Origin of the sequence: Geodermatophilus sp. CPCC 205506 (assembly GCF_051383635.1) — a bacterium.
In the GTDB taxonomy this organism is placed as follows: Bacteria; Actinomycetota; Actinomycetes; order Mycobacteriales; family Geodermatophilaceae; genus Geodermatophilus.
The window spans coordinates 1-113,593 of record NZ_JALPKP010000009.1 but is presented as its reverse complement, the minus strand read 5'-3'; the positions used below and the strand labels follow the sequence as shown (position 1 = coordinate 113,593).

The following is a 113,593-nucleotide window of genomic DNA, read 5'->3' as shown; positions in this document are numbered from 1 at the left end:
CCCGCACGTGTTCGGCTACCAGACGATGACCATGCTCACCGGCTCGATGGCCCCGGCCATCGACCCCGGCGACGTCGTCATCACCACGCCCCTGGCCGTCGCCGACGTCACCGAGGGCATGATCATCAGCTACCACATCCCGATCGACGACCACCGCGTCGTCACCCACCGCGTGGTCACCGTCGACCACGCCGCCGACGGCACCGTCACCGTCACCACCAAGGGCGACGCCAACGACCACACCGACCCCTGGACCGCCGTCCTGCAGGGCGACACCGCCTACCAGGTCCAGGCCGTCATCCCCGAGCTGGGACACCTGATCACCGCCCTGCGCACCCCCTGGCTCAGCGCCACCCTCGTCTACGGCGCCCCCGCCCTGCTCGCCGCCTGGCTCCTGCTCACCATCTGGCGCCCCACCACCGACCCCACCGACGACGACACCGACGAGCAGGCGTCATGACAGCCGGCCGGGCAGCGCCGGCGGCCGCCGGCCAGCGGTAGCCCGGCCGGCCTTGCGCAGATCTTGCGGTTCCACGGCGGGGGACCTGCGGTTTCCCCGGCACAGTCGACACCGACAGCGACACCCGATCCCGCACCGAGACGGAGGACCAGCAGTGACCACCACGCGCCGCGCCCTGGCCCTGCTCACGCTCACCCTCGCCGTCCTGGTCACCGCCACCCTCCCGGCCAACGCCGCCTTCGACGACCGCGCACCGGCAGTGACGGCGACCGTCGGAACCCTCACGGTGCAGCCGCCCACCAACGTCAAGGTGGACAGCTACTGCGTGGTCACGAGCACCGAGACCCGGCACACCGTGTACCGGGACCCGGTGACGGGGGCCACCTCGACCCGCTCCTACTCGGTGACCTCGTCGTCGCAGGGCACCAGGACCAACCAGAACGGCAACACGACGTCGACCGTCGCCGGCCCGGGCACCAACGAGACGACCACGACGACCACGACCGTCGACACCGAGCTCTACGCGACGGCGAGCTGGACCCGCAGCACCACGCCCGACGTCCAGGGCTACCTGATGACGGCGCACCTGGGCAACGGCTACACGTTCGTCATGGAGCAGGGCGCCAACTCGACGTCGATGAGCGCCAACGCCGACGCCGACTACATCTCCACCTCGCTGAAGTTGTCGATCGACACCCTGACGACCTACAAGTGGACGGCCAGCTCCGCGCTGTCGAAGAACCTCAGCTGCTGACCGGCACAGCACAGCGGGCCCGGACCGATCACTCGGTCCGGGCCCGCTGTGCTGTGCCGGGGGAACTACGCCACGAGGCGGTAGCCGACCCCGCGCACCGTGCGGATCTCGGGGGTGCTCAGGCCGGCGGCCTGCAGCTTCCGGCGGAGGTTGGACATGTGCGCCTCGACCAGCCGGACGCTGCCCTCCCAGTCGGTCTGCCAGACCTCGCGCAGCAGGGTCTCCCGCTGCAGCACCCGGCCGGGACGGGAGGCCAGCGCGGCCAGGAGGTCGAACTCGGTGCGGGTCAGGTCGACCACGGCGCCGTCCACCCGCACCTCGCGGCTGTCCTCGTCCACCTCGAGCTCGGCGAGGCGGCGGATCGACTCCTCGGCGGGCGCCGGCCGGGGGGCCGGGACGCGCGGACGGCGGAGCATCGCCTGCACGCGGGCGACGAGCTCGCGCGGCGAGAAGGGCTTGGCCATGTACCCGTCGGCCCCGACGGCGAGGCCGATGAGCAGGTCGACCTCCTCGGCGCGGGCGGTGAGCATGAGGACGTAGCACTCGCTCTCGGCGCGGATCTGGCGGCAGATCTCGGTGCCGTCGGCGTCCGGGAGGCCCAGGTCCAGCACGACGACGTCGGGCGCCGACCGCCGGACCTCCACCAGCGCCTCGGCACCGGTGGGGACCGCGCGGACGTCCATCCCCGCCCTGCGCAGGACCGTGCAGACCAGTTCCCTGATCTCCTCGGTGTCCTCCACGACCAGCACGGACTGCTCGGCCACGACCATCTCCTCCTCCCACTCCGGGGACGTTGGGCGGTGACGGTTCTGGGCGTCACCTGAGCGGGTGATCGACCCGGTCCCGGCCGGCCTTGAGCGGTGCCCGGTCGTCTCCCCCCAACGGGGGACGACACGCGACCGGTCAGGAGGAGAGGCGGCGGACCTCGATCGCGACCGACGGGATGGGTGCCGTGCGGCCGTGGTGGACCGCGTTGAGCCGGAGCCCGCGGGCGGCGGCGAGCCGGCCGACCGCGTCGACGACCGGTGCGTCGGCGCCGGGCGTCATGAGGGAGAAGGCCACGACCACCCGCCCGTCCGGCGCGAGCACCCGGGAGACGACGTCCCACGTCGTCGCCGCGTCGGCGTCCCAGAACGCGCGCACGTTGACGGACACGACCACGTCGAACGGCTCGGCACCGAGGTGGGCATCGCGCAGCGCGGCCGCCTGGACCCCGACCCGGCCGGCCTCGACCGCGGGGCGGTTGCGGCGGCCGGCCGCGGCGATCATGGTCGCGGACCGGTCGACGCCCAGCACCTGCCCGGCCCGCTCGGCCAGCAGCGCGACGAGCACGCCGTGGCCGCAGCCGACCTCGAGCACCCGCTCCCCCGGTCGCGCGGCGACGACGCCCGCCGTCCAGGTCAGCCGTTCGGACGCGGGCGGCACGGCGTCAGCTCAGCCGGCGGGTGTCCGGGGGCAGCGTGCCCCCGGCGACGAGCTCTGCGGTGCAGTCCTGGAGCGCGGTGAGCGCGACGCGCTGCGGGAACGGCCCGGTGGAGACGCGGGCCACGCCGAGGTCCTGCAGCTCCCGCACCGACGGGCTCAGCCGCGGCGCGGCGAGCAGCGACAGCCGGCCGCGGCCGAGCCCGTCGACCAGCAGGGCGATCTCCTCCCGGTCGACCACCCCGGGCACGAAGACCACCGGTGCACCGGCGTCGAGGTACGCGCGGCCGCGCCGTACCGCTTCGGCCAGCAGGTCGCTCCGGTCGGCGTCCCGGGCGGCGTGGAGGACGACGTCGGTCCGGGCGTTGAGGACGAAGTCGATGCCCGCGTCCCGCCCGGCGGCCAGGACCGCCTCGACCGCGCCGACGGCGTCCTCGAGCGGCCGGCCGCCGTCCTCCAGGTTCCCGCCGACCACCCCCGCGGCGATGGCCCGCCGGGTGGTCTCGCCCGGGTCGCCGTAGCCGGCCTCCATGTCCATGGTCACCGGCAGGTCCACCGCGGCGACGATGCGCGCCACCATGTCCAGGTGCAGGTCGAGCGGGATGTTCTCGCCGTCCTCGTAGCCGAACGTCGCGGCGATGGAGTGGCTCGCCGTGGCCAGCGCCGTGACGCCGGGGGTCGAGGCGACCACCGTCGCCGACACGACGTCCCACACGTTCGCGAGCACGAGGATCTCCGGGGCGGTGTGCAGGTCGAGCAGCGTCCGGGCACGGGTGGCGAGGTCGGGCATGGCCCCGAACGTAGGGCACCGGTGTGCTCCGCCCGCACGGTCGCGTTCCGCGGGGTACCGACAGATCGGCGTCGGCGTTCCCACAGGAACGCCGGATCACCCCGACGGGGTGGACGGCCACGGCCGGCTCAAGCGCGGCCGGCCGACCGTCGAAGCAGAGGTCGCCCGGATGGAGGGCGCCGCCGGGGCCCGATGCCCCGCCCAGCAGGAGGACCGCCATGATCGGTCTCATCCGCCGCACCGGCGAGTACTGCCGCATCGACCCCGATGACATCGAACGGGTCGAGGCGCACCCCGACACCGTCGTCTTCCTGAGCGACGGCGCGAAGTACTGCGTGGTGGAGACCGTCGACGAGATCGTCGCCCGGATCCGCGACGCCCGCGCCGCCGACATCACCGCCTGCTGGGTCCTCGACCGCGGCGGCCGGCAGGCCCGATAGCCCGGCGGCCCGGCCCGCAGTCAGTTCCCGGGCCGGCAGGCCACCGAGAGGATGTAGTCGAACCACCGTCGCCCGCTGCTCTCCTCCAGCGGGACGGGTCCGACCAGGACCATCGTGTCCCAGTCCGGCGTCCCCCCGCCGGTGCCTCCGACCTCGTGTTCGATCTCCGCGCGGAGCCCCGCGAGGGCGCTGCGGAGGTCCGGGTACGGCAGGGCGATGGCCGAGGAGTGCCAGGTCATCCCGGGCCTGATCCGGTCAGCGGTCGACGCCGTCACGCTGCACCCCCGTGAAGACGTACTCGAGCGCGCTCGAGGCGTTCTGGAAGCCGTTCCCGGCGGTGGACGGCAGGGCCACCGTTGCCCGCAGGTGGTCGACGCCACCGGCCGCGAGGCTCTGCGCGCCGGCCAGCGCCCCGGTCATCACGACCGGACCCGTGTAGAAGCCGTCGACGTCGCCGGTGCAGCGGTACCCGGCGCCGAGGACCTCCCACGGCAGCGAGCAGGACTCCAGCACGAGCTGCAGACCCTGCGCCGCGTCGCCGTCCAGCACGCTGGACGACGTCGCCCGCACCGCCAGCGTCACCGAGGACAGCGCGGCGGTTCCGTCGTTGGACAGGTCCATGACCAGCTGCGAGCTGTCCCCGGGCACCCAGCCGCCGGCGACGAACGGCATCGTGGCCTGGTGCGTCGCCTCGCTCAGGGCGATGGAGACCACGCCGGTGGCGACCTGGGTCTCCACCGGGGTGGTGCTGTCGGTGAACGTGCCGTAGGTGCCGAGACCGGCGACCGCCGCTGCCGCGGCCAGCACGCCGATCGAGCCGATCGTGCGCCTGGCCCGGCGGGCCGGTGGCGCGCTGGAGGTGGTCCTCACGTGGGTCTCCTCGGTCGGTCTGCGCCGGTGGACACCCCACCGGCAGCCCCGACTCTGGAACCCCGACCGCAGGTCGCCCGCCGCGCTCCCGCAAGAGTCCCGCAAGACGTGCGGACGACGACCCGCGTCCGTCAGGGGCGGCATCCTCGTCACCGGGCAGTGGATCGCGTCTCCGACTGCGTGGCGAGCCGTGCCGGCGGCCGGCTCCGGGCTCTCGTTCGCCGTCTCGGGCCCTTGATCCACCGCGACGTCGGGAGGGCGCAGCGGTCCCCTCGCCGAACATCCCACGGCGGCCCATGGGACACCGAGGTGACGCTTCGGTGACGTTGCGCGGGTGGACTGTGGCCGGCCGGCACGACGTCCGGTCCGAATGGGCCAAGGGGCGAGCAGTCGCGAGACACCGCTGTCGAAGAGCCACGAGAAGTCAGCAGCACTCAGCGGGATGGGGAGATGTCGACGAGCGCCGCAGCCACCCCCGGAACTGCAACGATCATCGCCGCCGCAACGACCGAGGCCTTGCTCTCGTGGGGGTCCTCGTCAGTCTCGGGATCAGTTGGAAGCTGAACACACGCACGAATGCAGCACAACGAGCTCTGGTGAGATTGACGGCCGACCTGTCCGAGGAGAGTGCGGAGAAGAAGGCCAGGCGTGACCATGCCCACGAAGCGCGCCTACGCCTGTATCGCACGTGCGAACCCATGCTCTTCCAGGCACATGAGCGCTCCTATGCTTTCTACGGCCGGATCCTCAACATGGCGGACGCCATTCACAGAGGGGACGTGCGGCCGGGTCAGGGGTGGCTGTCCTCGACGCAGGGCTACTACTTCTCGTCGACCATCTACCGGTTCACGGCCCCCTGGCCCTCTTCCGTGCGCTCCAGGACGACCTCACGGCGGTCGATCTGGGGATCGACGCCTCGATCCGCCACAAGTACACGTTGTTGAAGATGCTCACATGGTCGGCGACCGACGCAGACACGTTGGCACGGTGGGCAGGACTCGAGTATGACCCGAACCCGAGGGTCTCCCCGAGAGACATCAACGCCTCTTGCTCGAGCGACCACAGGAGACGCGGCTGCAAGGTCTGACCAGCGGCCGCCTCGACAACGTCCTCGAAGAGATGACCACGAGAGCCGGCAAGCGGAGCAGAGTGATCTCCTACAGGGAGTTCGACGCCGCCCTGAAGGACAAGAGCAGTTCGCTGCGTGACGCTCTCTCCGAGGTCATCGAGGTGTTCTACGACTTCCACCCAGCGAGGAAGCTGGTGTTCTGGCTGGTTCTGATGACTCATGCCCACATCCACCGTGCACTGCTGAACAGTTCCGGGGGCTCGCTCCCGACGCCGGGTCCGGAGGAGGCAGTGCAGCCGGAGCCTCCTGCGACGACGTCGGAGTTGACGATTCCTTGGACGGACAGGGTCCTGTTCGACTGGAGGAACGAGTCGGAGGGAGCTTCCGAGGAGCAGGTTCTGCATCGACCATTCCGAGCCACGCGTGTGGGGGCAGTCACCCACCGCGTATCTCTCAGTGGAGAGGGATCATCAGATGACACACGGGGCGCAGCCTGGTGGAACGACGCCGGTCGCTGCGGAGCGGTGACATGTCACTGGGGTCGACGTGCCCCTGCGCGTGTGGCCGGTGAGCGTCGCGCCATGACCAACACCGCCCTCGGAATGGGGTTTCGGGATGCCTGACGAGTTCATCGGAGTGCCGGACTGGCCGTGGTGGGAGAACGCCGGAGCCGGCCTCGCCGTCGCCGACGTCGACGCCGACGGCGTCCCGGACCTGGTGGTGCTGGCGGTCGACGAGGCGGTGGGGCGCAATCGGGGCTTCTTCCGGGTCGGCGCCGGGTTCGTCGACGGGACGGTCACCAAGGGGTGGGCGCCGTGGCAGGAGGTCCCGGACTGGTTCCCCGAGTCCAACGCCGGCGCCGGGGTCGCCGTCGCGGACGTCGACGGCGACGGTGCCCTCGACCTCGTCGTCTTCATGGTGGATGCGCCACCCGGGCAGAACGGGGGCTACTACCGGGTCGGTCACCGGCTGGCCGCCGACGGGACGGTGACCGGCGGGTGGGGGCCGTGGATCGCCGTCCCGGACTGGACGTTCTGGGAGACCCAGGGCGCGGACGTCGTCGTCGCGGACGTGACCGGGGACGGCCGGCTCGACCTCGTCGTGGTGATGGTCGACGCCCCGGAGGGCTCGAATGCCGGGTACTACCGGGTCGGGCGGCAGCTCGCTGCCGACGGGACGGTGACCGGCGGGTGGGGACCGTGGATCGCCGTCCCGGAGTGGAACTTCTGGGAGAACCAGGGAGCCGGCGCAGCCGTCGTCGACCTGGACGGCGACGGCCACCTGGAGCTGGTCGTGTTCTGCGTCGACAACCCGGTCGGGAACAACGGCGGCTTCTACACCGTGGGCTGGGGACTCGACGGGACGGGACGAGCGGTCGACGGGTGGGGTCCCTGGACCCGGGTGGACGGCTGGCCGTTCTGGGAGAACGCCGGTGCATCCATCGCGGTGACGCAGGAGCAGGGGTCCCCGGGTCATCAGCTCGTGATCCTGACCATCGACAACCCGGAACAGGGCAACGGCGCCTACCACCGGGCCACCCGGCTGACGACCGACCTGGACACCGCGGCGCAACGGGGCGTCTGGCGGTTGCTGGACTTCGGAACCGAGGTGAACCCGGTGCACACCGCGCTGCTGCACACCGGCGACGTGGTGTTCTTCGCCGGATCCGGCAACGACGAGGCCAAGCTGGCCGCGCACCAGTTCCGGACCCGGGTGTGGCGGTACCCGTCCGCGGTGCTCGACGCACCGGACACGCCCGTCGACCTGTTCTGCTGCGGCCAGGCGTTCCTCGCCGACGGCCGGCTGCTGGCCGCGGGGGGCACCGAGCAGTACGACCCCTTCCACGGGTTGCGCGACGCCCTGGCCTTCGACCCGGCCGCCCGCGCCTGGTCGACGGCGACCTCCATGGCGGGCGGCCGGTGGTACCCGAGCCTGGCGACGCTGCCCGACGGCCGGGTCGTGGCCATCTCCGGGGTCGGCCAGGACGGCAACCTCACCGTGGTCCCGGAGGTCTACTCCCCGTCGGACGACGCCTGGACGCCACTGCCCTCACCTGGCGCGTGGCCGATGTACTGCCACCTGGTGCTCCTCGCCGACGGGCGGGTCTTCTACACCGGCGGCCAGTACGGCGGGAACAACGGAGTCCGCCCCTCCGTGTGGGACCTGTCCACCGGAGCGACCACCGAGGTGCCGGGGCTCAGCGTCCCGGACCTGCGCAACCAGTCGACCAGCGTGCTGCTGCCGCCGGCACAGGACCAGCGGGTGATGATCATCGGCGGCGGCGCCTCCGACATGCACGTCATGGTCCCGGCCGTGGCCGAGGCCGCGGTGGTGGATCTCTCCGAGGCGACGCCGCACTACCAGCCGGTGGCGCCACTGCACGCCGCGCGCATGCACCTGACCGCCACCCTGCTGCCGGACCGGACGGTGCTGGTCAACGGAGGTGCGGCGATGGAGGAGAACGCGGCGATGGCTGCGTTCGACGCCGAGATCTTCGATCCGGTGGCCGGGACCTGGACGGTCGGCGCGACGTCGCGAGTGCCCCGCCTCTACCACTCGGTCGCCGTGCTCGTGCCCGACGGCCGGGTGGTCACCGCCGGGTCGAACCCGGCGCGCCGGACCGAGGAGCTGCGCATCGAGGTCTACTGGCCGCCGTACCTCTTCCGCGGGCCTCGGCCGACGATCAGTCTCTCCGACACCACCGCCGGCTACGGGCAGGACCTGACCGCCACGGTCACCGGCGACCGGCCGCTGAGGTGGATGTCCCTGGTCCGTCCTGGCGCCGGCACACACTCGGCGGACAACGAGCAGCGACTCGTCGACGTGGCCTTCACCGCGCAGCACGGCGACGAGGTGCGCGTGGAGCTGCCGGCGAGCGCCGCGCTCGCGCCGCCCGGCTGGTACATGCTCTTCGCCGTCGACGAAGCCGGCGTCCCCTCGAACGCCGCCTGGCTGCGCCTCGGGTGAGGCTGCAGAGGCACCGGAGCCCGCTCAGCCCTGCGGCGGCACCGGTGGCACCGGCGGCACCGGCGCCTCCACCGCGGACCGCCGCCGCTTCAGGCGGAGCGGCACCAGCACCCCCGCGGCCACCAGCACGGCGACCGCCAGCCACGGCAGGAGGACGCCGAGGACGACGACGGCCGCGCCCAGGGCCGTGACCAGGGCCCGCCAGCCGGTGCCGAGCCCGTCGAGGAAGCCTTCCGGCCCCCCGGCCGGCGCCACGCCGAACGGCCGCAGGTGCACGCTGAGCGTCGACAGCTCCACCTGGTCGGCCAGCAGCGCCCGCTGGGACTGCAGCGACTCCAGCTGCGCCTGCCGCTCGGAGAGAGCCTCCTCGGCGGCCAGGAGGGCCTCGGTGGTGGCCGCGCTGTCCATCAAGGCCTGCAGCCGCGCCACCGAGGTCTGCAGCGCCGCGATCCGCGCGTCCAGGTCGACCGCTGTGGCGGTCACGTCCGAGCGGGACACGGACACGCTCTCGACGTCGCCGAGGTCCTCCAGGTCGGCCAGGACGCCGGTCAGCGCGTCCGCCGGCACCCGCACCACGAGGTCGGCAGCGGCGCCGTCGACCCCGTCCTCCCCGGACGCCGCCTGCTCGGTGCGCTCCTCCACCCGGCCGCCGGCGGCCCCCACCAGCTCGCTGACCCGCTGGGCACCGTCGGCCGGGTCCTCGACGGCGACGGAGGCCGTGGCGGTCGTGACCACCTGCCGGTCGGGGTCGGTGTCCACCGGGACGGTCGGCGCGGCCCCGGGATCCCCCGGGGCCGCGGGCTCGGGAACGACCGGGCCCCCGGCGGCGCCGCCGTCCGCGCCGCCCGACGCCGTGCCGGACGGTCCCGTGCAGCCGACGAGCACCGCCACGGCCAGCGCCGCGGCTGCCGTGCCCAGTCGGCGCCACACGGTCCGGACGGTAGGCCGGTGATCTGACCGCCGACCAGCGTCGATGCCCAATCGTGACGGGGGACGGCGCGGCTCGAACGGGGCGTTCCCGACGCCGGCGGAGGTCGTCGGCTTCGAGAGCGATGAGTCTCGCCGTGTTCCCCGGTCGTCTCCCACACCCCATCGACTGCGCTCGAGGAGAGCACGATGACCGCGATCTACACCTTCGACGTCTTCTCCAGCCTCGACGGCTGCGGCTCCTACGACGGCGGCGACTGGGGCGGCTAATGGGGCAAGCAGGGCCCGGAGTTCCTCGAGCGCCGCCTCACCTCGTACGACGAGCAGCAGCGGATGGTCCTCGGGGCCACCACGTTCCGGGAGTTCACGGAGTACCTGGGTCCGGGCAGCGGCCGGTTCGCCCCAGGGTCAGTCCGATGCAAGGGGCGAACCGCTGCGCACCGCGTGAACGACGTCGTCGATGGCGCGGGCGGAGACCTCAGCGCCGTGCTCCTCGTCCAGCAGAGCGGCGTGCGTGGTGTCGGCGACCCGATGGCTGCTGTTGGCGGACAGCGCGGCCATCCGACTCTGAGCGGCCGACCAGCCGTCGTTGGTCTGCGCTGTCTCGCTCGCGGTGAGGACCACGAGCGGGGTCTCGCCGAGGGTGGTCAGCGCCTGTGCCTGGCCGAACAGCGCGGGCATGGCGGCAGACTCGTCGGCCGTGTTCTGGAACCCGCGGGGGCTGGTGGCGAACGCCTGGATCTGTCCCGCGGCCGGCTCGGGCAGGCTGGACCAGGAGGCCGGGACGAGCTGCGCGATACCGAGCCGGGCCAGGCTGGGCAGCACGGCGAGCTCGGCGGGGACGCTCGGGTCGGCCGTGCTGTTCGTGGCCGTGGCCTGGTAGGGGTCGGAGGCGTCCAGAAGGACCAGGCCGGCGACCTGCTCGGGGTAGCGGGCGGCGTAGGTCATCGCGTAGCTGCCGCCGGTCGAGTGCCCGACGAGCACGAACGGGCCGTTCTCGCCGGCGCGGTCGAGCAGGGTGTGCAGATCAGCGGCGGCCTGCAGTCCGTCCTGGATCCGCGGTGCGTCGTCGCTCCAGCCCTGCCCCGCCCGGTCGTAGGCGCACACCCGGGTGGTGCCGGCGACAGCCGGTGCGACACGAGCCCAGGACGAGGAGAACTCGCCGAGCCCGCTCTGCAGTACGACGGTCGGGCCGCCGGAGCCGGTGCAGGCGAGGTGCAGCTCGTAGCCGCCGACGTCGTAGGACCGCCCGGGCATGGCGTACCTGTTCTGGGCGGAGGCGAGCGCGACGGTCTCGACCGCGCCGCCCACGGCTGCGGCGGACATGACGACGAGGACGGGGTAGAGCAGCCAGCGGCCGCTGCCGGCGGCCAGGGAGCGGCGCACCCGGAGGCCCATCCAGAGCGCCAGCGCGAGCAGGACCGCAGGCCACACCCAGCCGGCGACGGTCAGCGCACCGCCCTCGGGGGCGAGGACCAGCAGTCCCAGACCGGTCGCGGCCATGCCGGCGGCCGGGATGAACGCCCAGCGTTGGGGCTGGTCGGTCATCCGGACCGACAGCACCGCCAGCATCGCCCAGCCGAGTGCGAAGCCGAGCAGGGCCGACCCGGTGGTGGCGTGCTCCCCTGCTCCGGCGAACACCCCGAGGGTGACCACGGCGGCGGCGACGAGTCCAGTCGCCAGTGATGCGGCGATGATCCGCCGGATGGGGCCGCTGCCCTGCTGGCGCTCGGTGCCGGTGGGCCCGTCGGAGGTCGGGGGTCGTTCTGCGGAGTGCGTGGCGGTCGCCATGACTGTCTCGCTTCCGTGCGGGGCGTGGTGGGCAGGTGTCGAGCCTGCTGCCGGCGCCGGGTGCTCACCCCGGTGGTTCCACCGGGATGGCAGGGGATCGGCCCGACGGGTCCTCGGGAGCAGCGGCGGATCAACCGCGGAAGGGTGCGAGCTTGATGGCGAGATCGAAGGCACCGTAGCGGCGCAGGAACTGCACCCGCCCTCGTGGCACACGGGCTGCCTCGGCACGGAACGCGGCGGCGAACTCGCCCTTGAAGCCGAGCCGGGGATGCTGTTCCACCACCGCGGCGAGCAGATCCGGGGGCAGGCGCCAGGAGTGCAGGCCGACGACGTCGACACCAGCACCGGCCGCCAGCAGGTAGGCCACCGGGCCCCGCGCCAGGGGGACGTCCGGGTTGTGGTGCAGCGTGATGGCCGTGCGGATCGTCTCGGTGGCGACTGAGGACAGGCCGACCTCCTCGGCGACGTCGCGGGCGACGCGGGCGCTGGTGTGGGTGAAGTCGACGTTCTTGTCGCTGGCGGGCAGGCCGGTGTCGTGCAGCAGCGCAGCGGCGAACAGCAGCTCCGCGTCGACGGTGAGCCCCTCCAGCGCGCCGAGCGCGGCACCGAAGGCGAAGGTCCGGTAGGAGTGGTTGAGCAGCGCGGGACTGAGTCGACGCTGCGCCTGCTCGACCGCGGCCCGGGTGAGCGCGGAGTTCGGGGGGATCAGCGAGGCGGGTGCCACCTGGGTGCGCCGGCCGGAGTTGAGCCGGGCCAGCATCGACAGGCGCCCGACCGCGTTGGAGGCGTGGGTCCGTGCCAGAGGTACCAGGAGCGAGCGGCGCTCGGCTGCGGTCAGCTGCCCACCCGTGCGGTCGACCCAGCTGCGTGTTCCGAGGTCCGTGACGGCGACGTTCATGAGCGTCTCCCGGTGTCCGGCGACCGCGGGCCACCTCCGGCCGGCAGGTGCTGCCGGCCGGTCCACTGTCGCCGTTGACGCCGGCCACTCACCCCCGTGGAAGCACCGGCTTCTCAGTGGCCGTCGGACGCGATCGCCCCGGGTAGCGTCGCCCCGTGCTGCACGGCCGGGAGCCTGAGCGGGCGCAGCTGGCGGGGCTGCTCGAGGGCGCCGGCCGGTCCCGGGCGGCGGCGCTGGTCGTTCACGGCGAGGCCGGCGCCGGGAAGTCCGCGCTGCTGGACGACCTGGTCGCCGGCGCGGCGGGAGCCCGGGTGCTGCGCACCCAGGGACTGGAGTCCGAAGCTCCGCTGGCCTTCGCCGCGCTGCACCGGCTGCTGCGACCGATCCGCGCGCTGCTCGACCGGCTCCCGGCTCCCCAGGCCCGCGCCCTGCGGGTGGCGTTCGGCGAGGAAGAGGGGGCCGCTGTCGACCCGTTCCTGGTGGCGGTGGCGACCCTGTCGGCCCTGACGGAAGCGGCCGAGGACGGCCCGGTGCTCTGCATCGTGGACGACGCCCACTGGCTCGACGAGGCCTCCGCGGCCGCCCTGCTGTTCGCGGCCCGTCGCCTGCACGCCGACCGGGTGGCGCTCCTCTTCGCCGCCCGGGATGCAGACGCGACGACCTTCCGCCACGACGGCGTCCCGGCGCTGCAGCTCGACGCGCTGGATGCGGCGGCGGGCGGGGCGCTGCTCGCCGAACGGGCAGGACATCCGGTCGCGAAGGAGGTCTGTGAGCGGCTTCTGGCCCAGGCGGGCGGCAACCCGCTCGCGCTGGTGGAGCTGCCGACCGTCCTGACGCCGGCGCAGCTGCTCGGAACCGATCCGTTGCCGGCGCGGCTGCCGCTCACGACGGGCATGGAGCGGGTGTTCCTGCAGCGGTGCCGCCGACTACCCGAAGACGTGCAGACCCTGTTGCTCGTCGCGGCCGCCGACGACTCCGGGCACCTGGGAACGATCCGGCGCGCCGCCGCCCTCCTCGGGGTCGGCCCGTCCGCGCTGGTCCAGGCCGAGCGGTCCGGCCTCCTGATCATCGACGGCGACAACGTGCGCGTCCGGCATCCGGTGGTGCGGTCGGCGATCTACCAGGCAGCCACCGGCCTGGAACGGCGCGAGGCACACCGGGCGCTGGCAGAGGCTCTCGGTGGGCCCGGTGACGCCGATCGACAGGCCTGGCACCGCGCCGCCGCGGCCGAAGGGCCCGACGAGGACGTGGTCGCGGCGCTGGAACGCGCCGCGACCCGCGCCGAACAGCGCGGCGGCTTCGTGGCGGCGGCCGCCGCCTACCATCGGGCGGCCGAACTGACCGCTGAGGAGCAGCCGCGCGCCGCTCGCCTGTTCGCGGCCGCACGCAACGCCTGGACCGGTGGCCAGACCACCGAGGCCGGCCGGCTGGCGGAGGAGGCTCGGGGGCTCGCCGATGACCGGGTGCTGCGCGCCGACATCGACCGACTCCGCGGGCGCATCGCCTACACCCTCGGCTCCGCCACCGATGGACACCGCATCCTGATGCACGCCGCCCGGGCCGTCGCCGCCGACGACCCGGTTCGCGCGCTGGACATGGCAGCGGTCGCCACCGTGCTCGCCGTCTACGGCGGGGACAGCGGTGCCTCGATGCAGGGGGCGGTGCCCTCGACGGAGGTGGGGCCCACCGACACGCCCCGCGCCCGGTGCATCAAGCAGCTGCTCGCCGGCATGACGGACGCAGGCCGTGGGAACTGGGCGGCGGCCATGGCACCCCTGCGTCACGCGCTCTCCGACGGCGTCGGCCTCGGCGACCCGGACCTGCTGTCGAACCTCGGGGCCGCTGCTCTACACCTGGGTGACGACGCCGCCGCCACCGCATGCTTCACCGCGATGATCTCCGAAGGCCGGGACAGAGGCGCCGGCATGCTCGTGCTGTACGCGCTGCCGCGTCTCGTCTTCGCGCAGCTGCTCACCGGCGAGTGGACGGCCGCGGCCGGCTCCGCCGGCGAAGCCCTCGCGCTCAGCGACAGCGCAGGCCAGGCGCCGATGACCGGCGCTCCGCTCGCGCTCCTGACGCTGCTCGCCGCCCGCCAGGGCGACCCCGAGTACGACGCGCTGCTCCTCCGGGTCGAGGAGGTCACCGCGACCCAGCCGCTGGGCATCCTGGCCGGACCCGTCAGCGACGTCACCCACTGGGCGAAGGCGACGCGGGCCACCACCGACGGGGACACCAGCGCCGCCTGCCACCACCTGGCGCAGTTGCGCCTGCCGGCCATCCGGCGCATGGCCGCGGTGGACCGGATCGACGCCGCCGTCCGCGCGGGCCGCCGCGACGAGGCGAGCACCTGGGTCCAGGAGCTGGCCCCCTTCGCCGAGGGCACCGGGTGGCCGTGGGCGCTGGCCGCCGTCGACCACGGCCGCGCTCTCCTCGCCGAGGCGGCAGCAGCCCCCCGACTGTTCGAGCGGTCCCTGGCCCACCACGCACGCGGGGGCCGGCCATACGACCAGGCCCGTACTCACCTCGCGTACGGCGAGTTCCTCCGACGCTCCCAGCACCGGGTGGATGCGCGCACGCATCTGCGCCGGGCGCTGGAGATCCTCGAGGAACTGCACGCCGAACCCCTCGCCACGCGTGCGGCGACGGAGCTGCGCGCCTCAGGGGAGACGGCTCGCAAGCGCGATCCGTCGACCCTGACGAAGCTCACGCCGATGGAGCTGCAGGTCGCGCAGCTGGTCAGCCAGGGGATGTCGAACAAGGAGGTCGCCGCTCAGTGCTGGGTCTCCCCGCGCACCGTCGAGTTCCACCTGCGCAACTGCTTCACCAAGACGGGTGTCACCTCACGTGTGGAACTCGCGCGTCTGAACCTCGGCTACAAGGAACGACTGCGGTGACCTGCTGGGGCTACTTGCTCATCTGGAGGACGACTCTGCCCTCCATGACCTCAGGGGGACTCCCTGCGGCCTGAGGCACGTTCTGCCTGACCCAGTCCGCCGCCACGCGGATGGATTCGTCCGTCCCGGTCTTGTCCTCGAACACGCTGACGCTGAACCCGCCGCCGTCCTCCGTCCGCACGAGGTAGTAGCTGACGAATCCGGAGACGCTCCGGATCACCGTCTCCACCTCGTCGGTCCGCCGCTCCAACTCATCGAACAGCTGCGAATTGCCTCTGTAGTGCCGGATGACCGCGTGCATCGTGCCCTCCCAGGAGCCGGGCAAGGCTCCTCACCACGACGGCGCCCCTCGGTCTGGGGTGGGGGAACGGTGCTCCCTGAGCGTCGGCGCGCGCAAGGGGCTCGGCCCCGAGGATGGGCGGCAAGCTGGAGGAACCCCGCGGCCTGCGTGCCCAGCGCGACCAGCTCGTCGAGCGTGTGCGCTCGCAGCACGAACCCGCGGATGTTGACCGACCTTGCGCCGCCAGGGTGTCGTCGGAGTCGTGGTGGTGGCCCGGTCGAATCAGCCGTCGGAAGGGCGAACCGAGGTGCCGGCGCCCGTCCGGTCGCCGGGCAGAGCCAGATCGGCGGCGACTGGCAGGTGGTCGGAGCCGTCGGTGCTGAGCACAGCGGCAGTGCACGTCATGACGTCGATGCCGTGCAGGACGTAGTCGAAGCGGGCGTGGGGATTCCCGGCCGGGTACGTGTAGCCGGTTCCCACGCCGGCCTCGGTCCACGCGTCGATGAGGTCCTCGGTGATGGCGTCGATCTCCGGGGTGCCCGGGCGGGCGTTGAGATCACCGGTGAGGACGACGAACTCGTGGCAGGTGCCGATCACCTCCCGGATGGCGGCGATCTGGGCCATCCGCTCGGGCTGGCTGTTGTGCTGCAGGTGCGTGGTGAACACCCGCACAGGGACTCGGCGCACGGTGACCAGCGCCTCGAGCAGGCCTCGCTGCTCGAAGTCCCCGGTGCGAGGCAGCAGGGTGTTGCGCCACTCGCGGATGCGCGCGTCGGACAGGATGGCGTTGCCGTACTGACGCCGCGGCTCACCGGGGTCGAGCGGGTCGAGGTCCAGGTTCGGGCCGTACACCACGTGCATGTTCAGCTCCCGCGCCAGTTCCGCGGCCTGGTCGGCGAGGTCGCTGCGCTCACTCCAGTGCCGGTCGACCTCTTGCAGTCCCACGATGTCGGCGCCGGAGTCACGGATCTCGGCCGCGATGCGGCCGAGATCCAGACGACCATCGGCGCCCTCGCCGTGGTGGATGTTGTAGGACATGACGCGGAGCGGCCGATCGGGGGCGGCCGGGTCGGCGAGGGCGGCCGACGACGTGCCGGCCGCCGGAACGCCGATGGCCGCCGTTCCGCGCGTGTGGTCGGGCTGAGGTGCACAGGCCTCCCCTGGGAGCGGGGGCGGGCCACTGGATGAGCACTCGATGACTACGTAGTGTAGCGGTACAAGCGAGGCGAGTAGCCGCCCTCTGTCCGTGCCCCGGCGAGACGCTGCCGGCTGGAGCCCCGACCACCGTGACCGCGCCTCCAGCCACCCATGGTCGGGAAGGCTGCCGGTCGGCTCCCATGGACAGCGCTTCTGTGCCCGGCGGAGAGTTGCTCGCGATGTGCCGGGGAGGCGTCATGGGAGCTGCCGTCAAGCAGGTACGGAAACGGTCGGGGACCTTCGCCGGTTGCGCTCTGGTCGCGGGTGCGGCATGCATGCTCGGGTCGCCGGTGCGGCCCGTTCCACGGTGGGTTCTGTGGTCTGCGGCCGGACTGGGGACGGCGATCACCGCGAACGAGCTCTCCGGCAAGCCCGTGCCGTTTCTCCGTTGGTCGTTCCTGCGGATGGTCATGCGGAGCAAGCACCTGGCCACCGAGTGGCAGGTCGGAGATGGTCGGGAAGCGGCTCTGGCCGACCACGTCGAGACCCACGCCCGGCCCGGCGACGTGGACGACGTCATCCGGGTCGTCGACGGCTTCTGCCGCCACTACAGCTTCCTCATCAACGTGGGAGACGAGAAGGGGGCGATCTTGGACGACGCCGTCCATCGTCTCCAGCCCCGTCGCCTCCTCGAGCTGGGCACCTACTGTGGCTACAGCGCCCTACGGATGGCCCGCGCGATGCCGGCCGACGCGCACGTGTACTCGATCGAGTTCAACCCGGCGAATGCCGAGATCGCGCGACGGGTCCTGGCCCACGCAGGAGTCGCCCACCGGGTGACCGTCGTCGTCGGGACGTTGGGCGACGGCGGTGAGACGCTGCGCCGGCTGCGCGACGAGCACGGCTTCAGGGCGGGCTCGCTCGACCTCGTCTTCCTGGACCATGCGAAAGACGCCTACCTGCCCGACCTCCAACGGATCCTCGATGAGGGCTGGTTGCACCCCGGCTCCGTGGTGGTGGCGGACAACATCAGGTTCCCCGGCGTCCCGGCCTTCCACAGCTACATGAGGGACCACGAGGACACGCTGTGGCGCACCACCGAGCATCGTGCCCACGTCGAGTACCAGTCTCTGTTGCGGGATGTCGTTCTCGAGTCGACGTACCTGGGGCACTCGGCCTGAGAGGTTGGTCCGGGCGCGCCCGACCACCCTCCGGCGTGCAACCACAGCTGCAACCGGAGAACGACGCAGGCCGCTCTCCCCGAGGGAGAACGGCCTGGTCATCGGGGTGGAGCTGGGGGGACTCGAACCCCTCCCCCACACTGCCAGGGCGGCTGGGCGGGGTTTGCTCAAGTCCCTCAGAGTTCATTCGCGCAGGTCAGAGGGCTACTCGGTCGTCTACGGGCTCCCGCGAACGACCCTGAACGCCGTCGCTTGGCCACCATCGTGGCACCGCGCGGAGGCCGCGTGCCGGACGTGGTGAGGCCCAGGACCGGCATCGACACGTCCTGGCCCATCACCGTGGCCGCCAACCGCCGCTCGTTGCTCAGCCCCGCCGTGTGCGGCACGAACACCAGCTCGTCGAACGCCGCCAGGTTGTCGGCGGCCGTCAGCCCCTTCTCGAGCCGGCCACCGTGGCCCCGTACACGCCCTTCGGCAGTCGGCGCTGTGCCCGCTGCGCCTCGGCCACCGTCTCGAACCACGCTGTCACCAGCCCAGGGCCTTCCTCCCCACCCCCAGGTGCCGCTGCGCGACAGCACGAACTCGCTCCGCGCTCGCGACCGGTGCCGATCGCTGACACCTCGCTCCCGGCTCACCGCCGGAGCAGGGAGAACCGCTCGAACGCGTCGTCGGCGAGCTCCACGCCCAGGCCCGGACGCTCGTCGGCGCTCACGTGCCCGTCCTTCACCGTGAGCGGCTCGACGAGCATCCCGTCCCAGCCGGGGCCGCCGTAGGCGTCGAACTCGATCAGCGGGGCGTTCGTGCAAGCCAGGATCAGGTGCAGGCCGGCCGCGAGCGAGATCCCAGTGCCCGAGGAACAGGCGATGTGGGGGACGCACTCGATGTTCCAGGCGCTGGCCATGTCCGCGATCCGCTTGGCCTCGGAGATGCCGCCGACGCTGGTGCAGTCGGGCTGGAGGACGTCGAACGTCCGACGGGACAGCAGGTCGATGTACTCGAACCGGGTCAGCAGCGATTCCCCGCCGGCCAACCGCAGGGAGACCCGATCGGCCAGCCAGGAGTAGTCGTCGACGTACTGCGTCAGGCTGCGGGAGAGGATGGGCTCTTCCAGGAAGGCGACCCCCAGCTGCTCGAGCTCGCGGGCCAGCGCGAGGGCGGTCCGCCGGTCGAACGACATGTTGCCGTCAACCATGATCTCGGCGTCGTGTCCCACGGCCTCCCGCACGCTGGCGACCAGGTCGACCGTCTCGCGCAGCTGCGGGGTGGCCCGCAGCTTCATCGCCGTGAAACCGTCCGCGACCGCCCGCAGGCACTCCTCGACGATCTCCGGCGTCGGCTTGAGCGAGGGCGCGAAGTAGGCGCGCACCGTCGACTTCGCCGCCCCGAGGAGCCGGTACACCGGCTGCCCGCTGATCTTGCCGAGCAGGTCCCACAGCGCGATGTCCACGCCGCTCAGCGCGTAGGTCTCGATCCCCCGCCGGCCCCACATGTGCGTGGCGTCGAGCATCTGCTGCCACAGGGCGGCGATGTCCCGGGGATCCTGACCCACCAGCATCGGGGCCAGCTGGTCGTTGACGATCGGCCCCACGGTCGGGAAGTACTCGGCGGAGAAGCCTGCCTCCCCCAACCCGACGTGCCCGTCGTCGGTCTCGACGCGGACGACGATGCCGCCCTTGACCCCGACGACCATGGCGCCCCAGCGCAACGGCTGGTCCAGGGGGCTGCCCAGCGGGATCGCCTCCACACTCACGATCTTCATGTCACTCCCTCCTCAGCCGGCGGCCGGCGCGTCGTCGCCGCTCGTCAGGTGAGCGATGATCGTCTCGACGAACTGCGGCAGGTCGGCGGGCGTGCGCGACGTGATGACGTTGCCGTCCTCGACGACCGCCTCGTCGACCCACGTGCCACCGGCGTTCACCACGTCGTCGTGGATCGGCAGGTACCCGGTCGCCCGGCGGCCCTTCAGCGCACCCGCGGAGACGAGCATCCATCCGCCGTGGCAGATGGCCGCGGTCAGCCGACCGGCGTCGTGCACGCTCCGGACCAGCTCGACCATCTCGGGGTGCAACCGCATGTTGTCCGGCGCGAACCCGCCCGGGATGACGACGGCGTCGAAGTCCTCCGCACGGACCTCCGCCGCCGCGAGATCGGCCGCCATCGGATATCCCTCCTTGCTGGCGTACGACTGCTTGGTCCCGCTCCCGATCACGCGCACGGTCGCCCCGGCGGCCTGCAGCCGCAGCAGCGGGTACCAGCCCTCGAGGATCTGGTACTCGTCCTCGATCAGCAGTGCGATGGTCTTGCCTTCCAGGCTCACGTCGTGCTCCTCACGTGGGGTTGCGGTTCTCGAGGGTGTGCGGCGGGCGGCGCGGCTAGCTCATGACGAGGCCGCCGCTGACGTTGATGGCTTCGCCCGTGATGGCCGAGGACGCATCGGAGGCGAGGAACAGGCAGACGTCGACCACTTCGCGCGCGTCGATGAAGCGCCCCATCGGCGCGGACGTCCGCCACTGCTCGGCGATGTCGGCCGCCGTCGTCCCCTCGATCTCGGCGTGGCCGCGCATCACCTCGTCGAGGTGCGGCGTCTCGACCGGGCCGGGGCAGACGGCGTTCACCCGGATTCCGTCTCCCGCGACCTCGAGCGCAAGGGTCTGCGTCAGCCCCAGCAAGGCCCACTTGCTCGCGACGTAGGCCGAGCGATGGGGCAGGCCGCGCTTGGCCACGTTCGAGGCGATGTTGATCACGGTGCCGCCCGGGCGGCCGGTCATCTGCCGCAGAGCGGCGCGGGTGCACAGCATCGCGCCGGTGAGGTTCACCGACAGGGTGCGCTCCCAGGCCTCCAGCTCCATGTCCCGCACCAGCGCCACCGGGGTGCCCAGCGCGGCGTTGTTCACCAGTACGTCGACCGGACCCCAGAGCTCGTCCACCCGGGTGAAGGCGTCGGTGACGCCGGCCTCCGACGTGACGTCGAGGTGGATCCCGACGGCGGTGCCGCCCTGAGCGCGGATCGACTCGACAACGGCTTCCGTCGGCCGGATGTCGGCCACGGCGACCCGTGCCCCCTCGCGGGCCAGGCCTTCGGCGATGTGCGCGCCGATCCCCTGCGCAGCACCCGTGACGATCGTCGTCCTGCCTGTCAGTCGCACGGTCGACCTCCTGTTAGTACGTCGGGGATGTCCCGACATCGGGACGGGGAGCCCAGCCGTCGTACGGCGGGCGGGAAGCGGGAGGCAGCAGCGTCCCTGCCCGGGTGACGGCCCCCGAGCAGGAACGCGCTGCGCGGAGGGCGGCTAGTTGCCGCGCCCCTGGGCGAGGCGCTGATTGGCGCCGACGGCGACCAGGATGATCGCTCCCTGCACCGCCATCTGCAGGTAGGGCGAGATCAGCATCAGGTTCATCAAGTTGCCGGCGATGCCGAGGATCAGCACACCCAGGACGACGTCCCGGATCTTGCCCTGCCCACCACTGAGCGGGATCCCCCCGACCACCACCGCGGCGATGGACATCAGCATGAACTCGCTGCCGGCAGACGGGCTGACGCTGCCGGTGCGGGCGAGGAAGAGCAGGCCGGCCGCCGCGGCGAAGACACCCGCCGCCGCGTAGATGAAGATCTTGATCCGCGGCACCGGGACCCCCGACAGCCGCGCGGCGGTCTCGTTGCCGCCCACGGCGTACAGCATGGCGCCCTGCTTGGTGCGGCTGAGCACCAGGTGGCCGATCACGATCAGCACGGCCCACAGCAGGACGGGCACCGGGAGGATCCAGACCCGCGCTTCCCCGAGGTCCTTCAGCAGCTGGGCCGGCTGGGTCACCGGCGCGCCCTTCGTGAGCATGAAGGTGATGCCGACGACCACCAGGTAGGTCGAGAGCGTGATGATGAACGGCGGCACGGTGGTGCGCCCGGCCAGCAGCCCGTTCACCACGCCGACCAGCAGGCCGACCAGCAGACCGAGGACGATCGCCAGCGGCAGCGGCAGGTGTGGCATGAACTGTGGTTCGGCCGAGCTGCTGTCGCCGATGATCAGCGCGGCGAGGATCGCGGTCGCCCCGATGGAGAGGTCGAGCCCCTTGCTGATCACCGCATAGGCCTGCGCCATCGCCAGGACGCCCACGACGGCGGTCTGGTAGAGCACCGTCGTCAGGTTGCTCGGCCGGACGAACACGCCCTTGCTGAGGACGATGGCCGCGATGATGAGCAGGACGAGCACCCACACCATCGCGCCGCCGGGCAGCCGTCGACGGTTCGCCTGGCCCCCGGCCGGCTGCGACGGGCTGTCGGCGGCCGGCTGCGTGAGGTTCTGAGACACGGTCACGAGGTCCTCCCCAGCAGGTGGTTGCGCCGCCGCAGGACGGCCGGGACGGCGACAGCCGCCAGGATGAGAAGGCCCTTGAGGACGCTCTGCAGGTACGAGTCGACGTCTGCGAGGTTCATGACGTTCGTGATCATGAGGTAGGTGAGGACGCCGATCATCGCCTTGATCAGGTTGCCCGAGCCTCCGTAGAGGCTCACCCCGCCGATGACGACGGCGGCGATGGTGTCGAGCTCCCAGCCGACACCGAGGCCGGGCAGACCGCTGCTGGCGCGCGCGGCGAAGAGGACACCCGCGACCCCGGCCAGCATGCCTGACAGGGCGAAGGCGGTCACCTGGACCCGGGCGACGGGCACGCCGGCCAGCCGAGCGCTGTCGGCGTTGCCGCCGATGGCGAAGAAGTACAGCCCCGTCCGCGTGAGGCGCAGGACCGCGTACACCACCGCAGCGAGCACCGCCCAGATCACGAACAGCAGGGGGACGAAGCCGAAGGACGTGCTGTTGATCTTCATGAAGGTCGGATCGGTGATCACGATCCCGCGGTTGGAGATCGTGAAGGCCACGCCCTGAGCGATCCCCGTGACGCCGAGCGTCGCGACGATCGCCGGGATGCGCCCCCAGGTGACCGAGAACCCGCTCAGCAGCCCCAGCAGCGCCCCGCTCGCGATCGCCAGCAGGATCCCGAGCAGACCCATGTCGCCGAGGGTGGAGGCGACGACCATGGAGCTCGTCGCCGCGACGGCACCCACCGACAGGTCGAACCCGCCGGCGACGATGACGACGTACTGCCCGATCGCCAGGATGCCCAGCACCGCGGCCTGGCTCAGCAGCCCCTGGAGGTTGAACGAGGTCAGGAAGTTCGGGCTCGCGATGAAGCCGGTGAACACCATCGCGAGGAACAGGATCTCGACCGCTCGCCCGGACAGGCCGGACAGCCAACGCCCCGGTCCGCGGCCGGGCTGCGGCCCTGGGTCCGTCGTCTGCAGCCGGACGCCGGCGTCGGCTCCGACGGTGGCAACCATCTTGTCGGTCATGACGCGATCGCCGCCGACCTGGGCACTGCGTGACTCATGATCACCTCTTGCGTGGCTTCTTCTCTGGACAACTCGCAGGTCAACCGCCCCTCGGCCATGACCAGGACCCGATCGCTCATCCCGAGCACCTCGGGCAGTTCGGAGGACGCCATGAGGATCGAGATCCCCCGGGACGCCAGCCGGTCCATCAGGGCGTAGATCTCGCTCTTCGCGCCGACGTCGACTCCGGCCGTGGGCTCGTCGAGCAGCAGAACCGACGTGCCGCGGGCCAGCCACTTCGCGAGCACGACCTTCTGCTGGTTGCCGCCGCTGAGGAAGCGGACGGGCTGGGCGGCGGACGGCGTCTTGATGCGCAGGTCCTCGATGAAGCTGCGACACACCGTCGCCAGCTCCTTGGTCCGGACGACGATGCCGCGGGACAGACGCCCCAGGGAGGGCAGGGTGAGGTTCTCCTGGACCGAACGGGACAGGATCAGCCCGGCGCCCCGCCGGTCCTCAGGGACCAGGCCGATCCCCGCATCGATCGCTTGCTGCGGCGTCCGGGCCTTCAGGGGCTGCCCGTTCAAGGTCACCGTTCCGCTGTCCGCGGGCACCACGCCGAAGATGCAGTTGAGCAGCTCACTGCGGCCGGCGCCGACCAGCCCGGCCAGCCCGAGCACCTCACCGCGCCGGAGGTCGAAGCTGACCTCCTCGAAGTGGCCGCGCAGCGTGAGCCCGCGCACCGACAGGACGACGTCGTCACCCACGACCGCCGTCTTGGTGTATTGATCGGAGAGCTCCCGGCCGACCATCGCGCGGATGATGTCCGGCACCGAGGTGTCTTGGACGGCGCGGGTCTGCACCCACTGCCCGTCGCGCATCACCGTGACCCGGTCGCCGATGAGCATGAGCTCCTCGAGCCGGTGGGAGATGTAGACGATCCCCATCCCCCGGGCCCGCAGGGACCGGACGATCTCGAAGAGCGACTCGAGTTCGTGGTCGCTGAGGACCGCGCCGGGCTCATCCATGATGAGGACCCGGCAGTTGCGGGACAGCGCCTTCGCGATCTGCACCAGCTGCGCGTTCGCCGCGGTCAGGTCGCTGACCGGCGCGTCCACGGGCAGGGTCACGCCCAGCTCGTCGAGGACCCGCCGGGCTTCCCTCCGCATGCCGGCCCGGTCGAGGGCGCCCGAGCGTCCCCGGGGCTCGTGACCCAGGAAGACGTTCTCGGCGACGGTCAGCTGCGGCACGAGGTCGGTCTCCTGGTAGATGGCCGACACCCCCAGCCGGTGCGCCAGGGCCGGCCGGAGGCCGGCGTGTTCCCGGCCGCCGATCGTGATGACGCCCTGGTCCGGCTGCTCGGCACCGGTGAGCATGCGAATGAGCGTGGACTTGCCGGCGCCGTTCTCGCCGATGAGGCAGTGGACTTCACCGGCGCGCAGGTCGAAGTCGACCCCGCGCAGGGCGGCGACACCGGGGTAGCTCTTGGTGATTCCGGTCATCCGGACCAGGACGTCGTCAGTCACGTGTTCAGCACTCCTCTCACATGTCCGCGGGCATCAGCAGCAGTCGATGCCGAGCTCGGTCAGCTCGTCGATCCGCTCCTGGATCGCCTGCCGCGCCTGGTCGGAGTCGGCCTCGTAGACGGTCTTGGGCAGGAGCTGGGTGGTCTCCTCCAGCGAGCCGTCCTGGACGTCCTGCCAGGTCTGCATCGTCAGTTCGCCGAACTGCGGAGGCGTCGAGATGGTCATCCGCATCTCGCCGTCGAGGATCGCCTGGAGACCCGTGCGCTGGGCGTCCTTGCCCCAGATCCAGCCGAGCAGCTCGTCACGGCCGGCGGCCCTGATCGCCGCGATCGCGCCGAGGGCCATCTCGTCGTTGTCGGCGATGACGCCGTCGATCTCACCGGCGCCGAAGCGCTGGAGCAGGTCCTCCATGCACTGCCGTCCCGGCTCGCGGGAGTAGTTCCCGTCGCACTGGGCGACCTCTTCGATGCCCGGGTTGTCCGCGAGCACCTGGTCGATGCCCTCCTGCTCGTCCAGAACGGGAGACGCACCCGAGGTGCCGGTGATGTGGACGATACGGCCGGTGGGCGAGCCGTTCTTCTCGGTGAGGCCCTTGACGACGCTCTCGGCCACCAGCTGGCCGGTCTCGACGAAGTCGATGGTCAGGAAAGCCTTGTACTGCCCCTCGCCCGGCGTCCCGGGAAGAGCGCGGTCCACCACGATCAGCGGCACACCGGCCTCCTCAGCCAGGCCGGGCACGGGGGCCAGCGGCTCGAAGGTCACCGGCCGCACGACCAGGAGGTCGGGCTGGCGGGACAGCAGGTCCCGCACGTCCTGCAGCTGCTTGGCCGGGTCACCCTCGGCGTCCGCCTGGATGAACTCGCAGCCGGCGTCCTCGACCGCGGCCTTCATGTCGCGGGAGTTCTCGACCATCCACTCGAAGCCGAGCGACTCCTGCGAGAACGCGACCGTGCAGCTGCCGTCGCCGGAACCATCCCCGCCGGCCTGCGCGCTGTCGCCGCGGCCGCAGCCGACGACGACGAGGGACAGCAGGCCGGCGCTGATCGCGCCGATCGCCTTGGTTCTCGTTGCTCGCTTCATCCATCTCTCCTGGGTTGAGGGCTCGCCGCACAGCGGTCGAGCTGGAGGCCATCCCTCGCCGGGCTGGCGTGCGCTGAACTGCAGGGGGTGGTGCGGGGAACCGGGTCGTCCTGGTGCCGAGGTCCGCGAAGGGCCGGCTACCGAACTCCCGCCTACGTACTCGTGAGTGAAATGGCTTTCCGCTCATCGGAACGGTTCGTAGCGTGCCGCTGCCTGGGGGATGTGTCAAGGGACACAGGGCCAGGATTTGTCCGAGTCGTTCCAGCGCCTTCGGCGAACAGGCCGAAGCGCCCTCACCTGGTGGCGGTCCGGGATCGCCGGACGCTGGATCAGGGAGGGTCTGAGCGCGGTCGCCGCAGAACTGCAGGCGTTTCCCTCGCGCCTGCTTCAGAGGTGGTGCCCGGACAACGGGGACCCCGGAACCCGGCGGGCGTGCACGCGCGCACGCCCGCCGAGAGGTCGAGCGGCTACCGGAGCCGGGTCGTCACGCCTACTCGGCCGGGGCCAGGCCGTCGGAACGCACATGCTCCGACGTGGTGCCCGACGCCGCGAGCGCCGCGAGCCTCGAGAGAGCCTCCCGGGGCGCCCCCAGCGTCGCCGAGATCCGATGCGCAGCCGTCAGGACCGACGGCCCGAGGCGGAGCGCCTCGTCGAGGCTGAGATCGAAGGTTGCCGAGGAGACGCTGACGCCGCCGATGACCTCGCCCCGCGCGTCGAACACCGGAGCTCCGACACAGCGGACGTTCTCCTCGTTCTCCTCGTCGTCGATGGCGAAGCCACGGGCACGGATCTCCTCGAGCTGCTGCCGGAGCGCCCGGGACGTGGTGATCGTGTGCGGCGTCCGCCGGACCAGCGACGCAGGCTGCAGGTAGGGCTCGGCCTGATCCGGTGACTTGAACGCGAGGATCGCCTTGCCGATCGACGTGCAGTGCACCGGCAGTGACGTCCCGATGGTCGAGGCCATGCGGTACGGCCGGCGGCCCTCGATCTTCGCCACGTACACCGGTGCGTCGCCCGTCATCACCGCGAAGTGGATGGCGTCCGGGGTGATCGTCTGGAGCCAGCGCAGCCCTTCCTTGGCCTCGCTCGCGTAGTCCAGCTGGGCCAGCGCCTCTCCCGACAGCGCGAACATCTTCGACCCCAGGCAGTAGGACCGGTCGTCGTCCTGGCGCAACAGGTCCCGGGCCACCAGGAGCCGCAGGATCCGGTGGGCCGTCGGCTTCGGGATGCCGGCCTCGCCGGCCAACTCGGCCAGCGTCAGCGGGCGATGGGCAGTGATGGCGATGGACAGGAGATCCAGTGCGCGGTCGATCGCACTCGGTGGCCCCTGAGCGTCGATCTGCGTCATGCCCCTGCCCCGTGATCCCGATTTTCCGTGAAGGTGGGAAACGGTACCCGTTCATCCCGGGGTTCGCGGCGAGGCGAAGCTGGACCCGGGTCGCCGTCACGGCTCATCGCTGGACACGGGCGCCTACCCCGTTCACCAGCGCCTCCACCTCGGCCAGGGTGGCCATCGACGTGTCACCCGGCGTCGTCATCGCCAGGGCACCGTGCGCCGCGCCGTACTCCACTGCGGCCCGGATGTCGGCCTTCTCCAGCAATCCGTAGATCAGACCTGCAGCGAAGCCGTCACCCCCACCGACGCGATCGAGGATGTCCAGGCCGGGCCGGGGCACCGACTGGAAGACGTCGCCGTCCAGCCAGGCCAGGGCGCTCCAGTCGTTCACCAGAGCCGTCCGGACGGTGCGCAGGGTGGTCGCCACGACCTTGAGGTTCGGGTACTCGGCGGAGACCTTGGCGACCATCTTGGCGAAGTTCTCCACCTCGGGGGCGCTGGGGCAGATGTCCGTGTGGGGCACCTCCAAGCCGAGGGCCGCGGTGAAGTCCTCCTCCTTGCCCAGGCCCAGCATCACGTCGACGTGCGGCGCCAGCCGGCGGTTCACCTCCTGGGCCCGCGCCATGCCTCCGTAGCTCTGCCACAGACTGGGCCGGTAGTTGAGGTCGTAGGAGACGATCGTCCCGTACCGCTTGGCGGCAGCCATCGCTTCTTCGATGACGTCGGGCGTGGTCTCGGAGAGCCCGGCGTAGATGCCCCCGGTGTGGAACCAACGGGCACCGAGGTCACCGAAGATGTGGTCCCAGTCCACGTCGCCCCTGCGCATCTGGCTGGCCGCGGTGTGCCCCCGGTCCGACATGCCGAGGGCCCCGCGCACACCGAACCCGCGCTCGGTGAAGTTCAGCCCGTTGCGCACCGTGCGGCCGCAGCCGTCGTAGGGCACCCAGCTGACGTGCTCGGTCCCCACGTCGCCCTGGAAGATGAGGTCCTCGATGAGTCGCCCCACCTCGTTGTCGGCGAGCGCCGTCACGACGGCGGTGCGCAGGCCGAAGCAGCGCCGCAGACCGCGGGCCACGTTGTACTCGCCACCGCCCTCCCACGCGCGGAAGGAGCGCGCCGTGTGGATGCGCATGTCCCCGGGGTCGAGTCGCAGCATGATCTCGCCGAGGGAGACGAGGTCGTACCGGCATTCCTCCCGCGGACGGGTCGAGAGCTCGGACATCAGGCCCCTCGTGACTCGTCGGCGGAAGTGAGGGAAGCGACACGAAGAACGGCTTCCCGCGTCCGTTGCTCGATGCCGGCGAAGTCGCCGGTTGACAACAGCGAGGGAGCCACCATCCAGCTGCCTCCCACGGCGATGACGGCGGGGTGTTCGAGATAGCTGCCGGTGTTGTCCAGGGAGATCCCCCCGGTCGGGATGAACCGGGTGCCCGCGAAGGGAGCGCTCAGCGCGGCCAGCGCCTTCACGCCCCCCGCGGCCTCGGCGGGGAAGAACTTGAGCACATCCAGCGCGGCGTCGAGCCCCATGATCACCTCGGTGGCCGTGGCGACCCCAGGAATCACCGGCACACCGACCTCCCGACACGCGGCGACGACGGCGGAGCTGAAGCCCGGCGTGACGACGAACCGCGCCCCGGCGCGAACCACCCGCTCGACCTGCTCCGGGCGGACGACGGTCCCGGCGCCCACGAGCAGGTTCGGGTCCTCGGCCATCCGCGCGAGGACGCCCTCCGCCGCGGGTGTCCGCATCGTCACCTCGACGCAGGGCAGACCACCCGCGACCAGGGCCCGCGCCAGCGGCTCGGCGTGGGCGACCTCCTCGACGGTCGCCACGGGGACCAGGCGCGCCCCGGTCAGGCGGCCCAGCACGTCGTCCGACGAGTCCGCGCACGGAGCATTCGCGGCGTTCAGGCCGGTGAGCACCGCCGCATCCACCGTCGTCATCGCATGTATCCGAGGCGGTGTCCGGCGACCTGCATCCTGATCCGGTACACCGACGTGTTGGCCGTCAGGTAGAGCGACCGCCAGTCGGCGTCGCCCCAGTTGAGGTTGGCGACCTGCTCCGGCACCTCGATGGTGCCCAGCCGCGTCCCGTCGGGTGCGTAGACCCAGACGCCGCCGGGGCCGGTGACGTACACGTTGCCGCGCTCGTCGATCTTCATGCCGTCGACGTAACCGTCGTCGCCGGCAGCGCTCGCGGTGATGCCGGCGGCGAAGACGCGTCCGGGACCCAGCGGGCGCTCACCGGTCATGTCGAAGACGCGGATGTGGGCCCGCGCCGTGTCCCCGACGTAGAGCAGGGACTCGTCGCGGGAGAGGCAGAGACCGTTCGGCTGCGCCATGTCGTCGACCAGCAATTCGAGGTCGCCACCGTCTGCGGGGACCCGGTACACGCCCTGGATCTCCTGTTCGACGTCGCGGACCACGCCGACCGACTCCATCAGCCGTCCGTACGTCGGGTCGGTGAAGATCACGGACCCGTCCGACGCGACGATGACGTCGTTGGGGCTGTTGAGCTCCTTGCCCTGCCAGTGCGAGGCGATCGGCGTCCGCGGGCCGCCCGGGGCCCCCCGGGTGACCGTGCTGGTGGCGTGCTCGCACACGACGAGCCGGCCCTCGTTGTCCAGCGTCATGCCGTTGCCCTTGGCGTTGGGCTCGCGCACCACGCTCTGGCCCTCCTCGGGGTGCCAGCGCAGCAGCCGGCTCGCCGGGATGTCGCTGAAGAGGAGGTAACCGTCGGGCAGCCAGACCGGCCCTTCGGTGAAGATGCAGTCCTTCGCGACGCGTTCGACCGCGGCGCCGGGCTCAACGAGGTCGGCGAGACCGTCTCCTGTGGGGCTTGTCATCGTGTGTCGTTCCTTCCGGTACCGAGAGGCCGACCGGCCTCACGCGTTCTCTGGGCCACGGGGGGACTCGACGTCCGCCCTCCTCGTGACCGCGCACGCGACCAGGGCTGACCGAGTGACCGCGCCGGATCCGGCGCGGAGGAGACCGCCGGCGGGCAGCGCAGCGGCGCTCGCGGGTGGTCGAGGAGAAGGGGTGACCCGGCCCCGTGCGATCGCCCGAGGGCGATCGCACGGGGCCCGCAGGTCAGGCGACGCCGGACAGCTCGCCGCCGTCGGCGAAGAAGGGGGCCCCGGTGGAGAAGCTGCAGTCATCCTGCGCGAGGTAGACCACGAGCGGGGCCACCTCCTCCGGCTCACCGGGACGCCCCATCGGGTTGCTCGCCGCCACCGCGGCGGGGTCGGCCTGCGCGGCGAGGAAGTCCCGGCCGATGCCGGTCATGATCAGGCCGGGCACGAGGGCGTTGACCCGGATGTTGTCCTTCGCCAGGTCCATCGCCATCGCGCGCGTGAGCGACAGGACGGCGCCCTTGGAGGTGATGTATGCGGCGTTCCCGGGCCACCCCTTGAAGGAGGCCGGGGAGGCGGTGTTGATGATCCGGCCCCCGCCGGTGCGGCGCATCTCCGGAATCGCGAAGCGCGAGCAGAAGAAGATGCTGTCGACGTTGACCGAGAGGACGCGCCGCCAGTCCTCCACGCTCATGTCGACGACGCTGCCCTCCATCGGGTTGATGCCGGCATTGTTGAAGAGGACGTCCACCCGGCCGAACGCCTCGACCGTCGCCTCGACCACCTGGCGGCAGTCGGCCTCCTGCGAGACGTCGCTCTTGACGAAGATCGCCTCGCCGCCGTTCGCCCGGATGGTCTCGACGGTCTCCTCCCCGCCGGCGGCGTTGAAGTCCGCCACGGTGACCCGAGCACCCTCACGCGCGAAGGCGACGGCCGTAGCCCGACCGATCCCCGACGCCCCGCCGGTGACGATGCACGCCTTTCCGCTCAACTTCATGTCCTCAGCTCTGCCTTCCACGGAGGTGTCGACCCGGTGCGCTGACCGGAGGGGCGGCTCGCCGGCAGGGGCTTCGGACGCAGCCCCTGCCGGCGAGCACCGGCGATCAGGAGGTCTTGCCCGCCTTGCTCAGGTCGAGCGGGCGGGCGAGCTCCTCCGCGTCCACCACCAGGTTGTTGATGCCCCGGTGGTTGAAGGCCGACCGGCCGAAGAAGGCCTCGATGTCGGTCAGCGGGCCGATCGGCAGCTGGTCGAACGGACCGTCGGTGATGCTGATCTCGCCGGTGCCCTTCTTGACGTCGCTCGAGTCGAAGTCGAGCTGGACGAACACCAGCTGCTGCTTGTCGATCGCGGCGCGGTCCGGCGACGGCACCTGCCGGAAGCAGATGGCGTGCGTCCGGCCGTAGAAGGGGAACTCCGAGGTGTCGACCGGCTGGAGGTTCTCGGCCTTGGCGGAGATCAGCTTGGTGCCGCGGCGCGACACCGTGTACTCGTAGCTGTCGGAGTCACCGTCGGTGGTCTTCGGCGTGATCTCCATCTCGCCGATCTTCTTCGGGTAGCCCCAGACCTCGCGGCCGTGGACCAGCACCAGGTCGTCGTCGACATAGAGCTGCACGAGGAAGTTGCCCTTGGTCTCCGGCCGGCCCGGGAGCTGGGACACGACACCGACGCCCCACTCGTGGAACGGCCACGCCCAGGTGGTCTGCCCCTCCTTCTGGGTCTCCTTGAACCACCCCATGTAGATGATCACCTCATCGGTGGCCTCCAGCGGCGCGGGGACGAGCTTGCGGAGCTGCTCGATGTCGCCCTTGGCGCGGAAGACGATGTAGTCGGCGTCGATCCGACCCATCTCCTCCTCGCCCTGCGCGCAGGCGAGCCAGTCCAGCTCGAAGTTGCGGCAAACCTCGGCCTGCTTCTGCACCATGTCTTCTCCTCACTCACATCCGCGGCAGGGGTGCCGCTGGGGATGACTTGCCTCGGCTCAGAGCCGTTCCGATCGACGACGAGAGGGACCGGCCCCCGAGGGCTTCAGTCCCGGTGCGTTCAGCTGAACGAAACGCCGTGTCGGTGAACAGAATGCTTGCAGAGTGGTTCGGGTCACGTCAAGACACCGGAGCGAAACCGTACGAAGGAGATCTCGCCGGCAAGAAGGGCCTCTGACCAGGCACTATGCGACAGCACGCCTGGCCCGGGGGCGGCATCCGCCCCCGGGCATCGAGACCTGCGTGCCCGGCAGCGGCGACACCGCTCCCGAGGCGTGGAGTCAGGCGGTCGGCGGGAAATCGACCGCCCGAGAGGACTCCTCCCTGGCCGCCCACTCGGCCAGCGTCGCCTGGTAGCGCTGGGCGGCCAGGTCGAACGCTCCGGAGCCCATGAGCACCCGCCGCGGTGGGCTGGGGTTGTCGACGATCTCGAGGAGCAGGTCGGCAGCGCGGGCCGGGTCGCCGGGCTGCTGCCGGTCGAACTCCGTCGACATCGCCTCCAGCCGGGCGTCCCAGGCGTCCGCGTACGCGTCGAGCGTCGTCGCGACGCGGCGCATCGACGCGTGCGCCCAGTCCGTGCGCATGGCACCGGGTTCGAGCAGCGTCACGTCGATGCCGAAGGGCCGGACCTCCTCGGCCAGGCTCTCGCTCATGCCCTCGAGGGCCCACTTGCTCATGCAGTAGAGCCCGACCATGGGGAAGGCGGCGACGCCGGCAATGCTCGACACCTGCACGATGTGCCCGCTGCCCTGGGTCCGCAGATACGGCAGGGCCGCCTGCACCACCCACATCGGGCCCAGCAGGTTTGTCTCGAGGAGCGCGCGCGTCTCCGCCTCGCCCGCCTCCTCGATGGCGCCGAGGACCCCGTGACCGGCGTTGTTGACGACCACGTCGAGGCGCCCGAAGACGTCGTGCACCCGGTCGAAGGCGCGCAGCACGTCGGCGCGCGCGGTCACGTCGAGCTGCACCGGGAGGAACGCCCCGTCGTAGCGGTCCACGAGGTCCTTCAGCGGCTCCAGGTCGCGTGCCACCCCCGCCACGAGGTCGCCGCGGTCGAGGGCCGCCTCGGCAAAAGCGCGGCCCAGCCCGCGGGACGCCCCGGTGATGAACCAGGCCTTCATCGGGGCAGGCCCGATGAGGCGCCGAGATCGGCCTCGACGGCCGCCAAGTCGTCGTCGAGCAGCTGCAGCTCCGCAGCACCCACCAGGTCGTCGAACTGAGCCGGTCGCCGGGGGCCCACGATGGCGCTGGACACGCACGGACGACGGAGCACCCAGGCGATGGCGACCTCCGAGACGGTTCGGCCGTGCCGGTCGGCGACCACGCGGAGCGCATCGACCAGGCGGAGGTTCTCCGAGAGCTGCGGCTCGGTGTACTCCGCGTGCCCGTGCCGCCAGTCAGCCGGCGGAAGCGCGTCGACGCGTTCGCGGGTCATCCGCCCGCTCAGCAGGCCGTGCTTGAGCGGCGAGTAGGTGACGGCCCCGATGCCGATCGCCTCGGCATAGGGAAACACCTCCTTCTCCGCGGTGCGCTCGACGAGCGAGTACTCGGGTTGTATGGCGTCGATGGGTGCGATCAGCTCGCACCGGGCCATCTGCGCGGCGGAGAAGTTCGAGACCCCGGTGAACCGGATCTTGCCCTCCGCCTTGAGGTCGACCAGCGTGCTCCAGCCCTCCTCGAGGTCCTCGTCCGGGATGGGCCAGTGGATCATCAGCAGGTCGAGGACGTCGGTCTCCAGCCGGGACAGGCTGGCATCCACCTCCTCGCGGATCGAGGCGGCGGTGATGCGGTTCTCGAAGTCGCCGACCTCGCTGGGCACGAGCCCGCACTTGGTGAAGACGAGCGGACGCTCCCGCATGCCGCGCAGCGCTCGGGCGACGATGCGCTCGGCGTGCCCGAATCCGTAGTAGGCCGCCGTGTCGATCCAGTTGATGCCCAGATCGAGAGCGCGGCGAATGGTGGCGACCGACTCCTCGTCATCCGCCGGACCGAGGTTGGAGGTCCGGCGCTTGCCGGCCCCCATCGCCCAGGTGCCCATGCCGAGCACCGTCAGCTCCACACCGGTCCGACCGAGCGGACGCACCTGCATTCCTGTCTCCCTTGAACGTCGGGGAACCGCGCGATCTGTGGACCGTGATGAGGGATGGGTCGCGAGACGCGTGGTCGGTCGCGACCCATCCCTGGCCTCGGTCCGCCCCTCGGCGGACTACTTGGTGAGGGCGCCGGCGTCGATGCGGAGTTCGGTGCCGGTGACGTACCGCGCCTCGTCGGAGGCGAGGAAGAGCACGGCGTTGCTCACGTCGATCGACTCGATCCACGGCACGGGGATGAGGTTGATCCCGATCGACGGCGGGATGAAGTCCTCGACGGTCGGGTCCTCGAGGTCGGGCCGGAAGGCCTTCCACAGCGGCTTGTGCATGATCAGCGGCGTGTTCACCTGAGTCGGGTGCACCGTGTTCACGCGGATGTTGTTCGGGCCCAGCTCGACGGCCAGCGTCTTCGCGATGCCGACGACTCCGTGCTTGGCGGCGACGTAGTGGACGGCGTTGCCGAGCCCCTTGGTGCCCGCGGTGGAGCTGGTCAGGATGATCGATCCGCCGTTGTCCGCCTCGAGCATGTGCGGGATGGCGGCCTTGACGGTGTGCCAGACGCCGGTGAGGTTGACGTCCAGCATGTCCTGCCACTCCTGCTCGGTGAGCTCGTGCGCCCGAGCGAGGCTGAGGATGCCCGCGTTCGCGACGACGATGTCGACCTTGCCCAACTCGGCGACGCCCTGGTCGAGCGCGGCCTGCAGCGCGCCGTAGTCCCGCACGTCGGCCTGGACCGCGACCACCCGACGATCGAGCGCCTCGATCTCCTTGACCGTCTGCGCCAGGTCCTCAGGGGTCGCCAAGTCGTACGGGGCGGTGTCGATCTGGGTGCAGAAGTCGACGGCGATGATGTCCGCGCCCTCCTGCGCCAGACGGACCGCGTGGGACCGCCCCTGCCCTCGAGCCGCCCCTGTGATGAATGCGACCTTGCCCTCGACACGTCCCATGGAGCCATCTCCCTTGAAGTTGATCGGGCGAGTTCTTGCGCTCGAGAGTCGCCGAGCCCGCCCGGTGACGACAGAACCGTCCGCGACGCCGTTCCGTAGTGCGGAATGCCGTCTCGCTGGCGGGAACGAGGCTAGGGACGTGGATCACGGTCGTCAAGCCCTCGGCTCCGAGGACGGGAGCGAGCAGGGGCGGCGCCTCGTCGTGGACCGCAGCCCACGCGACCCCGACCGGGGAACGACGGAGGAGGGGAGTTGCGAGCCCCTGGCGTCTGGCAGGGCCGGGGCTACCGCCCGAAGGGCTGCGCGAATCGCACCAATCCCTGCGCTGAACGCGTAGACCCGCGCGGCTCGGTCGCGTGGAGTAGGCGGTAACGGTTCGTTCGGCTGGTTCTCAGCGCGTCACGGTCGGCTCGACGTCGCCTGGTCTGGCGCCGACGCGGCCCCGCGCTGGTGTCCAGACGACACAAGACCTTGATCCTGCAAAGAAAGGGCCATGAGACCTGTGCATCACGTTACGTATGACGGTACCGCCGGTCGGGACACCGACGAGCGACTCGTCGCCGCCTGCCCCAGTTGGTGTGATCGCGACGAGAAGGTCGACAAGGGCACCCCGGATGAGTTCGTCATTCACTGCGGTGCCGAGAGGTACATCGGCTCGATGCGCCTCCAACTGCGGCAGGTGATGCTCGTCGACGGCGAGCTGGAGCCGCCCGTCCTGTTGATCGGCGAGGACGAGTTGCCGATGGCCGAAGCCGCGCACCTGGCAACTGCCCTGGCTGCCACGGCGGCCGAGGCGACGGGTGACCGGTACGCCCACGCTCTACCGGGCACGCGACCGACGGTCGACGACATTCGGTTGCTGCGCCAACGCCGCATGGCAAGCTGAACCGTCCAGGTTCAGTGGACCTGGTCCACCCGGAGTCCGGCGGGGGTTGCGCACCTGGGACCTGGCCACCGTCGTCCGACGCGGCCTTCGACCTGGAGATCACCGATCACGCGGTCTGGTCCTGGCTCCGACAGGAACGGATCGGCCGGGGCCGTGAGCCGGGGCTGATGAACTCCAGAACCGAGCATCAACCACCTGACATGAAGTCCAGCAGAGGAACCCCACGGAGTACCGGTCACACCGGCCCCTGCACCGAACCCAGGGCGGTGCACACGACGCAGCGTGCGTCGACGCTGCGGAGGCGACCAGAGCCCGAGGACGGCTTGCGCAACGTCTTCTAACCCCTTCGCAGAGTCTCCGATGGGCGCTCGCCGAACTTCTGATGGTAGGCAGCGGCGAACCGGCTGACGCTGACGAATCCCCACTGGGCGGCCACTTGGGAGACCGTCCTGGTGTGCGGGTCGGCCGAGCGCAATTCCTCTCGCGCCTGGGTCAAGCGAACCGCCCGTAGATACTGACTCGGCGGGACACCGAGTGACCGGGCGAAGCCATCCTGCAAGCTCCGGGTGCTGACGGCGACGCGGCGGGCAAGCGCGGTGGTGGTCCAGGGCTCTTCAGGGTGGCTGCGAATGAGTTCGATCGCCTGGCGGACCGCAGGTGGCGGCGCCGGTCGCCGCGGACCGGTCAGGGCATCGGTGTAGTTGTGGGGCTGGGCGAGCAACAGCCCGTCCACGAGGATCCGCTCGAGGTTGGCCGCTGCCAGAGGATGGTCAAGCAGGCCTTGCGCGTGGCCCGCTTGGCGGTCGATCAGTCGGAGCGACTCCATCCACGCTCTGCCCCCGTCGGTGGCGAGGTTCATCGCAGGGGCGAAGTTAATGGGCTTGACTATGGGTTGGTCCAACATCGCCTCTAGCTCTTGTTGGAGCACATGGGGCGAGATCATCAGGCAGAACTGCCCGCAGCCGGCACGCCACTCGATGGTGGCGGGCAGGCCGGGCATGAAGACGGCTGCGCGGTCCGGCGTGGAGATCACCCGCTCCAGGCGGCCTGATCGGGAAACGGTGCCGCCGGCGAGCGGGATGTTCACGTGGAAGTTCTGCGCCTCGGCTGTGTCAATCTGCACGGAGCGACTCAGCCAGGCATAGCTGACCGTGGCGTCGCCTATCCGGACCGCATTCAACGCAGAGTCGAGAACTCGGGTGCCGGTGGATTCCCGCAGTTGCATGTGGAGCGGTAGGAACGTCGACTGCAGTGCGTTCATCGTCTCGTCGAGGTCGGAGGTCCGCGCCACGGCGAACCGACCCAACGGCTCTGAATCCAATGCGTCTCCCCTGGCTCCGCCCACTACGCCTCATCAACAACCGGCTCACCCGAATGGCTATTCCTGGAAGGTCGCTGTGCGCTGCCCCGCTCACGCCTGCGCCGACTCCGCCTCCCGCACATCCTCCACCTCGAGGTCGAGGTCACCGTCCCGGACCACGACGCGCACCCGATGGCCGCTGTGCACCCGGCCGTCGAGCATCAATCGGGCGAGCCGGTTGTCCACCTCGCGCTGGATGGCCCGGCGCAGTGGACGAGCGCCGAAGTGCGGTTCGAACCCGCGCTGGGCGAGCCAGCTGACCGCCTCCGGAGTGAAGTCGACCTCGATGCCCTGGGCCCGTAGTCTCCGGCGGGTCTCGTCGAGCAACAGGTCGGTGATCCGCTCCAGCTGGGTGTTGTCCAGCTGCTGGAAGACGACGATCTCGTCGATCCGGTTCAAGAACTCCGGCCGAAATGCCTCCCGCAGCCGGCGCATCACCTGGTCGCGCACGTCGGCGTTGGCCGCGTGCGCGCTGCTGCTGCCGAACCCGAGCGGGCCGCGCTGCCCGACGATCAGCTCCGACCCGAGGTTGCTGGTCATGATGATCACGGTGTTGCGGAAGTCCACGGACCTGCCTTGGGAGTCGGTCAGCCGGCCGTCGTCGAGCACCTGCAGCAGGGTGTTGAAGACGTCGGGGTGGGCCTTCTCGATCTCGTCGAAGAGCACCACCGAGTACGGCCGACGGCGCACCGCCTCGGTCAGTTGTCCGGCGTCTTCGTACCCCACGTAGCCGGGCGGGGACCCGACCAGCCGGCTGACCGTGTGCCGCTCCTGGAACTCGCTCATGTCCAGCCGGATCATCCGGTCCTCGTCACCGAACAGCGCCTCGGCGAGGGCCCGCGCCAACTCGGTCTTGCCCACGCCGGTCGGGCCCAGGAAGAGGAAGCTGCCGATCGGCCGGTCCGGATCACCGAGGCCGACGCGGGAGCGGCGCACAGCCTCGGCGACGACCTCGACCGCCTCGTCCTGCCCGATCACCCGCTCGTGCAGGCGCTGCTCGAGACCGAGCAGCCGCTCCATCTCCTCCTGGGTGAGCTGGCTGACAGGGATGCCGGTGGCCCGGGACACCACCTCGGCGATCTCCTCGACGCCGACCTCGGGGACGCCCGAACCCTCCCCGCCGCCGTCCCGGGCCCGGTCGAGGCGCTGCTGGGCCTCGGCGACGTGGTCGCGCAGTTCGGAGGCGCGCTCGTACTGCTCGGCCGCGACCGCCTGGGCCTTCTCCCGCTGCCACCGCTCGAGCTCGTGTTCCAGGCCGCGCAGGTCGGTCGGGGGCGTCTTCACCCGGCGGCGCACGCGGGCTCCTGCCTGGTCGATGAGGTCGATCGCCTTGTCGGGCAGGTGCCGGTCGGTGATGTAGCGGTCGGAGAGCTCCACGGCCGCGACGACGGCCTCGTCGGTGAACCGCACCTGGTGGTGGGCCTCGTAGCGGTCGCGCAGGCCGCAGAGGATCTGCACCGTGTCCTCGATGCTGGGCTCGGCCACCAGAATGGGCTGGAAACGGCGCTCCAGCGCGGCGTCCTTCTCGATGTTGCGCCGGTACTCGTCCAGGGTCGTGGCGCCGATGATGTGCAGCTCTCCGCGGGCGAGGGCCGGCTTGAGCATGTTGCCGGCACCGCCGGACCCCTCGGAGGCGCCTGCCCCGACGACGGTGTGCAGCTCGTCGATGAACGCGATGACCTCGTCGCTGTGCTCGCGGATCTCGTCGATGACCTTCTTCAGCCGCTCCTCGAAGTCGCCGCGGTAGCGGGTGCCGGCGACCAGTCCGGTCAGGTCGATCTCCACCACCCGGCGGCCGCGGAGGGTCTCCGGGACGTCGCCCTCGGCGATCTGGGCGGCGATCCCCTCGACGATCGCGGTCTTCCCGACACCGGCCTCCCCGATGAGCACGGGATTGTTCTTCCGCCGCCGGGAGAGCACCTCGACGGTCTGCTCGATCTCCTGCTCCCGGCCGATCACCGGGTCGATCTCCCCGTTGCGGGCCATCGCGGTCAGGTCGCGGCCGTACTCGTCCAGCGTCGGGGTGCTCGACGGGGGCCGGCCGGCCCCGCCCTGCCCGCCGCCTGCGCCGCTGACGGCCTGCTGCAGGGCCTCCGGCGTGACGCCCCGCTGGCGCAGGATCCGACCGCCCGGCGAGTCCGGGTTGACCGCCAGCGCGAACAGCAGGTGTTCGGGACCGATGTAGGTGGAGCCCAGCGCGCGGGAGATCTGGTGGGCGTCGAGGAGGGCGCGCTTGGCCGCGGGAGTGAGGGCCGGCGTCTCGGCGCGCGGCTCGCCACGGCGCGGCACGCCGTCGAGCTCGGCGCGGAGTTGCGCCGGGTCGGCGCCCGCGCGGCTGATCAGCTGCCGGGTGGGCTCCTCCCCGGTCATCGCCCACAGCAGGTGGTCGGTGTCGAGGTCCGGGCTGCCCACCTCGACGGCCCGGCGCGCGGCCGCGTTCACCAGCTCGCGGGCCTGATCACTGAGGAACTGGGTGATGTCGACGCGCTGGCGGGGCGGGCGAGCGCCGCCCATGTAGCGGGCGAAGAAGTCGTCGAAGGGGCTGCCGTAGGGGCCTGGGAAGTGTCCGCTGGTCATCGCTCGTCCGTCCCGGGGAGAGGCGTGGTCCCCTACTGCCTTACTCGTCCCGGGTCGGGATCTCCATCGGTCATCCTGCCGAGGCGCCCCGGGAGGGAAGAGGGTGTGATGAGAGGGGGCCGCCCCCACGGGCGACCTGCCACGGTGGAGAACACACCCTCGCGATCACACCGGCCGGCCCGCCGGTCCGAGCCACAGAGAGGCCCGATGCGCCTCACCCGCTTCGTGCACGCCCTTCGGACCAGCCTGTGGGTGGTCCCCCTGCTGTGCGTCCTGGCCGGCGTGCTGCTCGCCCTCGGCACGCTCTGGCTCGACCGCCGGTCGGGCTACACCCTGGTCCCGCAGAGCGTGACGGGAACGCCCGGTGACGCGCAGACGATCCTGTCGGTGTTCGCCACCGGGATGGTCTCGCTGACCAGCCTCGTGCTCACGGTGACGCTGGTGGTGGTGCAGCTGGCGATGGGCCAGTTCTCCCCGCGGATCGTGGCCGCGCTGCTGTCCGACCGGTTCAGCCAGCTGGCGATCGGTCTGTTCGGGGCGACGTTCGTCGTCGCCGTGCTCACCATCCGGGAGATCCGCGGTTCGGACACCGGCTCCGTTCCCGGCCTGTCGGTGGTGCTGGCCCACGGGCTGATGGTCGCCAGCCTGGTGACGCTGATCCTCTTCGTGCACCACTCCGGGCAGACCATGCGGGCGACGGGCCTGATCGACCTGGTCGGCGACCGCACCCGCGACCTCATCGAGTCATCCTTCCCCGCCGTGCCCCGACCGGCGCAGGGGGCGGGCGCCGACCCGGACGTGGTCCCCGCGCGGGAGCCGGGCAGTATCGTCCGGATCGACCGCGCCGGGCTGGTCGCCGCCGCGCGCCGCGCCGACTGCGTCCTCGAACTGGTGCCCGTGGTCGGCGACTTCGTGCCGGGCGGGGCACCGCTGTTCCGCGTGCACCCCGGCCCCCGGCGGGCGGGGGACGTCGCCGGGCCGGCCGCGCGGCTGCGGGCCGAGGAGATCGCGCGGCTGGTCCTCGTGGGCCCCGAGCGCGTGCACACGGAGGACCCGCCCTACGGTCTGCGCAAACTGGTCGACGTCGCGGAGCGGTCCATCGCTCAGCCGTTCAACGACCCGACGACGACCCTGCAGGCGCTGCACCGGCTGCACGACCTGCTGCGCCAGCTCGCCGTGCGCCCGCTCCCCGCGGGCGAGCACCGGGACGAGGACGGCGTGGTCCGGCTGGTCGAGCGCACCCTGTCCTGGGACGGCTACGTGCGGCTCGCCTTCGACGAGATCCGGCTGGCCGGCGCGGCCTCACCGCAGGTGACCCGCCGGCTGTCCGCGGCGCTGGAGGACCTCAAGGGCGTCGCCCCGCCCGACCGGCAGGCCCCGCTGGACCGCCAGCTGCGGCTGCTGACCGCCGCGGTCCACCGGGCCTACGAGGACGAGGAGGACATCACCGCCGCGCTCACGCCCGACGCCGAGGGCATCGGGTCGGGAGCCGACGTCACCACCGCCGTCCGCCTGGACACCGGCACGCCGGACACCGCCGTCCGGCCCGCCGCGCCCATCCCGGGATAGCGGGCGCCCGCCTCGGAAGCTCCGGCGCGCTCACCAGCTCCTCGACCACGACGTTCCGGCGACTCGTGCCACGGTCGGGTGCAGGCCGGCCCGCCAACGGAAGGACGCCTCGGTGGGGATCGTCAGGGGCAGGTGCTCGGGCGCGGAGGGCCGGGCGAGCAGGTACCCGCTGGCGGAGTCGACCCCGAGCGCGCTGAGGGCGCTCAGCTGCGGCAGGGTCTCGACCCCCTCCGCGATGACGTGCGCGCCGATGGCGCGCGCCAACGTCACGATGCCGGCCACCAACGCCTCGCCGCGAGCCGTCCCGAGGTCGTGGACGAAGGACTTGTCCACCTTGATGACGTCGACCGGGAACTCCTTCAGGCGCGCCAGCGAGCTGTAGCCGGTCCCGAAGTCGTCCACGGCGATCGCCACCCCCCGGTCGTGCATCCGGTCCAGCACCTCTCTCACGCCGGAGCAGTCGGCGAGCGCCGACTCGGTGACCTCGATCCCGAGGCGCTCCGTGGGCAGCCCGGCACGGTCCAGCTGGGCGGCGAGCCGGGCGGGGAACTCCCGGTCGACCAGCTGCTGCGGAGAGACGTTGACCCACACCCGGAGCTGCGGGAGGTGCGCCCACCGGCCGGCCTGCTCGATCGCTCGGGCGAGGACCCGCTCGCCGATGCGGTGGATGAGCCCCGTCTCCTCGGCGACCGGGATGAACTCCTGCGGGCCGACGAGGCCACGGGCGGGATGCCGCCAGCGGACCAGCGCCTCCACGTGGCAGATCCGCTCGACCCGGAGGTCGAAGGCGGGCTGGTACTCCACGAGCAGTTCGTCCCCGTCCAGGGCGTGGCGCAGGTCGTTCTCGATCTCCACCCGGCGCACCGACTCCACGTGCATCTGCTCGTCGAACCAGACGACCCGTGCCCGTCCGGTGTCCTTGGCGCGGTAGAGCGCCGCGTCGGCCTCCCGGAGCAGGATGTCGAGCTCGGCCGGGCCGGCTGCCGTGGCCAACCCGACGCTGACGGTGACGAGGAGGCGCGCACCCACCTCGACCGGCTCCCGGCTGGCCCCGATGACCTGCTGGGCGAACCGGGCGGCCTCCTCGGCGGAGCGGTCGACCAGCACCACCACGAACTCGTCACCACCGAAGCGGGCCACCGGATCGGCCGGACCCGCCAGGGCGGCGAGACGTCGTGCGAACTCGCTCAGCACGCAGTCCCCGACGCCGTGCCCCAGGCTGTCGTTGACCAGCTTGAACCGGTCCAGATCGATGAAGGCGACGGTGAGACGGGCCTCTGGCTGTCCGGCGAGGACCCGGTCCACCTCCTGCAGCATCCCGGCGCGGTTGAGCAGACCGGTCAGCTCGTCGTGCGTGGCCCGGTGGGCCAGGTCTCGCTGCGCCCGCTCGGCTGCCGCGCGGGCGGCCCGCTCGGCGGTCAGCAGCCGTTCCCGCTCCTGCTCCATGGCCCGCCGCTCGGAGACGTCCCGGAAGTAGACGGCGATCCCGCCCCGGCGCAGGGGGTACACGCGGGCCTCGCACCACAGCTCCGCCTTGTCGTAGCACGCCTCGAACGTGGCAGTCCGTCCGGTGCCCGCAACCTGGCGGTAGGTCTCCTCGAACACGGTGCCGAGCAGGGCGGGGAACCGGGCCCAGATGTCCTTGCCCACGACCTCGTCGCGGGAGACGCCCAGCCGGGCCTCGGCCTGCGCGTTGATGTACGTCATCCGCCAGTCGGCGTCGACGCCGATGTACATGTCGCTGATGGACTCGAGGCTGTCGATGACCTCGGCCGCCCTTCGGGTGGTCGCCTCGACCCGCGCCGCCTCGGCCTCCGCCGTGCTCACGTCCCGGAAGGACACGTACGCCCGTGGCGAGTCCCCGTCGAGGAAGGTGGCGGTGCTGACCTCGGCGGGGAACGTGGATCCGTCGCTGCGGCGCAACCGGAACACCCCGCGGAACGCGCCCTCCCGGGCCCGGGTCTCCAACGCCTCCCTCCACCGGCGGTCACGCCGGTCGACGATCCCGTCCCGGCCGAGCTCGACCAGCTCGAGTTCCGTCCGGCCGAGCAGCTCGCAGGCCCTCGCGTTCGCGCCGAGGGTGCGCCCGTCGGCCGAGGTGATCAGCACCCCGTCGAGAGCGTGGATGAACAGTGCCTCGTGGAGGCTGCGGGGCAGCGTCGAGGGAGCCTGGTCGAGGGTCACATCGGCGTATCGGCTGATCGACGGTTCCGATTGACTCTGTTCCGCAATTCGGGTGAGTCGCACCGCTGGGGAGCCGGACGACCGCATCGGATGCCGATGGGCCGATCGGCGCGGGCGATGGCCCGCAACGGGTCCCTGCCACAGATGAGGCCCCGGCGCGTTCCCGACGCTGGCGCTGGTAGACGTCCAGAAATCGCGCGACCGGCAGCCCCTCGGAGGGCCTCGTCCCTGGTCGCGACGCCGAGTTGCCACGTCGGCGCCCCGTCGAGGGTGGCGACTGCGACGTCCCCGAACAGCGTCCGGGCGATGCAGGCCAGCGGACCGCACGCGATGCCCATCCCGCGCCGGACCACCGTCAGGACGCCGAAGCACCATCAGCGCCGGAGCGCGGGCACGACGTAGCGGCCGTCCCCGGAGCGGGACATCGGCCGATCGACCGATGCCCAGGCGCCATGAACGGTCCTAGCGTCTCACCCGCGGTCGCACGACTGAATCCCACGACCGGCGCCGGACGGTGCCTCAGGGAGCGGACATGGACTACGCGACTTTCACGCGGACGACGGCCCAGCGAGCCGGGATACCCGAGGAGACGGCGGAGCGGATCGAACACTCGCCGCGCAGCTCCCGGGCGGGCTCCAGGACGACCTGCGCCCACCGCGCGAAGAGGCGGAGGCGTTCGGGGTGGACGAGTTCGTGCGCCGGGTCGCGGAACGGGGGGACGTCGGTCCGGACGAGGCCAGGACCGGGGCCGCCGCCGTCCTGATCACGGTGCGGGAAGCGGTAACGCCCGGGGAGTTCGACGACGTCCTCTCCCAGCTGCCGCAGGAGTACCGGGAGCTGGTCGGGCCGATGGCCTGAGCTCCTCGGCGCCGAGGCGCCGAGGCGCCGAGGCACCGAGGCACCGGCCGACGGCCGAGGGCCGGAGGAGCAGGACGGCACCAGGTCAGGAGGAGCCCGGTGATCAAGTATGCGACGTTCATCGAGGCCGCGGGAGCGCCCGGGTGGGAGCGGTACCCGGGCCGCACATCGCCATTCCGGAGGTCACCTATGACGGATAACGCGGTCGCGGGCCGGGACGTGGCGGAGATCGCCGCGTCGTCGCCCGCTCCTCCCCGTCGCGCCGGGCAGATGCTCGCCGTGCTGCGCCGTCCCGTCGCGTTCGACGGCGCGTAACTGGCATGGCCGATCCGCACCATCCCCGGTACGTCACGGCCGCCGCTGCGGATCCGGCCGACTCGACCCTCACCATCTTCACCATCTTCACCAGCCGGCAGCAGGCGCGTGACATCGACGCGTGCACCTTGGCGGCGGGACGGGTTGACCAGGCAGGCCACTTACCGTGTGTGCCAGGGCTCGCCCGAGGGGAGGCGCAGTGATGAAGTGCGACCCGGACCTCGTGCGCCTGCAGGATGAGTTGGCCGACGTCGGCACCATGGCGGAGGGCCTGAACGAGCGCGCCTTGGAGATCCTCGAGGCGCTGGGCCGGATCCTGCCCTTCGACGCGGGGTGGCTCGCCGTCCGCGATCCCGAACGACGTCGACACGTCCCTCTGGCCACCACAGGCACAGCCGAACCCCTGCGCCGCTACTTCGAGTCCCCAGGGGCCGACGCCGAGCTCGAGCACCTCGGGCTCAACAGCGCCCAGCGCCCGGTGCTGGCCAGCGAGTTGCCCGTGCCCCTCCCCGAGATATGCGCCTGGGCCGAGCACCTGCTCCCGGCAGGGTTCCGCGGCGGCATCGCCGGCGCACTGTTCGCCTCGACCGGGCGGCACGTGGGCTTCCTCAGCCTCCTCGCCGAGGACCCGGCGCGCCTGAGCCTGGCCGACCGGCAGATCCTCGGCGCCGTCACCGGAGTGATCGCGGACGACCTGGACCGGACGCAGGAGATCGCCACGACCGCCAGGATCGTCGGGACCGCCGAGGCCGGAGTGGTGCTCACCCGCGGTGGGGACGCCCTCACTCTGCCCGGGCTACCCGACGACCGCCTGTTGGCCCCCGACTCGCCGATCCTCGCCGCGGCCACGCAGGAGCTGTCCGCCGGGGGCCCCTACACCGCATTCCTCGCCCCCGTGGCGGGCCCGGACGGCGAACGGCTGGTGCGGATCACCGCACTGGATTGCGCCCTCCCCGACCTCGATCACCTGTCGGCCGCAGTGCTGCTGTCCTCCCCTGGGAACCTGCGCGGTCTCACCCCCCTCGATCTCCGGGTCCTGGGGCAACTGGTGGCCGGCACGACGCCGGTCCCCGCGCTCGCCGCGGCTCTCCACGTCGACTCGCGTACCACGACAGAGGCCCTCCGCCGGGCCGAGGTCGCCCTGGACGCCCCCGGCCTCACCGCCGTTGCCACGCGGGCGCTGCGCAGCGGGCTGCGCATCCCGCCGGGGTTGAGCCGTCCGACGCGGACCGGGCGCCGGTGAGCGCTCGGGGCGGCCCTCAGCCAACGCCGAGGATCTGCGGCGAGGATCTGCGCGGGAGGGTGCGGCTCGTCTCCGGGCAGCAGACCGGGACGTCCCGCGGCGCGGCCGGCCGGTGCCTATCCCTGCTGCCCCAGGTTGGTGACGAGATTGACGGCCACTGCGATGACGACCGTCCCGAACAGGTAGGACAGCAGAGCGTGCCCGAGGGCGACCTTGCGGATCGACGTGTCCGCGATCTGGGTATCCGGCACCGCGAAGCTCATCCCCACGGTGAAGGCGACGTAGGCGAAGTCGCTGTACGCGGGCGGTTCCTCCTGGCCGAACTCGATGCCGCCGTCCCCGCCGGAGTAGTACCCGCGCGCGTACTTCAGGGCGAAGACCGTGTTGACCAGCGCCCACGACAGGATCACGACCAGGACGCCGAGCACCACGGTGGCGACGCCGACGGCGTCCCCCGAGCCGGAGCGGACGAGACCCTCCACGACGGCGGCGAGGCTGGCCACGGCCGCGACCAGCACGGCCGTGTCCGTGACCCGGGTCTGCCCCTCCTCCTCGGCCAGCCGTTTCGTCCCCTCCGAGTCGCGCGGCCAGCTGATCCGCCACACCCAGATCAGCAGGCCGCCGGCGGCGACGGCCCAGCCGACGAGCACGGCGATCTCGGGGACGCCGCCAACCGTGGTCAGTCCGGCCGCGACGAGGCCCGCGCCGAGACAGATCAGTAGACGGCGCCACGACAGGATCGTCGGCCGCGGGCCCGCCTCCACCGTCGACCTACCGGGTGGGGCGCTCACCCGGTAGCCCCGCAGCGGGCCGGCGAGGGCCCCGCGCCGGCCCACCGTCCGGCTCTATGTCCCGGCCCTGGGCGGTCCGCCCGTCGGCGCCTCACGCACCAGGACGGAACACAGCACCGACGCACCCGTCCTCCTTGTCCTTGAACATGCGGTAGCCCTTCGGCCCGTCGTCGAGCGACATCACGTGGGTCGCGAGGTGCTCTGTCTTCACCTCGTCCCGGCTCATGCGGTCGAGGATCTCCGGGATGTAGCGGTGCCCGTGCTGCTGGGCGCCGCGCAGGGTCAGCGCCTTGTTCATCACCGCGCCGAGGGGGAACTTGTCCACCAGACCGGCGAAGACGCCGAGGGTGAACACCGTCCCGCCCTTGCGGCAGGCGTAGATCGCCTCGCGCACCGCGGTGGGTCGGTCGGTCTGCAGCCGCATCTGCTGCTTGACCTGGTCGTAGAGGTACTGAGGCCCCGGGCTGTGCGCCTCCATGCCGACCGCCTCGATGCAGACGTCCGGGCCCCGGCCACCGGTCATCTCGCGCAGCTCCGCGGGGACGTCGACCTCCTCGTAGTCGAGGGTCTCCGCCCCGACGTGCGTGCGGACCTGCTGGAGCCGGTTGTCGTACCGGTCGATGACGACGACCTGCTCGGCGCCCATGAGCATCGCCGCGCGGGCGGCCATCTGACCCACTCCCCCGGCTCCCCAGACCGCGACGACGTCGCCCGGTTTCACGCCGGCCTGGTCCGCCCCGGTCCAGCCCGTGGGTGCGGCGTCGGAGGCGAACAGCGCCCGCTCGTCGGAGACGCCGTCGGGGATGGCGAACGCCCCCTGGTCGGCGTACGGAACCCGGATGTAGGGCGCGTGACTGCCCGCCCAACCACCCAGCGCGTGGGAGTACCCGTAGCAGCCGCCGATGGCCTGACCCCACAGCGCCTCTGTGATGCCGGGGTTGGGATTGCCGTTGTCGCACAGCGACCACAGCCCCTGCTTGCAGTACCAGCACTGCCCGCAGCTGGTGAAGGAGACCACGACCACGCGATCACCCACCTGGTGCTTCGTGACGCCGGGGCCGACCTCGGCGACCGTGCCCATGAACTCGTGCCCGAGCACGTCCCCTGCCCGCATGGCGGGGATGTAGCCGCCCATCAGGTGCAGGTCCGAGCCGCAGGTCGCGGACAGCCCGACCTCGAGGATGATGTCGTGGTCGTTGAGGATCGTCGGCTCGGGGACGTCCTCGACGCCGATCTCGTTGACCCCGCGCCAGGTGACCGCCTTCACCGCACGCCCGCCTTGGGCGCCACCCTGGTCCACGCCTCCAGGAGCACGCCGCCGGGGGACGCCGTCCGCTTGCCGTGCGGTGCGGGGTCGACCACGAGGACCTCGCCCACCTCGATGAGCTGCTTGGCCCGGCGCAGCGCAGACCGCAGGTCGGCCTGCGGGTCGCTGCCGCTGAGCCGGCTCGCGGCGGTGCCCGACGACGGCCGGTCGCGCAGCCGGGCCGACAGCTCGGTGCCCTTGCCGCCGGCAGCCGGCCGGACGCGGACCTCGATCCGGTCGCCGAACTCGGCCAGGGGGGCGGGCAGCGCCGCGGCGTCGACGTCGGACGGCTCGCGGAACACGGTCACCGCGAGCCACCCGGAGGCCGGCTGACCCGCGCCCGCCGGCCGGGCGGCGGACGGGTCGATGACCGACCGCACCTGGCGGACGACGGTCCCCCCGGCGCGAGCGGCGACGGACGCCACGTTCCCGATCGAGGACGTCATGCCCGGCCCCCCGCCCCGGCGGGCTGCGGGGCGCGGGCGAACTCCTGCACGATGCGCTCGCAGAAGGCCGGCAGGTCGTCCGGCGACCGGCTCGTGGTGATGTTGCCGTCGGTGACGACCTCCTCGTCGACCACCTCCGCCCCGGCGTTGCGCAGGTCGGTGCGCACGCTCGGCCACGACGTCAGCCGGCGGCCGCGCGCGACGTCGGCCTCGACGAAGTTCCACGGGCCGTGGCAGATCGAGGCGACCGGCTTGCCGGACTGGACGAAGTCGCGGACGAAGGCCACGGCGGCCGGCTCCATCCGCAGCTTGTCCGGGTTCACCGTCCCCCCGGGCAGCAGCAGCGCGTCGTAGTCGTCGACGGAGGCGGCCCCGACGAGACGGTCGACGCCGAAGGTCCCGGCGTCCTCGAGGTCCTGGTTGCGCGCCAGGATCTCGCCGCTCGTGATCGAGACGACGTCGGTGCGTGCACCGGCGTCCTCCAGGGCCTGCCGCGGCGTCTCCAGCTCCACCCGCTCCACGCCGTCGGCGGCCAGGATCGCCACCCGCCGTCCGTTCAGCTCCCCGGCCATGTCAGCTCCCCGCCGGGTGCAGGACGACCTTGGTCCAGCCGTCGGTCCGCTTGTCGAAGTGCTCGTAGGCCTCCGGCGCCTGGTCCAGCGGCAGTTCGTGGCTGACGATGAACGACGGCTCGGCCTTGCCCCCGGCGATCAGGTCGCGCAGCTGCCGGTTGTACTTCTTGACCGGCGCCTGCCCGCTGCCCAGCTTCTGGCCCTTGAACCAGAACATGCCGAAGTCGAAGGCGAGCTTGCCCTGCTTGGCCAGCTCGTCGCTGGCCCCGGGGTCCTGGGGGATGAACACCCCGACGACGCCGATCGTCCCGGTGAAGCGCACGGAGGCGACCAGCCGGTTCATCGTGAGGTTGGCCTGCTCCTGGCCGTCGGGCTCGTGCGCCTGGTAGCCGACGCACTCGCAGCCGTTGTCCGCGCCCAGCCCCATCGTCTGCTCCAGGACGGCCTGGACCGGGTCGACCTTCGAGTCGTCGATGGCGATCGCCCCGATCGACTCGGCCAGCTTGAGCCGGTCGGGCTGCCGGTCGACGACCATCACCTTGCTCGCCCCGCGGATGGTCGCCGAGAGCGCCGCCATCAGGCCGACCGGGCCGGCGCCGTAGATGACCGTCTGGTCGCCGGGCTTGACGCCGGCCATCTCCGTGGCGTGGTAGCCGGTCGGGAAGATGTCGGCGAGCATCACGTAGTCGGTCTGCCGCTGCTCGGCGTCCTCGCCCAGCCGCAGGCAGTTGAAGTCGCCCCAGGGCACGCGCAGCAGTTCGGCCTGTCCCCCGCCGTACGGGCCCATGTCGGCGAAGCCGTACGCGGCGCCCGCCCACTCCTGCTTCGGCTGCGCGGTCAGGCAGTAGTTCGTCAGCTGGCGCTCGCAGTTCTTGCAGTGTCCACAGGCGATGTTGAACGGCAGGACCACCCAGTCGCCCACCTGCACCTTGTCGATCCCGTCGCCGACCTCGACCACCTGGCCGAGGTTCTCGTGCCCGAACCAGCGGCCGGTCTCGAAATCGGTCCGGCCCTCGTACATGTGCAGGTCCGAGCCGCAGATGTTCGCCGAGGTGATCCGCACCAGGACGTCGGTCGGCCGCTCGATCCGCGCGTCCGGTACGTCCTTGACGCTGACCTGCCGCGGGCCCTCGTAGACGACTGCCTTCATGCTGACTCCTTCGTCGCGGATGTGCCCCACCGTTCCGTGCTCGGGCCGGGACCCTGATCACACCCGGCCCACCGTGGGGCCGGTATCGGCAGACATGCCGATACCGAGCGACCCCGGAATTCGATCGATCCGGAATGGGTCGCTCTGCCGGTGGTCCCCGATGGATGCCATGGCGGCCGCGTCCCTCCGCCCCGAGCCGGCACCGGAGGAGAAAACCAACCCCAACGCCGGCGTCGCCGAGAAGATGTTCGGGCACCCCGTCGCCGGGATCTTCGGTTACTCGCACCTCACCGGCGGGCAGGCCGAGTACGCCCGGGTGCCGTTCGCCGATGTCGGCCCGATCCGCATCGAGAGCGACCTCGCCGACGAGCAGGTGCTGTTCCTGTCGGACATCCTGCCCACCGGCTACATGGGCGCGGAGATGTGCGACATCCAGGACGGCGACGTCGTCGCCGTCTGGGGTGCCGGGCCCGTGGGCCAGTTCGCGATGGACAGCGCCCGCGTGCTCGGCGCGGCCATGGTGATCGCCATCGACGACGTCCCCTACCGCCTCGAGATGGCCGCATCCCAGGGCTACCGGACGATCGACTACTCCGACACCGACGTCCGCTCCGCGCTCCTGGAGCTGACCGGTGGGCGTGGGCCGGACAAGTGCATCGACGCCGTCGGCATGGAGGCCACGCACGGAGCCGCCCACGTGCACCTCTACGACCGGCTCAAGCAGGCGGTCCGCTCGGAGACGGACCGGCCACATGCCCTGCGCCAGGCGATCCTGTCCGGCCGCAGCGGCGGGATCGTCTCGGTCATCGGCGTCTACGGCGGGCTGGTCGACAAGTTCCCGGCCGGCGCCTGGATGAACCGATCACTCACCCTGCGCACCGGCCAGTGCCACGTGCAGCGGTACATGCGCCCGCTGCTGGACCGGATCGAGCGAGGCGAGATCGACCCGACCCGGGTGATCACCCACCGGCTGCCCCTGGCCGAGGCACCGCACGGCTACGACATCTTCAAGAACAAGGCGGACGGCTGCGAGAAGGTGGTCCTGAAGCCCTGACCGCCCCCGCCCCCGGGGCGAGGACGGGGAGCCGAGACGAGAACCTCCGGGTCGTCCACCGCCGCGACCAGGAAGTCGACGAGGCTGCGGACGGCGGGGCGGGCCGGGCGGCGCCAGACGACCTCCAGATCGAGGAGCAAGGGGGGATCGAGCGGCAGCACGACGATCCCGCTCACGTCCATGTGCTCGGCGACCCCGAGGATCCCCGGGGCGACGCCGGACCCGGCTGCGACCGCCCGCAGCATCGCCTCGGGGCTGTTGATGAGGTCCGGCTCGACGACGACCTGCCCGGGCTGCGCTCCCTTCGGCAGCAGGTGGTCGACGGTGCGCTGCCAGATGCCGGCGAAGGGCGACCACGGGAACATCACCGCGGATTCGTGGTCGAGACCGGCGACCGGGATCTCCGCCCGGTCGGCGAGCGGATGTCCCTGCGGCAGGACGATCCCGAACAGCACCGAGCCGAGGACGACACCGTCGAGGTCACGGTGCTCCTGGGGCCGGCTCCAGACGACCGCTGCGTCGGCCCGCGCCTGCCGGACCGCCTCGACGGCGTCGTCCCCCGGGGTGGACATCACGGACACCTCGACGCCCGGGATCGCCAGTCCCAGCGTTCGCAGCGGGCCGTCGAGCACCCGCTCCGCCATGGTGCAGACCCGCAGGGCCACCTGCTCCCTACGGTCCGGCTCCGCGGATCGCACGTCGCGGCGGGCCTGGTCGACCTCGGCCAGGATCACCCGCGCCCGCTCCGCCAGGATGCGTCCCGCGGGCGTCAGCTCGGCTCCGCGGGACGTGCGGTCGAACAGCGTGACGCGCAGGTCCCGCTCCAGCGCACGGATCTGCTGCGAGAGCGACGGAGCGGCGATGTGCAACCGGCGCGCGGCAGCGGCGAAGCGCCGCTCCTCGGCCACGGTGAGGAAGTACCGGAGCTGCCGCAGGTCCACGGCTCACGCTATCGCCGTCGCGCATCAGGAGCGCGCGTGAGGCCGCGGCTCACACGCCTGTGGTTCTACGTCACGGCACACGCGCTGGAGATGCCGCTTCCCGCGGTATGACTACCTGGTCTGTGGCCTTGCGAGCAGTCGGCTCGGTCGTGACCGGGATCGGTCTGCGACCGCGGAGTTCGCTAGGGGGCACATGCAGTCGTACCGGGCAGGCGAACTGCTGCTGGCCGAGACCGCTACCTCGGCCGGCACGACGTCTGAGCGCGCGCAGGCCATGCTCGAGGTCCTCCGCCGCGCAATCCCGTTCGATGCCGCGTGGATCGCCCTCCCCAACCCCTTCAGCAGCAGCTACTGGTCGCTGGCCAGTGCCGACCTGGACGACCGCGTCCTCGACTTCCTCGGCGGACCACTGACGGCACACGACATGGAGGTCGCGGGTGGTGATCGGGACCGCCCGCCGGTGACCCGGTCGGATCTGCCCCCCGCCGTCCAGGAGCTCGCGACGTGGTCGGACTGCCTTGTCCCGGCCGGCATCCACGAGGCTCTGGCCGTCGGGCTGTTCGCTCCGGGAGGCCGTCACGTCGGGTTCGTCGCACTGCTGTCCGGCAACACGGAACCTGCCACCCCTGCAGTACGCCGACGCCTCGCCGCGCTGGCGCCGGTGCTCGCACACGGCATCGACCCGATGCGGTCGCTGCTCTTTGCCGCACGCCTGGTCCGGGGCGCCACGGCCGGCGTGGTGCTCCACGCGGACGGCGTCTGCGAGGCGCTGCCTGGCATGCAGGCGGACGCGCTACTGGTCCCCTCCTCCCCTGTCCTGGTCGTCGCACGTCAGCGGATCGGCGACGGGACCGTCTACTCGTCGTTCCTCTGGCCGGTGGGCGGCTCCCACGCCCCCGGCGGGCATGTGCGCGTCAGCGTCCTGGCGGCGCCCACGGACGTGCCGCCGGGGCTGACCGCTGTCGCCCTGCTGTCACCGGCGACAGACCTGCACGGACTGACCCCGCGGGAACTGGAGGTGCTGGGCCTCCTGGTCGAGGGGCACTCCAACCAGGAGATCGCTCGCAGGCTCGTCGTGGCCCCCCGGACCGTGGCCGCCCACCTGGAGCACGTCCTCGTCAAGCTCGGGGCACCGACGAGGACACTCGCCGCGGTCCGCGCAGAACGGGACGGTCTCTACGTTCCCCCCTTGGCCCACCGGCGGCCATGGCGTGAGCCGCCAGAGCCGGGGTAGGCCGTAGCGACCCTGCCGCGGACCGGAGAACGGAGACCACCGTCGCGGCCGGGCCGGGCCCTGGCGGCCGGGATGCTGGCGCTCGACCGATGGCTCGACCCGCACCGGACGCCGTCGTGGTTGCACGTCGGCACCTCGGTCGCGCACAGGCACTGCATTGACTCCAGTGGCCACCACGCTGACACCAGGAACGACGCAGGCCGCTCTCCCTGAGGGAGAACGGCCTGGTCATCGGGGTGGAGCTGAGGGGACTCGAACCCCTGACCCCCACACTGCCAGTGTGGTGCGCTACCAGCTGCGCCACAGCCCCGGATCGGCCCGGTCTGGTGCGTCCGAGCCGTGAGCAACTGTACAGGGCCGCGACGGCGCTCCGGCGCAGGGGGTGGGGCGGGTCAGCCCTGCTTCATCTGGGCGATCCGGATGTGGTTGCCGAAGGGGTCGCGCAGGCCGAAGTCGATGCCGTAGGGCTGGTCGACCGGCTCCTCGGTGATCTCCACCCCCTTGGCCTTGAGCTCGGCGTGGGTCTTGTGGGCGTCGTCGCAGGCGAAGAAGAGGTGCCCGCCGGCCACGCCCTTGCTGATGGCGTCGCGCACCTGCGCGGCGCTCTCGTCGCTCATCGAGGGCGGCCCGGGCTTCTCCAGGAGGACGGCGCGGTCGGGCTGGCCCGGCAGGTTCACGGTGAGCCAGCGCATCGGCCCGAAGTCCATGTCGGACTGGACCTCGAACCCGAGCTTCCCGACGTAGAAGTCGAGCGCCTGGTCCTGGTCGGGGACGTAGATCTGGGTGATGGTGATCGCGGTCAGCATGGGTCCGACGCTAGAGACGATCACTGCCCCGGCGCTTCTCCGAAACTGCTCGGCCGCAGCCACGCCATCGCGAAGCAGGACGGCACGGGCGGCAACGGTCCGCGCCGCCGGTACCGCGACGGCGGCTCGCCGACGACGTCCCGGAACACCCGGCTGAAGGTGCCCAGGCTCGAGAAGCCGACGTCCATGCAGATGTCGGTCACGCTCCGGTCGGTCGAGCGGAGCAGGAACATCGCCCGCTCCACCCGGCGCCGCTGCAGGTACCGGTTGGGCGTCTCGCCGAACGTGGCCCGGAAGGTCCGGATGAAGTGCGCCTCCGACACGTGCGCGATCCGGGCCAGGGTGGGGACGTCGAGGGGCTCGGCGTAGGCGCGGTCCATGGCGTCCCGGGCGCGCAGCAGCCGCCGGTTCGCGTCCTCACCGGCAGAACCCACGGGCGGCATCCCACCACGCGCAGGTCAGAGCTCGACGCCGCGCTCCTCCAGCCACGGGACCGGGTTGACCCGCTCGCCGCCCATGCCGCCCTCGTGCACCTCGAAGTGCAGGTGCGGGCCGGTCGACTGGCCGCGGTTGCCCAGCAGCGCGATGGTCTCCCCCGCCTCCACGTACTGGCCCGGCTCGACCAGGATCTGCTCCATGTGGCCGTAGACGGTGACGTCGCCGTTCTCGTGCAGGATGTAGACGGCCAGGCCGAACCCGCTGGCCGAGCCGGCCCGCAGGACGACGCCGTCCATCGCGGCGTACTCCGGCGTGCGCATCGGGGCGGCCAGGTCGATGCCGTAGTGGAAGGTGCCCCAGCGACCGCCGAAGCCGCTGGTGAACCGGGCCCCGGCGACCGGGAGCACCGCCTTCGGGCGGGCCGCCTCCCGGGCCGCCTCGGCGGCTGCCGCCTCCGCCTCCGCGCGCGCCGCGCGCGACGCGGCCACCTCGGCCAGCCGGGCCTCGGCCTCGGCGACCGAGATGGAGGCCTGGGGCAGGAGCTCGACGTCCTCCTCGCCGGTCAGCAGGTGCTGCGCGGCGAGCACCGCCGTCGGCCCGTCGGCGGCCGAGGCACCGGTGATGCCGGTGACCCCGGCGAGCAGACCGCCGGCGACGACCGCGGCCAGCAGCATCGGCCCGCGCCGGGGACCGGACACCCGCGGCGCGTCCGCGCGGCGCGCACCACCGGCGACGTCCGACGTGCGGGGGAGCTCCGCGGTGGTGGGCGCGACCCGGAGGCCGTGGGGAGCCGTGGACGCTCCGGAGCTCGCAGCACGACGCCGACCGGCCATGCACCTACCCGTCTCGAGGGGGAGAAAGCCCGTCGCCGGGCCCGATGGGGTTGTGCCCATCGAAACACTCCGTGACCCGTTCGTGACCCACCGCTCGGCGCGTCCGCCACGACACGCCGAGTGACCCGCGCCACACCTGTCCGCGTCACGCGGTCGTGTGACGAGCGTCCGGTTTGGGCCCCGGCGCTCCCGGCTACTCCTCGTCTCCGGCGTGAAACCGCTCGCGCCTCGACGCCCCGTCGTCGTCCGCTGCGGTCCGCCGCACGGGGAGCCAGATTGGCCACGAGCGGCTTCCCCGTGTACTGATGATCGACGCTGTACCACCGGTAGCTCCCGCCCGCACCACGGCGGCGGAGGCGACGGACCGGGACCGCTGGCGAGGGGGCGACCGCACCACACGCACGAGAGAGGGCAGATGCTGCATGACGAGGCCGCAGCGATTTCCGGGTCCCCGAGCACTGCCCCGCCCGGACACCCCCACGCCGGCCCTCGCCGTGCCCCCGCTCTCCCACCGGATCCGCCCGCTGAGCCAGGAGACCCTGCGCAGCCACGGCGCCCGGCTCTCCGTGCCGACCTACGACCGCTCCGCCCTCACCCCCGCCGTCGTGCACCTCAGCGTCGGCGGCTTCTCCCGCGCCCACCAGCTCCTCTACTTCGACGAGCTCGCCGAGCGGCGCATCTCCCAGGACTGGGGCGTGGTGGGGGTCGGCCTGCGGCACCGCGGCATGCAGGAGGCACTCGTCCCGCAGGACCACCTCTACACCGTCATCGAGCGCAGCCCCGACGGTGAGCGCGCCCGCGTCGTCGGCGTGATGGTCGACTACCTCTTCGCCCCCGACGCGCCGTCTGCGGTGCTGGACCGGCTGGCCGACCCGCGCACCCGCATGGTCACCCTCACGATCACCGGCGCCGGCTACCGGCTCGACCCGCACACCGGCGAGTTCGACCCCGCCGACCCCGAGGTCGTCCGCGACCTCGCCGGGTGGGACTCCCCCAGCACCGTCTTCGGCTACCTCGTCGAGGCCCTCGACCGCCGCCGCCGCGCCGGCCTGCCCGCGTTCACCGTCGTGTCCTGCGACAACGTGCACCGCAACGGCGACGCCACCCGCAGGGCCGTCGTCGGCCTGGCCCGGCTGCGCGACGAGGTGCTGGCCCGCTGGATCACCGACCGGGTCGCCTTCCCCAGCAGCATGGTCGACCGGATCACGCCGCAGACGCCCCCCGAGGAGCGGGCGGCGGTCGCGGAGCGCTACGGCGTGGACGACCGCTGGCCGGTGATCACCGAACCGTTCTCGCAGTGGGTCATCGAGGACACCTTCAGCAACGGCCGCCCGCCGCTGGACGAGGTCGGCGTCCGCTTCGTCGCCGACGTCGGCGACTACGAGCTGATGAAGACGCGGCTGCTCAACGCCAGCCACTCCGCGCTGGGCTACCTCGGCTCGCTGGCCGGCCACACCCGCATGGACGAGCTCATGGTCGACCCCGTCTTCGCGGAGTACGTCGCCCGGCTGATGGACGACGAGGTCACCCCGCTGCTGCCGCAGCCCGACGGCGTCGACCTCACCGACTACAAGCGCACGCTCCTGCAGCGGTTCGCCAACCCCGCGATCGCCGACGGGCTGCCCCGCCTGTGCCGGCGCGGCTCCACCAAGCTGCCGCACCACCTGCTGCCCTCGCTGCGCCAGGCGCTGGCCGACGGCCGGCCGACGACGTTGCTCACCCTCGCCGTCGCCGGCTGGTGCCGCTATCTGCGCGGCACGGACGACGACGGCCGGCCGCTGCCCATGGAGGACCCCCGCGCCGACGAGCTGCAGGCGCTCGCGCGGTCGGGCGGCACCGACCCGCGGCCGCTGCTGTCCGTCCGGCCGGTGTTCGGCGACCTCGGCGACGTGCCCGGTTTCGTCACCGACCTGGAGCGGGCGCTGGCCCGCCTCGACCGGCTCGGCGTCCGGGTCACCCTGGCCGCCGCCCTCGCCGACACGCCACCGGCCCGTACCGTCCCGCTGGCCCGATGACCCCGCACCCGCACGGAGGAACTCCCTCGATGCCCGCCCTCCCCGAGCCGCTCGTCGCGCGCCTCGAGGCCCTGCTCTGCGATGCCGACGGCAACCTGTTCCCCTCGGAGGAACCGGCCTTCGTCGCCTCGGCGGAGGTCACCAACGCGTTCCTGGCCTCCCTGGGCGTGGACCTGCGCTTCACCGCCGAGGAGCTGCGGCTGGCGACGACGGGCATGAACTTCCGGACGACGTCCCGCCGGCTGGCCGCCGAGGCGGGGCGCCCGGACGTCGACGTCGAGCCGTGGGTCGCCGAGGAGAAGCGCGCGGTCACCGCCCACCTGGGCGCCACGCTCACCCCGCACGGGCCGACGACCGAGGCCCTCACGGCCCTGGCGGCCCACCTGCGGCCGGCCGCCGTCAGCTCCAGCGCGCTCACCCGGCTGGCCGCCTGCTTCACCGCCACCGGTCTGGACGAGCTGATCCCGCCGGCGGTCCGGTTCAGCGCCGAGGACTCCCTCCCGGTGCCCACCGGCAAACCCGACCCCGCCGTCTACCTGCACGCCTGCGAGCAGCTGGGCATCGCGCCCGAGGTCGGCCTCGCCGTCGAGGACTCCGTGCCCGGCGCCCTCTCCGCGGTGCGTGCGGGCTGTCCCACGGTCGGCAACCTGCTGTTCGTCCCCGAGGCGGAGCGGGCCGAGCGCGCCGCTGCCCTCACCGACGCCGGCGTGCTCGTCGTCGTCGACTCCTGGCCGCAGCTGGCCGACCTGCTGCTGCCGGTCCTCACCCGCCGGTCGGCCGGCGACCTGCTCCCCACGGGCGGTGCGAAGTGAAGATCGTCTACGTGGCCTTCCGCGGCCACTTCTCCGACAGCCCACGGGCCCTCTACGAGGCCCTGCTCGCGCGCGGGACCGACGCCACCCACACCTGGCTGTCCGCGCCGCACACGCAGGCGACCTTCCCCGCCGACGTGACGACCGTCCCCTTCGGCAGCCCGGAGTCGATCGCCGCGCTGGAGCAGGCCGACCTCGTCATCTCCAACGACCACATCCCGCTGGACTGGGAGAAGCGGCCGGGCACCACCTACCTGCAGACCTGGCACGGCACGCCGCTCAAGCGCATCCACAACGACGTCCGCTGGGCGCCGGAGGGCCGGCTGGCCTACCTGGAGCAGGACATCGCCCGCTGGGACCTGCTGCTGTCGCCGAACGCGGCCAGCACCGAGCGGCTGCGGCGGGCGTTCGGCTACCGGGGCGTGATCCACGAGACCGGCTACCCGCGCAACGACCTGCTCAGCAGCCCCGAGCGGGACCGGGTGCGGGCCGCCGTCCGGGCCGACCTCGGCGTCACCGACGACCAGACCGTCGTCCTCTACACGCCGACGTGGCGCGACGACCTGGTGTTCCAGAAGACCGGGCCGCAGGACTTCGAGTTCCCCGTCGACCTCGAGGACTTCACCACCCGGCTCGGCGGGGACCACGTGCTGCTGCTGCGCCTGCACAACATGGTCATGGACCGGCTGGAGATCGTGGACGGCTCCCCGGTCCGCGACGTCTGCAGCCACCCCGACATCCGGGACCTCTACCTCGGCGCCGACGTCCTGGTCACCGACTACTCGTCGACCATGTTCGACTTCGCCATCACCGGCCGGCCGATCCTCTTCCTCACCTACGATCTGGAGTACTTCCGCGACGAGCTGCGCGGGTTCTACTTCGACCTGGAGGACGTCGCCCCCGGGCCGCTGCTGTCGACCAGCACGGAACTCGTCGACGCGCTCGCCGACCTCGACGCGGTCAGCGCCCGGTACGCGGAGCGCTACGCCCGGTTCCGCGAGACCTTCTGCCACCTCGAGGACGGCGCCGCCACCGAGCGCGTCCTCGACCTGATCGTCCCGGCGTCCGCCCCGGGGACCGTCACCACGACCCGAGGAGGGGACGACCGTGCTCGCTGACCGCGCCGCGACCGGAGGCCTGACCCGCACGCTGCCCGCCGTCCCGGCCCCGCGGGCCCGGACCGAGCCGGTGCAGGTGGTCATCCTCGCCGCGGGGATGGGGACCCGCCTGGGCCGCCCCTGGCCCAAGCCGCTGACCCCGCTGCACGACGGCCGCAGCATCCTCCAGCGCCAGCTGGACGGGCTGCGCTCGGTCCTCGGCCCGGCGGTCGACGTCACCGTCGTCGTCGGGTTCGAGGCCACCCGGGTGATGGCCGCGGCGACCGACGTCCGGTTCGCCTACAACCCCGACTACGCCGTCACCAACACCTCGCAGAGCCTGCTGCGTGCCCTGCGCGCGACCCGCGACGGCGGGGTGCTCTGGCTGAACGGCGACGTCGTCTTCGACCCGGCGGTGCTGGACATGGCGCTGCCGGCGCTGCGGGCCGACGAGAGCTTCGTGTGCGTGGACACCTCGACCGTCGCCGACGAGGAGGTCAAGTACACCCTCGACGCCGACGGCTGCATCGCCGAACTGTCCAAGACCGTCGTCGGCGGCCTGGGCGAGGCGGTGGGCATCAACTACGTGTCGGCCGCCGACAAGCCGGTGCTGATCGAGCACCTGGCCGCCTGCGCCGCGCAGGACTACTTCGAGCGCGGCATGGAGACGGCCATCCTCACCGAGGGTCTGCGGATCCGGCCGCTGGACATCTCCCGCTTCCCCGCCGTGGAGGTCGACTTCGAGGCCGACCTGGAGCGGGCCAACGAGCTGTTCGCCGCGCGCGGCCACCTGCACCCGGTACCGGGCAACCGCAGCTGAAGGGGGGCGGCCGCCGGCTCAGCCGACCGGCAGCGAGGCGCCGGCCGGTCGGTGCGGATGCCGGTCCTCGCGGAACCGGCGGGTCGCGGCGACCCCGCCGACCACGCAGCCGGCGCCGAGCGCCACGAGCACCGCGACCGCGGCCCGGGCGAGGAGGTCCGGACCGGCGGAGACCACGTGGGCGGTCCACAGCACGTCGACGTCGGGCAGCCCCTGCACCAGCATGAGCCAGCCGAGGACGACGGCCAGCAGCCCGGTCATGGCGCCGCGGCCCCGGCGGGCGGCGCGGAACCCGATTCCGGCCACGAGCACGGCGGTCAGCCCCGGCAGCAGCGCCGAGACGATCGCGCCGGCGTGCGAGGAGACGCTGGCGGCCGGCTCCGGCGTGGCCGCGGCGTGCCACAGCGCGGCGGCCCCTCCGACCAGCAGCAGAGCGCCCAGCGGCCGCGGTCCCCGGGCGAGCAGCCCCGCGGCGACGGCGGCCAGCACCAGGGCGGCGTAGAGCGGCCACACCAGCCACGGTGACGGCGGCGGGCTCCAGGTGAGCTCGCCGCGCACCGCCACCTCCGTACCGCCGTGGGCCAGCGGCACCACCCACTCGGAGACGACGTGCGCGCGGTCGGGCGCGGCCGCCACCGCCGGGGGCAGCGCGCCCTCGGTCATCCAGTGCGTGCGGTGGTCGTGCCAGACGTACTGCGGCTCGGTGGAGACCTGCACCCACTCCGGCTCGGCCGCGGGGTCGGCGTGCGCGGGCAGCGCCGTCCGCCCGTAGCGGTCGAGGTTGATGTAGGTGGCCGGGCTGTGGGCGTTGCGCCACACGCCGTCCGGCCCGATCCGCAGGTACGGCTCCTCGGAGTAGCCGGGCACCTCGACGTCGGCCGCGGTGGTGTTGACCACCTCGAACTCGTCGCCGAAGGAGAGCACCCGCACCTCGACGCCCGGCACCGCCGGCTCGACCGCCAGCACGCGCGCGTCGAAGTCACTGCCCGCGGCCCCGCCGCCCACGTGCGCCACCGCGGGCCCGGCGACCAGCAGGGTGGCCAGCACCCCGAGGACGACGACCAGCGACCGGGCGAGCGCCCGGCTCACGCCCCGACCACCTGGGTGAGGTCGCCGGCGATGTCGCGGCTGGTGTTGCCGGCGTCGAAGGCCACGTGCGCGCGGTCATCGGCGCCGTAGAGCAGGAGCAGCGAGGAGTGCAGCCGGCCGGCGTCCTCGGCGAGCGGCACGCCCGCGGCCAGCTGGGCCTGGTCGACGGCGGCCTGGTCGCCGGTCAGGCCGACGAACCGGTTCGGCAGGTCGGCGTCGAAGCGCCCGAGGTACTCGCCGAGCACCGCGGGGGTGTCGAACGCCGGGTCGGTGGTGACGAAGACCACCTGCACCCGCTCGGCGACCGCCGGGTCCAGGCCGCGCAGCGCGACCGCGACGTCGGCCATCGTGGCCGGGCAGATGTCGGGGCAGGAGGTGTAGCCGAAGAACAGCAGCGTCGGCGTGCCGGCGGTCGCGGCGGCGAAGTCGTAGGCCCGGCCGGCGGTGTCGGTGAGGGTGAACGAGGGCCGCTGGTAGGGATCGACCAGGTCGATCCCGGCGTAGCGGTCCTCGGGGCCCTCGACGGTCGCGGCGCCGGCCGTGTGCTCGTGCCCCCCGGACTCCTCCGCCGCGGCGCCGCCGCAGCCGGCCAGCGCGAGCCCGGTCGAGACGACCAGGGCGGCCAGCCGGCTGCGACGGTACGGGGTCACGAGGACACGGTACGACGCCCCGCCCGCAGCCCGAGGGCGACGCCGCCGAGGCCCAGCAGCAGGGCGACGATCGAGAGGACGAGCGCCACGGTGCCCGTGCTCGAGCCCTCGTCGGCCACCGACTCGGTCGAGGACGCGGTGTCGCCGTCGCTCGAGGTGGCGGTGTCACCGTCGCTGGAGGTGGCGGTGTCGCCGCCGCTCGATGCCGGCTCGGTGGCGCCGGCGCTGCCGGACGTGCCACCGGCCAGGGCGAGCACCGGGGCGGGGCGCTCGGGCTCGGGCCGGCCGTCGACGGTCGGCTCGATCCAGGCGGCCTCGGTGCCGTCGCTGTAGGTCTGCACCGCCGGGAACGTCAGCTCGCCGCTCTCGGGGAACGGCCCGCCGGACAGCGCGAACTCCTGGAACTCGCCGGGCCGGATGCCGCCGCCGTCCACCGCGCGGAACTCGATGACCGACACGTAGGAGGTGATCTGCTCGCCGTGGCTCTCCAGCGGCGTCGCGAGGTCCGACGTGGTCATGGTGACCGTCCAGCCGGCGATCGGCTGCACCCGGAGCGAGGCGAGCGCCGACTCCTCCGGAACGGAGATGCGCAGCGCCACGGTGCTGGCGGTGTCGCTCTCGTTGGGCACCCGGAAGGTCAGCTTGCCGAACCCGCCCGGGGCGGCGTCGGCCGAGGAGACGGTGACGTGGGCCGAGGCGACGCCGGCTCCGGCGACGGCGGCGGCGAGTGCGACGAGCACGGCCGGGACGACGACGCCCAGCCGGGCGAGCGGCCGGGGCAGGGATGTGGACACAGGTCTCCTGTCGGATCGGGGTCGTGCGGGGTCAGCGGACGGGGAAGGTGGTGCTGGCTGTACTGGCGGTGAACTCGTCGACCCGGACGGTGACCGCGAGGGTCCAGGTGCCGGGGCCGGGGACGGCCATGCCGTCGCCGACGTAGTGGCCGGGCCCAGCGGGTTCGAGGCCCACCTCGATGGGGCCGATCTCCTGGGCGGGCTCGGTGACCGACACCCGGATGTCCAGCGGCTGGGCGAGCTGCCCGGCCTCGTCGAAGTAGTAGACGTGCAGGGTGTTCGGGCCCGCGGTGGCCGGGTCGACCGAGATCTGGACACTGCCCTCGGTCCCGGTGGCGGTCTCCAGCGGCTCGGTCACGTCCACCGGCTGGGCCACCGCGGCCCGCGCCGGCGGAGTGCCGACCAGCACCGAGGACAGCCCGAGGACGACGAGCGCGAGCACGAACTCGGCCAGCACCGACCGGCGCAGCGCGGGCCGTTCGGCGCCGGCGGCCGCGGCCTGCACCTCGGCGCGGGCACCGGCCGCCGACTCGACGGCGGGGTCCTCGGCCGGGCCGGCGCCGGCCGCGAAGGCGTGCGCGGTGACCCGGCGGTGTCCGGCCGGGCGCGGGCGGGTCAGGCCCAGGTGCTGCTGCACCCACACCCGCGAGATGCCGGCCGCGGCGAGCAGGAGCAGCACCAGCGCGAGCTTGGCCACCAGCACCCAGCCGTAGGTCGTCGTCACCAGGGTGGTCGGCGCGCCGACCTCCCGGACCGCCTGCACGACACCGCTGACCACCAGGGCGGTCACCGAGCCGGCGGCCAGCCGGGAGAACGGCGGCAGCACGCGGGCCAGCTCGTCGGCCGGCGCGTCCTCGCGGAGGACGCCGGCCAGCAGCCCGACCAGCCCGCCCAGCCACACCGCCATCGCCGCGGTGTGCACCGTCGCCGCGACGACGGCCAGCGCGGGCCAGGGTCCGGCCACGGGGTGCCCGACCGCCGCGGTGGCCAGCACCAGCGCCAGCGCGAGGACCCCGGCGACCGCCAGGGGGTACGGGCGGGGCGCCTCCCCCCGGCGCCAGGCGGGCCGCAGCTCCAGCAGCAGCGCGACGGCGAGCGCGGCCCGCAGCAGCAGGGTGGCGCCGTTGCCCGTGGACGCCGTGGCGCCCAGCAGTGTCGGGTCGGCCACCGAGCCCAGGCCGCTGCCGGCCGCGTACGGCCCCTGCAGGACGAAGGTGAGCACCGCGCCGGCGGCGACCGCGACCAGCCCCCCGGCGACCAGGCGGTGCAGTCGCGGCGAGCGCCAGCCGGCCGGCCAGCCGACCACCAGGAGCACGGGCACGCCGACGCCGAGCGCGAGCCCGGCGTAGCCCAGCCAGCGGGCGGCCGGGAGCAGCGAGGCGACGACCGGGTCGGTGTCGGCGCCGTCGCCGGCCGTGCCCGCGGGCACCAGCTCGCCGTCGCCGACCACGAACGAGAAGGCCCCGGAGATCGGGTGCGAGTCGGCCGAGACCACGCGGTAGGTGACGAGGTAGCCGTCGTCGCCGAGGTCCGAGCGCAGCGGGATGACCACCGCGGCGCCCTCGACGGTCGCGGTGCCGGCGTCCACCCGCTCGCCCGCGGCGTCGAGCACGCGGGCGTAGCCGGCCCCCAGGGAGACCCCCTCGGTGAAGGTGAGCGTGACCTCGGCCGGCGCCTGCTCCAGCCGGGCCCCCTCCCCCGGGTCGGTGCTGACCAGCTCGGCGTGGGCGGCGGCCGGCGAGGCCGTGCCCACGCCGGCGACCAGCCAGGCGCCGAGCAGGAGCAGCAGCAGCGGCCACGCGGTGCGGCGGCGGCTCACGCCGGCACCCGCTCGCGGGCGACGGCGGGCACGGTCCGCCGCCGGCGGCCGCGCCACGCCACGGTGCCGACCAACGCGACGCCGGCGAGCAGCAGGGCGTGGGTGACCGCGCGGTCGGCGTGCACGCGGCCGGCGCTGAGGTCGGCCACGGTCAGGACGGTGAGCAGCCCGACGAAGGTGCCGAGGAACGGCAGCGCGCCGGCGGCCAGGCGCGGTGCCGCCGCGACGGCGAGGAAGGCGGCCGCGACGCCCAGGCTCCACGCGCCGGTCTCGTGCGCCATGTGCGTCGGCGCGCTCATCGCGGCGGCGCCGGTGGTCAGCGACGGCCAGGCGAGGGTGACCTGCGCGACGCCGAGGGCCAGCAGCGCCAGCCGCAGCGCCGAGGCGGTCAGCCGGGCCCGGGCGGCCGCGGCGGTGCCGGGCAGCTCCCGGGGCAGCGCCCCGAGGACGGTGGCGGTGAGGTCGGGCACCACCGGCGCCGGGGCGAGGCGGGCGCGCCGGGTGACCAGCTCCGCCGTCCGTTCCCAGCCCGCGCACGCCGGGCACGCGGCCAGGTGCTCGTCGAGCTCGGCGGCGGGCATCCCGGGCGACTCGCCGTCGAGTCGCGCGGACAACGCCTCGCGATAGGGGGTGCACTGCATGATGGGGTAGTCGTCGCCCGGGCCCCGTTGGTTCCCCTCTTTTCGGGATCGGTCCGGACGGCGGTCCCCGGGAGGATGGGCACGTGGAGGAACTGGAGCGGCTGGCCGCGGCCGCCGTCGACGGCGACCCCCTCGCCGCGGCGGCGCTGGTGCGCGCCACGCAGACCGACGTGTGGCGGCTGTGCGCCGCACTCGGCGACCGCCAGTCCGCCGACGACCTGACGCAGGAGACCTACCTGCGGGCGTTCGGCGCCCTGCACCGCTTCGAGGGCCGGTCCTCGCTGCGCACCTGGCTGCTGTCGATCGCCCGGCGGGTCTGCGCCGACGCCGTCCGCTCCCGCCGGCGCCGCCGGCTCACCCTCGTGCGCGACGACGCCGACCTGGAGGTGCTCGACCGCGCCGACGTCGCGGACCGGGTGGGCGAGGGCGCCGTCGTGAGTGACCTGCTGGCCCGGCTGGAGGCCGACCGCCGGGAGGCGTTCGTGCTCACCCAGCTGCTGGGGCTGCCCTACGCCGAGGCGGCGGAGGTCGCCGGCTGCCCGGTCGGCACCATCCGCTCCCGGGTCGCCCGGGCCCGCGCCGACCTCGTCGACGCGCTCGCAGGTGAGGAAGGCGACGCCGCACACGCGTGACGCCTGGATGAACGGTGCGTGAACGGGCACCTATGCTGCCCGACGGCCGTGCGACCGCCCAGGCGGCGGGCGACCGGAAATCCCCACCCGAACCGGAGCCAACGCGTGCCCTTCAGCCTGACCCCCAAGGACTCGAGCTTCTACCCGCTGTTCACCGCCTCCGCCCAGAACCTGGTGGCGGCGACGGACGTGCTGAGCGAGTTCATCCACGACCACGCCCGCCGCGCCGAGCTCGCCGACAAGCTCCGCGAGCTCGAGCACGTGGGCGACCAGTCCACGCACGCGATCTTCCGGCAGCTCAACTCCAGCTTCGTGACCCCGTTCGACCGCGAGGACATCTACAACCTGGCCAGCGACCTGGACGACGTCATGGACTTCGTCGAGGCCGCCGCCGACCTGGTCATCCTCACCGGCCTGGGCACCCTGCCGGCCGAGATGAGCCAGCAGACCGCGCTGCTCCAGCGGGCCGCCCAGACCACCGCCGAGGCGATGCCGCGGCTGCGCACGATGAAGGACCTCTCCGAGTACTGGATCGAGGTCAACCGGATCGAGAACGAGGCCGACAAGCTCTACCGGCGACTGCTCTCCCGGCTCTACAGCGGGGAGTTCGACGCGCTGGAGATCCTCAAGCTCAAGGAGGTGGCCGACCAGCTCGAGGAGGCCGCCGACGCCTTCGAGCACGTGGCCAACGTCGTCGAGACGATCACCGTCAAGGAGTCCTGACCCGGCATGGACGCGGCCTTCGTCGCCCTCGTCGTCATCGTCCTGGTCGCCCTCGCCTTCGACTACACCAACGGATTCCACGACGCCGCCAACGCGATCGCCGTCGCCGTCTCCACCAAGGCCCTCACCCCCCGGGTGGCCCTCGCGCTGGCGGCGGTCATGAACCTGGTGGGCGCCCTGCTCTCCACCGAGGTGGCCAAGACGGTCGGCGCCGGGATCATCGACCCGCCCGAGGGCGCCGACGGGCTGATGATCGTGTTCGCCGCGTTGATCGGCGCGATCGTCTGGAACCTGATCACCTGGTGGTTCGGGCTGCCGTCGTCGTCGTCGCACGCGCTCATCGGTGGGCTGGTCGGCGCCGCGGTGGCCGCTGCCCACTCGGTCCAGTGGGACGGCGTCCTCGAGAAGGTCGTCGTCCCGATGGTCGTCTCGCCGCTGGTCGGGTTCGGCCTGGGCTACCTGTTCATGCTGGCCATCCTGTGGACCTTCCGGGGCGCGAACGTCTCCCGCGCCAACCGCGGCTTCCGCTACGCGCAGATCGTCAGCTCGGCGACCATGGCGCTCGGCCACGGCCTGCAGGACGCGCAGAAGACCATGGGCGTCATCACCCTGGCGCTGTTCACGGCCGGCGAGATCGACGACTTCACCGTTCCGCTGTGGGTGGTCCTCGCCGCGGCCATCGCACTGAGCGCCGGCACCTACGCCGGCGGTTTCCGGATCATGCGCACCCTCGGGCGGCGGATCATCCAGCTCACCCCCGCCGGCGGCTTCGCCGCCCAGACGGTCGCCTCCGGCGTCATGGTGACCACGGCGACGGTCTTCGCCGTGCCGGTCTCCACGACCCACATCACGACCACGTCGATCATGGGCGTGGGCTCGACCCGGCGGCTGTCGGCGGTCCGCTGGGGCGTCGCGGGCAACATCGTGGTCGCCTGGGTGGTCACCCTCCCGGCTGCCGGTGCAGTGGCCGCGGTGGCCTACTTCCTCACCCACCTCGTCGTCGGCTGAGCCGACGTGGCCGGCGGCAGCTCCCCCGCGCCGCCGCTCGCACTGGGGACGGCGGGCGGCCGCTGGCTGCTGCTGGCCACCGTGCTCGCCTCCGGGATGGCGTTCCTCGACGCCACCGCGGTGAACGTCGCCCTTCCGGCCATCGGCGCGGACCTCGACGCCTCGCTGGCGGCGCTGCAGTGGACGGTCACCGGGTACACGCTGGCGCTGGCCGCGCTGGTGCTGCTCGGCGGTTCCCTGGGCGACCGCTACGGCCGCCGGCGGGTCTTCCTCGTGGGAGTCGGCTGGTTCGCCGCGGCGTCCCTGCTGTGCGGGCTGGCGGTCTCACCGGGGCAGCTGGTCGCCGCCCGGGTCCTGCAGGGCGCCGGCGGCGCTCTGCTGACCCCGGGCAGCCTGGCGCTCATCCAGGCCTCGTTCCGCCCGGCCGACCGCGGCCGGGCGATCGGGCTGTGGTCGGCGCTTGGCGGGATCGCCGGCCTGGTCGGGCCGTTCCTCGGCGGCGTGCTGGTCGACGCGGGCTCCTGGCGGCTGGTGTTCCTGCTCAACGTCCCGCTCGCCGCGCTGGTGCTCGCGGTGGCCGGCCGGCGCATCCCGGAGAGCCGCGCCGACGGGCCCCCCGGGCGGTTCGACCTCCCGGGGGCCGCCCTGGGCGCGCTGGCGCTCGGGGCGGTGACCTACGCGCTCATCGCGGCCGGTGCGGACCCGGTGCGCGCCGACGTCGTCGCCGGCGCCGTCCTGGGGCTGCTCGCGGGGGTCGGCTTCGTGCTCCGGGAGCGGCGGACGCCGGACCCCCTGCTGCCCCCGAGCCTGTTCGCCCGCCGGACGTTCACCGGCGCCAACCTGGCCACGTTCGCCGTCTACGGGGGGCTCGGGGGCTCGTCGCTGTTCCTCGTCCTCCAGCTGCAGACCGTGCTCGGCTGGGACGCCACCGCCGCCGGAGCGGCGATGCTCCCGTCGATCCTGCTGATCACCCTGCTCTCCCCGAGCGCCGGTGCGCTGGCCACGCGGATCGGCCCGCGGCTGCCGATGACCGTCGGCCCCCTGATCACCGCGGCGGGCACGCTGTGGCTGGCCGGGGTGGACGCCGGTTCGTCCTACGCCACCGCCGTCCTGCCCGGCTCGCTCCTGCAGGGGCTCGGCATGGCGACGACGGTGGCGCCGCTGACCGCCACGGTGCTGGCCGCCGCGCCCGACGCGCTGGTCGGGGTGGCCAGCGGGGTGAACAACGCCGTCGCCCGCGCCGCACAGCTGCTCGCGGTGGCCGCCCTGCCGGTCGCCGTCGGGCTCTCGGGCGCCGACTACGCCCGTCCGGAGGTGTTCGGGGCCGGCTACCCGGTGGCGATGACGGCCTGCGCGGGCCTGTTCCTGCTGGGCGCCGCGGTCTCGGCGGCCACGGTGCACGCCGGCGCCCTCCGGACCTGATCCCGGTGTTTGGGACGCCTATTGACGGTTATGTCCATCGATCTGGTAGACATACCCTCGTGGCGGCGACGACGGTGCTCCTCGTGGGGCGGATCCACGTCGACCTGCTGCGTGTCTGCACCGCCTGCTGTCCGGGCTGCTGACCCTCGCGCCTGCTTGAGGCGCACCCCGCACGACCTCCCCGTTCCCCGCGCCGTGTCGCGCCGTCCTGCGCGCCCGCGAACCACTCCCCGGATCCGGAGTCCAGCCCCGTGAAGACCCTCATCCTGCTCGCCCTGGTGGGCCTCGGTGCCCAGCTCGTGGACGGCAGCCTCGGCATGGCCTACGGCGTCACGTCGACCACGCTGCTGCTCGCCATCGGCACCAACCCGGCCGCCGCGTCGGCCACCGTGCACCTCGCCGAGATCGGCACGACGCTCGCGTCGGGCCTCTCGCACTGGAAGTTCGGCAACGTCGACTGGAAGGTCGTCGCCAAGATCGGTGTCCCCGGCGCGGTCGGCGCCTTCCTCGGGGCGACGGTCCTGTCCAGCCTGTCGACCGAGGTCGCCGCCCCGGTCATGTCGCTGATCCTGCTCACCCTCGGCATCTACCTGCTGGTCCGCTTCACCCTCCGCGGGGTGGACCGCCGGCACCTGGGCAAGCCGATGCGCAAGCGCTTCCTCGGCCCGCTGGGCCTGGTGGCCGGCTTCGTCGACGCCACCGGTGGCGGCGGCTGGGGTCCGGTCGGCACCCCGGCGATCCTGGCCAGCGGCCGCATGGAGCCGCGCAAGGTGATCGGCTCGATCGACACCTCCGAGTTCCTCGTTGCGCTCGCCGCCAGCCTCGGCTTCCTCCTCGCCCTCGGCTCCCAGGGCATCAGCCTGCTGTGGGTCCTGGGCCTGCTCGGCGGCGGGCTGGTCGCCGCACCGATCGCGGCCTGGCTGGTCCGGCACGTCCCGCCGCGGATGCTCGGCTCGCTGGTCGGCGGCGTCATCGTGCTGACCAACACCCGCACCCTGCTGCGCAGCGACTGGATCGACGCCCCCGACCCCGTCCGCTACGCCGTCTACGCCGTCATCTACGCCATCTGGGCCGCCGCGGTCGTCCACTCCTTCCGCGAGTACCGCAAGGACCGCGTGCAGGAGTCGGCCGACGCCCTCGCCGCCGAGGCCGCCAGGCTGCGGGACGAGATCGAGCTGCCGGCCGACGCGGCGGACGCCGCCGACCTGGGCCGCAACCTCTCCGCGGGCGGTCGCCCCAGCGCCCCGACCGACTGAGCAAGGACCCCCTGCCCCCCACCGTGGAAGGACCCCGTCCTCCTCACCGCGCTCGCAGGCTCGCGGCGAGCCTCTGGACGGGGCCACGGCGGGACCCTGCAGGGGGCCGCGAGAGGCCCCGCCCGGCACCCGCCGGGCGGGGCCTCTCGCTGTCGTGCTCCCCAGCTCGCGGTGGCCCATCCCCCCTGGTTGGGGCGTTCCTCCCGCCTGCGCCGGTCCGTACACATGGTCGTGTGGCAGAGATGACGACGTCCCCGCGGGGACGCGGCGCGCACCGAGGAGCCGGCCGGTGAGGACCCTGACCCTGCTCGCACTGGTCGGCCTCGGCGCGCAGCTGGTCGACGGCAGCCTCGGCATGGCCTACGGCGTCACCTCCACGACCCTGCTGCTGGCCCTCGGCACCAACCCGGCCGCCGCGTCGGCCACCATCCACCTCGCCGAGATCGGCACGACGCTCGCGTCGGGCCTCTCGCACTGGAAGTTCGGCAACGTCGACTGGAAGGTCGTCGCCAAGATCGGTGTCCCCGGCGCGGTCGGCGCCTTCCTCGGGGCGACGGTCCTGTCCAGCCTGTCGACCGAGGTCGCCGCCCCGGTCATGTCGCTGATCCTGCTCACCCTCGGCATCTACCTGCTGGTCCGCTTCACCCTCCGCGGGGTGGACCGCCGGCACCTGGGCAAGCCGATGCGCAAGCGCTTCCTCGGCCCGCTGGGCCTGGTGGCCGGCTTCGTCGACGCCACCGGTGGCGGCGGCTGGGGTCCGGTCGGCACCCCGGCGATCCTGGCCAGCGGCCGCATGGAGCCGCGCAAGGTGATCGGCTCGATCGACACCTCCGAGTTCCTCGTTGCGCTCGCCGCCAGCCTCGGCTTCCTCCTCGCCCTCGGCTCCCAGGGCATCAGCCTGCTGTGGGTCCTGGGCCTGCTCGGCGGCGGGCTGGTCGCCGCACCGATCGCGGCCTGGCTGGTCCGGCACGTCCCGCCGCGGATGCTCGGCTCGCTGGTCGGCGGCGTCATCGTGCTGACCAACACCCGCACCCTGCTGCGCAGCGACTGGATCGACGCCCCCGACCCCGTCCGCTACGCCGTCTACGCCGTCATCTACGCCATCTGGGCCGCCGCGGTCGTCCACTCCTTCCGCGAGTACCGCAAGGACCGCGCGCTGGAGTCGGCCGACACCCTGGCCACCGAGGCCGCCGAGCTGCAGCGCACCGTCGCCGCCCGCTGACGCCGGCCGCAACTCAGCGGGCGGCGAGCAGGGCCGCCTCCAGCTCGGCGGGCAGGCCCGGGCGAGGCAGGCCGTGCGGGGGCGGCGGGAGCTCCTCGACGGTCCGCAGCCAGGCCCACGTGTCGGCGACGGACTCCCGCAGCGGGCGGCTCGGCAGGCCGAGCTCACGGGCCCGGGTCGTGTCGACGTCCCACGCGGTGCGGGCGATCCCGGCCGGCAGCCACAGGGGCAGGTGCAGCCAGGGCTCCACCCCCGCGGCGACCAGGTCCGCCTCGGGCACCGGCACCCACTCCGCGTCGCCCCCGGTCACCTCGCGGCACAGCTCGAGCAGCCCACCGAGGGTGGCCATGCCGGCCGGTCCGGTGGCGTTGACCCCCCCGGGGACCCCGCGCTCGGCCATCCCGACCAGCCAGCCGGCCAGGTCGCGCGCGTCGACCGCGGCGATCGGCTGGTCCAGCGCATCGGGGACGACGACCGGTCCTCCGCGCGCGATCCGCTGCAGCCACCAGCCCAGCCGGTGCACGCGGTCGTGCGGCCCGACGATCAGCCCCGCCCGCGCGGTGAGGAACCGGTTCCCGAGGGCGGCGCCGAGCTCACGCTCGGCGCAGGCCTTGACGGGGCCGTACTCGTCGTCGTCGGTGGTCCAGGTGGGCTCGCGGTCCTCCGGCCCGATGGGGCCGGGCGGCCAGTTCGCGTAGGCGTTGAGGCTGCTGACGAAGGCGTAGCCGCGGACGTTCCCGAGGACGGCGGCGGCGTTGCGGGCCGCGGCCCGGGACTGACACGAGGTGTCGACCACCAGCTCCGGCGCCCAGCCGTCGAGCGCCGCCGGCAGCGCGGCCGGGTCGTCCCGGTCGCCGCGCAGGGACCGCACCCCCTCCGGCGGCGCCCCGGACACGCCGCGGGTGAACGCGGCCACCTCGTGCCCGCCGGCCAGCGCCGCCGTCGCCACGTGCCGGCCGAGGAAGTGGGTGCCGCCCAGGACCAGGAGTCGCATGCGGCCAGCCCACTGCAGCCGCTCCCCCGCCGTCCAGCCGGTTCGCGACCGGCGTAGGGATCGCTAGACCGCCCGCGTGTAGGGCTCGCCGGGCACCTGGGGCAACGGTGTGGACCGCGCGGCCGCCATGACCATCTGCGGCGAGCTGGGCAGCCCGCGGCGGGTGCACAGCCGCAGCGCGCGGGCGCCGGTGATGACGTCGGTCTCGGGCGGGACGACGAGCAGGTCCGCCCGCCGCGTGCCGCCGTGCCAGGTCAGGCAGACGACGCCGGAGTCCATGCTGCGGAACCCGCCGGTGCGCACCACCCGGCCACCGACGACGACCTTGCGGGCGACCGGGGACCAGGCCTCCAGCGGGTAGGTGAACCGCTCGACCCGCAGGCCGCGCCGGTCGAGCGCCGCGATCAGCTCGGGCAGCTCGACGGCGAGGTCCCGGCTGCGGGGGAACCATGCGCCGTCGAAGGGGTGCTCGCCGGACCCCACATCGCTGCGGAGGCTCACCCGGACGTCGATCCCGCCCCGGTGCCCCTCGGCCGCCAGCGTCTGCAGGGTGGTCCTCATCAGCGTCACGCCTCTCGTCGTCGACCTCCGGGCCCACCGCACACGGGCCCGAGGAGAACGTAGGAGGTGGGGGGCGCGCGCCGGGCCGAGCGGCCGGTGGGCGGGTCGCCGTCCACCGGCCGGTCATCACCGCAGGTCACGGGCTGATCACGACGCCCCGCCGTTGATGATCATCGCCGGGTGGCTGTCCGACACGCCGTCGGCACCCACCACCCGGCGATGATCAACGGGCGTCGCGCCTCAGTGGGTGAGGGCGAACACCGTGGTGCTGTCGTAGACCTCCCCCGGCCGCAGCTCGGTCGACGGGAAGTCCGGCTGGTTCGGCGAGTCCGGGAAGTGCTGGGTCTCCAGCGCGAGCCCGTCGCCCTGCCGGTAGATCGACCCGCCGGTGCCCACCAGCGTCCCGTCGAGGAAGTTGCCCGAGTAGAACTGGATGCCCGGCTCGGTGGTCGAGATCGTCAGGGTCCGGCCGCTGTCCGGGTCGTGCAGCACGGCGGCCTCCTCGAGCGCGTCCTCGGCGTCGGAGCCCTCCCGGTCGCCGTCGTCGGTGCGGTCGAGCGCCCAGTTGTGGTCGTAGCCCTGCCCGAACAGCAGCTGCTGGTCGTTCTGGCGGATCCGCGCGCCGATGGCGGTGGGCTCGCGGAAGTCGAACGGGGTGCCGGCCACCGGCGCGATCTCGCCGGTCGGGATGAGCGTCTCGTCGACGGGCGTGAACCCGCTCGCGTTCAGCTGCAGCTCGTGGTCGTAGATCGACCCCGAGCCCTCGCCGGCCAGGTTCCAGTAGGTGTGCTGGGTCAGGTTGACGACGGTCGGGGCGTCGGTGGTGGCCTCGTAGTGCACCGTCAGGCGCGACTCGGCGTCCAGGCTGTAGGTGACGGTCGTGGTGAGGGTGCCGGGGAAGCCCTGGTCGCCGTCGGGGCTGACCAGCCGCAACTGCAGCGCCGCGACGTCGCCCTCGCTGACGTCGGTCGCCTCCCAGACCCGGTCGTCGAATCCGTCGGGGCCGCCGTGCAGCGTGTTCGGGCCGTTGTTGAGCGGGAGCTGGTACGTCTCGCCGTCGAGGGTGAACGAGCCGCCGGCGATGCGGTTGCCGTAGCGGCCGATGAGGGAGCCGAAGTAGGGGTCGTCGTCGGAGACGTACCCCGCCAGGTCGGGGAAGCCGAGGACGACGTTCTCCACGTCGCCGGAGGCGTCGGGCACCTCCAGCGTCTGGATGACGCCGCCGTAGGTGAGCACGCGCAGCGTCATCTCGCCGTTGGCCAGGGTCCAGCGCTCGACGGCGGTGCCGTCGGGAGTGCTGCCGAAGGGCTCGACGCTCGTGCTCGGGGCGGCGGCCGCGCCGGCCGGGGACGCGAGACCGGCGGCGAGCAGGCCGGCGCCGAGCGCGGCCACGAGGGTCCCGCGGCGCCGTCGTCCGCCGGTGGCCGGGTGGGTCGGGGTGGGCTGTCCAGGCATGGGGGCTCCGATGTCCGTGGCGGTCCACCGGCGTCGTCGCGCGGTGGCAGGGGCACCGCAGGAACCTGGAGAGGGGATGGGAGGCGAGTGCCCCGAGAAGCGGTCCTAGGACGATCAGGAACCGTAGGGAGGTCGCCGGACAGGTGTCAACGGCGACCTCCGGACGATCATCGCGCCCCGACCCTGATCCCGCCCGGGGCGGGGAGGAGGGTCCTCCCTCAGACGGGCTTGGGCTTGCGGTTCTTCGCCTTGCCGCGCTCGGTCTGGTCCAGGACCACCTTGCGGATGCGCACGGTGGCCGGGGTGACCTCGACGCACTCGTCCTCGGCACAGAACTCCAGCGCCTGCTCCAGGTTCAGGATGCGCGGCGGGATCAGCCGCTCCAGCTCCTCGGAGGTGGACTTGCGCATGTTGGTGAGCTTCTTCTCCTTGGTGATGTTCACGTCCATGTCGTCGGGACGCGAGTTCTCACCGACGATCATGCCCTCGTACACGTCGGTGCCGGGCTGGACCATCATCGAGCCCCGCTCCTGCAGCGAGAACATCGAGTACGTCGTCGCCAGGCCCTGCCGGTCGGCGACCAGCGAGCCGGTCGGCCGGGCGCGCATGTCGCCCAGCCACGGCTCGTAGCCCTCCAGGTTGTGGTTGAGGACGCCGGTGCCGCGGGTCTCGGTGAGGAACTCGGTGCGGAACCCGATCAGTCCGCGGGACGGGACGATGTACTCCATCCGCGCCCAGCCGGTGTCGTGGTGCACCAGGTTCTCCAGCCGCCCGCGACGGACCGCGAGCGCCTGGGTGAGGGTGCCGACGTACTCGCCCGGGGTGTCGATGGTGACCCGCTCGACCGGCTCGTGGAGCTTGCCGTCGATGGTCTTGGTGACGACGGTCGGGCGGCCGACGGTGAGCTCGAACTCCTCGCGGCGCAGCTGCTCGACGAGGATGGCCAGCGCCAGCTCGCCGCGGCCCTGCATCTCCCAGGTGTCCGGGCGCTCGGTGGGCAGCATCCGCACCGAGACGTTGCCGACCAGCTCCTGGTCGAGACGGTTCTTGATCAGCCGGGCGGTGAGCTTCTTGCCGGAGCGGCCCGACAGCGGCGAGGTGTTGATCCCGATGGTGATCGAGATGGACGGCTCGTCGACGGTCAGCGGCGGCAGCGGGCGCGGGTCGTTCGGGTCGGCGAGGGTGTCGCCGATCATGATGTCCTCGATGCCGGCGATGGCCACGAGCTCGCCGGGCCCGGCGCTGTCGGCCGGGGTGCGGGTGAGCCCCTCGGTGACCAGCAGCTCGGTGATCTTGACGTTCTTGATGGAGCCGTCGGTCCGGCACCAGGCGACCTGCTGGCCGTTCTTCATCGTGCCGGAGTGGATGCGCAGCAGCGCCAGCCGGCCGAGGTAGGGCGAGGCGTCGAGGTTGGTGACCTGCGCGCGCAGCGGCTCCTCGGCGTCGTACTCCGGCGGGGGGATGGTGTCGAGCAGGGTCTTCACCAGCGGCGAGAGGTCCGGGCTGTCCGGGCTGGTGCCGTCGGCCGGCCGGGTGAGCGAGGCCTGCCCGGTCTTGCCGTTGCTGTAGACGATCGGGAAGTCGAGGTTGTCGACGTCCATGCCGGAGTCCTCGAGCAGCTCCATGAACAGCTCGTAGGTCTCGTCGACGACCTCGGCGATGCGGGCGTCGGAGCGGTCGGTCTTGTTGACCACGAGGATCACCGGCAGCCGCTTGGCCAGCGCCTTGCGCAGCACGAAGCGGGTCTGCGGCAGCGGACCCTCGGAGGAGTCGACCAGCAGCACGACGCCGTCGACCATCGACAGGCCGCGCTCGACCTCGCCACCGAAGTCGGCGTGCCCGGGGGTGTCGACGATGTTGACGACGACGGGGTTGCCGTTCTCGTCGGCCAGGTGGATCGCGGTGTTCTTGGCCAGGATGGTGATGCCGCGCTCGCGCTCGAGGTCCATCGAGTCCATGACGCGGTCCTGCGTGGAGTCGTTGTCCGTCCCCTCGCCCTTGGCGCGCCCGAGGGCACCTGCCTGGCGGAGGAGGGCGTCGACCAGGGTGGTCTTGCCGTGGTCGACGTGGGCGATGATCGCCACGTTGCGCAGGTCGTCGCGGGTGGGCATGCGGAGAGGCACCTCGGGAGAGCTCAGGGGTTCGGCGCGTCCACGCGCCCAGACACCAGGGGTAACGGCCGCCGGCCCGGCGACCTTCCCACTCTAGGCGCTCAGCGTGCGACGGCGTCCGGCTGCGGGCGGTCGGCCACGGCGAACGCCACCCCCGCGGCGGCGATCGTGACCAGACTCACCGCCAGCCAGGCGGCCATCCCCACCCCGAGGGCGAGCACGTGGGCCAGCACGAAGGCGCCCACGTAGAGCGCCCCGAGGCCCAGGGCCACCGCCCAGCCGCGCCGCTGCACCCACAGCCAGGCCGCGGCCAGCCCGCCGAGGGCGAAGACCGCGCCGCCCAGCGCCCGGACGCCGGTGCCCTGCGCGACACCGAAGCCGGCCGCCAGCCCGACGGCGACGAGGAGTGCGGACGGGAAGCGGGTGCGGGCACGGGTGAGCGTGGACGTCGTCATGACGTCCAGTCTCCCCGATCCGCGCGAGGGCCCCGGACGCGCGCGGCGTCCAGGGCCCTCGGCGCGGCCCCTCTGCAGGGTCCCGCGCCGAGCTTGCGAGGCGTGGGGGGCAGAGGTCCTCTTTCAGGCGGTGCGGAGCACGGCCTCGATCTCGAGCTCGACGGTGATCTTGTCGCCGACGACGACACCGCCGCCGTCCATCGGCATGTCGATGTCGACGCCGTAGGCCTTGCGGGAGATCTCGGTCGTGGCGCTGAAGCCGGCGCGCGTGCCGCCGTAGGCGTCCGGCCCGAAGCCGTTGAGCTCGAGCTCCAGGGTGACGGGCTTGGTGGTGCCCTTGATCGTCAGGTCGCCCTCGATGGTCCAGTCGGCACCGTCGGTGCGGACGGAGGTCGAGCGGAAGGTCATCTCGGTGTGGTTGCCCACGTCGAAGAAGTCGGCGGAGCGGATGTGCGCGTCACGCTGCTCCTGACGGGTGTCGATCGAGTCCATGTTCACCGTGGCGGTGACGCTGGACTGCGTCGGGTCCTCGGCGGTGACGATCTCGCCGGAGAACTCGCGGAAGTAGCCGCGGACCTTGCTCACCATCATGTGGCGGACGGAGAAGCCGACGGTGGAGTGTGCGGCGTCGATGTCCCACGTGCCGACGACGTAGCCCGGGATCTGGGTGACGGTGCTGGTCATGATCAGTCTCCAAGTGATTGAGCGTTTGACGTTCTGCCCGTCGACAGCGTAGTTGAGGGCTCATCTATTCCGCCAGTAGGCTGGGGGCATGACCGCGCACGTGTCCCTCGCTCCCCAGGACCCGGCCCCCGAGCCGGATCGCCCCGCCGGGGAGCCACGCTGGCTCGACGCAGACGAGCAGCGGGCCTGGCGCGCGTGGCTGTACAGCTCACAGCTGCTCCAGGACCGCCTCGACCGCGAGCTCACCCACGAGACCGGGATCTCCCACGCCTACTACGAGATCCTCGTCGCCCTGTCGGAGACCCCCGAGCGCCGGATGCGGATGAGCGAGCTCGCCGACACCTGCCTGTCCTCCCGCAGCCGGCTGTCGCACGCGGTCTCCCGGCTGGAGGAGCGCGGCTGGGTGCGCCGGCAGGTCTGCCCGGAGGACGGGCGCGGGCAGCTCGCCGTCCTGACCGACGAGGGGTTCGCCGCGCTGGAGGCCGCCGCGCCCATCCACGTCGAGAGCGTGCGCACCCACCTGTTCGACCAGCTCAGCCGCGAGCAGGTCGAGGCGATGCGCGACCTCGGCGAGACGCTGCTGCGCCACCTCGGCCCCCGCTGACCTCCCCTCTCGATGGAGTGGATCCGCGGGTGTGACGCCCACGGATCCACTCCATCAGAGGACGTCGGGGGGCGGGGCCGGCCAGCGGGGGACGCCGGCGACCGGCCCGTCGCCCAGCGGCGCGGCGAACCGCGGGAGCCGCCGCTCCAGGAACGAGGCGACCCCCTCGGCGGCGTCCGGGCCGGCGCCGAGCTCGGCCAGGGCCCGCGACTCGGCCCGGTGCGCGTCCCACGGGGAGGCCGCACCGAGCATCGACCACAGCAGCTGCCGGGCCGCCCCGACCGCCACCCCGGAGGTGTGGTCGGCGATCTCCCCCGCCAGCTCCAGCGCGGCGGGCAGCAGCTCGGCGTCGGGGACGACGCGGGAGACCAGCCGGCCGCGCAGGGCCTCGGCGGCGTCGAACACCCGGCCGGTGGCCACCCACTCCATCGCCTGGCTGATGCCGACCACCCGCGGCAGGAACCACGTCGACGCCGCCTCCGGCACGATGCCGCGGCGGGTGAAGACGAAGCCGAAGCGGGCCGACTCGCCCGCGATCCGGACGTCCATCGGCAGCGTCATCGTCGCGCCGATGCCGACCGCCGGGCCGTTGACCGCGGCGATCACCGGCTTGCGCAGCCCGGCGAAGGGCAGCGACGCGATGCCGCCCCAGTCCCGCGGGACGCCGTCCACCGTGCCGCGCGGGACCGGGTCGGGGGCCGACCGGTCGGCGAAGGTCCCGTGGCCGGCCCCGAGGTCGGCACCGGCGCAGAAGGCCCGGCCCGCGCCGGTCACCACCACCACCCGGACGGCGTCGTCGGCGTCGGCCGCCGCCGCGGCCGCGGCCAGCTCGCCGGCCATGACCGTGGTGAAGGCGTTGAGCCGGTCGGGGCGGTCGAGGGTGATGGTGGCGACCCGGTCGGCCACCTCGTACCGCAGCTGGGTGGGGGTCATCCGAGGGCGCCGGCGACCGCCAGCCGGGCGACGGCGTCCAGGTGCTCGGCCGCATCGCCCAGCAGCAGCCGGTCGACCTTCGCCCGCCGCCAGTACAGGTGCGCGTCGTGCTCCCAGGTGAACCCGATCCCGCCGTGCACCTGGATGCAGGTCTCGGCGGCCCGCTCCAGCACCTCGGCCGCGTGCGCCTTGGCGGCCGCGGCGGCCAGCGGCAGTTCCCCGGGCGCGGCGTCGGCGGCCCACGCCGCCCACCAGACCAGCGAGCGCAGCTGGTCCACGCCGACCCAGGCGTCGACCAGCATGTGCTTGACCGCCTGGTAGGAGCCGATCCGGCGGCCGAACGCCTCGCGCTGCTGCGCGTACTCCACCGCCAGCTGCACCGCGCGGTCGGCGGCACCGAGGTCCTCGGCGGCCAGCACCACGGCGGCCACCCGGCGGGCGTGCGCCCAGAGCGCGGCGGCGTCCTCGGCCAGGACCCGGCGGGAGGTGAGCCGCACCGAGGCCAGCCCGCGGGTGGCGTCCATCGGCGGGCCGGCCGTCGCCTCCCCCTCGCCGACGACCAGCGCGCCGTCGTCGAGGCCGAGGAAGAGCGTCGCCGCGGCGGCGTCGAGGGACGGCGCCGACCCGGTCACCGGCCCGTCGAGGACGGCGAAGCGCGCCGACCCGTCGGCCAGCTGGGCCGCGAGCTCGGGCGCACCGGCCAGCAGCACCGCCGCCCGCGCCGCGGTGACCAGCGACGGCCCGGCCAGCACCGCCCCGCCCTGCTCGGCGACGACGGCCAGGTCGAGCAGGCTGCTCCCCGCCCCGCCCGCGGACTCGGGCACCGTGATGCCGAGGAAGCCGATCGCGGCCAGCGCGTCGGAGCCCGGGGCGACCGCGCCGCCCTCGAGCGCCGCGCGGGCCGCGGCCGGGGACGCCGAGCCGCGGTAGAAGTCGCGGGCGCCGTCGGCGGCGGCGCGCTGGTCCGGTCCGAGGTCGAAGTTCACCGCCGGCCCCCCGCGAACGGCGCGTCCTTGTCGCTGCGCGGTTCCGGCGGCAGCCCGAGCACCCGCTCGCCGAGGATGTTGCGCAGCACCTGGTCGGTGCCCCCGGCGATCGCCAGGCCGGGCAGGTACCCCTGGCTGCGCTGCCAGGTGTCGTCGCCGTCGGCGGCCGCGGCGTACACGGCGTCGTCGCCCAGGAGCCGGACGCCGGCGTCGGCCACCAGCCGCGCCGCCGCCGTGCCGGCCAGCTTTCCGGCGCTCGCCTCGGCCCCGGGCAGGCCGCCCTGGCTGAGCACGGTGAACCGCCGGTAGCCGGTGTAGCGGGTGGCCAGCGACGCCACGACCGCGCGGCCCAGGGCCTGCCGGGCGAGCACCTGCCGCTCGGCGTCCAGGCGCGGCAGCCGGTCGCGGGCGTGCGCCACGAGGGTCTCCACCGGGACGCCGAGGTCGCCGCCGGCCCCGCCGATGGCCACCCGCTCGTTCATCAGGGTGGTGAGCGCGACCCGCCAGCCCTCACCGGGCTCGCCCAGCCGCTCGGCGTCGGGGATGCGGACGTCGTCGAAGAAGACCTCGTTGAAGCCGGCTGAGCCGACCATCTGCCGCAGCGGCCGGACGGTCACCCCGGGGGCGTGCATGTCGACGACGAACATCGTGAGGCCGGCGTGCTTGGGCCGGTCGGGGTCGGTGCGGGTGAGCAGGATGCCGTGGTCGGCGACGTGCGCCAGCGTCGTCCACACCTTCTGGCCGTTGACCACCCAGTCGTCGCCGTCGCGGACGGCGGTGGTGCGCAGCGCGGCGAGGTCGGAGCCGGCCGCCGGCTCGCTGAACAGCTGGCACCAGACGTCCTCGGCCCGCAGCAGGCGGGCGAGGTAGCGCCGCTTCTGGTCGTCACTGCCGTGCGCGATGACCGTCGGCCCGCACATGCCCAGGCCGATGTGGTTGATCAGCACCGGCACGCGGGCACGGGCCAGCTCCTGCGCGACGATGGCCTGCTGCACGAGGGTGCCGCCCTGCCCGCCGTACTCGCGGGGCCAGGTCACGCCGACCAGCCCGGCCTCGGCGAGCACCCGCTGCGTGCGGCGCAGCCCGGCCTCGTGCGTGCGCGCGTCGACCGCCTCCTCGCCCGGGACCACGTGCAGCAGGGCGGCGGCGTGCTCCTCGAGCAGCGCGCGGACCGAGGCGCGGTAGGCCGCCTCGTCGGAGGTGTCGTCGAAGTCCACGGGCGGCGCCTTCCCTCGTCGGTGGGACGGCGGCAGCGTGACAGCGGTCACCCGGACCGGTCAACGGTGACTGTTCGGGCGACGCGCCCGGCCCTACGCTCGCGCGGTGACCGCCGACCCCGCCGCGCCGGCCGGGACGCGCTCCCGCTCCGAGCGGACCGCCGACAGCCGCGCGCTGATCCTCGACGCGGCCGTCGCCTGCCTGGTCGAGGACGGGTACGCCGGCGCCTCCACCCTCGCCGTGCAGGCCCGGGCCGGCGTCTCGCGCGGGCGGCTGCTGCACCACTTCCCCTCCCGCGCCGAGCTGCTGGTGGCCGCCGCCGAGCACCTGTCCACCACCGTGCTGGCCGACGTCCAGCGGCGGGCGGCGGCGCTCATGGCCGACCAGCCGGCCGGCCGCGAGCGGGTGGACCGCGCGATCGACCTCATGTGGGCGACCTTCCAGGAGCCGCCGTTCTGGGCGGCGGTCGAGCTCTGGACGGCGGCCCGCACCGACCCCGACCTCCGGGCGGCGCTGCGGGCCGAGGAGCGGCGCCTGCGGGCGGCGATCCGTGCGGTGGCCGACGGCATCTGGGGCCCGGAGGTCGCCGCGGCCGAGCTCTACGCGGAGCTGTGCGAGCTGCTGTTCACCAGCATGCGCGGTGTCGCCATCGTCTACGCCTTCGAGGACCGCCCCGCCGCCACCGACCCGCACCTGGCGCTGTGGAAGCGGCTGGCCGCCAGGATGCTGTTCGAGCGCGCCGAGGGGTGACACCGCGCCCCGGCGCGGCCAGCATGACGCGGATCACACCGAGGCAGGAGGCGCCCGTGAGTGTCGAGATCCCCCGGCTGCTCGGCCGCGGCATGACCATGGCCGACCAGCTGGCCCGCTGGGCGCGGAAGACGCCGGAGACGGTCGCGCTCCGCTTCGACGGCACCGGCCGCACCTACGCCGAGCTCGACGAGCGGGTCACCCGGCTGGCCCGCGCGCTGGCCGACCGCGGGGTGTCCGCCGGCGACCGGGTGGCCGTGCTCGCGCTCAACGCGACCGAGGTCTGGGAGACCTACCTGGCGGGGGTGCGGCTGGGCACCGTCGTCGTCCCGGTCAACTTCCGGCTGGTCGCCGACGAGGTCGCCTACGTGCTCACCGACAGCGGTACGACCGCGATGGTGGTCGACGCAGCGATGGCCGAGCTGGCGGCCAAGGCGCGCGAGCAGGCGCCCGGCGTGCGCACGGTGCTGACCATCGGCGCGGACTACGAGGCGGCGCTGGCCGCGGCGGGCGCCGAGCCGCTGGACGTCGACGTCGACGAGGACGCCGGCGCCTTCATCATGTACACCTCCGGCACGACGGGCCGGCCCAAGGGCGCCGTCCTCACGCACCGCAACCTGCTGCTGCACGCCTTCAGCCAGGTCGCGCACCTCGGCACCGGCCCGGCCGACCGGGTCGCGGTCCCGGGTGCGCCGCTGTTCCACATCGCCGGGCTGGCCGGGGGGCTGCCGCCGCTGCTGCTGGGCGGCACCCACGTCGTCCTGCGCTCCGGCGGCTTCGACCCGGTGGCGACCCTCGACCTCATCGAGCGGGAACGCGTCAGCAGCATCTTCCTGGTGCCGGCGATGTGGGCCGCGGTGTGCGCCGTCCCGGGCATCGCCGACCGCGACCTCTCCTCGCTGCGCCGGATCTCCTGGGGCGCGGCACCGGCGTCCACCACGCTGCTGCGCACGATGATCGACACCTTTCCGCAGGCCGAGGTGGTCACCGCCTTCGGCCAGACCGAGTGCAGCCCGGTGACCTGCCTGCTGCGCGGCGAGGACTCGGTGCGCAAGATCGGCTCGGTCGGCACGCCGATGCTCAACGTCGAGATCCGGGTCGTGGACGAGGCGATGCGCGACGTCCCGCAGGGCGAGGTGGGCGAGATCGTCTACCGCGGCCCGCTAGTGATGAAGGAGTACTGGGGCAAGCCGGAGGCCACCGCCGAGGCGTTCGCCGGCGGGTGGTTCCACTCCGGCGACCTGGTCCGGCAGGACGAGGAGGGCTACGTCTACGTCGTCGACCGCAAGAAGGACATGATCATCACCGGCGGCGAGAACGTGTACTGCGCCGAGGTCGAGGACGTGCTGGCCGGGCACCCGAAGGTCGGCGAGGTCGCGCTGATCGGCGTCCCGGACACCCGCTTCGGCGAGGCCCCGCTGGCCGTCGTCGCGCCGCGGGACCCGGCCGACCCGCCCACGCCGGCCGAGCTCACCGCCTGGTGCCGGGAACGGCTGGCGCACTACAAGAACCCGAGGGAGTACTCGATCGTCGCCGCACTGCCGCGCAACCCCAGCGGGAAGGTGCTCAAGACCCGGCTGCGCGAGGAGCACTCCGCCGGTTCCCTGGTCGCCGAACCCGTCGTGTGAAGCGGAGTCGCCCGGTGCCGGGAACCGGCACCGGGCGACTCCGCTTCAGCCGCGCCAGGCCTCGGCGACCTGCTCCACCACGCTCGCCGCCTGCGCCCGGCCGGCCCGCGCCGACCCGGCCCGCGCGGCGGGGTCGAGCACGTTGCGGCCGATCGCCCGGCGGCTGTCCTCGTCCGGGGCGACGACGGCGACCCGCGCCACCATCCCGGTCACCTGGGCATCGACGCTGGCCATCGGGCCCACGCCCCGCGGGATCGGCGCGAGGACGACGACCCGGTCGCAGCCCTCGGCGAGGTCGGCGTTGGCCGCCGAGCGCATGCCGCCGTCGACGTAGCGGCGGCCGTCGATGGTCACCGGCGGATAGACCCCGGGCACCGCGCAGCTGGCCGCCACCGCCTGGAGCAGCGGGACACCGGACTCCCGGTCGAGGGGGCGGAACTCCCCGGTGTGCGCGTCGACCGCGGTGACCGTGAGCGGGCGGTCGGGCCACGTACGGCTTCCCAGCCGGCTGCCGATCACGTCCAGTCGCTCCTGCTCCGACGGCGTCAGGCCCGCCTTCTCCGCGGCCAGCGCGAGCGCGCCGACCCGCCGGCGGAAGTCGACGTCCTTACCGCGGCTGCGCAGCATGGCCCAGCCGTACCGGGCCAGCGCGGCGCGGGTCATGCGGGCGGCCTGCTCGCCGGTGGGCGGCTCGAGCTGGCGGGCGAACAGCGTCTCGAGGTCGGCTCCGCAGGTGACCTGGGCACCGACGACGGACCCGGCCGAGGTGCCGACGACGAGGTCCGCGCCGGTCAGGTCGACGCCCGCCTCGGCCAGCCCGGCGAGGAGGCCGATCTCCCACGCGATGCCGGTGATCCCGCCGCCGCCGAGGACGAGGGCCGCGCGCTGGTCACTCATGCCGCCATCCTCACCCACGGTGGCCTCTCGACACCCGTTGTGACGTGCGCCACGCTGAGGCTTCCGAGACGAGAGGACCCGCATGACCGCACCACAGGCCCCGTCGATCCCCGCCGCGACCAGCCGGCCGCCCGGCCTGCCACGCTCGCTGGACTACCCGGCGGTCCCGGTCGGCTCGATCCTGCGGGCGGCGGTGGGCCGCTGGGGCGACCGGCCGGCGTTCGTCGAGGACGACGTCCCGCTGACCTTCGGCGAGCTCGGCGCCCGGGCGCACGCGGTGGCGAACTGGCTGGCCGACTCCGGGGTCGGCCGCGGTGACGTCGTCGCCGTGCACCTCCCCAACTGCCGCCAGTACCCGGCCGTCTACTACGGGGTCCTCCTGGCCGGGGCGACCTTCTCCCCCACCAACCCGCTGCTCCCCGCGGCCGACCTCGCCGCGCAGCTCACCGACGCCGGCGCCCGCGTGCTCGTCACCTGGGACCAGGTCCTCCCCCTCGTGCGGACGGCGCTGGCCGGCACGTCCGTCGAGACCGTCGTCGTCACCGGGCAGGCGCACGTCGCCGACCTCGGCACCCGCCTCGACGGCCTGGCTCCCGGCGAGGTCGACCTCGCCCACCTGCTCGCCGCCGACCCCACCGACCGGCACCTGGACGCCGGCCTCGACCCGGCCGGCGACCTCGCGCACCTGGCCTACACCGGCGGCACGACCGGGGTCAGCAAGGGCGTGGAGCTGGTGCACCGCAACGTCGTCACCAACGTGCTGCAGTCGGCCTGCTGGGTGCACGGCGCGCTGCCGGAGCTCGACGCGGCCGGCGACGTCACCCTGCGCCAGGTGCTCGGCGCGGAGGAGCACCCGATCCGGCTCGGCGAGGGCCGGTTGATCAACCTCACGCCGTGGTTCCACGCGATGGGCGCGATCGGCTACCTCAACGGGCTGGTCCTGGCCGGGACGACGACGGTGGTCCACCGGCGCTTCGACCCCGTGCGCTACCTCGAGGACGCCGTCCGGTACCGCGTCACCAGCATCGGCGGCGCGCCCCCGGTGTTCGTCGCGCTGCTGCAGGTGCCCGGCATCGGGGACGCCGACCTGTCCGCCGTCCGCGGCGTGTCCAGCGGCGCCGCCCCGCTGCCGGTGCCGCTGATCGAGCGGCTGCGGACGCTGCTGCCGGGCGCCGTCATCGGCGAGGGCTACGGCCTCACCGAGGTGACCATGCAGGCCACCGGCAACCCGTCGTTCCGCTCCGGCACCCGCAAGCCGGGCACGGTCGGCGTCCCGGTCTTCGACACCGAGGTCAGCATCCGGCCGCTCGGCGGCGGGTCGCCGCTGCCGCCCGGCGAGCGCGGCGAGGTCTGCATCCGCGGGCCGCAGGTCATGCGCGGCTACGCCCGCCGCCCCGAGGCCACCGCCGAGGCGATCGACGCCGAGGGCTGGTTCCACTCCGGCGACGTCGGCGTCCTCGACGAGGACGGCTACCTGTCGATCGTCGACCGGACCAAGGACATGCTGCTCTACAAGGGCTACAACGTGTTCCCGCGCGAGCTCGAGGAGATCCTGTTCGGCCTGCCGGGGGTGGCCGGTGCCGCGGTGATCGGCCGCCCCGACGACGAGGCCGGGGACCTGCCGGTCGCCTACGTCGTCCGCCGCGGGGACGAGGCGGGGGCGGCGCTGACCGCCGGGGCGGTGATGGCCGCGGTCAACGAGCGGGTGACCCCCTACAAGCGGCTGCGCGACGTCGTCTTCATCGACGCGATCCCCGTCTCGGCCGCCGGCAAGGTGCTCAAGCGGGAGCTGGCCGCCCGCGAACGGGCGGCCGTCGCGGGCGGCTGACCGGCGCAGCCCTCACCCGGACGGGTGCGGCGCGCACGCGGACCGGCCGCGGCTCACTATCGTCCGCTGGGTGATCCGCGAGACCGGCGTGCCCGAGGACCCGCACACCGGCGTCCAGATCGCGCACGTCGAGGAGTCCCCCGTGCGCCAGGTCTGGCGCCGCGTCATCCTCGCCGCGTTCTTCCTCGGGCTGACCGTCCTCATCGTCTGGCTGGACCGCAACTCCTACCGCGACGGCGACGTGGTCGGCATCGGCCTGCTCGACGCCGTCTACTACGCGACGGTCACCCTCTCGACCACCGGCTACGGCGACATCACGCCGGTCACCGAGTCCGCCCGGCTGGTGAACATCCTGTTCATCACGCCGCTGCGGATCATGTTCCTCATCGTCCTCATCGGAACCACCCTGGAGGCGCTGACCGCGCGCTCCCGGGAGGAGTTCCGCATCCGTCGCTGGAGGTCCCGCGTGCGCCAGCACGTCATCGTGTGCGGCTACGGCACCAAGGGGCGCAGCGCGATCAAGTCGCTGCTGGCCAACGGCACCCCGCTGGAGCAGATCGTCGTCGTCGACCCCGAGCCGAGGGCGATCGACGAGGCCAACTCCGTCGGCCTGACCGGCATCGTCGGCGACGCCGGGCGCACCGAGGTGCTCCGGCGGGCCTCGGTGGAGCGGGCGCGGGCGGTCATCGTCGCGGCCAACCGGGACGACGCGTCGGTGCTCATCACCCTCACCGTCCGACAGCTCAACCCGAGCGTCCCGATCACCACGTCGGTGCGCGAGGAGGAGAACGCCAACCTGCTGCGCCAGTCGGGGGCGGACACGGTCATCACCACGTCGGCCACCTCGGGCCGGCTGCTCGGGCTCTCCACCGACGCCCCGAGGGTCGTCGCCGTCGTCGAGGACCTCGTGACCGGCGGGCAGGGGCTCGACCTGCAGCAGCGCCGGGTCACCGCGGGAGAGGTCGGGCTGGGTCCGCGCCAGCTGCGCGACGTCGTGCTGTCGGTGACCCGCGGAGGGCGGACGCTGCGGTTCGACGACCCCCTGATCGGCACCCTGCAGCCCGACGACGTGCTCGTGGTGGTCAAGTCGCACGCCAACCCGGGACAGATGCCGGCCGGCGGCCAGGCCGCCGCGGTCTGAACCTCAGCCGATCGTCAGCACCCACGTCTGCGTCGGCTCGTCCCGGCCGCGCAGCTCGACCACCGGGCCGGGCGCCCAGTAGACCGCCTCGTCCCCACCGGCGGCCCGGACCACGGCCTCACTGACCACGGCCCGGCCGGGGTGGTCCTTGGCGAGGTCGGTGAGCCGCGCCGCCTCGTTCACCGGGTCGCCGATCACCGTGTACTCCAGCCGGCGGGCCGCTCCCACCTGACCGGCCCACACCGGCCCGCAGGCCACCCCGAGGCCGACGTCGACCTCGCCGGCCGCAGCGACGGCGGTGCAGATCCGGCGGGCCGCGCGCAGCGCCGCACCGGCCGGGTCGGGGTGCTCGGCCGGGGCGCCGAAGACGCACAGCGCGGCGTCGCCCTCGAACTTGTTCACCAGCCCGCCCTCGTCCTCCACCGTGTCGACGACGACGGCGAAGAAGCGGTTGAGCAGGCCGACCATCTCCTCCGGCCCGGTGCGGCGCACCAGCGAGGTGGAGCCGGCGATGTCGACGAAGAGCGCGGCGACTGTGCGCACCTCGCCGCCCAGCGAGGCCCCGGTCGCCAGGGCCCGCTGGGCGACCGTCGTCCCGACGTGCCGGCCGAACAGGTCGCGCAGCCGCTCCCGCTCGGCCAGGCCGGCGGCCATCGTGTTGACGCCCTCCTGCAGGAGTCCGATCTCGCCGGCGTCGTCGACCGGGACGCGGACGTCGTGGTCGCCCTCCCCGATCCGCTGCACGGCCCGGCGCAGGTCGTGCAGCGGTCCGCCGACCGAGCGGGCGGTCAGCTGCGTGGCCACGACGCCGATCACGAGCGTGGCGAGGACGAGGAACACCACCGCCTCCTCGTTCGGCCCCTGGGGGTTGCTGGGATCGAGGAACAGCAGCGCCAGCCCGAGCAGGGGGACGCCGCTGGTCAGCACCCAGGTGAGCAGCAACCGCAGCCGGACGCCGAGCACCGGCGTCCCGGCCGGCGGGTGGGCGGCGAGGGCCTCGGCGGTGATCCGGCCGGACAGCCGGAGGGCGAGCAGGTAGCTGTGGCCGACCGCCGCGACCCCGCCGAGCAGCGCGGCCAGCCCGACGCGGAGCCCGACCAGCGAGAGCTGCGAGGCGAGCGCGCCGACCACCCCGACGACCAGGCCGCCCCCGATCCAGCCGACCCCCACCACGCTGGCGACGTCGACCGGCAGCCGCAGTGCCTGGGCGGCCTCCTCGGGGGTGGGGGGCCGCTCGGCGCGCAGCCAGGCCACGGTCAGCCGCTGGCGGCGCAGGACCGCCCGGACGCCGAGCGGCAGGGCCAGGGCGAGGTAGCCGACCGTGCTCAGGACGATGGCCACGCGGCCGCTCGGGTCGCGGGCGCCCGCCGAGAGACCGAGCAGCAGCAGTCCGAGGACGGCCAGCCCGAGCAGGTTGAAGACCAGGACGTGCCGGGCGACGACGGCCATGGCGCGGGGGTCGGGCGGCGCCGACCCGAGCCACAGCTGGACCCGGCCGAGGACGCGGCCGCTCACCGCTCCCCCGACGGGCCCACGCGCCGGCCGGTCACCAATCGGCCCGGGCGGCGGTCTCGGCCACCTGCGCCCGGTCGGCCTCCGCGCGCGCGGCGTCCTCCGGCCACTGCTCGACCAGCGCGGTCGCCCAGTCGGCCCAGTCGGCGACGAGCCGGTAGAAGTCGGTGAGGAACCGCCCGACCAGCATCTGCTCGGGCAGCCGCTCCGGGAACCGCCCGTCGCCGGAGGCGGCGGCCGCGGCGGCGGCACGGTTCTCCACGTTGCGCTCCTCCGCCCAGCGCCGGGCGGCGGCGAGCGTGGCCAGGGCATCGGCCGTCGTCCCGTGCTCGGCGAAGCTGAGCTTCAGCAGCTGCTCGAACTCGAGCACCGGCCCGCTGCCGGGTTCCCGGTGCCACGCGGCGAGGGCCTCGCGGCCCTCGGCGGTGATCGCGTAGACGGTGCGCGAACGCTGGCCGACCGCCTCCGAGCGGGCCGTGGCCAGCCCGTGGGCGACGAGCTTCTTCGGCTCCTCGTACAGCTTGCTCTGCGCGCGGGGCCACATCCGGCCCACGCTGCGGTCCATCTGGCGCGTGAGCTCGTAGGTGCTCCACGGTCGCACCGCCAGCAGGCTGAGGATGGCGTACGAGGTGGTGGTCAGCGCACCCGGGCTTGACATTTTCCTCCCTATGGGAGTATGCCATTCGACATAGTCCCCAAGGGAGCAGACTACCGCCGAGAAGGTGGAGACCATGGCGGAGACGACGACGCTCCGGATCGACCCCGGCAACGTCGAGCAGGCTCGGGCGTGGGACGGCGAGGAGGGCGCCCGCTGGGCCGCCTCCGCCGACCGGTACGACGACGCCCTGGGCGCGCACCACCCGGTGTTCATGGCCGCGGCGGGCATCACCGCCTCCGACGCCGTGCTCGACATCGGCTGCGGCACCGGCCGCACGACCCTCGACGCCGCGCGGCTCGGAGGGTCCGCGCTCGGGGTCGACCTGTCGGCGCGGATGCTGGAGGTGGCCCGGGCGCGCGCCCGGGCGGAGGGGCTGACCAACGTCACCTTCGAGCAGGCCGACGCCCAGATCCACCCCTTTCCGGCGGGCGCCCACGACGTCGCGCTCGGCCGGACGGCCGCCATGTTCCTCGCCGATCCGGTGGCCGGGCTCCGCAACGTGGGCCGGGCCTTGCGCCCGCACGGCCGTCTGGTCCTGCTGACCTGGCAGCCCGCCGTGCTCAACCAGTGGTTCACGTCCCTCACCACCGCACTGGCCGCGGGCCGGACCCTCCCGTCGCCACCGCCCGGCCGCCCGGGTCCCTTCGCGCTCAGCGACCCGGCGCGGATCCGCGCCGTCCTCTCCGCCGCCGGCTTCGCCGACCTGCGCGTCGAGCCGCTCGAGCGGCCGATGCGCTTCGGGCGGGACGCCGCCGACGCCGAGGGCTTCGTGCTCACCCAGCTCGGCTGGCTCCTGGCGGACCTGGACACCGCGCGGCGGGAGCAGGCGATGGCGGCGTTGCGGGCCTCCCTCGCCGCGCACGAGACGCCGGACGGCGTGACCTACGGTTCGGCGGCCTGGCTGGTGCGGGCCCGCCGGCCGGCCTGACTCACGCCCGCTCGAGGAGCTCCCGCAGACGGGCGAGGTCCTTGCGGTTGTCCCGCCGCATCGCCGTCGCCATGACCGGGCCGGCGACCCGGGAGAAGCCGCTCGGGCGGCCGCGGTTGCGCAGCGTCATGCGGGTGCTGCCGTCGTCCAGCGGCTCCCAGGTGTAGGTGGTCTCCATGGGGAACGGGCCGTCGGCCGTCCGCATGACCATCCGCCGGCCGGGCTCGAACTCGGTGACCTCGTAGGTGTAGGCCAGCCGCCGGCCGAGGAACGCGGCGACGAAGTCCATCTGCGAGCCGACCGCGACCGGCGGCGGCGTGCGCCACTCGACCGAGGAGATGTTGACGTACCACTCCGGGGCGTGGACCGGGTCCCCGGCGTAGCCGGCCACCACGTCGACCGGACGGCGGATCACCGTCCCGGTCACCACGTCGACGTCCCTGGCCATGCCCACCTCCGCGGGGCAGATGGTCCCGCGCGCGGCTTCCCCCGGTCCAGGCCGCAGCGCCGGCGTCCGGCGTCGTCAGACCAGGACGGCGTCCATGGCGTCGGCCTGGAGCACGAGGTCGGTCGCGGTGGTGAGCCAGCCGGCGACCAGGAGCAGCGGCCACGGCTGCTCGTCGTCCAGCGACGCCGTCGCCGCGCTGAGCGAGGCCTGGGCGATGGCCCTGCACGCCATGTTCCTCATGACGAGCTCCTTCCGTCGGGTACCCAGGGCATCGGCGGGGGCGGCGGGCGGCTGCAGTCGCGAAACGAGAACGTCATCCGCAGGAGTCAGACGTTGACCGGGCCCGGTGTGCGCGCGCAGCATCGGGCGGTGCTGCTCCTCCGACACCAGGACGTCGAGGGGCTCCTCGACGTCACCGAGCTGATCGACGCCCTCGCGACGGTCATGGTCGAGCTCTCCACCGGCCGTGCGTCCGTGCCACCGCGGGTCGCCGCGCGCGTGCCGGACCACGACGCCGTGCTGGCCGCGATGCCCGGCTACAGCCCTGCCCTGGGCGCGCTGACGGTCAAGGTGCTCTCCGTCTTCCCCCGCAACCCGACGCAGGAGGCCCCCACCCACCAGGCGCTGGTGGTGCTCCTCGACCCGGAGAACGGGACGCCCCGGGCGATCATGGACGGGAACACGATCACCGCGGCGCGGACCGCCGCCTGCTCCGCGCTGTCCATCCGGCTGCTCGCCCGGCCCGAGGCATCGGTCCTCGCCGTCCTCGGCACCGGCGTCCAGGCCCGCGCGCACGCGCTCGCCGCCGGCGCGGTCCGCGACCTCGAGGACGTGCGCATCGCCGGTCGGCGCCCCGAGCGGGCCGAGGCGCTCGCGGCCGAGCTTCAGGGCCGCGGGGTGCCGGCGCGGGCGGTGCCGACGGGCGAGGAGGCGGTGCGCGGCGCCTCGATCGTCTGCGCCACGACGGCGGCCGAGGAGCCGGTGGTCCGGCGCGAGTGGCTCGACGCCGGCGCGCACGTCACCTCGGTCGGGTACACCGCCACCGGCCGGGAGGTGGACGACGACACCGTCGCCGACGCGCTCGTGGTCGTCGAGCACCGGCACACCGCCTTCACGCCGTACCCGGTGGGCAGCAACGACCTCACCGAGCCGGCCGCGCGGGGGCTGATCGCCCCGGACGAGGTCGCCGAGATCGGTGAGCTGGTGGAGGGACGGCGTCCGGGGCGGACCTCCCCCGGCCAGCTCACGCTCTACAAGTCGGTGGGCGTCGCCGTCCAGGACGCGGCGGCCGCCGGCCTGGTCTACGCCGCGGCCCGCCGCCGGGGCGTGGGGCACCGGATCACGCTGTGACCTGACCTGCGGGCACCGCGACGTCCGGGTGACCACAGCGCGATCGCCCGACGTGGCCACCGAGGAGGACGGATGAGCGACCTGACGCACCAACGGTCGACGGTGCAGGCCCGGCAGGAAGGCCGGCTGGCCGACACCGGCATCGACCTCTGGTCCGATCCCCGGCTGCACCCGCGGTTGCGGGCGGCACTGGCGGCATTCGGCCTCGACGGTCACGCGGCTCCCCCACCCTTCGACCGGGGCGCCGCGCCGGACGCCGTCGCCGAGTTCGTCGGCCAGTCGCACGCGGCGTTCGAGGGGCTGTACGCGGCCCTGCCGAACGAGTGGCCCGGCGAAACGCCCTCCGGTGTCGCCCACCGGATCGAGACGGTGCGGGGTGTGGACGGCAACGAGATCCCTCTGCACGTCCGCCGCCCGGCCGGCACGGAGGAGCCGCTGCCGTGCACCGTCTACATCCACGGCGGCGGGATGACGATCCTCGACGCGCACAACCGGGTACACCGGCAGTGGAGCGAGGACCTCGCCGCGAGCGGCATGGTCGTGGTCACCGTCGGCTTCCGCAACGCCTGGACCCCCGAGGGGGCACACCCGTTCCCGGCCGGGCTCGACGACTGCAGCACTGCGCTGGACTGGATCCACGAGCACCGCGAGCAGCTGGGCGTCACCTCGATCGTGCTGCAGGGCGAGTCCGGTGGGGCGAACCTCGCGCTGGCCACCGCGCTCAAGGCCAAGAGGGACGGCCGGCTGGACCGCTTCGACGGCGTCTACGCGATGGTGCCGTACATCAGTGGCGGCTACGGCTGGGACCACGGGCGCAAGCTGCGTGAGCTGCCGTCGATGGTGGAGAACGACGGGCACTACCTCAACTGCGCGATGATGGACCTGCTGGTCGCGGTCTACGACCCGACCGGGGAGAACGCCGAGAACCCGCTCTGCTGGCCGTACTTCGCCACCGAGGCCGACGTCGAGGGGCTGCCGCCGCACGTCATCACGGTCAACGAACTCGACCCGTTGCGCGACGAGGGCATCGCCTACTTCCGCACGCTCCAGCGGGCCGGTGTGCCGGTCGTCGGCCGGGTCAACCTCGGCCTGACCCACGCCGCCGACATGTCCTTCCGCCAGGCGGTGGTCGAGGCCTACAAGGGGGCGGTCCGCGACATCCGCGGCTTCGCCGGCAGCCTCTGACCCGGCCTCCGCAGCCGGCCGGGGAGCAGGGCCTGTCCGTGGTGTGCCGATCGCGGCATGCTCCCCGCACATGAACGTCGATGCGGATCGCCGCTCGCCACCCTGTGTCCTGGTGATCTTCGGCGCCTCGGGGGACCTCACCGCCCGGAAGCTCCTGCCCGCGCTCGAACGGCTGGCCGGCTACGGGGCCCTCCCTCCGGAGGTCGCGCTGGTCGGCGTCGCCCGCACGCCCATGACCGACGAGGAGTTCGGCGACCTCTGCCGTCGCAGCGCGGCCGGCGAGGGGCACCCGAGGTGGCAGGCCCTGACCGCGGCAGCCCGCTACGTCCACGGCGGCTACGACGACCCGGCCACCTACTCGCGGCTGGCCGAGGTCCTGGCCGAGTGCGACGCCCGGCACGGGACCGCCGGCAACCGGGTCCACTACTTCGCCACGCCACCCCGCCTGTTCGGGCCGATCGCGCTGAGCCTGGGCAAGGCCGGCCTGTCCGTGCCGGAGGGCGACAGCTTCGTCCGCGCGGTCGTCGAGAAGCCGTTCGGCTGGGACGAGACCAGTGCCCGGGAGCTCTACGCGGACCTCTCGTCGGCCTTCGTCGAGGAGCAGATCTTCCGGATCGACCACTACCTGGCCAAGGAGACCGTGCAGAACCTGCTCGCGCTGCGCTTCGCGAACTCGATCTTCGAGCCGATCTGGAACCGGACCTGGGTCGACAACGTGCAGATCACCGTCGCCGAGACCCTGGGCGTCGGCGAGCGGGGCGGCTTCTACGAGACCACGGGCGCGATGCGCGACATCGTCCAGAACCACGTCCTGCAGGTCCTCTCGCTCTTTCTCATGGAACCGCCCACCTCGTTCCACGCCGAGGCGATCCGCGACGAGAAGGTGAAGCTGCTGCGGGCGATCCAGCCGCTGGACGACGAGGCCGAGATCGCGGCGAACGCGGTGCGCGGGCAGTACACCCGAGGCGGCACCCGCGAGGACCTCATGCCCGGGTACCGCGACGAGCCCGGGGTCGACCCGCTGAGCGCGACCGAGACGTTCGTGGCGATGCGGCTGGAGGTGCACAACTGGCGTTGGACCGGGGTGCCGGTCTACGTGCGGACCGGCAAGCGGCTGCCCGCGCGGATCACCGAGGTCGCCATGGAGTTCCACCGCCCCCCGCAGCTCCCGCTGTTCCCCGGCACGGCCGAGGGGCTGGAGCCCGACGCCCTCGTCGTGCGCGTGCAACCCGACGAGGGACTGAGCCTGCGCTTCGGCGCGAAGGTGCCCGGGCACGCCTTCCGGGTGCAGAAGGCGTCGATGGACTTCTCCTACCAGAGCTTCGAGGAGGAGTCGCCCGACGCCTACGAGCGGGTCATCCTCGACGCCCTGATCGGCGACCCCACCCTCTTCATCCGCGCCGACGAGGTCGCCCGGTCCTGGCGGATCGTCGACCCCGTGATGCAGTACTGGGCCCGCGACGAGCGGCCCATCCCGCTGTACCAGGCGGCCACGTGGGGTCCGCCGGAAGCCAACTCACTGATCTCCCGCTCCGGCCGCCGCTGGCGGCACTCGACCTGACGCCGGAGACGCTCACAGCGACGCCCGGGCCGCCGAGATCCCTCGGCGGCCCGGGCGTCGGCGTCCCAGCCACAAACAGTCGACACCGCCCCTTGTGTCGCGCACCACCCCTGCGTACCGTTGTACCTGTAAGAGAACGTACCGCTCGTTTATCGAACGACACCGGATCAGGAGCCTCCATGGCCGCCAAGCCCTTCGCCTCCTCCGCCGACCTGGGCGTGAAGGAGCAGACCCTCGAGGTGCTCGCCGACGGCGTGTACGCGCTGACCGCGGAGGGCGACCCGAACCTGGGCGCCATCGAGGGCGAGGACTTCCTCGTCTGCTTCGAGGCGCTGGCCACGCCGGTCGCCGCCCGCCGCTGGCTGGCCAAGCTGCGCGAGCACACCGACAAGCCGGTGCGCTACCTGGTGCTGTCCCACTACCACGCCGTCCGCGTGCTGGGCGCGAGCGCCTTCGACGCCGAGATCATCGTCAGCTCCGAGCAGACCCGCGACCTGATCGCGGAGCGCGGCCAGCAGGACTGGGAGAGCGAGTACGGCCGGATGCCGCGGCTGTTCGAGGAGCCGGAGTCCATCCCCGGCCTGACCTGGCCGACGATGACCTTCCGCGACAAGCTGACCATCGAGCTCGGCGGCGACCGCGGCGAGCTGGTGCTGGAGTTCCTGGGCCGCGGGCACACCGAGGGCGACATCGTCGCCTGGCTGCCCAAGCAGGAGATCGTCTTCGCCGGCGACCTGGTGGAGTCCCAGGCGGCCCTCTACACCGGCGACGCGTTCCACTTCGACTGGGCCGCCGGCACCCTCGACCGGGTCAAGGCCCTCGGCGCGCGCACGCTCATCGGCGGCCGGGGCGCCATCGCCCGCGGCCGCGACCAGGTGGACGCCGCCATCGAGCAGACCCGCGACTTCCTGCTCACCATGCAGCGCACCGTCGGCGACGCGCACCGCTCCGGCGGCACCCTCAAGGACGCCTTCGCCGCCACCCACGAGGCCCTCGCCCCCAAGTACGGCAACTGGCCGATCTTCGAGCACTGCCTGCCCTTCGACGTGCAGCGGCTCTGGGACGAGTACTCCGGCATCGAGCGGCCGGTCATCTGGACCGCCGAGCGCGACCGCCAGGTCTGGGACGAGCTGCAGGGATGAGGCCCTCGATGACCCCCACCTCCCCCGTGCTGGTCATCGGCGCCGGTCCGGTCGGCCAGACCACCGCGCTGCTGCTGGCCCGGTGGGGCCTGCCGGTCGTGGTCCTCGACGGCCGCCCCGAACGGGACATGATCGGCAGCAAGGCGATCTGCCAGCAGCGCGACGTGATCGACGTGTGGGACGCCGTCGGCGTGGGCGCGGAGGTGGCCCGCCGCGGCGTCACCTGGACCACGGCGCGGACCTTCCACCACGACCGCGAGCTGTTCAACTTCCAGTTCGCCGACCGCGGGAAGTCCCCGTTCCCGCCGTTCGTGAACATCTCGCAGTGCGAGACCGAGCGGCTGCTCGACGAGCGGATCGCGGCCGAGCCGCTGATCGACGTCCGCTGGGGGCACCGGGTCACCGGCATCCGGCAGGACGACACCGGCGTGACGGTGACCTGCGCGGACGGGCAGTCCGTGCGCGGGTCCTACGCCGTCGCCTGCTCCGGGCCGCGCAGCGACGAGGTGCGGGCCGCACTCGGCCTCTCCTTCGAGGGCGAGACGTTCGAGGACTACTTCCTCATCTGCGACATCCGCACCGATCTCCCCGGCTGGGAGACCGAGCGCCGCTTCTACTTCGACCCGGAGTGGAACCCCGGCCGCCAGGTGCTCATCCACCCCTGCCCGGACTCCACCTTCCGCATCGACTGGCAGGTGCCGCCGGACTTCGACCTGGCCGCCGAGGAGGCCTCCGGCGGCCTGGACCGGCGGATCCGGCAGGTGATCGGCGACCGCGACTACGCGATCGTGTGGAAGTCGGTCTACCGGTTCCACTCCCGGGTGGTCGACCGGATGCGGGTCGGCCGGGTGCTGGTCGCCGGCGACGCGGCGCACCTGGTCTCCCCCTTCGGCGCCCGCGGGCTGAACTCCGGGGTGCTCGACGCCGAGAACGCCGCCTGGAAGATCGCCTTCGTCCTCCGCGGCTGGGCGCCCGAGTCGCTCCTGGACAGCTACCACGACGAGCGGCACGCGGCGGCGCTGGAGAACATCGAGGTCACCGGGGCGACGATGCGGTTCCTGGTGCCCGGCAGCGAGGCCGACGCCCGGCACCGGCTCGACGTCCTGGAACGGGCCGCGACCGATCCCGCCGCCCGGGCCGAGGTCGACTCCGGCCGGCTGGCCGAGCCCTTCTGGTACGTCGACTCCCCGCTGACCACGCCCGACGAGCGCCGCCCCTTCCCCGGCCGGCCCGCCCGCGGCGACGTCCCGGTGCCCGCGCCGGGCGTCCTGGTGCCCGACTGCCCGGTCACCGTGCCCGGCCGGCCGGACGTCGTCCGGCTGCGCCAGCTCGCCCGGTCCGGCGTCACCGTGCTCGTGGGGGACGACGCGCCGCTGCCCGAGGTCCCGCTCGGCGACGTGCCCGTTGCGGTGCACCGCGTTCGCGACCTCGATCCCGGCCCCACGCTCCGGGAGGCCCTCGACGTCCGCCCGGACGAGATCTGGGTGCTGCGCCCCGACGGCCACGTGGCCGCCGTCCTGACCCGCGCCGCCGACGTCGCCCCCGCGGTGTCCCGGCTGCTCGCCCGTCCCGTCCCCAGCCCCGTCCCCGCGTAACCCGACCGACCCAGGGGCAGAAATGGCCATTTCTGCCCTCTCCGCAGGAGGCACCCCATGGCGTTCTACCGACAGGTGGGCAGCGTCCCGCCGAAGCGGCACACCCAGCACCGCCGTCCCGACGGCGGCCTGTACTCCGAGGAGCTGATCGGCGAGGAGGGCTTCTCCTCGGACTCCTCCCTGCTCTACCACCGCGGGATCCCCTCGGCGATCGTCGACGCCCGGCCGTGGGAGCTGCCCGACCAGACCCTGACCGCCAACAGCCCGCTGGTGCCCCGGCACCTGAAGCTGCACGACCTGTTCCCCGACCAGGAGCACAAGGCCACCGACCCGGTCACCGGCCGGCGGCTGGTGCTGGGCAACGCCGACGTCCGCATCTCCTACGCGGTGTCCTCGGCCACCTCGCCGTACTACCGCAACGCCACCGGCGACGAGTGCGTGTACGTCGAGCGCGGCGCCGCGACCGTGGAGACGGTGTTCGGCGCCCTGGACGTGGGCCAGGGCGACTACGTGATCCTGCCGCGGGCCACCACCCACCGCTGGATCCCCACCGGCGCCGAGCCGCTGCGCACCTACGCGATCGAGGCCAACTCCCACATCGCCCCGCCCAAGCGCTACCTGTCCCGCTACGGTCAGTTCCTCGAGCACGCCCCGTTCTGCGAGCGCGACCTGCGGGCACCGGTGCAGCCGCTGACCGCCGAGGGCAGCGACGTCGAGGTGTACGTCAAGCACCGCGGGCCCGGCCCCGGCGGGCTCGCCGGCACCGTCCACGTCATCCCGGAGCACCCGTTCGACGTGGTCGGCTGGGACGGCTGCCTCTATCCCTACGCGTTCAACATCGCCGACTACGAGCCGATCACCGGCCGGGTGCACCAGCCGCCGCCGGTGCACCAGGTCTTCGAGGGCGCCAACTTCGTGGTCTGCAACTTCGTGCCGCGCAAGGTCGACTACCACCCGCTCGCGGTGCCGGTGCCCTACTACCACTCCAACGTCGACTCCGACGAGGTCATGTTCTACGTCGACGGCGACTACGAGGCGCGCAAGGGCTCGGGCATCGGCAAGGGCTCCATCAGCCTGCACCCCGGCGGGCACGCCCACGGCCCGCAGCCGGGTGCGGTGGAGAAGTCCCTCGGGGTGGAGTTCTTCGACGAGACCGCGGTCATGGTCGACACCTTCCGCCCGCTGGACCTCGGCGAGGCCGGCACCGCCGCAGACGACGGCAGCTACGCCTGGACGTGGTCGGGGCGGGGGCCTTCGGCATGAGCAACCCCCACGAAGACGCTCCGCCGGCGCTCCACGTCTCCGCGGGGACCCCGAGGCCGTGGCTGGACCTCCCTCCCGGCACCGGCTTCGGGCTCGGCAACCTGCCCTACGGCGTCTTCTCCACACCCGGCAGCGCGCCGCGGACCGGCGTCGCGATCGGGGACTCGGTCCTCGACCTCGCCGCCGCCACCGGGGACGGCGTGCACGCCACCGGCTCGCTCAACGCCTTCATGGCCCGCGGCCCGCAGGCGTGGGCGGACCTCCGGGCGCAGCTGACGGAGTGGTTCACCGGCGAGGCGCACCGGGCGACGGTGCAGCCGCACCTGGTGCCGCGGACCGAGACGACGATGCACCTGCCGGTGGAGGTGGCCGACTACGTCGACTTCTACAGCTCGCAGCACCACGCGGAGAACCTCGGGACGATGTTCCGGCCCGACTCCGCGGCGCTGACGCCGAACTGGAAGCACCTGCCGATCGGCTACCACGGCCGCTCCGGCACCGTGCAGGTCTCGGGCACCCCCGTCGTCCGGCCCAGCGGGCAGCGCAAGGGCGCGGCCGACGACGCCCCGACGTTCGGCCCCTCCCAGCGGCTGGACATCGAGGCCGAGGTCGGCTTCGTCGTCGGCACGCCGTCGGAGCTCGGCCGGCCGGTGCCCGTGGCCGACTTCCCGCAGCACGTCTTCGGCGTCTGCCTGGTGAACGACTGGTCCGCCCGCGACATCCAGGCCTGGGAGTACGTGCCGCTGGGGCCGTTCCTCGGCAAGTCCTTCCTCACCTCGGTCTCGCCCTGGGTGGTGCCGCTGGCCGCGCTGGAAGCCGCCCGGGTCGCGGCACCGGCCCGCGACGTGCCGCTGCTGCCCTACCTCGACGACACCGACTCCCCCTGGGGCCTGGACCTCACCCTCGAGGTCCGGCTCAACGGCGAGCTGATCAGCTGCCCGCCGTTCGGGCAGCTGTACTGGACGCCGGCCCAGCAGCTCGCGCACATGACGGTCAACGGCGCCTCCCTGCGCACCGGCGACCTCTACGCCTCGGGCACCGTCTCCGGCCCCGAGCGCGACCAGCGCGGGTCGTTCATCGAGCTGTCCTGGGGCGGCAAGGAACCGCTGACCCTCGCCGACGGCTCCACCCGCACGTTCCTCGCCGACGGCGACGAGGTGGTCATCAGCGCCACCGCCCCCGGGCCGGACGGCACCCGGCTGTCGTTCGGCGAGGTCACCGGCCGCGTGCAGGCGGCGCGGTGAGCCTGCCCGCCGTTCCCGAAGCGCAGCACGCCTCCCCCACCACACCGAAGGGCACGATGACCACCTACGAGACCCTGCTGGCCGGCGTCACCGACCCCGACGGCCGCGAGATCCTCGACCCGGCGACCGGCGAGGTCGTCGGCCGCGCGCCCGGCCACTCGGTCGAGGACCTCGACGGCGCCGTCGCCCGCGCCCGCGCCGCCCAGCCGGCGTGGGCCGCCCGCACCGACGCCGACCGGATCGACCTGCTGCTGCGCGCGGCGGACGCGGTCGAGGCGGCGGCCGAACCCCTCGCCGAGCTGCTGTCCCGTGAGCAGGGCAAGCCCCTCAACGGCCCCAACGCCCGCTTCGAGGTCGGCGCCTGCGCCGCCTGGCTGCGCGCCACCGCGGCCACCGAGCTGCCGGTCGAGACCGTGCTCGACGACGCCGACACCCACGCCGAGCTGCGCTACCGGCCGGTCGGCGTCGTAGGCGCCATCGGACCGTGGAACTGGCCGATGATGATCACCATCTGGCAGGTCGCCCCCGCCCTGCGGATGGGCAACACCGTCGTGGTCAAACCGTCGGAGTACACCCCGCTGAGCGTGCTGGCGCTGGTGGACGTGCTGAACGGCGTGCTGCCCGACGACGTGCTCACGGCCGTCGCCGGCGGCGGCGACGTGGGCGCGCGGCTGTCGGCGCACCCCGGCGTCGACAAGCTGGTGTTCACCGGCTCCACCGCCACCGGCCAGGCGATCATCAGGAGCTCGGCCGACACCGTGAAGCGGCTGACCCTCGAGCTCGGTGGCAACGACGCCGGCATCGTGCTGCCCGACGTCGACCCGCGGGCGATCGCGCAGGACCTGTTCTGGGGCGCCTTCATCAACACCGGCCAGACGTGTGCCGCGCTCAAGCGGCTGTACGTGCACGCCGACGTCTACGACGAGGTCTGCGAGGCCCTCGTCGAGACCGCGCGGGAGATGCCGATGGGCCGCGGGCTGGAGGAGCAGAACGTGCTCGGCCCGCTGCAGAACCGCGCGCAGTACGAGATCGTCGCCCGGCTGGTCGACGCCGCGCGCGAGGCCGGCGCCAAGGTCCTCCTCGGCGGCGACCCCGACCCCGACGCCCCCGGCCACTTCTACCCGGCCACGATCGTGAGCGACGTGGACGACGACAACCCGCTGGTGGCCGAGGAGCAGTTCGGCCCCGCGCTGCCGATCGTCCGCTACGAGGACCTCGACCACGCCGTCGCCATGGCCAACGCGCTGGACGTCGGCCTCGGGGCCTCGGTGTGGAGCAGTGACCGCGAGGCGGCCCGCGCCGTGGCCGCCCGGCTCGAGGCCGGCACCGTGTGGATCAACTCCCACGGCGGCGTGCACCCGATGATCCCCTTCGGCGGGGTCAAGAAGTCCGGCTACGGGCTGGAGTTCGGCGCGGAGGGCCTCAAGTCGGTGGCCGTGCCGCAGGTGATCAACGGCTGACCGACGACGGCGTGGAGCGGCGCGACGGTCGACGTCGTCACGCGCCGGTGCGCCCGGTGCCTCAGGGCCGCCACTCCTCGCGGTACTGCGAGTGCGCGGCGTACGGCAGAGCCAGCAGGCGCAGGACGTCGCCGGTCGCGGCCCAGGCTGCGTGCAGCTCGCGACGGAGCGGGTCGCTCCCCGGGGTGGCCGACAGCCGCTCCTCCCACCCTCGGTACCCGGCCACGATGCGCCGCTTGGCGTCGCACTCGGCCAGGAGGCGGTCCGGTACACCGTCGGCCGGTGCCCCGTCGGCGACGGCGAAGACCGAGTCGATGCCCTCGCGCACCCCGGGGTCGAGCGTGGCGCGGTCGGCGTCGGTGACCTTGGCCCAGAGCTCGGCGAGCTGGACTGCGATCGCTTCGTCCTCGGCGATGCGGGCCAGCAGGAAGTCGGCGAGGGCGCTCACGTGCTCATCCTGCCGCCACGGGCGCAGACGCACGGAGGGCCCGGTCGGGTGACCGGGCCCTCCGTGATGGAGCTGCGTGAGCCGGCGGAACTCAGGCCGACAGGCCGGCGACGTCGGTTGCCTCCGCCCGACCCGTGGCCAGCGAGACCGCGGCGCCGAGCGACCTCGCCCGACTGCCCGACGGGACGGGGGCCTGCCACGCCACGAACCCGTCAGGACGGACGAGGACCGCACCCCGCACTCCGACGCCGTACCGGAGGGCGAGGGAGCCGTCCGGGTCGGGCAGGTCCGGTCCGAACCTGAACGCCGCGAGCGGCAGGCCTCCCGACGCCAGCCGTTCGGCGGCAGCGCACCAGTCGCCGCCCGCCGAGCCGGTGAGCAGCGTCAGCCGCCCGTCGAACAGGTCGAGGGTGGACACCCGGCGACCGGTCACGTCCAGCCAGGCGTGCGGTGCACGGCGACCGGGGGTGGCGCGTTCGCCGACCGTCGCCGGTGGTTCGACGTGCTCGGTCGGCGCGATGACGGCCGAGACATAGGTGACGCCGAAGTCCTCGAGGCCCGACGCCTCGTGCGCTCCCTCCCGCTGCTGCAGTGACCGCAGGGCGTTGGCCAAGCCCACCGGGCGTCGCTCCTCCTCGTACGTGTCGAGCAGTGCCTCGTCGGCCCATCCGCGCAGCACCCACGCGAGCTTCCACGCCAGGTTGTGCGCCGCCGCCACACCCGTGTTCATGCCGGTGGCCCGCCGCGGCGAGGTCCGGGTGGCCGCGTCGCCCACGAGGAAGACCGGCCCCCTGCGGAACCGTGCGGCGATCTCGGCGCCGAAGACCCACTCGAACGTGCCCTGCAGCTCGACGTCGAGCTCCGGGAGACCGGCCGAGGCGCGGATGCGTTCGACCAGTTGCTCGGGCGTGGGTGTCGTCGGGTCGCCGTCGCCCGGCTCCCAGCCGTACCCCCACCGGTCCCGTCCCGACGCGACGAAGAGCGCCTCCGCCCCCGGCCTGGTCACCCAGTACAGGGCGAACGGCGGATCGGAGACCACCCTCCCGAGATCGGCGCCGAACAGCGCCGTCAGCTGCCGGCCCTCCGAACCGAGGCTCTCCATCTCGATGCCGAGGGCACGGCGGACCGTGCTCCGGGGGCCGTCCGCGCCGACGAGGTACCGGGCGCGGACGTCGTACTCGGCGGCCGACCCCGACCGCGAGCGGAGCGTCGCCCGCACGCCGTCGCCGTCGACCTCGAAGCCGACCAGTTCCGTTCCGAACCGCACGTGCCCGCCGCGGTCCTGCACGTGCTCGAGCAGCACCGGTTCGAGGTGGTCCTGCGGGACGAACGCGAACGGCGCCGGGCTCATCGTGGAGACGTACTGGGCGGCGGGTGCGCCCAGCGACTCCACGGCGACCACGGGAGCGGCCAGGACGGGGGCGATCCCCAGCTCCAGCCGGACGTCCTGCCCGGCCGAGTACACGCGCTGGTCCAGGCCCCAGGACCGGAGGATCTCCATGGTCCGCGGCCGGACGCCGGCCGCCTTCGGGAAGATCGACGTACCGGGGTGCTTCTCCACGACGAGGACCCGGATGCCGGCACGGGCCAGGCCGGCAGCGGTGGTGAGGCCGGCGGGGCCGGCGCCGACGACGACGACGTCGTACTGCTCGAGGTGTGACACCACGACCTGCTCTCCCTGTCCGTGGGGATGTGGTCCTCCCACGGTCGCCGCCGGGACCCGCCGTCGGATCCGTACCGGCTACGGAGTTAAGCGCCGCACCCGGCTACGGAGTTGAGCGCCGCACCCGGCTACGGAGCTGAGCGCCGCGACCCGGCTACGGAGTCGGCGCCGCGACCCGGCTGCGGAGCTGGCCGCGGTCGGCGGCGCCCAGCTTGGCCAGCAGGCTGGCCACGTGGGTCTCGACCGTGCGCGGCGAGAGGTACAGCCGCCCGGCGATCTCCGCGTTGGTCAACCCCGCTGCCACCAGGCCGAGGACGTCCATCTCGCGGCTGGTTACGCCGGCGGCGCGGAGGGCGCCGGGCACGGACGACGTCCCACGGCCGCGCCGCGTGGGCGCGCCGGCCCGCTTGAGCAGGTCGCGGCAGGTGCGGGCCAGCTGGTGGTCGCCGGCCCGCTCGTGTTCGGCCAGGTCGGCGCGGAGCAGCGGCACCCGATCGCCCCAGCCGTCGGTGACCGCGGCCTCCAGGACCAGCAGTCGGAACAGCCGGTGCAGCCAGGGCACCCGGGCGAGGTGGGGCTCTGCACGGCCGAACAGCGCCACGGCCTCGTCGCACCGGCCCGCGCGTCCGGCGTCGACGGCGTCGGCGTAGAGCAGGGCCCCACGGTTGGCCGGACGCAGGGCGGCGGGGAGCCCGCACAGGACCTCCCGTGCCGCTGCTCCCCGGTCGTCGACCACGGTGCGGAGCAGCGCCCACAGCCCGAACTGGTGCAGCGGCGCGGCCACGCGGTGTGCCACGAGACGGGTCACGCCCGCGTCCAGCGTGGAGCTGGCACCGGGGAGGTCGTGGGCCAGGAGCAGGGGAACGGCACGGACGTACGCCTCGAGCGGTCCCGCGTCCGGCCAGACCGCGGTTCCGGACAGCGCGGCCAGCGCCGCCTCCATGCCGGTCGGGTCCCCCACCCAGGCCCGGGCGAGCGCGACCCCGTACGCGCTGCCGGCCTGCACTTCCGGCATGTGCAGCCGGGTCCCCCGCTCGAGGAGCGCCCGCGCCCGCGCCTCGACGGCCCGGGGGCCGTCCTTCACCACGATCGAGTCGAACAGGACCACGTCGGCGGCGCTGGCCGACCCGAGCAGTCCCGCCGCCGCGGCCAGGTCCCGTGCCCGGGGCAGCGCCTCGGAGGCCTCGTGCTCCAGCAGCTCCACCGTGCCCAGACCGATCAGGGCGGTGACCTGCTCCGGGACGAGCCCGTGCTCGGTGGCCACCTGCGCGGCGCGGGCGAAGGCGGCCCGCGCGGCCGGTGGGCTGCGCAGCCGCTCCACGCGACCGGCGATGTCCAGGGCCTCGCACAGCACGGACGGCGAACCCGAGCGCTCGGCACCGGTCACCGCGGCCGCGGCCAGCGGGCCCGCGCGCTCGACGTCGCCGGCGCCGAACGCGGCGTCGGCCGCCAGCAGCAGCGAGCGCGGGTCGGCGGGGCGCCCGGCCCGCTCGACGTAGGCCTCGGCGTCCCTCCACCGCCGGGCCGTCACCGCCGTGCGGGCCAGCCGCAGGCACAGCTCCGCGTGCAGCTCGCCCGCCGTCGCGGGCAGGGCCGCCACTCCCGCCCCCAGCGCGTCACCGATGCGACCGGTCGCCGTCAGCAGGGTCACCCGTTCGACCGCGACCGCCCCCGGGGCGGCGCCGGTGCTCGCGGCCTGGTCGAGCAGCTCCTCGGCGCGACGGAGCGCCCCCCTCCTCCGGTCCTGCCGTGCCAGCTCCAGGAAGAGGGTCGCGGCTCGCCCCCGCTCGCCGCCCGCGGCGAGGAGCTCGGCGGCGCGGATGACGTCGTCGGGCCGGCCGCGCGCCAGCAGAGCCTCGGCGACTCTCCGTGCCAGGGCGGCTCGTTCGGGCGGGAGCAGGCCCCCGAGGACGGCCTCGCGCATCAGCGCGTGCCGCCACCGCAGCCGGCCGGCGTCCTCGCGCAGCAGGTGAGCGTCCGCAGCGGCCCGGGCCGCGGCGAGCACGACGTCCTCCGCCTGCCCGACCACGGCCGGTAGCAGCTCCCAGTCCGGATCGGTTCCGGCCACGGCGGCCGCGCTCAGGCACCGGAGGGCATCGGGCTGGAGCAGGGAGACCCGACGGCGCACCAGCGCGGTCATCGTCCGGGGAACGGGGGTCGACGTCGAGGCGGTGGCGGTCCGTACCGCCTCGTCCACGAGCTCCTCGGCCAGCAGCGGCAGCCCGTCGGCCCGCACGACGAGAGCGGCGAGTTCGTCCGTTCGCAACCGGCCGGCCGCCCGCGTACCGGCGAGGGCGGCGAGCTCGCCCGAACTCAGCCGAGACAAGGTCACCGTGTGGACACGAGGACCAGCGGCCAACCGGTCCACCGCCGCAGCCGCCGGCTCGTCGTCGCGCGCCGACGCCGCCACGAGCACGGGCCGGTCGTGCAGGCGGTCGGCGAGGTACTCCAGCAGCACGAACGTGTCGGCGTCGGCCCAGTGGAGGTCCTCCAGGACGAGCAGGCAGGGCCCACCGACGAGCACGTCCAGGATCCGGGTCACGGCCTCGCCCAGGACGAGCATCGGGTCCACGCTGGGTTCCGGCCCGTGTCCTCCGCCGGTCGCCCAGCCGGGCAGCAGCCGACCCAGCGCGGCGCCGTACGGCGCCGGCACGGTTCCCGGATCGAGGTCGTCCGCGCCGCCGCGGAGCAGCGCCTCGATCAGCGGCCGGTAGGCGCCGCCGGACTCCGTGGCCCGGCCGAACAGGACGTGCACCCGGTCGCGGCGAGCCAGCCGGACTGCCTCGGTGAGCAGCCGGGACTTCCCCACCCCGGCCTCGCCGACGACCAGCAGGACTCCGCCGCTCCCCTCCCGGGCGCGAGTGACGGCGGCCCGGACGGCGGCCATGGCGTCGTCCCGCCCGATCAGGGGCGCCGTGTCCACCTCGACGTCCTACCGCCCCCCGGCCGCCTGTCACCGTCTCCTGGCCCGCCGGTTCTCTCCGACCGGCTCCGGTCGCCGGCGGGCGCAGACGCACAGAGGGCCCGGTCGTGTGACCGGGCCCTCCGTGATCGAACTCCAGGGGTGGGATCCTGGCGAAAAGCAAACCAGCAGGTGAACAGCCCCGTTTCCGAGTCCATGCGCCGGGTCTGCACACGAACTGCGCCGAGTTTGCACACGCCGCCGCGTGCGCAACTGCCCGGGACATCCCGCCGCGGCCCCGTTCTACCCGTGGCTCCGGCTCGGACGGGGGTCCGATGGTTGGAGCTGAGGGACAGCGTGGAACCTCCGTTGTTCAGGACGCCGCGACCGGCATCTGCAGCATCCGGATCCCCGGGAAGCCCACCATCACGCCCTGGTCGCCCTCGACCAGCGTCATCATGGCCTGCTTGCAGTAGGGACAGCGGAGGACGTACCCGGCGCCCCGGTAGACGTGCGTCGCACCGATCGGTGAGGGAGTGCCACACCCGGCGCACATGGCCATCGCCAAGGTCATGTCGACAACGAACAGGTCCTGGAGGAGTCCGGCGACGGCGTTCCCGTCGAGCATCGTCTCGTCCATCTCACCCTCCTGTCGGACCGAAGCGTTCGGTCTTGATCCGCTGCGGCTGGTGCCCGAGGGAGACCAGGGCCTCGGCCACTGACTCGACGAACGGCGTCGGCCCGCAGATGAAGACGTGCGGCCGGGCGGCCGGACCGGGGCCCACTTCCGCCAGCATGTCCGTGTCGACACGGCGTGCGTAGCCGCTCCACCCCGGCGGCCGGGACGCTGTCAGCGTGTGCACGACGGTCAGCCCGCCTCCGGCCAGTTGTTCGAGTTCCGCACGGAAAATGACGTCGTCCCGGCTCTTGAAGGAGCCGAGCAGGCGGGTGTCCACGTCGCTGCCGACCGCGGCACGCAGTCGGACCATCGCCATCAGCGGCGCGATGCCCGAGCCGCCGGCGCACAGCAGCAGCGGTCCGCCGTGGTCGGGCTCCCACACGAAGTAGCCGCCGACGGGCCCGCGCAGCTCAAGCTGGTCCCCTGGCTGCAGCCCGGTCAGGTACGGCGACACCTCGCCGTCGTCGACCCGCACGATGGTCAGGGCGATCCGCTCGCCGTCCGGCGCCGAGGAGATCGAGTAGCTGCGCTGGGTCTGGTAGCCGTCCTCGGCGGTCAGCCGGACGTCGACATGCTGCCCCGCCCGATGACCCGGCCAGCCGGGGACGTCGAGGACGAGCGTCCTCACCCGAGGCGTCTCCGTGACGACGTCGACGACGTCCGCCACCCGCCAGGTCAGTCGCCCCAGTACCGCTGTTCCCGCCATGGGTCTCCGTAGTTGTGGTAGCCGTTGGTCTCCCAGAAGCCCGGCTCGTCGACCGACTGGAGCCGCAGGCCGCGCACCCACTTGGCGCTCTTCCAGAAGTAGAGGTGCGGCACGAGCAACCGAGCAGGCCCGCCGTGCGCCGGTGCGAGGGGCTCGCCCTCGTACTCGAAGACGACCCACGCCTTGCCATCGAGCAGGTCGTCGAGCGGCAGGTTCGTGGTGTAGCCGCCGTCGCTGTACTGGACGACGTGATCCGCAGATGTCTCGACGCCGTCGAGCAGCGTCTCGATGGCCACGCCCCGCCAGACGGTGTCGAACTTCGTCCACTTGGTCACGCAGTGGATGTCGCGGGTGATCTCCTCGCTGGGGAGCGTGCGGAACTCGTCCCACGTCCAGCGGCGCGGCTGGTCCACCTCGCCGACTATCGAGAAGTCCCATCGGTCCAGCGGCGTGTGCGGGGTTGGGCCGAACGACAGGACCGGGAAGTCGCGTGTCACGTACTGACCCGGGGGCACCCGGTCGCTGGTGCCGGCTTCGCGTCGTCCGCGGAAGCCACGAGAGATGATGGACATCCGTATTCCTCCCTCCTGACGGGTGCAGGGGCGGCCTAGCTGTAATGCCCGGCAGCGTTGTTGACGGTGATGCGGCTGATCGGTGGTTGTCCGCCGAGTGCGATGTGGCTGCGGTGATGGTTGTAGGTGTGTAGCCAGCCGGGCAAGGCGGCGGCGCGGTCGGCGGAGCTGGTGAAGGGTCGGATGTAGGCCCATTCCTCGGCCAGAGTGCGGTTGAACCGTTCGGCTTTGCCGTTGGTCTGCGGCCGGTAGGAGCGGGTGAAGCGCGGCGTGGCGCCGAGCTCGAGCAGGGCTTCGCGCCACGCGTGACTGCGCCGGTAGGCCATCGCGTTGTCGGTCATCACCCGCTCGATCCGGTCGATGCCGACGGTGGCGAAGAAGGTGGCGGCCGCGCGCAGGAAGCCGGCGCAGGTGGTGGCGGTCTCGTCGCGGTGGATCTCGGCGTAGGCCAGGCGGGTGTGGTCGTCGATCGCGCAGTGCACGTAGTCGTAGCCGACCCGGCGCCCGGCCAGCTGCTCGTCGCGGCTGTGGTAGTCCTGGGCAGACCCACGACCGTGGGCGCGCCAGCCGCCACCGTCACGAATGGCTCCGAGCTTCTTCACGTCGACGTGCACCAGCTCGCCCGGTCGGGCGCGTTCGTAGCGGCGGATGAGCTGCTCGGTCGGCCGATCAAGCCAGGCCAGACGGTGCATGCCGTGCCGGGTCAGCACTGCGTGCACGGTCGAGGGCGCCAGCCCGACCAGTGGACCGATCCGCGCCGGGCCCAGCTTGCGCGCCGACCGTAGGGCGAGGACTTGAGCCTCCACGGTGGCCGCGGTCTTGCGCGGCAGCCGGTGTGCTCGGCTGGACCGGTCGACCAGTCCCGCCAGGCCCTCCTCGCGCCAACGGCGCAGCCACTTGTAGCCGGTGGCGCGCGAGATGTTCAGCTCCTGCACGACGTGCGCAACCGGGCGGCCCTGCTCGGTGACCCGGCGGACGAGTTCAGCCCGGCCATAGACCGTCAGGCGGGCATTAGCGTGAGACACGGGACCTCCGGGTCGTCGGTGAGGCGTCAGCAACTACACCTTCGCCCGGAGGTCCTCCTGCTGTCTCAGTCCGCTCCGCCGTCAACAACGCTCGTGGTCACTACACCTAGCCGAAGGTGAAGGCGAAGGCACGCACGCCGGGGTTGTGGAAGCTGATCTCGAACGTGCGGTCGGTGATCGGTCCGCGCTGTCGGATCAGCTGGTACAGCCGCGGCTCGACGAGCGTGCCGCCGCCGTCGTCGTCGACGTCGTCCCCGGAGTCACCTCCGACCCGCCGCCCGTCGAGGCGGACGACGAAGTCCGCCCTGCTGCCGTCCGGTGGCGGGGCGAGAACGAGGTTGACGTCGCGGCCCCGGAAGCGGACGGCGACCGTCCCGCCGGGTTCCTGCAGCTGCACGGCGTCCGGCTGCACCGTCCACAAGCCGGCGAGTGCCCAGTCGTTGGGCGCCAGCCTGGCCGGCACGGTGTACCGGCACGGAGTGCCTACGGCAGCGCGCTCGGGAGAGGCGAAGTTGTCGGTGCGTTCCGCACCGAGGTAGTTCTCCGCCGATCCGAGCTTCGCCCAGTTCGCCCCGATCTCGATGCCGTGGGCCTCGACGGTCACTGGTGGCGGCAGCGCGTCGCCGCGACCGGCTTCCGCCAGGAGCTGTCGGATGACGTGCTCGGACTCCGCGTAGGCGCCCTCCCCGAAGTGGGTGAAGCGGATGGAGCCCTCGACGTCCACGACGTACAGAGCCGGCCAGTACATGTTGGTGAAGGCGGTCCAGATGGCGTAGCCACTGTCGACGGCGACCGGATACCTGACCTCCAGGTCCTCTACGGCGCGTCGGACGTTGCCGATGGCCGCCTCGAACGAGAACTCGGGGGTGTGCACGCCCAGCACCACCGCTCCGGCGTCCCCGTAGGCCTCGTGCCAGGCACGGACGTAGGGAGCGGTCCGCAGCCAGTTGATGCAGGTGTAGGTCCAGAAGTCGACCGCGACCACCCTGCCGCGCAGCCCCTCCGCGGTCAGCGGCGGGGTGTTCAGCCATTCCGTGGCGCCGTCCAGGGATGGCATATGGCCCCCCGCGGGACGGCGTCCGGGTGCCCAGCCGGGGCCCCGGATCGCCTCCCTGATCGCGGCGAGGAGCGACGAGTTCGATTCCACGACGCGTCCGTCGTTGCTAGCGGAGCGGACGGAACGCCGCCCGGACTTCGTCGGCGAAGATCTCGGGCTCCTCCCAGGCGGCGAAGTGACCACCCTTGGCGGCCTCGTTGAAGTAGGCGAGGTCGGGGTAGACGGCCTCGACCCAGCTACGCGGAGAGGCCCAGATCTCGCCGGGGAAGGTCGTGAAGCCGACCGGCACGGTGACAGCCGGAGGGGGCTGGCCGCTCGCCAGTGCTGCGGCCAGCGCTCGCGCGTCCTCCCAGTACGAGCGAGCTGCCGACGCCGCGGTTCCGGTGAGCCAGTACAGCGTGATGTTGTCCACGACGCTCTCGCGGGTGAGCCCGCCCACCGGCTGCCCGTCGACGAACGCGCGGGAGATCTTGTAGTAGCTGTCCGTGTCGTGGTCGAGCAACCATGCCGCCAGCGCGACAGGCGAATCCAGCAAGGCGTAGCTGATCGTCTGCGGCCGCGTAGCCATCTGGAGGAAGTAGCCGAAGCCGTCCTGCCGGAACGTCGAGACCGCCTCGGCAGCTGTGCGTTCCTGTTCGGATTGCCTGGGCAGGCGATCGCCGACCGCGAGCACCGCCGTGAGCAGGCTCAGGTGGTAGCCGGCCAGCCCCGCGACCGCCTGGCGGCCCATCAGGTCCGTGACCAGGGCGCCCACATCGCCGCCCTGCGCGACGTAGCGGGTGTAGCCGAGGCGGTTCATCAGCTCGGCCCAGGCACGCGCCACCCTGCCCGCCTCCCACCCCACCTCAGTGGGCTCACTCGAGAAGCCATAACCCGGCAGGGACGGCAGCACGAGGTCGAAGGCATCCTCGGCGGCTCCGCCGTACGCGGGCGGGTCCGTCAGCGGGCCGATGGAGCCGAGCAGCTCGACGACGGAGCCCGGCCAGCCGTGCGTCATGATCAACGGCAGTGCGTTCGGGTGCGGCGACCGTACGTGGATGAAGTGGACGTCCACGCCGTCGATCTGGGTCATGAACTGCGGCAGCGCGTTCAGTCTCGCCTCGCACCGGCGCCAGTCGTACTCCGTCGCCCAGTAGCTGGCGAGCGCCTGGATGGTCGCGAGCTGCACGCCCTGCGAGCGATCCGCAACCAACTCCCGAGTGGGCAGGCGGGTGGCGGTCAGGCGTCGCCGCAGGTCGGCCAGCGCCTCCTCGGGGACGTGCACCCCGAACGGGCGGACCGCCGTGAGGTCGGCCTCCGCGCGCGGCGCGGGTACCGCACCGACGACGGTCGTGCGGGGACTGGGATCGGTAGGCGCCGACATCTGGTGCTCCTCGGACAGGGCGTGGAGATGGCAGTCGCGCACCCTCGTCTTTGGGGTGCCCCCGTCGCGCTGTGCGGATCGGACTCAGCGGCTCAACACTTCGCGGGCCCAGGTCGACATCGAAGCGCCGTCGGCAAGCAGGGGTCAACCATCACAGGGGAGGCGACCGGACTCTCGCCGCGGACCCGCTGCGTGCCGTGGCGGAGGGTCATTCGTGGTGCCGCACCGTGACGCAGGAGGCGCACGGCTCGCTCGTCGGCGTCCAGGGATTACCCGACGGATCAAGCGGGATCACTAGCCTGCGCGGATGGATCGCGTCCCGGTCGGCGCATGGGTCGGCACCGTGGTGTTCCTCGAAGTGGCCCAACGAGGGCCCCTCGCCAACGTGAGCCGACCGACGTCGGCCTGATCGAGAGCCTCCAGCTCAATGCAGGAGTAGACCTCAGCAGAGACCCCGACGGAGCAGCCCGGAGTTCGCTCCGTCACATGTGAACAACGCCGACAAGCTCGCAGCTCCACATGCTGCCGTTGCCTGCCTGCCCATGACTGGCAGCCATCGTGTGGTTCTCATCGAGCCGGAGATGCCGGTCGAGATCTTATGGACGCGCGAGCCTCTGACGCCCTTGACGTCGGGCATGGAGATGACCCGGTACCGGCTCCTCGGACCGACGCCGCCAAGGTTCCGTGCGCTCATCAACTGGCCGTTGTCCGTCCGGTTCACGGATCAGCTGGGGCGCAGCGTCGGCTCCCGCGAGCTGCCTGACATGTGGGATTCCGTCGTGCATGTAATCAGTCACTGGGATGAGGACATCACCGCCGATCAGCAGTAGCCGAGGCCATCAGGGTGCCGGCCCCACCCCGGACCGGGCGCACGGATCACACGCAGGCGAGGCTAGGCGGTCCTTGGTCAGACGCGACGCGTGTCGGCATAAGAGCTCATTTCAGAATGGCATCCAGGTGCCGGAAGCAGATCAGCGAGCAGGCCAGCTGAAGCAGCCCCAGGTGGAGGT

General features: G+C 73.0%; 105 protein-coding genes and 1 tRNA gene (1 of these 106 cut by a window edge). 38 read left to right on the top strand and 68 right to left on the bottom strand.

Annotated features, from left to right (window positions below; translation table 11 throughout):
- Together MY520_RS07520 and MY520_RS07515 are read left to right on the top strand one after the other, a co-directional pair.
- Positions 1 to 460 carry the 3' portion of a signal peptidase I gene (locus MY520_RS07520; protein WP_436691462.1) on the top strand. It extends 185 nt beyond the left edge of the window, so only the last 460 of its 645 coding nucleotides appear in the window; the start codon falls outside the window, past its left edge; the stop codon is at positions 458 to 460.
- A 154-nt stretch (positions 461 to 614) separates the two neighbouring features.
- The gene (locus MY520_RS07515) at positions 615 to 1,214 is read left to right on the top strand and encodes a hypothetical protein (RefSeq protein WP_436691461.1); all 600 of its coding nucleotides are present in this window, start codon (positions 615 to 617) and stop codon (positions 1,212 to 1,214) included.
- A gap of 65 nt (positions 1,215 to 1,279) precedes the next feature.
- Here MY520_RS07515 and MY520_RS07510 read toward each other — a convergent pair whose 3' ends face one another.
- The 3 genes from MY520_RS07510 to MY520_RS07500 form a co-directional block, all read right to left on the bottom strand.
- Positions 1,280 to 1,984: a response regulator gene (locus MY520_RS07510; protein WP_436691460.1), complete on the bottom strand. Its 705-nt coding sequence runs from the start codon at positions 1,982 to 1,984 to the stop codon at positions 1,280 to 1,282.
- Between the two features lie 133 nt (positions 1,985 to 2,117).
- The gene (locus tag MY520_RS07505) at positions 2,118 to 2,639 is read right to left on the bottom strand and encodes a class I SAM-dependent methyltransferase (RefSeq protein ID WP_436691459.1); all 522 of its coding nucleotides are present in this window, start codon (positions 2,637 to 2,639) and stop codon (positions 2,118 to 2,120) included.
- A gap of 4 nt (positions 2,640 to 2,643) precedes the next feature.
- Entirely contained in the window at positions 2,644 to 3,426 is a 783-nt protein-coding gene (locus tag MY520_RS07500) for an isocitrate lyase/PEP mutase family protein (protein ID WP_436691458.1), read from the bottom strand.
- A gap of 218 nt (positions 3,427 to 3,644) precedes the next feature.
- Here MY520_RS07500 and MY520_RS07495 point away from each other — a divergent pair, with 218 nt between their 5' ends.
- A complete protein-coding gene (locus MY520_RS07495; protein WP_436691457.1) occupies positions 3,645 to 3,866 on the top strand; it encodes a flagellar FlbD family protein in 222 nt (73 codons plus the stop codon).
- 20 nt (positions 3,867 to 3,886) lie between these two features.
- On the opposite strand, the gene MY520_RS07490 is transcribed toward MY520_RS07495, so the two are convergent.
- The 3 genes from MY520_RS07490 to MY520_RS07480 all read right to left on the bottom strand — a co-directional run bounded on the left by MY520_RS07490 (position 3,887) and on the right by MY520_RS07480 (position 6,026).
- Positions 3,887 to 4,105: a hypothetical protein gene (locus tag MY520_RS07490; protein ID WP_436691456.1), complete on the bottom strand. Its 219-nt coding sequence runs from the start codon at positions 4,103 to 4,105 to the stop codon at positions 3,887 to 3,889.
- A gap of 16 nt (positions 4,106 to 4,121) precedes the next feature.
- Complete coding sequence (locus MY520_RS07485) at positions 4,122 to 4,736, bottom strand: hypothetical protein (RefSeq protein WP_436691455.1); 615 nt, start codon at positions 4,734 to 4,736, stop codon at positions 4,122 to 4,124.
- Positions 4,737 to 5,582: 846 nt separating this feature from the next.
- Positions 5,583 to 6,026: a hypothetical protein gene (locus tag MY520_RS07480; RefSeq protein WP_436691454.1), complete on the bottom strand. Its 444-nt coding sequence runs from the start codon at positions 6,024 to 6,026 to the stop codon at positions 5,583 to 5,585.
- Between the two features lie 394 nt (positions 6,027 to 6,420).
- Here MY520_RS07480 and MY520_RS07475 point away from each other — a divergent pair, with 394 nt between their 5' ends.
- Positions 6,421 to 8,772, top strand: coding sequence for a galactose oxidase-like domain-containing protein (locus tag MY520_RS07475; RefSeq protein WP_436691453.1), 2,352 nt, complete (start codon positions 6,421 to 6,423; stop codon positions 8,770 to 8,772).
- Positions 8,773 to 8,796: 24 nt separating this feature from the next.
- Here the strand turns inward: MY520_RS07475 and MY520_RS07470 are convergent, their stop codons facing one another.
- From MY520_RS07470 to MY520_RS07460, 3 genes are all read right to left on the bottom strand, one after another.
- Positions 8,797 to 9,702: a DUF4349 domain-containing protein gene (locus tag MY520_RS07470; RefSeq protein WP_436691452.1), complete on the bottom strand. Its 906-nt coding sequence runs from the start codon at positions 9,700 to 9,702 to the stop codon at positions 8,797 to 8,799.
- A 405-nt stretch (positions 9,703 to 10,107) separates the two neighbouring features.
- On the bottom strand, positions 10,108 to 11,490 hold the full coding sequence (locus MY520_RS07465; protein ID WP_436691451.1) for an alpha/beta fold hydrolase: 1,383 nt from the start codon (positions 11,488 to 11,490) through the stop codon (positions 10,108 to 10,110).
- Between the two features lie 130 nt (positions 11,491 to 11,620).
- On the bottom strand, positions 11,621 to 12,388 hold the full coding sequence (locus MY520_RS07460; RefSeq protein ID WP_436691450.1) for an HD domain-containing protein: 768 nt from the start codon (positions 12,386 to 12,388) through the stop codon (positions 11,621 to 11,623).
- A 155-nt stretch (positions 12,389 to 12,543) separates the two neighbouring features.
- Between MY520_RS07460 and MY520_RS07455 the strand changes: the two genes are divergently transcribed.
- Positions 12,544 to 15,282, top strand: a complete 2,739-nt coding sequence (locus tag MY520_RS07455) for an AAA family ATPase (RefSeq protein ID WP_436691449.1) — start codon at positions 12,544 to 12,546, stop codon at positions 15,280 to 15,282.
- A 10-nt stretch (positions 15,283 to 15,292) separates the two neighbouring features.
- On the opposite strand, the gene MY520_RS07450 is transcribed toward MY520_RS07455, so the two are convergent.
- Together MY520_RS07450 and MY520_RS07445 are read right to left on the bottom strand one after the other, a co-directional pair.
- Positions 15,293 to 15,583 carry a hypothetical protein gene (locus MY520_RS07450; protein WP_436691448.1) on the bottom strand — a complete coding sequence of 97 codons (291 nt, stop codon included), beginning with the start codon at positions 15,581 to 15,583 and terminating at the stop codon, positions 15,293 to 15,295.
- Between the two features lie 261 nt (positions 15,584 to 15,844).
- Positions 15,845 to 16,600: an endonuclease/exonuclease/phosphatase family protein gene (locus MY520_RS07445; RefSeq protein ID WP_436691447.1), complete on the bottom strand. Its 756-nt coding sequence runs from the start codon at positions 16,598 to 16,600 to the stop codon at positions 15,845 to 15,847.
- A 356-nt stretch (positions 16,601 to 16,956) separates the two neighbouring features.
- On the opposite strand from MY520_RS07445, the gene MY520_RS07440 reads away from it, so the two are divergent.
- Entirely contained in the window at positions 16,957 to 17,880 is a 924-nt protein-coding gene (locus MY520_RS07440) for an O-methyltransferase (protein WP_436691446.1), read from the top strand.
- A gap of 631 nt (positions 17,881 to 18,511) precedes the next feature.
- On the opposite strand, the gene MY520_RS07435 is transcribed toward MY520_RS07440, so the two are convergent.
- The 16 genes from MY520_RS07435 to MY520_RS07360 all read right to left on the bottom strand — a co-directional run bounded on the left by MY520_RS07435 (position 18,512) and on the right by MY520_RS07360 (position 35,014).
- Positions 18,512 to 19,639 (bottom strand): mandelate racemase/muconate lactonizing enzyme family protein, encoded by a 1,128-nt coding sequence (locus tag MY520_RS07435; RefSeq protein WP_436691445.1) that lies wholly within the window; start codon positions 19,637 to 19,639, stop codon positions 18,512 to 18,514.
- Positions 19,640 to 19,651: 12 nt separating this feature from the next.
- Positions 19,652 to 20,197 carry a type 1 glutamine amidotransferase domain-containing protein gene (locus tag MY520_RS07430; protein ID WP_436691444.1) on the bottom strand — a complete coding sequence of 182 codons (546 nt, stop codon included), beginning with the start codon at positions 20,195 to 20,197 and terminating at the stop codon, positions 19,652 to 19,654.
- Between the two features lie 55 nt (positions 20,198 to 20,252).
- A complete protein-coding gene (locus MY520_RS07425) occupies positions 20,253 to 21,026 on the bottom strand; it encodes an SDR family NAD(P)-dependent oxidoreductase (RefSeq protein WP_436691443.1) in 774 nt (257 codons plus the stop codon).
- Between the two features lie 144 nt (positions 21,027 to 21,170).
- Positions 21,171 to 22,193 (bottom strand): ABC transporter permease, encoded by a 1,023-nt coding sequence (locus tag MY520_RS07420; protein WP_436691442.1) that lies wholly within the window; start codon positions 22,191 to 22,193, stop codon positions 21,171 to 21,173.
- Entirely contained in the window at positions 22,190 to 23,224 is a 1,035-nt protein-coding gene (locus MY520_RS07415; RefSeq protein ID WP_436691441.1) for an ABC transporter permease, read from the bottom strand. The genes MY520_RS07420 and MY520_RS07415 overlap by 4 nt, the downstream gene beginning before the upstream one ends.
- Entirely contained in the window at positions 23,221 to 24,729 is a 1,509-nt protein-coding gene (locus tag MY520_RS07410) for a sugar ABC transporter ATP-binding protein (RefSeq protein ID WP_436691440.1), read from the bottom strand. The genes MY520_RS07415 and MY520_RS07410 overlap by 4 nt, the downstream gene beginning before the upstream one ends.
- 33 nt (positions 24,730 to 24,762) lie before the next feature.
- Complete coding sequence (locus MY520_RS07405; RefSeq protein ID WP_436691439.1) at positions 24,763 to 25,809, bottom strand: substrate-binding domain-containing protein; 1,047 nt, start codon at positions 25,807 to 25,809, stop codon at positions 24,763 to 24,765.
- A 490-nt stretch (positions 25,810 to 26,299) separates the two neighbouring features.
- Positions 26,300 to 27,157, bottom strand: a complete 858-nt coding sequence (locus MY520_RS07400; protein ID WP_436691438.1) for an IclR family transcriptional regulator — start codon at positions 27,155 to 27,157, stop codon at positions 26,300 to 26,302.
- A gap of 103 nt (positions 27,158 to 27,260) precedes the next feature.
- Positions 27,261 to 28,367 (bottom strand): PfkB family carbohydrate kinase, encoded by a 1,107-nt coding sequence (locus tag MY520_RS07395; RefSeq protein ID WP_436691437.1) that lies wholly within the window; start codon positions 28,365 to 28,367, stop codon positions 27,261 to 27,263.
- Positions 28,367 to 29,089 (bottom strand): bifunctional 4-hydroxy-2-oxoglutarate aldolase/2-dehydro-3-deoxy-phosphogluconate aldolase, encoded by a 723-nt coding sequence (eda, locus tag MY520_RS07390; protein ID WP_436691436.1) that lies wholly within the window; start codon positions 29,087 to 29,089, stop codon positions 28,367 to 28,369. The genes MY520_RS07395 and eda overlap by 1 nt, the downstream gene beginning before the upstream one ends.
- Complete coding sequence (locus MY520_RS07385; RefSeq protein WP_436691435.1) at positions 29,086 to 29,991, bottom strand: SMP-30/gluconolactonase/LRE family protein; 906 nt, start codon at positions 29,989 to 29,991, stop codon at positions 29,086 to 29,088. Before MY520_RS07385 ends, eda begins: the two co-directional genes overlap by 4 nt.
- A 244-nt stretch (positions 29,992 to 30,235) precedes the next feature.
- Positions 30,236 to 30,994, bottom strand: coding sequence for an SDR family NAD(P)-dependent oxidoreductase (locus MY520_RS07380; protein ID WP_436691434.1), 759 nt, complete (start codon positions 30,992 to 30,994; stop codon positions 30,236 to 30,238).
- A gap of 106 nt (positions 30,995 to 31,100) precedes the next feature.
- Complete coding sequence (locus MY520_RS07375) at positions 31,101 to 31,919, bottom strand: acetoacetate decarboxylase family protein (RefSeq protein ID WP_436691433.1); 819 nt, start codon at positions 31,917 to 31,919, stop codon at positions 31,101 to 31,103.
- 339 nt (positions 31,920 to 32,258) lie between these two features.
- Positions 32,259 to 33,098 carry an SDR family NAD(P)-dependent oxidoreductase gene (locus MY520_RS07370; protein WP_436691432.1) on the bottom strand — a complete coding sequence of 280 codons (840 nt, stop codon included), beginning with the start codon at positions 33,096 to 33,098 and terminating at the stop codon, positions 32,259 to 32,261.
- A complete protein-coding gene (locus tag MY520_RS07365; protein WP_436691431.1) occupies positions 33,095 to 34,066 on the bottom strand; it encodes an aldo/keto reductase in 972 nt (323 codons plus the stop codon). Before MY520_RS07365 ends, MY520_RS07370 begins: the two co-directional genes overlap by 4 nt.
- A 117-nt stretch (positions 34,067 to 34,183) precedes the next feature.
- Positions 34,184 to 35,014 (bottom strand): mycofactocin-coupled SDR family oxidoreductase, encoded by an 831-nt coding sequence (locus MY520_RS07360; protein WP_436691430.1) that lies wholly within the window; start codon positions 35,012 to 35,014, stop codon positions 34,184 to 34,186.
- A gap of 493 nt (positions 35,015 to 35,507) precedes the next feature.
- Here MY520_RS07360 and MY520_RS07355 point away from each other — a divergent pair, with 493 nt between their 5' ends.
- Positions 35,508 to 35,900, top strand: coding sequence for a hypothetical protein (locus MY520_RS07355; protein ID WP_436691429.1), 393 nt, complete (start codon positions 35,508 to 35,510; stop codon positions 35,898 to 35,900).
- Positions 35,901 to 36,237: 337 nt separating this feature from the next.
- On the opposite strand, the gene MY520_RS07350 is transcribed toward MY520_RS07355, so the two are convergent.
- Together MY520_RS07350 and MY520_RS07345 are read right to left on the bottom strand one after the other, a co-directional pair.
- Positions 36,238 to 37,161, bottom strand: coding sequence for an AraC family transcriptional regulator (locus MY520_RS07350; RefSeq protein ID WP_436691428.1), 924 nt, complete (start codon positions 37,159 to 37,161; stop codon positions 36,238 to 36,240).
- Positions 37,162 to 37,311: 150 nt separating this feature from the next.
- Positions 37,312 to 39,837 (bottom strand): ATP-dependent Clp protease ATP-binding subunit, encoded by a 2,526-nt coding sequence (locus tag MY520_RS07345; protein ID WP_436691427.1) that lies wholly within the window; start codon positions 39,835 to 39,837, stop codon positions 37,312 to 37,314.
- A gap of 207 nt (positions 39,838 to 40,044) precedes the next feature.
- On the opposite strand from MY520_RS07345, the gene MY520_RS07340 reads away from it, so the two are divergent.
- Positions 40,045 to 41,406, top strand: coding sequence for a DUF2254 domain-containing protein (locus MY520_RS07340; RefSeq protein ID WP_436691426.1), 1,362 nt, complete (start codon positions 40,045 to 40,047; stop codon positions 41,404 to 41,406).
- A gap of 30 nt (positions 41,407 to 41,436) precedes the next feature.
- Here MY520_RS07340 and MY520_RS07335 read toward each other — a convergent pair whose 3' ends face one another.
- Positions 41,437 to 43,590: a putative bifunctional diguanylate cyclase/phosphodiesterase gene (locus MY520_RS07335; protein WP_436691425.1), complete on the bottom strand. Its 2,154-nt coding sequence runs from the start codon at positions 43,588 to 43,590 to the stop codon at positions 41,437 to 41,439.
- A gap of 492 nt (positions 43,591 to 44,082) precedes the next feature.
- Between MY520_RS07335 and MY520_RS07330 the strand changes: the two genes are divergently transcribed.
- The 3 genes from MY520_RS07330 to MY520_RS07320 all read left to right on the top strand — a co-directional run bounded on the left by MY520_RS07330 (position 44,083) and on the right by MY520_RS07320 (position 46,006).
- Positions 44,083 to 44,448: a DUF2267 domain-containing protein gene (locus tag MY520_RS07330; protein ID WP_436691486.1), complete on the top strand. Its 366-nt coding sequence runs from the start codon at positions 44,083 to 44,085 to the stop codon at positions 44,446 to 44,448.
- A gap of 189 nt (positions 44,449 to 44,637) precedes the next feature.
- The gene (locus tag MY520_RS07325; protein ID WP_436691424.1) at positions 44,638 to 44,763 is read left to right on the top strand and encodes a hypothetical protein; all 126 of its coding nucleotides are present in this window, start codon (positions 44,638 to 44,640) and stop codon (positions 44,761 to 44,763) included.
- Between the two features lie 202 nt (positions 44,764 to 44,965).
- Positions 44,966 to 46,006, top strand: coding sequence for a hypothetical protein (locus MY520_RS07320; protein ID WP_436691423.1), 1,041 nt, complete (start codon positions 44,966 to 44,968; stop codon positions 46,004 to 46,006).
- 116 nt (positions 46,007 to 46,122) lie between these two features.
- On the opposite strand, the gene MY520_RS07315 is transcribed toward MY520_RS07320, so the two are convergent.
- Genes MY520_RS07315 through MY520_RS07295 form a run of 5 tightly spaced genes read right to left on the bottom strand, consistent with a single transcriptional unit; the run spans position 46,123 to position 50,271 of the window.
- A complete protein-coding gene (locus MY520_RS07315) occupies positions 46,123 to 46,842 on the bottom strand; it encodes a DUF1345 domain-containing protein (RefSeq protein ID WP_436691422.1) in 720 nt (239 codons plus the stop codon).
- Positions 46,843 to 46,888: 46 nt separating this feature from the next.
- Positions 46,889 to 48,064 carry a zinc-dependent alcohol dehydrogenase gene (locus tag MY520_RS07310; protein ID WP_436691421.1) on the bottom strand — a complete coding sequence of 392 codons (1,176 nt, stop codon included), beginning with the start codon at positions 48,062 to 48,064 and terminating at the stop codon, positions 46,889 to 46,891.
- Complete coding sequence (locus MY520_RS07305; RefSeq protein ID WP_436691420.1) at positions 48,061 to 48,549, bottom strand: hypothetical protein; 489 nt, start codon at positions 48,547 to 48,549, stop codon at positions 48,061 to 48,063. The genes MY520_RS07310 and MY520_RS07305 overlap by 4 nt, the downstream gene beginning before the upstream one ends.
- Entirely contained in the window at positions 48,546 to 49,121 is a 576-nt protein-coding gene (locus tag MY520_RS07300; RefSeq protein ID WP_436691419.1) for a type 1 glutamine amidotransferase domain-containing protein, read from the bottom strand. The genes MY520_RS07305 and MY520_RS07300 overlap by 4 nt, the downstream gene beginning before the upstream one ends.
- 1 nt (position 49,122) lies before the next feature.
- Positions 49,123 to 50,271 (bottom strand): glutathione-independent formaldehyde dehydrogenase, encoded by a 1,149-nt coding sequence (locus MY520_RS07295; RefSeq protein ID WP_436691418.1) that lies wholly within the window; start codon positions 50,269 to 50,271, stop codon positions 49,123 to 49,125.
- A gap of 169 nt (positions 50,272 to 50,440) precedes the next feature.
- Here MY520_RS07295 and MY520_RS07290 point away from each other — a divergent pair, with 169 nt between their 5' ends.
- Positions 50,441 to 51,325 carry a zinc-binding dehydrogenase gene (locus tag MY520_RS07290; RefSeq protein WP_436691417.1) on the top strand — a complete coding sequence of 295 codons (885 nt, stop codon included), beginning with the start codon at positions 50,441 to 50,443 and terminating at the stop codon, positions 51,323 to 51,325.
- Here MY520_RS07290 and MY520_RS07285 read toward each other — a convergent pair.
- Positions 51,268 to 52,266: a LysR family transcriptional regulator gene (locus MY520_RS07285; RefSeq protein WP_436691416.1), complete on the bottom strand. Its 999-nt coding sequence runs from the start codon at positions 52,264 to 52,266 to the stop codon at positions 51,268 to 51,270. The genes MY520_RS07290 and MY520_RS07285 overlap by 58 nt on opposite strands.
- 193 nt (positions 52,267 to 52,459) lie before the next feature.
- Here MY520_RS07285 and MY520_RS07280 point away from each other — a divergent pair, with 193 nt between their 5' ends.
- Positions 52,460 to 53,500 carry a response regulator transcription factor gene (locus tag MY520_RS07280; RefSeq protein WP_436691415.1) on the top strand — a complete coding sequence of 347 codons (1,041 nt, stop codon included), beginning with the start codon at positions 52,460 to 52,462 and terminating at the stop codon, positions 53,498 to 53,500.
- A gap of 237 nt (positions 53,501 to 53,737) precedes the next feature.
- On the opposite strand, the gene MY520_RS07275 is transcribed toward MY520_RS07280, so the two are convergent.
- The 4 genes from MY520_RS07275 to MY520_RS07260 all read right to left on the bottom strand — a co-directional run bounded on the left by MY520_RS07275 (position 53,738) and on the right by MY520_RS07260 (position 55,442).
- Positions 53,738 to 53,810: transfer RNA gene (locus tag MY520_RS07275), tRNA-Ala, on the bottom strand.
- An 82-nt stretch (positions 53,811 to 53,892) separates the two neighbouring features.
- On the bottom strand, positions 53,893 to 54,306 hold the full coding sequence (locus MY520_RS07270; protein ID WP_436691414.1) for a VOC family protein: 414 nt from the start codon (positions 54,304 to 54,306) through the stop codon (positions 53,893 to 53,895).
- A 20-nt stretch (positions 54,307 to 54,326) separates the two neighbouring features.
- Complete coding sequence (locus tag MY520_RS07265; RefSeq protein ID WP_436691413.1) at positions 54,327 to 54,740, bottom strand: helix-turn-helix domain-containing protein; 414 nt, start codon at positions 54,738 to 54,740, stop codon at positions 54,327 to 54,329.
- Positions 54,741 to 54,764: 24 nt separating this feature from the next.
- A complete protein-coding gene (locus MY520_RS07260) occupies positions 54,765 to 55,442 on the bottom strand; it encodes a M23 family metallopeptidase (RefSeq protein WP_436691412.1) in 678 nt (225 codons plus the stop codon).
- A 629-nt stretch (positions 55,443 to 56,071) separates the two neighbouring features.
- Between MY520_RS07260 and MY520_RS07255 the strand changes: the two genes are divergently transcribed.
- The 4 genes from MY520_RS07255 to MY520_RS07240 are packed head-to-tail and all read left to right on the top strand — an operon-like array spanning position 56,072 to position 60,321.
- Positions 56,072 to 57,592, top strand: coding sequence for a mannitol dehydrogenase family protein (locus tag MY520_RS07255; RefSeq protein ID WP_436691411.1), 1,521 nt, complete (start codon positions 56,072 to 56,074; stop codon positions 57,590 to 57,592).
- A gap of 29 nt (positions 57,593 to 57,621) precedes the next feature.
- Positions 57,622 to 58,404: an HAD family hydrolase gene (locus MY520_RS07250; RefSeq protein WP_436691410.1), complete on the top strand. Its 783-nt coding sequence runs from the start codon at positions 57,622 to 57,624 to the stop codon at positions 58,402 to 58,404.
- Positions 58,401 to 59,522 (top strand): CDP-glycerol glycerophosphotransferase family protein, encoded by a 1,122-nt coding sequence (locus MY520_RS07245; RefSeq protein WP_436691409.1) that lies wholly within the window; start codon positions 58,401 to 58,403, stop codon positions 59,520 to 59,522. Before MY520_RS07250 ends, MY520_RS07245 begins: the two co-directional genes overlap by 4 nt.
- Entirely contained in the window at positions 59,512 to 60,321 is an 810-nt protein-coding gene (locus MY520_RS07240) for an NTP transferase domain-containing protein (RefSeq protein ID WP_436691408.1), read from the top strand. The genes MY520_RS07245 and MY520_RS07240 overlap by 11 nt, the downstream gene beginning before the upstream one ends.
- Positions 60,322 to 60,339: 18 nt before the next feature.
- On the opposite strand, the gene MY520_RS07235 is transcribed toward MY520_RS07240, so the two are convergent.
- The 5 genes from MY520_RS07235 to MY520_RS07215 are packed head-to-tail and all read right to left on the bottom strand — an operon-like array spanning position 60,340 to position 65,314.
- Complete coding sequence (locus MY520_RS07235) at positions 60,340 to 61,410, bottom strand: hypothetical protein (RefSeq protein ID WP_436691407.1); 1,071 nt, start codon at positions 61,408 to 61,410, stop codon at positions 60,340 to 60,342.
- Positions 61,407 to 62,060 (bottom strand): SCO family protein, encoded by a 654-nt coding sequence (locus MY520_RS07230; protein WP_436691406.1) that lies wholly within the window; start codon positions 62,058 to 62,060, stop codon positions 61,407 to 61,409. The genes MY520_RS07235 and MY520_RS07230 overlap by 4 nt, the downstream gene beginning before the upstream one ends.
- Positions 62,057 to 62,854: a YcnI family protein gene (locus MY520_RS07225; RefSeq protein ID WP_436691405.1), complete on the bottom strand. Its 798-nt coding sequence runs from the start codon at positions 62,852 to 62,854 to the stop codon at positions 62,057 to 62,059. The genes MY520_RS07230 and MY520_RS07225 overlap by 4 nt, the downstream gene beginning before the upstream one ends.
- A gap of 31 nt (positions 62,855 to 62,885) precedes the next feature.
- Positions 62,886 to 64,673, bottom strand: coding sequence for a copper resistance CopC/CopD family protein (locus MY520_RS07220; protein ID WP_436691404.1), 1,788 nt, complete (start codon positions 64,671 to 64,673; stop codon positions 62,886 to 62,888).
- Positions 64,670 to 65,314, bottom strand: coding sequence for a zf-HC2 domain-containing protein (locus MY520_RS07215; RefSeq protein ID WP_436691403.1), 645 nt, complete (start codon positions 65,312 to 65,314; stop codon positions 64,670 to 64,672). The genes MY520_RS07220 and MY520_RS07215 overlap by 4 nt, the downstream gene beginning before the upstream one ends.
- Before the next feature lie 83 nt (positions 65,315 to 65,397).
- Here MY520_RS07215 and MY520_RS07210 point away from each other — a divergent pair, with 83 nt between their 5' ends.
- The 6 genes from MY520_RS07210 (at position 65,398) to MY520_RS07185 (ending at position 71,577) form a co-directional block, all read left to right on the top strand.
- A complete protein-coding gene (locus MY520_RS07210) occupies positions 65,398 to 65,946 on the top strand; it encodes a sigma-70 family RNA polymerase sigma factor (protein ID WP_436691402.1) in 549 nt (182 codons plus the stop codon).
- A 105-nt stretch (positions 65,947 to 66,051) separates the two neighbouring features.
- A complete protein-coding gene (locus MY520_RS07205; RefSeq protein ID WP_436691401.1) occupies positions 66,052 to 66,669 on the top strand; it encodes a DUF47 domain-containing protein in 618 nt (205 codons plus the stop codon).
- A 6-nt stretch (positions 66,670 to 66,675) separates the two neighbouring features.
- Positions 66,676 to 67,677: an anion permease gene (locus MY520_RS07200; RefSeq protein ID WP_436691400.1), complete on the top strand. Its 1,002-nt coding sequence runs from the start codon at positions 66,676 to 66,678 to the stop codon at positions 67,675 to 67,677.
- A gap of 6 nt (positions 67,678 to 67,683) precedes the next feature.
- Positions 67,684 to 69,099 (top strand): DHA2 family efflux MFS transporter permease subunit, encoded by a 1,416-nt coding sequence (locus tag MY520_RS07195; RefSeq protein ID WP_436691399.1) that lies wholly within the window; start codon positions 67,684 to 67,686, stop codon positions 69,097 to 69,099.
- A 251-nt stretch (positions 69,100 to 69,350) separates the two neighbouring features.
- Entirely contained in the window at positions 69,351 to 70,355 is a 1,005-nt protein-coding gene (locus MY520_RS07190; RefSeq protein ID WP_436691398.1) for a sulfite exporter TauE/SafE family protein, read from the top strand.
- 289 nt (positions 70,356 to 70,644) lie between these two features.
- Positions 70,645 to 71,577, top strand: a complete 933-nt coding sequence (locus tag MY520_RS07185; protein ID WP_436691397.1) for a sulfite exporter TauE/SafE family protein — start codon at positions 70,645 to 70,647, stop codon at positions 71,575 to 71,577.
- Positions 71,578 to 71,590: 13 nt separating this feature from the next.
- On the opposite strand, the gene MY520_RS07180 is transcribed toward MY520_RS07185, so the two are convergent.
- From MY520_RS07180 to MY520_RS07155, 6 genes are all read right to left on the bottom strand, one after another.
- A complete protein-coding gene (locus MY520_RS07180) occupies positions 71,591 to 72,571 on the bottom strand; it encodes an NAD-dependent epimerase/dehydratase family protein (protein ID WP_436691396.1) in 981 nt (326 codons plus the stop codon).
- A gap of 63 nt (positions 72,572 to 72,634) precedes the next feature.
- The gene (locus MY520_RS07175) at positions 72,635 to 73,132 is read right to left on the bottom strand and encodes a DUF5994 family protein (protein ID WP_436691395.1); all 498 of its coding nucleotides are present in this window, start codon (positions 73,130 to 73,132) and stop codon (positions 72,635 to 72,637) included.
- A 240-nt stretch (positions 73,133 to 73,372) separates the two neighbouring features.
- The gene (locus MY520_RS07170) at positions 73,373 to 74,587 is read right to left on the bottom strand and encodes an aldose epimerase family protein (RefSeq protein WP_436691394.1); all 1,215 of its coding nucleotides are present in this window, start codon (positions 74,585 to 74,587) and stop codon (positions 73,373 to 73,375) included.
- Between the two features lie 218 nt (positions 74,588 to 74,805).
- A complete protein-coding gene (gene typA / locus MY520_RS07165; protein ID WP_436691393.1) occupies positions 74,806 to 76,698 on the bottom strand; it encodes a translational GTPase TypA in 1,893 nt (630 codons plus the stop codon).
- Positions 76,699 to 76,799: 101 nt separating this feature from the next.
- Positions 76,800 to 77,153, bottom strand: coding sequence for a hypothetical protein (locus tag MY520_RS07160; RefSeq protein WP_436691392.1), 354 nt, complete (start codon positions 77,151 to 77,153; stop codon positions 76,800 to 76,802).
- Positions 77,154 to 77,276: 123 nt separating this feature from the next.
- Positions 77,277 to 77,837, bottom strand: coding sequence for a YceI family protein (locus MY520_RS07155; RefSeq protein WP_436691391.1), 561 nt, complete (start codon positions 77,835 to 77,837; stop codon positions 77,277 to 77,279).
- An 88-nt stretch (positions 77,838 to 77,925) separates the two neighbouring features.
- Here MY520_RS07155 and MY520_RS07150 point away from each other — a divergent pair, with 88 nt between their 5' ends.
- On the top strand, positions 77,926 to 78,441 hold the full coding sequence (locus MY520_RS07150) for a MarR family winged helix-turn-helix transcriptional regulator (protein ID WP_436691390.1): 516 nt from the start codon (positions 77,926 to 77,928) through the stop codon (positions 78,439 to 78,441).
- A 54-nt stretch (positions 78,442 to 78,495) separates the two neighbouring features.
- Here MY520_RS07150 and MY520_RS07145 read toward each other — a convergent pair whose 3' ends face one another.
- The 3 genes from MY520_RS07145 to MY520_RS07135 are packed head-to-tail and all read right to left on the bottom strand — an operon-like array spanning position 78,496 to position 81,577.
- Entirely contained in the window at positions 78,496 to 79,374 is an 879-nt protein-coding gene (locus MY520_RS07145) for an enoyl-CoA hydratase-related protein (protein ID WP_436691389.1), read from the bottom strand.
- On the bottom strand, positions 79,371 to 80,360 hold the full coding sequence (locus tag MY520_RS07140) for an acyl-CoA dehydrogenase family protein (RefSeq protein WP_436691388.1): 990 nt from the start codon (positions 80,358 to 80,360) through the stop codon (positions 79,371 to 79,373). Before MY520_RS07140 ends, MY520_RS07145 begins: the two co-directional genes overlap by 4 nt.
- Complete coding sequence (locus tag MY520_RS07135; protein WP_436691387.1) at positions 80,357 to 81,577, bottom strand: acyl-CoA dehydrogenase family protein; 1,221 nt, start codon at positions 81,575 to 81,577, stop codon at positions 80,357 to 80,359. The genes MY520_RS07140 and MY520_RS07135 overlap by 4 nt, the downstream gene beginning before the upstream one ends.
- A 106-nt stretch (positions 81,578 to 81,683) precedes the next feature.
- On the opposite strand from MY520_RS07135, the gene MY520_RS07130 reads away from it, so the two are divergent.
- Together MY520_RS07130 and MY520_RS07125 are read left to right on the top strand one after the other, a co-directional pair.
- Positions 81,684 to 82,328, top strand: a complete 645-nt coding sequence (locus MY520_RS07130; protein ID WP_436691386.1) for a TetR/AcrR family transcriptional regulator — start codon at positions 81,684 to 81,686, stop codon at positions 82,326 to 82,328.
- Between the two features lie 56 nt (positions 82,329 to 82,384).
- The gene (locus MY520_RS07125; protein ID WP_436691385.1) at positions 82,385 to 83,956 is read left to right on the top strand and encodes a long-chain-fatty-acid--CoA ligase; all 1,572 of its coding nucleotides are present in this window, start codon (positions 82,385 to 82,387) and stop codon (positions 83,954 to 83,956) included.
- Positions 83,957 to 84,001: 45 nt separating this feature from the next.
- Here the strand turns inward: MY520_RS07125 and MY520_RS07120 are convergent, their stop codons facing one another.
- Positions 84,002 to 84,853 carry a patatin-like phospholipase family protein gene (locus MY520_RS07120; RefSeq protein ID WP_436691384.1) on the bottom strand — a complete coding sequence of 284 codons (852 nt, stop codon included), beginning with the start codon at positions 84,851 to 84,853 and terminating at the stop codon, positions 84,002 to 84,004.
- A gap of 82 nt (positions 84,854 to 84,935) precedes the next feature.
- On the opposite strand from MY520_RS07120, the gene MY520_RS07115 reads away from it, so the two are divergent.
- Both MY520_RS07115 and MY520_RS07110 read left to right on the top strand, forming a co-directional pair.
- Positions 84,936 to 86,681, top strand: a complete 1,746-nt coding sequence (locus MY520_RS07115) for a class I adenylate-forming enzyme family protein (protein ID WP_436691383.1) — start codon at positions 84,936 to 84,938, stop codon at positions 86,679 to 86,681.
- 70 nt (positions 86,682 to 86,751) lie between these two features.
- Positions 86,752 to 87,822, top strand: a complete 1,071-nt coding sequence (locus MY520_RS07110) for a potassium channel family protein (RefSeq protein WP_436691382.1) — start codon at positions 86,752 to 86,754, stop codon at positions 87,820 to 87,822.
- A 3-nt stretch (positions 87,823 to 87,825) separates the two neighbouring features.
- Here the strand turns inward: MY520_RS07110 and MY520_RS07105 are convergent, their stop codons facing one another.
- Together MY520_RS07105 and MY520_RS07100 are read right to left on the bottom strand one after the other, a co-directional pair.
- Entirely contained in the window at positions 87,826 to 89,337 is a 1,512-nt protein-coding gene (locus MY520_RS07105; protein WP_436691381.1) for an adenylate/guanylate cyclase domain-containing protein, read from the bottom strand.
- A 31-nt stretch (positions 89,338 to 89,368) separates the two neighbouring features.
- Positions 89,369 to 89,992 (bottom strand): PadR family transcriptional regulator, encoded by a 624-nt coding sequence (locus MY520_RS07100; protein ID WP_436691380.1) that lies wholly within the window; start codon positions 89,990 to 89,992, stop codon positions 89,369 to 89,371.
- A 73-nt stretch (positions 89,993 to 90,065) separates the two neighbouring features.
- Here MY520_RS07100 and MY520_RS07095 point away from each other — a divergent pair, with 73 nt between their 5' ends.
- Positions 90,066 to 90,920: a class I SAM-dependent methyltransferase gene (locus tag MY520_RS07095; protein ID WP_436691379.1), complete on the top strand. Its 855-nt coding sequence runs from the start codon at positions 90,066 to 90,068 to the stop codon at positions 90,918 to 90,920.
- A 1-nt stretch (position 90,921) separates the two neighbouring features.
- Here the strand turns inward: MY520_RS07095 and MY520_RS07090 are convergent, their stop codons facing one another.
- Both MY520_RS07090 and MY520_RS07085 read right to left on the bottom strand, forming a co-directional pair.
- A complete protein-coding gene (locus MY520_RS07090) occupies positions 90,922 to 91,368 on the bottom strand; it encodes an SRPBCC family protein (RefSeq protein ID WP_436691378.1) in 447 nt (148 codons plus the stop codon).
- Positions 91,369 to 91,443: 75 nt separating this feature from the next.
- The gene (locus MY520_RS07085) at positions 91,444 to 91,608 is read right to left on the bottom strand and encodes a hypothetical protein (protein WP_436691377.1); all 165 of its coding nucleotides are present in this window, start codon (positions 91,606 to 91,608) and stop codon (positions 91,444 to 91,446) included.
- Positions 91,609 to 91,737: 129 nt separating this feature from the next.
- On the opposite strand from MY520_RS07085, the gene MY520_RS07080 reads away from it, so the two are divergent.
- The 8 genes from MY520_RS07080 to MY520_RS07045 all read left to right on the top strand — a co-directional run bounded on the left by MY520_RS07080 (position 91,738) and on the right by MY520_RS07045 (position 102,168).
- A complete protein-coding gene (locus MY520_RS07080) occupies positions 91,738 to 92,718 on the top strand; it encodes an ornithine cyclodeaminase family protein (RefSeq protein WP_436691376.1) in 981 nt (326 codons plus the stop codon).
- A gap of 72 nt (positions 92,719 to 92,790) precedes the next feature.
- The gene (locus MY520_RS07075; protein ID WP_436691375.1) at positions 92,791 to 93,903 is read left to right on the top strand and encodes an alpha/beta hydrolase fold domain-containing protein; all 1,113 of its coding nucleotides are present in this window, start codon (positions 92,791 to 92,793) and stop codon (positions 93,901 to 93,903) included.
- A gap of 70 nt (positions 93,904 to 93,973) precedes the next feature.
- Complete coding sequence (gene zwf, locus MY520_RS07070; protein ID WP_436691374.1) at positions 93,974 to 95,464, top strand: glucose-6-phosphate dehydrogenase; 1,491 nt, start codon at positions 93,974 to 93,976, stop codon at positions 95,462 to 95,464.
- Positions 95,465 to 95,643: 179 nt separating this feature from the next.
- Complete coding sequence (locus MY520_RS07065; protein ID WP_436691373.1) at positions 95,644 to 96,606, top strand: MBL fold metallo-hydrolase; 963 nt, start codon at positions 95,644 to 95,646, stop codon at positions 96,604 to 96,606.
- 8 nt (positions 96,607 to 96,614) lie between these two features.
- On the top strand, positions 96,615 to 98,201 hold the full coding sequence (locus tag MY520_RS07060) for an FAD-dependent monooxygenase (RefSeq protein WP_436691372.1): 1,587 nt from the start codon (positions 96,615 to 96,617) through the stop codon (positions 98,199 to 98,201).
- A gap of 57 nt (positions 98,202 to 98,258) precedes the next feature.
- On the top strand, positions 98,259 to 99,464 hold the full coding sequence (locus MY520_RS07055; RefSeq protein ID WP_436691371.1) for a homogentisate 1,2-dioxygenase: 1,206 nt from the start codon (positions 98,259 to 98,261) through the stop codon (positions 99,462 to 99,464).
- On the top strand, positions 99,461 to 100,708 hold the full coding sequence (gene fahA, locus MY520_RS07050) for a fumarylacetoacetase (RefSeq protein ID WP_436691370.1): 1,248 nt from the start codon (positions 99,461 to 99,463) through the stop codon (positions 100,706 to 100,708). Before MY520_RS07055 ends, fahA begins: the two co-directional genes overlap by 4 nt.
- Positions 100,705 to 102,168 (top strand): aldehyde dehydrogenase family protein, encoded by a 1,464-nt coding sequence (locus MY520_RS07045; RefSeq protein WP_436691369.1) that lies wholly within the window; start codon positions 100,705 to 100,707, stop codon positions 102,166 to 102,168. Before fahA ends, MY520_RS07045 begins: the two co-directional genes overlap by 4 nt.
- A gap of 61 nt (positions 102,169 to 102,229) precedes the next feature.
- On the opposite strand, the gene MY520_RS07040 is transcribed toward MY520_RS07045, so the two are convergent.
- The 9 genes from MY520_RS07040 to MY520_RS07000 all read right to left on the bottom strand — a co-directional run bounded on the left by MY520_RS07040 (position 102,230) and on the right by MY520_RS07000 (position 112,583).
- Positions 102,230 to 102,616 carry a DUF6221 family protein gene (locus tag MY520_RS07040; protein ID WP_436691368.1) on the bottom strand — a complete coding sequence of 129 codons (387 nt, stop codon included), beginning with the start codon at positions 102,614 to 102,616 and terminating at the stop codon, positions 102,230 to 102,232.
- Between the two features lie 91 nt (positions 102,617 to 102,707).
- Entirely contained in the window at positions 102,708 to 104,282 is a 1,575-nt protein-coding gene (locus tag MY520_RS07035) for an FAD-dependent oxidoreductase (protein WP_436691367.1), read from the bottom strand.
- 151 nt (positions 104,283 to 104,433) lie between these two features.
- The gene (locus MY520_RS07030) at positions 104,434 to 107,202 is read right to left on the bottom strand and encodes an ATP-binding protein (RefSeq protein WP_436691366.1); all 2,769 of its coding nucleotides are present in this window, start codon (positions 107,200 to 107,202) and stop codon (positions 104,434 to 104,436) included.
- 352 nt (positions 107,203 to 107,554) lie between these two features.
- Positions 107,555 to 107,821 carry a DUF6510 family protein gene (locus tag MY520_RS07025; RefSeq protein WP_436691365.1) on the bottom strand — a complete coding sequence of 89 codons (267 nt, stop codon included), beginning with the start codon at positions 107,819 to 107,821 and terminating at the stop codon, positions 107,555 to 107,557.
- 1 nt (position 107,822) lies between these two features.
- Entirely contained in the window at positions 107,823 to 108,566 is a 744-nt protein-coding gene (locus tag MY520_RS07020; protein WP_436691364.1) for a ferredoxin reductase, read from the bottom strand.
- Positions 108,536 to 109,138: a sulfite oxidase-like oxidoreductase gene (locus MY520_RS07015; protein WP_436691363.1), complete on the bottom strand. Its 603-nt coding sequence runs from the start codon at positions 109,136 to 109,138 to the stop codon at positions 108,536 to 108,538. The genes MY520_RS07020 and MY520_RS07015 overlap by 31 nt, the downstream gene beginning before the upstream one ends.
- A 35-nt stretch (positions 109,139 to 109,173) precedes the next feature.
- Complete coding sequence (locus MY520_RS07010; RefSeq protein ID WP_436691485.1) at positions 109,174 to 110,163, bottom strand: IS481 family transposase; 990 nt, start codon at positions 110,161 to 110,163, stop codon at positions 109,174 to 109,176.
- A 106-nt stretch (positions 110,164 to 110,269) separates the two neighbouring features.
- Entirely contained in the window at positions 110,270 to 111,220 is a 951-nt protein-coding gene (locus MY520_RS07005) for a redoxin domain-containing protein (protein WP_436691362.1), read from the bottom strand.
- Between the two features lie 106 nt (positions 111,221 to 111,326).
- Entirely contained in the window at positions 111,327 to 112,583 is a 1,257-nt protein-coding gene (locus MY520_RS07000; RefSeq protein WP_436691361.1) for an epoxide hydrolase family protein, read from the bottom strand.
- Between the two features lie 488 nt (positions 112,584 to 113,071).
- Here MY520_RS07000 and MY520_RS06995 point away from each other — a divergent pair, with 488 nt between their 5' ends.
- Positions 113,072 to 113,413, top strand: coding sequence for a hypothetical protein (locus tag MY520_RS06995; protein WP_436691360.1), 342 nt, complete (start codon positions 113,072 to 113,074; stop codon positions 113,411 to 113,413).
- The last annotated feature ends 180 nt before the right edge of the window (positions 113,414 to 113,593 follow it).

Bases quoted from the DNA above. Each gene is read 5' to 3' on its own strand.
- MY520_RS07510 (WP_436691460.1), bottom strand. From the start codon at position 1,984: ATGGTCGTGGCCGAGCAGTCCGTGCTGGTCGTGGAGGACACCGAGGAG.
- MY520_RS07500 (WP_436691458.1), bottom strand. From the start codon at position 3,426: ATGCCCGACCTCGCCACCCGTGCCCGGACGCTGCTCGACCTGCACACC.
- MY520_RS07495 (WP_436691457.1), top strand. From the start codon at position 3,645: ATGATCGGTCTCATCCGCCGCACCGGCGAGTACTGCCGCATCGACCCC.
- MY520_RS07490 (WP_436691456.1), bottom strand. From the start codon at position 4,105: ATGACCTGGCACTCCTCGGCCATCGCCCTGCCGTACCCGGACCTCCGC.
- MY520_RS07480 (WP_436691454.1), bottom strand. From the start codon at position 6,026: ATGAGTCATCAGAACCAGCCAGAACACCAGCTTCCTCGCTGGGTGGAA.
- MY520_RS07475 (WP_436691453.1), top strand. From the start codon at position 6,421: ATGCCTGACGAGTTCATCGGAGTGCCGGACTGGCCGTGGTGGGAGAAC.
- MY520_RS07465 (WP_436691451.1), bottom strand. From the start codon at position 11,490: ATGGCGACCGCCACGCACTCCGCAGAACGACCCCCGACCTCCGACGGG.
- MY520_RS07460 (WP_436691450.1), bottom strand. From the start codon at position 12,388: ATGAACGTCGCCGTCACGGACCTCGGAACACGCAGCTGGGTCGACCGC.
- MY520_RS07450 (WP_436691448.1), bottom strand. From the start codon at position 15,583: ATGCACGCGGTCATCCGGCACTACAGAGGCAATTCGCAGCTGTTCGAT.
- MY520_RS07445 (WP_436691447.1), bottom strand. From the start codon at position 16,600: ATGTCCTACAACATCCACCACGGCGAGGGCGCCGATGGTCGTCTGGAT.
- MY520_RS07440 (WP_436691446.1), top strand. From the start codon at position 16,957: ATGGGAGCTGCCGTCAAGCAGGTACGGAAACGGTCGGGGACCTTCGCC.
- MY520_RS07435 (WP_436691445.1), bottom strand. From the start codon at position 19,639: ATGAAGATCGTGAGTGTGGAGGCGATCCCGCTGGGCAGCCCCCTGGAC.
- MY520_RS07415 (WP_436691441.1), bottom strand. From the start codon at position 23,224: ATGACCGACAAGATGGTTGCCACCGTCGGAGCCGACGCCGGCGTCCGG.
- MY520_RS07405 (WP_436691439.1), bottom strand. From the start codon at position 25,809: ATGAAGCGAGCAACGAGAACCAAGGCGATCGGCGCGATCAGCGCCGGC.
- MY520_RS07400 (WP_436691438.1), bottom strand. From the start codon at position 27,157: ATGACGCAGATCGACGCTCAGGGGCCACCGAGTGCGATCGACCGCGCA.
- MY520_RS07395 (WP_436691437.1), bottom strand. From the start codon at position 28,367: ATGTCCGAGCTCTCGACCCGTCCGCGGGAGGAATGCCGGTACGACCTC.
- eda (WP_436691436.1), bottom strand. From the start codon at position 29,089: ATGACGACGGTGGATGCGGCGGTGCTCACCGGCCTGAACGCCGCGAAT.
- MY520_RS07385 (WP_436691435.1), bottom strand. From the start codon at position 29,991: ATGACAAGCCCCACAGGAGACGGTCTCGCCGACCTCGTTGAGCCCGGC.
- MY520_RS07380 (WP_436691434.1), bottom strand. From the start codon at position 30,994: ATGAAGTTGAGCGGAAAGGCGTGCATCGTCACCGGCGGGGCGTCGGGG.
- MY520_RS07375 (WP_436691433.1), bottom strand. From the start codon at position 31,919: ATGGTGCAGAAGCAGGCCGAGGTTTGCCGCAACTTCGAGCTGGACTGG.
- MY520_RS07370 (WP_436691432.1), bottom strand. From the start codon at position 33,098: ATGAAGGCCTGGTTCATCACCGGGGCGTCCCGCGGGCTGGGCCGCGCT.
- MY520_RS07365 (WP_436691431.1), bottom strand. From the start codon at position 34,066: ATGCAGGTGCGTCCGCTCGGTCGGACCGGTGTGGAGCTGACGGTGCTC.
- MY520_RS07360 (WP_436691430.1), bottom strand. From the start codon at position 35,014: ATGGGACGTGTCGAGGGCAAGGTCGCATTCATCACAGGGGCGGCTCGA.
- MY520_RS07355 (WP_436691429.1), top strand. From the start codon at position 35,508: ATGAGACCTGTGCATCACGTTACGTATGACGGTACCGCCGGTCGGGAC.
- MY520_RS07350 (WP_436691428.1), bottom strand. From the start codon at position 37,161: ATGAACGCACTGCAGTCGACGTTCCTACCGCTCCACATGCAACTGCGG.
- MY520_RS07345 (WP_436691427.1), bottom strand. From the start codon at position 39,837: ATGACCAGCGGACACTTCCCAGGCCCCTACGGCAGCCCCTTCGACGAC.
- MY520_RS07340 (WP_436691426.1), top strand. From the start codon at position 40,045: ATGCGCCTCACCCGCTTCGTGCACGCCCTTCGGACCAGCCTGTGGGTG.
- MY520_RS07325 (WP_436691424.1), top strand. From the start codon at position 44,638: ATGACGGATAACGCGGTCGCGGGCCGGGACGTGGCGGAGATCGCCGCG.
- MY520_RS07320 (WP_436691423.1), top strand. From the start codon at position 44,966: ATGAAGTGCGACCCGGACCTCGTGCGCCTGCAGGATGAGTTGGCCGAC.
- MY520_RS07305 (WP_436691420.1), bottom strand. From the start codon at position 48,549: ATGACGTCCTCGATCGGGAACGTGGCGTCCGTCGCCGCTCGCGCCGGG.
- MY520_RS07300 (WP_436691419.1), bottom strand. From the start codon at position 49,121: ATGGCCGGGGAGCTGAACGGACGGCGGGTGGCGATCCTGGCCGCCGAC.
- MY520_RS07295 (WP_436691418.1), bottom strand. From the start codon at position 50,271: ATGAAGGCAGTCGTCTACGAGGGCCCGCGGCAGGTCAGCGTCAAGGAC.
- MY520_RS07290 (WP_436691417.1), top strand. From the start codon at position 50,441: ATGGCGGCCGCGTCCCTCCGCCCCGAGCCGGCACCGGAGGAGAAAACC.
- MY520_RS07280 (WP_436691415.1), top strand. From the start codon at position 52,460: ATGCAGTCGTACCGGGCAGGCGAACTGCTGCTGGCCGAGACCGCTACC.
- MY520_RS07270 (WP_436691414.1), bottom strand. From the start codon at position 54,306: ATGCTGACCGCGATCACCATCACCCAGATCTACGTCCCCGACCAGGAC.
- MY520_RS07250 (WP_436691410.1), top strand. From the start codon at position 57,622: ATGCCCGCCCTCCCCGAGCCGCTCGTCGCGCGCCTCGAGGCCCTGCTC.
- MY520_RS07215 (WP_436691403.1), bottom strand. From the start codon at position 65,314: ATGCAGTGCACCCCCTATCGCGAGGCGTTGTCCGCGCGACTCGACGGC.
- MY520_RS07200 (WP_436691400.1), top strand. From the start codon at position 66,676: ATGGACGCGGCCTTCGTCGCCCTCGTCGTCATCGTCCTGGTCGCCCTC.
- MY520_RS07180 (WP_436691396.1), bottom strand. From the start codon at position 72,571: ATGCGACTCCTGGTCCTGGGCGGCACCCACTTCCTCGGCCGGCACGTG.
- MY520_RS07175 (WP_436691395.1), bottom strand. From the start codon at position 73,132: ATGAGGACCACCCTGCAGACGCTGGCGGCCGAGGGGCACCGGGGCGGG.
- MY520_RS07170 (WP_436691394.1), bottom strand. From the start codon at position 74,587: ATGCCTGGACAGCCCACCCCGACCCACCCGGCCACCGGCGGACGACGG.
- typA (WP_436691393.1), bottom strand. From the start codon at position 76,698: ATGCCCACCCGCGACGACCTGCGCAACGTGGCGATCATCGCCCACGTC.
- MY520_RS07160 (WP_436691392.1), bottom strand. From the start codon at position 77,153: ATGACGACGTCCACGCTCACCCGTGCCCGCACCCGCTTCCCGTCCGCA.
- MY520_RS07155 (WP_436691391.1), bottom strand. From the start codon at position 77,837: ATGACCAGCACCGTCACCCAGATCCCGGGCTACGTCGTCGGCACGTGG.
- MY520_RS07150 (WP_436691390.1), top strand. From the start codon at position 77,926: ATGACCGCGCACGTGTCCCTCGCTCCCCAGGACCCGGCCCCCGAGCCG.
- MY520_RS07145 (WP_436691389.1), bottom strand. From the start codon at position 79,374: ATGACCCCCACCCAGCTGCGGTACGAGGTGGCCGACCGGGTCGCCACC.
- MY520_RS07120 (WP_436691384.1), bottom strand. From the start codon at position 84,853: ATGAGTGACCAGCGCGCGGCCCTCGTCCTCGGCGGCGGCGGGATCACC.
- MY520_RS07115 (WP_436691383.1), top strand. From the start codon at position 84,936: ATGACCGCACCACAGGCCCCGTCGATCCCCGCCGCGACCAGCCGGCCG.
- MY520_RS07100 (WP_436691380.1), bottom strand. From the start codon at position 89,992: ATGTCAAGCCCGGGTGCGCTGACCACCACCTCGTACGCCATCCTCAGC.
- MY520_RS07095 (WP_436691379.1), top strand. From the start codon at position 90,066: ATGGCGGAGACGACGACGCTCCGGATCGACCCCGGCAACGTCGAGCAG.
- MY520_RS07090 (WP_436691378.1), bottom strand. From the start codon at position 91,368: ATGGCCAGGGACGTCGACGTGGTGACCGGGACGGTGATCCGCCGTCCG.
- MY520_RS07085 (WP_436691377.1), bottom strand. From the start codon at position 91,608: ATGAGGAACATGGCGTGCAGGGCCATCGCCCAGGCCTCGCTCAGCGCG.
- MY520_RS07075 (WP_436691375.1), top strand. From the start codon at position 92,791: ATGAGCGACCTGACGCACCAACGGTCGACGGTGCAGGCCCGGCAGGAA.
- zwf (WP_436691374.1), top strand. From the start codon at position 93,974: ATGAACGTCGATGCGGATCGCCGCTCGCCACCCTGTGTCCTGGTGATC.
- MY520_RS07065 (WP_436691373.1), top strand. From the start codon at position 95,644: ATGGCCGCCAAGCCCTTCGCCTCCTCCGCCGACCTGGGCGTGAAGGAG.
- MY520_RS07060 (WP_436691372.1), top strand. From the start codon at position 96,615: ATGACCCCCACCTCCCCCGTGCTGGTCATCGGCGCCGGTCCGGTCGGC.
- MY520_RS07055 (WP_436691371.1), top strand. From the start codon at position 98,259: ATGGCGTTCTACCGACAGGTGGGCAGCGTCCCGCCGAAGCGGCACACC.
- fahA (WP_436691370.1), top strand. From the start codon at position 99,461: ATGAGCAACCCCCACGAAGACGCTCCGCCGGCGCTCCACGTCTCCGCG.
- MY520_RS07025 (WP_436691365.1), bottom strand. From the start codon at position 107,821: ATGGACGAGACGATGCTCGACGGGAACGCCGTCGCCGGACTCCTCCAG.
- MY520_RS07020 (WP_436691364.1), bottom strand. From the start codon at position 108,566: ATGGCGGGAACAGCGGTACTGGGGCGACTGACCTGGCGGGTGGCGGAC.
- MY520_RS07015 (WP_436691363.1), bottom strand. From the start codon at position 109,138: ATGTCCATCATCTCTCGTGGCTTCCGCGGACGACGCGAAGCCGGCACC.
- MY520_RS07005 (WP_436691362.1), bottom strand. From the start codon at position 111,220: ATGCCATCCCTGGACGGCGCCACGGAATGGCTGAACACCCCGCCGCTG.
- MY520_RS07000 (WP_436691361.1), bottom strand. From the start codon at position 112,583: ATGTCGGCGCCTACCGATCCCAGTCCCCGCACGACCGTCGTCGGTGCG.